General features: G+C 68.9%; 114 protein-coding genes (2 of these 114 only partly in view). 57 read left to right on the plus strand and 57 right to left on the minus strand.

Translation table 11 applies throughout. The features are described 5' to 3' along the window. The 7 genes from HFP48_RS25805 to HFP48_RS25835 form a co-directional block, all read right to left on the minus strand. Positions 1-849: the 5' portion of a CoA transferase gene (locus tag HFP48_RS25805; RefSeq protein WP_043803132.1), read on the minus strand. It extends 318 nt beyond the left edge of the window; only the first 849 of its 1167 coding nucleotides appear in the window; its start codon is at positions 847-849; the stop codon falls past the left edge of the window. Beyond that, a complete protein-coding gene (locus tag HFP48_RS25810) occupies positions 846-2081 on the minus strand; it encodes an acetyl-CoA C-acetyltransferase (protein WP_006941705.1) in 1236 nt (411 codons plus the stop codon). Before HFP48_RS25810 ends, HFP48_RS25805 begins: the two co-directional genes overlap by 4 nt. Beyond that, on the minus strand, positions 2068-3765 hold the full coding sequence (locus HFP48_RS25815) for an AMP-binding protein (protein WP_168580284.1): 1698 nt from the start codon (positions 3763-3765) through the stop codon (positions 2068-2070). The genes HFP48_RS25810 and HFP48_RS25815 overlap by 14 nt, the downstream gene beginning before the upstream one ends. Next, positions 3762-4619 carry an alpha/beta hydrolase gene (locus HFP48_RS25820; RefSeq protein ID WP_168580285.1) on the minus strand — a complete coding sequence of 286 codons (858 nt, stop codon included), beginning with the start codon at positions 4617-4619 and terminating at the stop codon, positions 3762-3764. The genes HFP48_RS25815 and HFP48_RS25820 overlap by 4 nt, the downstream gene beginning before the upstream one ends. Further along, a complete protein-coding gene (locus HFP48_RS25825) occupies positions 4616-5359 on the minus strand; it encodes a hypothetical protein (protein WP_168580286.1) in 744 nt (247 codons plus the stop codon). Before HFP48_RS25825 ends, HFP48_RS25820 begins: the two co-directional genes overlap by 4 nt. After that, entirely contained in the window at positions 5356-6552 is a 1197-nt protein-coding gene (locus tag HFP48_RS25830) for an acyl-CoA dehydrogenase family protein (protein WP_168580287.1), read from the minus strand. Before HFP48_RS25830 ends, HFP48_RS25825 begins: the two co-directional genes overlap by 4 nt. A gap of 88 nt (positions 6553-6640) precedes the next feature. Then, the gene (locus tag HFP48_RS25835; protein WP_029546592.1) at positions 6641-7243 is read right to left on the minus strand and encodes a TetR/AcrR family transcriptional regulator; all 603 of its coding nucleotides are present in this window, start codon (positions 7241-7243) and stop codon (positions 6641-6643) included. 123 nt (positions 7244-7366) lie between these two features. Between HFP48_RS25835 and HFP48_RS25840 the strand changes: the two genes are divergently transcribed. Genes HFP48_RS25840 through HFP48_RS25850 form a run of 3 tightly spaced genes read left to right on the plus strand, consistent with a single transcriptional unit; the run spans position 7367 to position 9812 of the window. Further along, positions 7367-7861: a nuclear transport factor 2 family protein gene (locus HFP48_RS25840; RefSeq protein ID WP_006941715.1), complete on the plus strand. Its 495-nt coding sequence runs from the start codon at positions 7367-7369 to the stop codon at positions 7859-7861. After that, positions 7858-8199, plus strand: a complete 342-nt coding sequence (locus tag HFP48_RS25845; RefSeq protein WP_006941716.1) for a DUF485 domain-containing protein — start codon at positions 7858-7860, stop codon at positions 8197-8199. Before HFP48_RS25840 ends, HFP48_RS25845 begins: the two co-directional genes overlap by 4 nt. Further along, entirely contained in the window at positions 8196-9812 is a 1617-nt protein-coding gene (locus HFP48_RS25850; protein ID WP_006941717.1) for a cation acetate symporter, read from the plus strand. Before HFP48_RS25845 ends, HFP48_RS25850 begins: the two co-directional genes overlap by 4 nt. Positions 9813-9877: 65 nt before the next feature. Here HFP48_RS25850 and HFP48_RS25855 read toward each other — a convergent pair whose 3' ends face one another. The 4 genes from HFP48_RS25855 to HFP48_RS25870 form a co-directional block, all read right to left on the minus strand. Next, a complete protein-coding gene (locus HFP48_RS25855; protein ID WP_168580288.1) occupies positions 9878-10066 on the minus strand; it encodes a hypothetical protein in 189 nt (62 codons plus the stop codon). A gap of 138 nt (positions 10067-10204) precedes the next feature. Further along, positions 10205-10741 (minus strand): DinB family protein, encoded by a 537-nt coding sequence (locus tag HFP48_RS25860; RefSeq protein ID WP_050036084.1) that lies wholly within the window; start codon positions 10739-10741, stop codon positions 10205-10207. Positions 10742-10836: 95 nt separating this feature from the next. After that, complete coding sequence (locus HFP48_RS25865; protein ID WP_006941721.1) at positions 10837-11019, minus strand: hypothetical protein; 183 nt, start codon at positions 11017-11019, stop codon at positions 10837-10839. 97 nt (positions 11020-11116) lie between these two features. After that, the gene (locus tag HFP48_RS25870; protein WP_006941722.1) at positions 11117-11257 is read right to left on the minus strand and encodes a hypothetical protein; all 141 of its coding nucleotides are present in this window, start codon (positions 11255-11257) and stop codon (positions 11117-11119) included. Positions 11258-11402: 145 nt separating this feature from the next. Between HFP48_RS25870 and HFP48_RS25875 the strand changes: the two genes are divergently transcribed. The 5 genes from HFP48_RS25875 to HFP48_RS25895 all read left to right on the plus strand — a co-directional run bounded on the left by HFP48_RS25875 (position 11403) and on the right by HFP48_RS25895 (position 16505). Further along, the gene (locus HFP48_RS25875; protein ID WP_029546595.1) at positions 11403-11825 is read left to right on the plus strand and encodes a MerR family transcriptional regulator; all 423 of its coding nucleotides are present in this window, start codon (positions 11403-11405) and stop codon (positions 11823-11825) included. Positions 11826-11937: 112 nt separating this feature from the next. Beyond that, a complete protein-coding gene (locus HFP48_RS25880) occupies positions 11938-12879 on the plus strand; it encodes an aldo/keto reductase (RefSeq protein WP_231386039.1) in 942 nt (313 codons plus the stop codon). Positions 12880-13012: 133 nt separating this feature from the next. Further along, positions 13013-14008 (plus strand): LacI family DNA-binding transcriptional regulator, encoded by a 996-nt coding sequence (locus tag HFP48_RS25885; RefSeq protein ID WP_050036087.1) that lies wholly within the window; start codon positions 13013-13015, stop codon positions 14006-14008. A 55-nt stretch (positions 14009-14063) separates the two neighbouring features. Next, positions 14064-14522 carry a type II 3-dehydroquinate dehydratase gene (gene aroQ / locus HFP48_RS25890; RefSeq protein WP_006941726.1) on the plus strand — a complete coding sequence of 153 codons (459 nt, stop codon included), beginning with the start codon at positions 14064-14066 and terminating at the stop codon, positions 14520-14522. A gap of 153 nt (positions 14523-14675) precedes the next feature. Then, entirely contained in the window at positions 14676-16505 is a 1830-nt protein-coding gene (locus HFP48_RS25895) for a sugar phosphate isomerase/epimerase and 4-hydroxyphenylpyruvate domain-containing protein (protein WP_168580289.1), read from the plus strand. 7 nt (positions 16506-16512) lie between these two features. On the opposite strand, the gene HFP48_RS25900 is transcribed toward HFP48_RS25895, so the two are convergent. Next, entirely contained in the window at positions 16513-17517 is a 1005-nt protein-coding gene (locus tag HFP48_RS25900) for an NAD-dependent epimerase/dehydratase family protein (protein WP_065923340.1), read from the minus strand. A 123-nt stretch (positions 17518-17640) separates the two neighbouring features. Here HFP48_RS25900 and HFP48_RS25905 point away from each other — a divergent pair, with 123 nt between their 5' ends. After that, the gene (locus HFP48_RS25905; protein WP_168580290.1) at positions 17641-18642 is read left to right on the plus strand and encodes an MBL fold metallo-hydrolase; all 1002 of its coding nucleotides are present in this window, start codon (positions 17641-17643) and stop codon (positions 18640-18642) included. A gap of 52 nt (positions 18643-18694) precedes the next feature. Here the strand turns inward: HFP48_RS25905 and HFP48_RS25910 are convergent, their stop codons facing one another. Then, positions 18695-19780, minus strand: a complete 1086-nt coding sequence (locus HFP48_RS25910) for a DUF475 domain-containing protein (protein ID WP_006941733.1) — start codon at positions 19778-19780, stop codon at positions 18695-18697. A 126-nt stretch (positions 19781-19906) separates the two neighbouring features. After that, on the minus strand, positions 19907-20482 hold the full coding sequence (locus HFP48_RS25915; protein ID WP_006941734.1) for a TerD family protein: 576 nt from the start codon (positions 20480-20482) through the stop codon (positions 19907-19909). 234 nt (positions 20483-20716) lie between these two features. On the opposite strand from HFP48_RS25915, the gene HFP48_RS25920 reads away from it, so the two are divergent. Genes HFP48_RS25920 through HFP48_RS25950 form a run of 7 tightly spaced genes read left to right on the plus strand, consistent with a single transcriptional unit; the run spans position 20717 to position 29082 of the window. Next, positions 20717-21838 (plus strand): hypothetical protein, encoded by a 1122-nt coding sequence (locus HFP48_RS25920; RefSeq protein ID WP_044476232.1) that lies wholly within the window; start codon positions 20717-20719, stop codon positions 21836-21838. Next, on the plus strand, positions 21835-23025 hold the full coding sequence (locus HFP48_RS25925; protein WP_029546599.1) for an HpcH/HpaI aldolase/citrate lyase family protein: 1191 nt from the start codon (positions 21835-21837) through the stop codon (positions 23023-23025). The genes HFP48_RS25920 and HFP48_RS25925 overlap by 4 nt, the downstream gene beginning before the upstream one ends. Then, entirely contained in the window at positions 23022-24290 is a 1269-nt protein-coding gene (locus tag HFP48_RS25930; protein WP_006941746.1) for a phosphoribosyltransferase family protein, read from the plus strand. Before HFP48_RS25925 ends, HFP48_RS25930 begins: the two co-directional genes overlap by 4 nt. Then, positions 24287-25393 (plus strand): cysteine protease StiP family protein, encoded by a 1107-nt coding sequence (locus tag HFP48_RS25935; protein WP_168580291.1) that lies wholly within the window; start codon positions 24287-24289, stop codon positions 25391-25393. The genes HFP48_RS25930 and HFP48_RS25935 overlap by 4 nt, the downstream gene beginning before the upstream one ends. Positions 25394-25428: 35 nt before the next feature. Beyond that, positions 25429-26271 (plus strand): HAD family hydrolase, encoded by an 843-nt coding sequence (locus HFP48_RS25940; RefSeq protein ID WP_203330155.1) that lies wholly within the window; start codon positions 25429-25431, stop codon positions 26269-26271. A gap of 17 nt (positions 26272-26288) precedes the next feature. Then, positions 26289-27572 carry a TerD family protein gene (locus tag HFP48_RS25945; RefSeq protein ID WP_168580293.1) on the plus strand — a complete coding sequence of 428 codons (1284 nt, stop codon included), beginning with the start codon at positions 26289-26291 and terminating at the stop codon, positions 27570-27572. Positions 27573-27576: 4 nt separating this feature from the next. Continuing rightward, positions 27577-29082, plus strand: a complete 1506-nt coding sequence (locus HFP48_RS25950; RefSeq protein WP_168580294.1) for a TerD family protein — start codon at positions 27577-27579, stop codon at positions 29080-29082. A gap of 54 nt (positions 29083-29136) precedes the next feature. On the opposite strand, the gene HFP48_RS25955 is transcribed toward HFP48_RS25950, so the two are convergent. The 3 genes from HFP48_RS25955 to HFP48_RS25965 form a co-directional block, all read right to left on the minus strand. Further along, the gene (locus HFP48_RS25955; protein WP_168580295.1) at positions 29137-29505 is read right to left on the minus strand and encodes a Rieske (2Fe-2S) protein; all 369 of its coding nucleotides are present in this window, start codon (positions 29503-29505) and stop codon (positions 29137-29139) included. 75 nt (positions 29506-29580) lie between these two features. Further along, entirely contained in the window at positions 29581-31230 is a 1650-nt protein-coding gene (locus tag HFP48_RS25960; RefSeq protein WP_168580296.1) for an FAD-dependent oxidoreductase, read from the minus strand. Then, positions 31218-31961: an enoyl-CoA hydratase/isomerase family protein gene (locus HFP48_RS25965; protein WP_168580657.1), complete on the minus strand. Its 744-nt coding sequence runs from the start codon at positions 31959-31961 to the stop codon at positions 31218-31220. Before HFP48_RS25965 ends, HFP48_RS25960 begins: the two co-directional genes overlap by 13 nt. Before the next feature lie 132 nt (positions 31962-32093). Between HFP48_RS25965 and HFP48_RS25970 the strand changes: the two genes are divergently transcribed. From HFP48_RS25970 to HFP48_RS25985, 4 genes are all read left to right on the plus strand, one after another. Beyond that, entirely contained in the window at positions 32094-33629 is a 1536-nt protein-coding gene (locus tag HFP48_RS25970) for an AMP-binding protein (protein ID WP_168580297.1), read from the plus strand. A 38-nt stretch (positions 33630-33667) separates the two neighbouring features. After that, positions 33668-34849 (plus strand): amidohydrolase family protein, encoded by a 1182-nt coding sequence (locus HFP48_RS25975; protein WP_168580298.1) that lies wholly within the window; start codon positions 33668-33670, stop codon positions 34847-34849. Next, on the plus strand, positions 34846-36273 hold the full coding sequence (locus HFP48_RS25980) for a FadD3 family acyl-CoA ligase (RefSeq protein WP_168580299.1): 1428 nt from the start codon (positions 34846-34848) through the stop codon (positions 36271-36273). The genes HFP48_RS25975 and HFP48_RS25980 overlap by 4 nt, the downstream gene beginning before the upstream one ends. An 89-nt stretch (positions 36274-36362) precedes the next feature. After that, a complete protein-coding gene (locus tag HFP48_RS25985; RefSeq protein ID WP_168580300.1) occupies positions 36363-36593 on the plus strand; it encodes a DUF3263 domain-containing protein in 231 nt (76 codons plus the stop codon). Between the two features lie 254 nt (positions 36594-36847). On the opposite strand, the gene HFP48_RS25990 is transcribed toward HFP48_RS25985, so the two are convergent. The 8 genes from HFP48_RS25990 to HFP48_RS26025 form a co-directional block, all read right to left on the minus strand. Then, positions 36848-38104 (minus strand): amidohydrolase family protein, encoded by a 1257-nt coding sequence (locus HFP48_RS25990; protein ID WP_168580301.1) that lies wholly within the window; start codon positions 38102-38104, stop codon positions 36848-36850. Positions 38105-38358: 254 nt separating this feature from the next. Beyond that, positions 38359-39927: an ABC transporter substrate-binding protein gene (locus HFP48_RS25995; RefSeq protein ID WP_168580302.1), complete on the minus strand. Its 1569-nt coding sequence runs from the start codon at positions 39925-39927 to the stop codon at positions 38359-38361. Positions 39928-40043: 116 nt separating this feature from the next. Beyond that, positions 40044-40949 carry an ABC transporter permease gene (locus HFP48_RS26000; protein ID WP_168580303.1) on the minus strand — a complete coding sequence of 302 codons (906 nt, stop codon included), beginning with the start codon at positions 40947-40949 and terminating at the stop codon, positions 40044-40046. A 63-nt stretch (positions 40950-41012) separates the two neighbouring features. After that, on the minus strand, positions 41013-42419 hold the full coding sequence (locus HFP48_RS31750) for an NAD(P)-binding domain-containing protein (RefSeq protein WP_168580304.1): 1407 nt from the start codon (positions 42417-42419) through the stop codon (positions 41013-41015). Positions 42420-42442: 23 nt separating this feature from the next. Next, positions 42443-43600 carry a thiolase family protein gene (locus HFP48_RS26010; RefSeq protein WP_168580305.1) on the minus strand — a complete coding sequence of 386 codons (1158 nt, stop codon included), beginning with the start codon at positions 43598-43600 and terminating at the stop codon, positions 42443-42445. Further along, positions 43597-44790, minus strand: coding sequence for an OB-fold domain-containing protein (locus HFP48_RS26015; protein ID WP_168580306.1), 1194 nt, complete (start codon positions 44788-44790; stop codon positions 43597-43599). Before HFP48_RS26015 ends, HFP48_RS26010 begins: the two co-directional genes overlap by 4 nt. Before the next feature lie 18 nt (positions 44791-44808). Beyond that, entirely contained in the window at positions 44809-46014 is a 1206-nt protein-coding gene (locus HFP48_RS26020) for a CoA transferase (RefSeq protein WP_168580307.1), read from the minus strand. After that, positions 46011-47507, minus strand: coding sequence for an aldehyde dehydrogenase family protein (locus HFP48_RS26025; protein ID WP_168580308.1), 1497 nt, complete (start codon positions 47505-47507; stop codon positions 46011-46013). Before HFP48_RS26025 ends, HFP48_RS26020 begins: the two co-directional genes overlap by 4 nt. Positions 47508-47713: 206 nt before the next feature. Here HFP48_RS26025 and HFP48_RS26030 point away from each other — a divergent pair, with 206 nt between their 5' ends. The 10 genes from HFP48_RS26030 to HFP48_RS26075 all read left to right on the plus strand — a co-directional run bounded on the left by HFP48_RS26030 (position 47714) and on the right by HFP48_RS26075 (position 56687). Then, entirely contained in the window at positions 47714-48529 is an 816-nt protein-coding gene (locus HFP48_RS26030; protein WP_168580309.1) for a TauD/TfdA family dioxygenase, read from the plus strand. Continuing rightward, the gene (gene fabG / locus HFP48_RS26035; protein ID WP_168580310.1) at positions 48526-49230 is read left to right on the plus strand and encodes a 3-oxoacyl-ACP reductase FabG; all 705 of its coding nucleotides are present in this window, start codon (positions 48526-48528) and stop codon (positions 49228-49230) included. The genes HFP48_RS26030 and fabG overlap by 4 nt, the downstream gene beginning before the upstream one ends. 64 nt (positions 49231-49294) lie before the next feature. Further along, positions 49295-50155 carry a mycofactocin-coupled SDR family oxidoreductase gene (locus tag HFP48_RS26040; RefSeq protein WP_168580311.1) on the plus strand — a complete coding sequence of 287 codons (861 nt, stop codon included), beginning with the start codon at positions 49295-49297 and terminating at the stop codon, positions 50153-50155. An 83-nt stretch (positions 50156-50238) separates the two neighbouring features. Beyond that, entirely contained in the window at positions 50239-50430 is a 192-nt protein-coding gene (locus HFP48_RS26045; protein WP_168580312.1) for a ferredoxin, read from the plus strand. 51 nt (positions 50431-50481) lie between these two features. After that, a complete protein-coding gene (locus HFP48_RS26050) occupies positions 50482-51825 on the plus strand; it encodes a cytochrome P450 (RefSeq protein WP_168580313.1) in 1344 nt (447 codons plus the stop codon). 70 nt (positions 51826-51895) lie between these two features. Further along, positions 51896-53548 (plus strand): OB-fold domain-containing protein, encoded by a 1653-nt coding sequence (locus HFP48_RS26055; protein ID WP_168580314.1) that lies wholly within the window; start codon positions 51896-51898, stop codon positions 53546-53548. Next, positions 53545-54501: an alpha/beta fold hydrolase gene (locus HFP48_RS26060; RefSeq protein ID WP_168580315.1), complete on the plus strand. Its 957-nt coding sequence runs from the start codon at positions 53545-53547 to the stop codon at positions 54499-54501. The genes HFP48_RS26055 and HFP48_RS26060 overlap by 4 nt, the downstream gene beginning before the upstream one ends. Before the next feature lie 4 nt (positions 54502-54505). Further along, entirely contained in the window at positions 54506-55063 is a 558-nt protein-coding gene (locus tag HFP48_RS26065) for a DoxX family protein (protein WP_246872480.1), read from the plus strand. Further along, the gene (locus HFP48_RS26070) at positions 55063-55881 is read left to right on the plus strand and encodes an NAD(P)-dependent oxidoreductase (protein WP_168580317.1); all 819 of its coding nucleotides are present in this window, start codon (positions 55063-55065) and stop codon (positions 55879-55881) included. Before HFP48_RS26065 ends, HFP48_RS26070 begins: the two co-directional genes overlap by 1 nt. Then, the gene (locus HFP48_RS26075; protein ID WP_168580318.1) at positions 55878-56687 is read left to right on the plus strand and encodes an NAD(P)-dependent oxidoreductase; all 810 of its coding nucleotides are present in this window, start codon (positions 55878-55880) and stop codon (positions 56685-56687) included. The genes HFP48_RS26070 and HFP48_RS26075 overlap by 4 nt, the downstream gene beginning before the upstream one ends. A 63-nt stretch (positions 56688-56750) precedes the next feature. Here HFP48_RS26075 and HFP48_RS26080 read toward each other — a convergent pair whose 3' ends face one another. Genes HFP48_RS26080 through HFP48_RS26095 form a run of 4 tightly spaced genes read right to left on the minus strand, consistent with a single transcriptional unit; the run spans position 56751 to position 61082 of the window. Then, positions 56751-57209 (minus strand): nuclear transport factor 2 family protein, encoded by a 459-nt coding sequence (locus HFP48_RS26080; protein WP_168580319.1) that lies wholly within the window; start codon positions 57207-57209, stop codon positions 56751-56753. A 31-nt stretch (positions 57210-57240) separates the two neighbouring features. Next, a complete protein-coding gene (locus tag HFP48_RS26085) occupies positions 57241-58020 on the minus strand; it encodes an enoyl-CoA hydratase/isomerase family protein (RefSeq protein WP_168580320.1) in 780 nt (259 codons plus the stop codon). A 55-nt stretch (positions 58021-58075) separates the two neighbouring features. After that, positions 58076-59617, minus strand: coding sequence for an acyl-CoA synthetase (locus tag HFP48_RS26090; RefSeq protein WP_168580658.1), 1542 nt, complete (start codon positions 59615-59617; stop codon positions 58076-58078). Positions 59618-59657: 40 nt separating this feature from the next. Next, positions 59658-61082, minus strand: a complete 1425-nt coding sequence (locus HFP48_RS26095) for an aldehyde dehydrogenase family protein (protein ID WP_168580321.1) — start codon at positions 61080-61082, stop codon at positions 59658-59660. A 205-nt stretch (positions 61083-61287) separates the two neighbouring features. Between HFP48_RS26095 and HFP48_RS26100 the strand changes: the two genes are divergently transcribed. Further along, a complete protein-coding gene (locus HFP48_RS26100; RefSeq protein ID WP_168580322.1) occupies positions 61288-62049 on the plus strand; it encodes an SDR family oxidoreductase in 762 nt (253 codons plus the stop codon). 237 nt (positions 62050-62286) lie between these two features. On the opposite strand, the gene HFP48_RS26105 is transcribed toward HFP48_RS26100, so the two are convergent. From HFP48_RS26105 to HFP48_RS26115, 3 genes are read right to left on the minus strand one after another with little or no spacing between them, the layout of a single operon-like run. Next, entirely contained in the window at positions 62287-63330 is a 1044-nt protein-coding gene (locus HFP48_RS26105; RefSeq protein ID WP_168580323.1) for an aldo/keto reductase, read from the minus strand. Then, complete coding sequence (locus tag HFP48_RS26110; protein WP_168580324.1) at positions 63323-64732, minus strand: acyl-CoA reductase; 1410 nt, start codon at positions 64730-64732, stop codon at positions 63323-63325. The genes HFP48_RS26105 and HFP48_RS26110 overlap by 8 nt, the downstream gene beginning before the upstream one ends. Before the next feature lie 7 nt (positions 64733-64739). Further along, positions 64740-66035 (minus strand): hypothetical protein, encoded by a 1296-nt coding sequence (locus tag HFP48_RS26115; protein WP_168580325.1) that lies wholly within the window; start codon positions 66033-66035, stop codon positions 64740-64742. Between the two features lie 106 nt (positions 66036-66141). Here HFP48_RS26115 and HFP48_RS26120 point away from each other — a divergent pair, with 106 nt between their 5' ends. The 3 genes from HFP48_RS26120 (at position 66142) to HFP48_RS26130 (ending at position 68718) form a co-directional block, all read left to right on the plus strand. Beyond that, a complete protein-coding gene (locus tag HFP48_RS26120; RefSeq protein WP_168580326.1) occupies positions 66142-66804 on the plus strand; it encodes a TetR/AcrR family transcriptional regulator in 663 nt (220 codons plus the stop codon). A gap of 153 nt (positions 66805-66957) precedes the next feature. Further along, complete coding sequence (locus HFP48_RS26125) at positions 66958-67860, plus strand: LLM class F420-dependent oxidoreductase (RefSeq protein ID WP_168580327.1); 903 nt, start codon at positions 66958-66960, stop codon at positions 67858-67860. Between the two features lie 9 nt (positions 67861-67869). Further along, entirely contained in the window at positions 67870-68718 is an 849-nt protein-coding gene (locus HFP48_RS26130) for an SDR family oxidoreductase (RefSeq protein WP_168580328.1), read from the plus strand. Here the strand turns inward: HFP48_RS26130 and HFP48_RS26135 are convergent. From HFP48_RS26135 to HFP48_RS26145, 3 genes are all read right to left on the minus strand, one after another. Then, positions 68688-69359 (minus strand): helix-turn-helix domain-containing protein, encoded by a 672-nt coding sequence (locus HFP48_RS26135; RefSeq protein WP_246872481.1) that lies wholly within the window; start codon positions 69357-69359, stop codon positions 68688-68690. The two genes, HFP48_RS26130 and HFP48_RS26135, sit on opposite strands and share 31 nt — an antisense overlap. Positions 69360-69450: 91 nt before the next feature. Then, positions 69451-70296, minus strand: coding sequence for an SDR family oxidoreductase (locus tag HFP48_RS26140; protein WP_168580330.1), 846 nt, complete (start codon positions 70294-70296; stop codon positions 69451-69453). Continuing rightward, positions 70293-70754 carry a VOC family protein gene (locus HFP48_RS26145; RefSeq protein WP_168580331.1) on the minus strand — a complete coding sequence of 154 codons (462 nt, stop codon included), beginning with the start codon at positions 70752-70754 and terminating at the stop codon, positions 70293-70295. The genes HFP48_RS26140 and HFP48_RS26145 overlap by 4 nt, the downstream gene beginning before the upstream one ends. A gap of 109 nt (positions 70755-70863) precedes the next feature. On the opposite strand from HFP48_RS26145, the gene HFP48_RS26150 reads away from it, so the two are divergent. The 4 genes from HFP48_RS26150 to HFP48_RS26165 are packed head-to-tail and all read left to right on the plus strand — an operon-like array spanning position 70864 to position 74958. Next, the gene (locus HFP48_RS26150; protein ID WP_168580332.1) at positions 70864-72165 is read left to right on the plus strand and encodes an acyl-CoA dehydrogenase family protein; all 1302 of its coding nucleotides are present in this window, start codon (positions 70864-70866) and stop codon (positions 72163-72165) included. Further along, positions 72162-73184 carry a phosphotransferase family protein gene (locus HFP48_RS26155; RefSeq protein WP_246872482.1) on the plus strand — a complete coding sequence of 341 codons (1023 nt, stop codon included), beginning with the start codon at positions 72162-72164 and terminating at the stop codon, positions 73182-73184. The genes HFP48_RS26150 and HFP48_RS26155 overlap by 4 nt, the downstream gene beginning before the upstream one ends. Before the next feature lie 20 nt (positions 73185-73204). After that, positions 73205-73987: an enoyl-CoA hydratase-related protein gene (locus tag HFP48_RS26160; protein ID WP_168580333.1), complete on the plus strand. Its 783-nt coding sequence runs from the start codon at positions 73205-73207 to the stop codon at positions 73985-73987. Between the two features lie 2 nt (positions 73988-73989). After that, entirely contained in the window at positions 73990-74958 is a 969-nt protein-coding gene (locus tag HFP48_RS26165; protein ID WP_168580660.1) for an NADPH:quinone oxidoreductase family protein, read from the plus strand. Positions 74959-75043: 85 nt separating this feature from the next. Here the strand turns inward: HFP48_RS26165 and HFP48_RS26170 are convergent, their stop codons facing one another. The 10 genes from HFP48_RS26170 to HFP48_RS26215 all read right to left on the minus strand — a co-directional run bounded on the left by HFP48_RS26170 (position 75044) and on the right by HFP48_RS26215 (position 84305). Next, positions 75044-75451 carry a hypothetical protein gene (locus HFP48_RS26170; RefSeq protein WP_168580334.1) on the minus strand — a complete coding sequence of 136 codons (408 nt, stop codon included), beginning with the start codon at positions 75449-75451 and terminating at the stop codon, positions 75044-75046. A gap of 92 nt (positions 75452-75543) precedes the next feature. After that, positions 75544-76149, minus strand: a complete 606-nt coding sequence (locus tag HFP48_RS26175; protein WP_168580335.1) for a TetR/AcrR family transcriptional regulator — start codon at positions 76147-76149, stop codon at positions 75544-75546. Between the two features lie 96 nt (positions 76150-76245). Next, entirely contained in the window at positions 76246-77394 is a 1149-nt protein-coding gene (locus HFP48_RS26180) for an acyl-CoA dehydrogenase family protein (protein ID WP_168580336.1), read from the minus strand. A 9-nt stretch (positions 77395-77403) separates the two neighbouring features. Beyond that, on the minus strand, positions 77404-78549 hold the full coding sequence (locus HFP48_RS26185; RefSeq protein WP_168580337.1) for a thiolase family protein: 1146 nt from the start codon (positions 78547-78549) through the stop codon (positions 77404-77406). Between the two features lie 14 nt (positions 78550-78563). Next, complete coding sequence (locus HFP48_RS26190; RefSeq protein ID WP_168580338.1) at positions 78564-79391, minus strand: enoyl-CoA hydratase-related protein; 828 nt, start codon at positions 79389-79391, stop codon at positions 78564-78566. Positions 79392-79419: 28 nt separating this feature from the next. Continuing rightward, complete coding sequence (locus tag HFP48_RS26195) at positions 79420-80655, minus strand: CaiB/BaiF CoA-transferase family protein (protein ID WP_168580339.1); 1236 nt, start codon at positions 80653-80655, stop codon at positions 79420-79422. After that, positions 80655-81422 carry an SDR family NAD(P)-dependent oxidoreductase gene (locus HFP48_RS26200; RefSeq protein WP_168580340.1) on the minus strand — a complete coding sequence of 256 codons (768 nt, stop codon included), beginning with the start codon at positions 81420-81422 and terminating at the stop codon, positions 80655-80657. Before HFP48_RS26200 ends, HFP48_RS26195 begins: the two co-directional genes overlap by 1 nt. Beyond that, on the minus strand, positions 81422-82588 hold the full coding sequence (locus HFP48_RS26205) for an acyl-CoA dehydrogenase family protein (protein ID WP_168580661.1): 1167 nt from the start codon (positions 82586-82588) through the stop codon (positions 81422-81424). Before HFP48_RS26205 ends, HFP48_RS26200 begins: the two co-directional genes overlap by 1 nt. A gap of 93 nt (positions 82589-82681) precedes the next feature. After that, positions 82682-83974 (minus strand): amidohydrolase family protein, encoded by a 1293-nt coding sequence (locus tag HFP48_RS26210; RefSeq protein ID WP_168580341.1) that lies wholly within the window; start codon positions 83972-83974, stop codon positions 82682-82684. Positions 83975-83990: 16 nt separating this feature from the next. Continuing rightward, positions 83991-84305 (minus strand): hypothetical protein, encoded by a 315-nt coding sequence (locus HFP48_RS26215; RefSeq protein ID WP_168580342.1) that lies wholly within the window; start codon positions 84303-84305, stop codon positions 83991-83993. Positions 84306-84611: 306 nt separating this feature from the next. On the opposite strand from HFP48_RS26215, the gene HFP48_RS26220 reads away from it, so the two are divergent. Genes HFP48_RS26220 through HFP48_RS26250 form a run of 7 tightly spaced genes read left to right on the plus strand, consistent with a single transcriptional unit; the run spans position 84612 to position 90316 of the window. Further along, positions 84612-85205: a carboxymuconolactone decarboxylase family protein gene (locus HFP48_RS26220; protein ID WP_168580343.1), complete on the plus strand. Its 594-nt coding sequence runs from the start codon at positions 84612-84614 to the stop codon at positions 85203-85205. A gap of 4 nt (positions 85206-85209) precedes the next feature. Further along, positions 85210-86481 carry an aromatic ring-hydroxylating dioxygenase subunit alpha gene (locus tag HFP48_RS26225; protein WP_168580344.1) on the plus strand — a complete coding sequence of 424 codons (1272 nt, stop codon included), beginning with the start codon at positions 85210-85212 and terminating at the stop codon, positions 86479-86481. Continuing rightward, positions 86462-86788 (plus strand): hypothetical protein, encoded by a 327-nt coding sequence (locus HFP48_RS26230; RefSeq protein WP_168580345.1) that lies wholly within the window; start codon positions 86462-86464, stop codon positions 86786-86788. Before HFP48_RS26225 ends, HFP48_RS26230 begins: the two co-directional genes overlap by 20 nt. A 4-nt stretch (positions 86789-86792) precedes the next feature. Then, positions 86793-88022 (plus strand): amidohydrolase family protein, encoded by a 1230-nt coding sequence (locus HFP48_RS26235; protein WP_168580346.1) that lies wholly within the window; start codon positions 86793-86795, stop codon positions 88020-88022. After that, positions 88009-88425, plus strand: a complete 417-nt coding sequence (locus HFP48_RS26240) for a nuclear transport factor 2 family protein (RefSeq protein WP_168580347.1) — start codon at positions 88009-88011, stop codon at positions 88423-88425. The genes HFP48_RS26235 and HFP48_RS26240 overlap by 14 nt, the downstream gene beginning before the upstream one ends. After that, the gene (locus HFP48_RS26245) at positions 88422-89516 is read left to right on the plus strand and encodes an acyl-CoA dehydrogenase family protein (protein ID WP_168580348.1); all 1095 of its coding nucleotides are present in this window, start codon (positions 88422-88424) and stop codon (positions 89514-89516) included. The genes HFP48_RS26240 and HFP48_RS26245 overlap by 4 nt, the downstream gene beginning before the upstream one ends. Then, on the plus strand, positions 89513-90316 hold the full coding sequence (locus HFP48_RS26250; RefSeq protein WP_168580349.1) for an acyl-CoA dehydrogenase family protein: 804 nt from the start codon (positions 89513-89515) through the stop codon (positions 90314-90316). The genes HFP48_RS26245 and HFP48_RS26250 overlap by 4 nt, the downstream gene beginning before the upstream one ends. A gap of 109 nt (positions 90317-90425) precedes the next feature. On the opposite strand, the gene HFP48_RS26255 is transcribed toward HFP48_RS26250, so the two are convergent. The 5 genes from HFP48_RS26255 to HFP48_RS26275 all read right to left on the minus strand — a co-directional run bounded on the left by HFP48_RS26255 (position 90426) and on the right by HFP48_RS26275 (position 94562). Then, positions 90426-90665 carry a hypothetical protein gene (locus HFP48_RS26255; RefSeq protein ID WP_246872483.1) on the minus strand — a complete coding sequence of 80 codons (240 nt, stop codon included), beginning with the start codon at positions 90663-90665 and terminating at the stop codon, positions 90426-90428. Between the two features lie 45 nt (positions 90666-90710). Then, positions 90711-91478, minus strand: a complete 768-nt coding sequence (locus HFP48_RS26260; protein WP_168580350.1) for an SDR family oxidoreductase — start codon at positions 91476-91478, stop codon at positions 90711-90713. Positions 91479-91611: 133 nt separating this feature from the next. After that, positions 91612-92394: an enoyl-CoA hydratase gene (locus tag HFP48_RS26265; RefSeq protein WP_168580351.1), complete on the minus strand. Its 783-nt coding sequence runs from the start codon at positions 92392-92394 to the stop codon at positions 91612-91614. A gap of 10 nt (positions 92395-92404) precedes the next feature. Then, a complete protein-coding gene (locus tag HFP48_RS26270; RefSeq protein ID WP_168580352.1) occupies positions 92405-93580 on the minus strand; it encodes an acyl-CoA dehydrogenase family protein in 1176 nt (391 codons plus the stop codon). Further along, positions 93564-94562 (minus strand): acyl-CoA dehydrogenase family protein, encoded by a 999-nt coding sequence (locus tag HFP48_RS26275; RefSeq protein ID WP_168580353.1) that lies wholly within the window; start codon positions 94560-94562, stop codon positions 93564-93566. Before HFP48_RS26275 ends, HFP48_RS26270 begins: the two co-directional genes overlap by 17 nt. A gap of 139 nt (positions 94563-94701) precedes the next feature. Here HFP48_RS26275 and HFP48_RS26280 point away from each other — a divergent pair, with 139 nt between their 5' ends. The 3 genes from HFP48_RS26280 to HFP48_RS26290 all read left to right on the plus strand — a co-directional run bounded on the left by HFP48_RS26280 (position 94702) and on the right by HFP48_RS26290 (position 97490). After that, entirely contained in the window at positions 94702-95388 is a 687-nt protein-coding gene (locus HFP48_RS26280) for a TetR/AcrR family transcriptional regulator (protein ID WP_168580354.1), read from the plus strand. Positions 95389-95431: 43 nt separating this feature from the next. Further along, the gene (locus tag HFP48_RS26285) at positions 95432-96244 is read left to right on the plus strand and encodes an acyl-CoA thioesterase domain-containing protein (protein ID WP_168580355.1); all 813 of its coding nucleotides are present in this window, start codon (positions 95432-95434) and stop codon (positions 96242-96244) included. Positions 96245-96410: 166 nt separating this feature from the next. Next, the gene (locus HFP48_RS26290) at positions 96411-97490 is read left to right on the plus strand and encodes a dihydrodipicolinate reductase (RefSeq protein WP_168580356.1); all 1080 of its coding nucleotides are present in this window, start codon (positions 96411-96413) and stop codon (positions 97488-97490) included. Here the strand turns inward: HFP48_RS26290 and HFP48_RS26295 are convergent. The 3 genes from HFP48_RS26295 to HFP48_RS26305 are packed head-to-tail and all read right to left on the minus strand — an operon-like array spanning position 97461 to position 100985. Next, positions 97461-98417: a GTP-binding protein gene (locus tag HFP48_RS26295; protein WP_210432784.1), complete on the minus strand. Its 957-nt coding sequence runs from the start codon at positions 98415-98417 to the stop codon at positions 97461-97463. The genes HFP48_RS26290 and HFP48_RS26295 overlap by 30 nt on opposite strands. Continuing rightward, the gene (locus tag HFP48_RS26300; protein ID WP_168580357.1) at positions 98414-99553 is read right to left on the minus strand and encodes a thiolase family protein; all 1140 of its coding nucleotides are present in this window, start codon (positions 99551-99553) and stop codon (positions 98414-98416) included. Before HFP48_RS26300 ends, HFP48_RS26295 begins: the two co-directional genes overlap by 4 nt. Beyond that, entirely contained in the window at positions 99546-100985 is a 1440-nt protein-coding gene (locus tag HFP48_RS26305) for a fatty acid--CoA ligase family protein (RefSeq protein WP_168580358.1), read from the minus strand. The genes HFP48_RS26300 and HFP48_RS26305 overlap by 8 nt, the downstream gene beginning before the upstream one ends. A gap of 53 nt (positions 100986-101038) precedes the next feature. Between HFP48_RS26305 and HFP48_RS26310 the strand changes: the two genes are divergently transcribed. The 5 genes from HFP48_RS26310 (at position 101039) to HFP48_RS26325 (ending at position 104569) form a co-directional block, all read left to right on the plus strand. Further along, positions 101039-101803, plus strand: coding sequence for an SDR family NAD(P)-dependent oxidoreductase (locus HFP48_RS26310; RefSeq protein ID WP_168580359.1), 765 nt, complete (start codon positions 101039-101041; stop codon positions 101801-101803). After that, positions 101800-102579 (plus strand): SDR family NAD(P)-dependent oxidoreductase, encoded by a 780-nt coding sequence (locus tag HFP48_RS26315; protein ID WP_168580360.1) that lies wholly within the window; start codon positions 101800-101802, stop codon positions 102577-102579. The genes HFP48_RS26310 and HFP48_RS26315 overlap by 4 nt, the downstream gene beginning before the upstream one ends. A 207-nt stretch (positions 102580-102786) precedes the next feature. Beyond that, positions 102787-103227 carry an LLM class flavin-dependent oxidoreductase gene (locus HFP48_RS32195; protein ID WP_348983354.1) on the plus strand — a complete coding sequence of 147 codons (441 nt, stop codon included), beginning with the start codon at positions 102787-102789 and terminating at the stop codon, positions 103225-103227. 100 nt (positions 103228-103327) lie between these two features. Further along, a complete protein-coding gene (locus tag HFP48_RS32200) occupies positions 103328-103654 on the plus strand; it encodes a hypothetical protein (RefSeq protein ID WP_348983355.1) in 327 nt (108 codons plus the stop codon). A 96-nt stretch (positions 103655-103750) separates the two neighbouring features. Continuing rightward, a complete protein-coding gene (locus HFP48_RS26325; protein WP_168580361.1) occupies positions 103751-104569 on the plus strand; it encodes a mycofactocin-coupled SDR family oxidoreductase in 819 nt (272 codons plus the stop codon). Between the two features lie 111 nt (positions 104570-104680). On the opposite strand, the gene HFP48_RS26330 is transcribed toward HFP48_RS26325, so the two are convergent. Genes HFP48_RS26330 through HFP48_RS26345 form a run of 4 tightly spaced genes read right to left on the minus strand, consistent with a single transcriptional unit; the run spans position 104681 to position 108925 of the window. Beyond that, positions 104681-105448 (minus strand): enoyl-CoA hydratase/isomerase family protein, encoded by a 768-nt coding sequence (locus tag HFP48_RS26330; protein WP_168580362.1) that lies wholly within the window; start codon positions 105446-105448, stop codon positions 104681-104683. Position 105449: 1 nt separating this feature from the next. Continuing rightward, positions 105450-106538, minus strand: coding sequence for an acyl-CoA dehydrogenase family protein (locus HFP48_RS26335; RefSeq protein ID WP_168580363.1), 1089 nt, complete (start codon positions 106536-106538; stop codon positions 105450-105452). Then, on the minus strand, positions 106525-107430 hold the full coding sequence (locus HFP48_RS26340; RefSeq protein WP_168580364.1) for an acyl-CoA dehydrogenase family protein: 906 nt from the start codon (positions 107428-107430) through the stop codon (positions 106525-106527). Before HFP48_RS26340 ends, HFP48_RS26335 begins: the two co-directional genes overlap by 14 nt. After that, positions 107408-108925 carry an AMP-binding protein gene (locus HFP48_RS26345; protein ID WP_168580365.1) on the minus strand — a complete coding sequence of 506 codons (1518 nt, stop codon included), beginning with the start codon at positions 108923-108925 and terminating at the stop codon, positions 107408-107410. Before HFP48_RS26345 ends, HFP48_RS26340 begins: the two co-directional genes overlap by 23 nt. Before the next feature lie 75 nt (positions 108926-109000). Between HFP48_RS26345 and HFP48_RS26350 the strand changes: the two genes are divergently transcribed. From HFP48_RS26350 to HFP48_RS26365, 4 genes are all read left to right on the plus strand, one after another. Further along, positions 109001-110023, plus strand: coding sequence for a ferredoxin--NADP reductase (locus HFP48_RS26350; RefSeq protein WP_168580366.1), 1023 nt, complete (start codon positions 109001-109003; stop codon positions 110021-110023). Between the two features lie 106 nt (positions 110024-110129). Then, complete coding sequence (locus HFP48_RS26355) at positions 110130-111386, plus strand: ABC transporter permease (protein WP_246872484.1); 1257 nt, start codon at positions 110130-110132, stop codon at positions 111384-111386. After that, complete coding sequence (locus HFP48_RS26360) at positions 111383-112288, plus strand: ABC transporter permease (protein WP_168580303.1); 906 nt, start codon at positions 111383-111385, stop codon at positions 112286-112288. The genes HFP48_RS26355 and HFP48_RS26360 overlap by 4 nt, the downstream gene beginning before the upstream one ends. An 85-nt stretch (positions 112289-112373) precedes the next feature. After that, positions 112374-112389 carry the start of an ABC transporter ATP-binding protein gene (locus HFP48_RS26365; RefSeq protein WP_168580367.1) on the plus strand. The gene runs 983 nt beyond the window's last position, so the window shows 16 of its 999 coding nt (coding positions 1-16); the start codon lies at positions 112374-112376; its stop codon lies beyond the right edge, outside the window.

The raw sequence follows: 112389 nt of genomic DNA on the forward strand, positions 1-112389 counted from the left end.
GCGCGCGGCGTAGCGGTCACCCTCGTCGGCGAACCGCAGCCCGCGGTGCCGTTCGAGCGCCGCGAAGACCTCGGCGGTGCCGGTGACCTCGACGAGCGATCGCCACTGTGCGGGGGTGAGGCCGACAACCATGACGGCGCGGCCGTCCGCCGTGGCGAAGTCGGACCCGTAGCTGCCGTAGAGCGCGTTGCCCTGCCGATCGCGGGCCGAGCCGCGTTCCTCGGCCTCGGCCAGCCAGCCCATGCTCGCGACCGCAGACACCGCGACGTCCTCGAGCGCGAGCTCGAGGTACGCGCCCTCCCCCGTGCGGTCCCGCCTGCGCAGCGCGGCGACGATGCCGAGGGCCGCCTGCACCCCGGTGATCAGGTCCCAGGCCGGGAGCACGTGGTTCACCGGGGCCGCAGCATCGACGGGCCCGGTCATGAGAGGCAGCCCGACAGCGGCGTTGACCGTGTAGTCCACGGCGGGGGTGCCGTCGGCATTGCCGGCGATGTGCAGGTGGATCAGGTCGGGTCGTCGCGCGGCGAGCACCTCGTGGGCGAGCCACGGTGCGTGGGCCGCGTTCTCGAGCACCACCCCGGACCGGGCGATCAGCTCGGTGACGACGGCACGACCGTCCGCACTGCGCAGGTCCACCGCGACGGACCGCTTCGCCTGGTTCAACCCCGTCCAGTACAGGCTCGCCCCCGACTCCGCGAGGGGCCACCGCCCGCCGTCGACCGCGCCGGCGACCGGATCGACACGGACCACGTCGGCACCGAGCTCGGCGAGGATGCGCCCGGCGGTCGGACCGGCGACGAAGCTCGACAGGTCGACGACGCGGATCCCCTCGAGCGGCCGGGTCGTCATGCGGCCCTTTCGAAGATCGCCGTCAGCCCCTGCCCGCCACCGATGCACATCGTCTCGAGGCCGTAGCGCGCCCCGCGACGATCCAGTTCGCGCAGCAACGTGGCGAGGATGCGCACGCCGGTCGCCCCGACCGGGTGGCCGAGCGAGATTCCCGAACCGTTGACGTTCGTCCGCTCGAAATCGGTTGTCCCGAAGTTCCATTCACGGGTCACCGCGAGTGCCTGCGCCGCGAACGCCTCGTTGAGTTCGATCAGGTCGATGTCGGCGAGCGTCAGGCCGGCGCGCTTCAGGGCCTTCTCGGTGGACGGCACCGGGCCGATGCCCATCTCCGCCGGCGCGACGCCGGCCACCGCCCAGGTCACCAACCGGCCCAGGGGACGCAGGCCCAGGCGGTCCGCCTGCGCGCGGGTGGTGACGAGACAGGCTGCGGCACCGTCGTTCTGACCGCTGGCGTTGCCCGCGGTCACCGTCGCCTCCGGATCCTGCGCCGCCATGATCGGCCGCAGTTTCGCGAGGGTGTCGACGGAGGCGTCCGCGCGCGGATGCTCGTCCCGGTCCACGATGCGGTCGTCGCCCTTGCGCTGAGGCACCGCCACCGGCACGATCTCCTGCGCGAACACCCCGGATTCGATGGCGGCCACCGCGCGCCGGTGCGATTCGACGGCCAGCTCGTCCTGTTCGCGTCGGCCGATGCCGTACTTGCGGCGCAGGTTCTCGGCGGTCTCGAGCATCCCGCCGGGGACGGGATGGTGACGGCCGCCGGCGGTGACCCGGCCGCGGGCGAGGCGGTCGTGCAGGGCGGCCGGAGCCCCCTTGGCACCCCACCGCATCGATTCGGTGTAGTACTCGGCGCGGCTCATGGATTCGACGCCACCGGCGATCACGACGTCGGCGACGCCGGTCTGCACGCGCATCGCCGCGTCGAGCACGGCCTGCAGCCCGGACCCACACCGGCGGTCGAGCTGCAGGCCCGGCACCGTCACCGGCAGGCCCGCGTCGAGCGCGGCGACGCGGCCGATCGCGGGGGCCTCGCCGTTGGGATAGCACTGGCCGAAGATCACGTCGTCCACCGACTCCGGGTCGATGCCCGTGCGCGCCAGCAGTTCCGAGATCACCCCGGCGGCGAGGTCGGTGGCGGGGACGTCGACGAACGCCCCGCCGTACCGGCCCACCGGTGTGCGCAGCGGTTCGCAGATCACCACATCGGTTGCGGTCACATCAGTTGCGGTCACGTCTGAAGTCCCTTTCGCGGTCGGTCCATTGCTGCGCCCACTCACGCAGTTCCACGGCGCGGATCTTGGTGCCGTTGCCGCCCACCGTCGTGGGCATCGTCTCGATCACGTGGATCGTCGCCGGCACCTTGAACGCGGCCAGCGTCTCGGCGCACCACGCCTTCAGCGATGCCGCATCGAACTCGACGGCGTCCTCGACGGGGACGACGAACCCCACCGCCCGGGTGTAGCCGCCCTCGCCGGTGATGCCGACGACCTTCGCGGTCCGCACCCCGGGGTGTTCGGCGAGACGGTGCTCGATCTCGGCCGGGTCCACGAGAAACCCCCGCAGCCGCAGCACGTCTCCCATCCGGCACACGTAGGTGTAGCCGCCGTCTCCGGTCGCGACGGCGAGGTCGCCGCTGCGGAACCAGCCGTCGGCGGTGAATGCGCGGCGGGCGGCATCGGGGTTGCCGAGGTAGGCGTCGACGACGTTGGGGCCGCGCACCTGCAGCTCGCCCTGTTCCCCGTCCGGGAGGACACGGTCGTCGAGCGGGTCGGCGATGCGGACGTCGACCGACGGGTCGACCGGGCGGCCGCCGCCGTTCCAGCGCACCGACTCCGGGTCGCCGGCCGACCACAGCAACGCCAGCGCGAACACCTCGGACGACCCGAACACGCCCGAGGTGTGGGCGCCGAACTCGTCGCGCGCCCAGCGGGCGATCTCGTGCGAGCGGCCGAGGAAGTCGGCGATGCCGAGCCACTTCAGCGCCGACAGGTCGGCGCGCATCTCGGCGTGCCACGTGTCGTGGAGCCGGCCGAACAGGTCGTCGCCCCCGACGACGTGCGTGACGTACAGCTGTTCCATGCGGCGCAGGGTCGCCGCGGCATCGAAGACCGGCTCCATCAGCAGCGCGGCACCGCCGGCGAGCGCGGCCATGGCGGTGCTGTAGCCGAACACCCCGGAGACCGGCAGCACGCACAGCGCGACGTCGCCGGGCTCGACCCGCATGATCGCGGCGTCGGCGCGAGCGTGCCGCACGATCGCCGAGTCGCGGTGGGCGGCGAGCTTGGGGGTTCCGGTGGAGCCGGACGTGGTGAACGCGACGGCCAGCGGGTCCGCCGGATCGTCCTCCGCGCCGGCGGGCGTGAGCGTCGCGGTGTCGGGCGTGTCCGGGGCGCGCACGCCGCGGGTGTCGCCGCCGCCCGCGCACCAGGACCCGGCGCCGAGGTCGAAGGGGGCCGGATCGGCGGATCCCCCGCCGGGTCCGGCGACGACCGCGACCGCGGGAGCCGGCACCGCGGCGACCTCCGAGGCGGCACGGAGCGTGCCGAACAGGTCCAGGCCGTGGAAGCCGGCCGCGACGGCGACGACCGCCGGCCGCGCCGCGGTGAGGATGTGGGCCACCTCGGCGGTGTTGTAGCGGGTGTTCACGCCGATCACGTGGGCGCCGAGCGCCGCGGCCGCGAACTGCCACACGAGGGCGTCGGACCAGTTGGGCAACAGCACCGCGATGCACCGGCCGCGCCGGACGCCGACGGCCGCGAGTTCGGCCCGCACCACCTGCACGCGGCGCCGCAGCTCCGCCCTGCTGCAGATCAGCAGCCGCCCGTCGGCGACGTCGTAGGTGGCGACGGCACCGGGATCGGTGGCGACGAGGTCGTCGAGGAACGCGGCCAGTCCGGAGGTGGTGGTCGCGGTCACGACAGCACCTCCGCGGTGGCGCCCCGCAGGTCGGTCAGCCACGAGTCGGCGAGGACGGCGAAGCCCTCCACCTCCTCCATGGGGTAGTGGCCGACGCCGTCGAGCCGGGTGAACCGCGCCCGTCCCGGCGAGATGTCGTTGATCCGGACGGCGAGGTCCGCGACGGCGTCCGGGTCGAGCCACGGATCGTCGGCCCCGACGACGAGGTGGAGCGGGCAGGTCAGCAGCGGCAGCCGGTCGCGCACGTCGTGGGTGCCCCAGCCGATGAGGTCGGACGACGAGATCTCCGGGTCCTCCCGCTTGTGCATGAGGGCGATCCGGTGCGCCGTCGCGGCGGGTACCGAACGCCCGACGGAGGCGAGGGTGCCCAGATAGGTGCGTTCGGCGCGCGACGGCCCGGCGACGTCCTCGAGTTCGCGGCGCAGACCCGAGACATTGACGCGGCCGGGGCCGGCCTCGGCCTCCATCGCGACGGCGCCGGCGAGCGGCCGGTCCGGTCGGGTGGCGAGTTCGAGGGTCAGCTTGCCGCCGATCGAGCAGCCGAGCACGTACGGCCGGTGCACGTCGAGCGCGTCGAGCAGGGCGGTGAGCCAGTCGCCGTACGTGGTGAGGCTGGTGACCGGCCCGTCCGGGGCGGGCTCGGATCGGCCGTGTCCCGGCAGGTCGGGCACGAGCACGCGGTAGCCGCGGGCCGCGAGGTCGTGGGCGACGTGCCGCCACTGCACCCCGCTCTGCCCGGCGGTGTGGATGCACAGCACGGTGGGAAGCGTGTCGGGGGCGTGTTCGCCGGCGGGGGTGACGATCTCGACGAATCCGAGGGCTCCGTCGATGTCCAGGTAACGGGCCTCGATCATGAGCGGGCCTTTCTCGCGACGGCACGGGCGTGGCCGATGATCAGGTTCAGCGGTTTGGTGAGCCGGAGGTACTCGTATCCGTCTCCAGTGCAGGAGAATTCGCCGCCGATTGCGCGGCGCATGAAGTCGTCGTGCGCGCCGAGGATCAGGTCGACCCAGGTGTGGTCGGGTGCGACGAACGTGAAGGTGGCCCCGTGCGGGGTGCGCCGCGTGACGTCGACGATGCGGCCGCGGTAGATCCGCAGGTGCAGTTCCCGGTCGCCGCAGCGCAGGCCGACGGTGCCGTCCCAGGTGGCCAGGGCGGACCCGAAGGCGGAGTCGGCCTCGAGGTGGTCACGGAGCAGCTCACCCCAGGCCGGAGTGCAGAAGTCCAGTGCCGGAACAGGTTCGGATGGCGTGGCGAGCCGCCAGGTCTCGGTGCCCTCCTCCCGCACGGCGCCGGTCGCGTCGAGCACGCGGACGAACCGCTCGGCGGTGGGACCCGCGACGCGGGTGACGACGGCCTCCGACCAGATCCGGTCCACCGCCGTGACCGGCGCGATCGCCGTCCAGCGCAACCCCGTGCGGTGCGCGGCCGGCACGCGCGGGGTGAGCAGCTCGGCGGCCACGGTGCCGAGGGCGAACGTGCCGGTGGGGAGGACGATTCCGGACTCGGAAAGCAGATCGGAGGCCATCCGGACGGGGCCGGCGGTGCGATCGCCGACGCGGACGGTGTGCGAGGTGGTCACGGTGGTGCTCATGCGGTTTCCGGCCTTCCGAGCAGCTCGTCGGAGATGATGCGCATCTGGATCTCGCTGGTGCCTTCAAAGATCTTCGTCAGGCGGGCGTCGCGCCAATGTCGTTCGACCTGGAAGTCCGTGGTGTAGCCGGCACCGCCGTGGATCTGCACGGCCTCGCTGGTCACCTGCTCGGCCATCTCGGTGGCGACGAGCTTGCACATCGACGCCTCGAGCGAGCAGCGCCGCCCGGTGTCGATGTCGGTGGCCACGGAGTACATCAGCTGGCGGGCCGACTCGATGTCGGCCGCCATCTTCGCGATCTTGAACCGCAGGTGCTGGAAGTCCCCGATGGGACGGCCGAATTGGCGCCGGGTGTGTACGTAGGCGATCGAGTCCTCGAGGGCCGCACGGGCGAGGCCGATCGCGCGGGCCGCGGTGTGGGCCCGGCCGACCTCGAGCCCGGAGACGGCGAGATAGAAACCCTTGCCCTCCTCGCCGAGCATCTTGCCGGCGGGGATGCGGAAGTTGTCGAACGACAGCTCCCAGGTGTGCCAGCCGAAGTAGCCGATCTTGCGGACCTTGGTGCCCGAGATTCCCTCCGGGAACACGCCGCGCTGCTTCTCGACGAGGAACGCGCTGATCCCGCGGTGCGGCTTGGCCGGATCCTTGTGCGGATCGGTGCGGGCGAACAGCACCAGGTAGTCGGCCTCGTCGGCGTAGGTGCACCACATCTTGGTGCCGTTGACGACCCATTCGTCCCCGTCGCGGGTCGCCCGGCAGGAGATGTTGGCGACGTCGGAGCCGGCCTCCGCCTCGGACAGGGCGTACGCGCCGAGGTATTCGCCGCGAGCCACCTTCGGCAGCAGGGCGGCCTCCTGCTCGGGAGTGAAGCCACCGCCCATGCCGTTGCCGCGGGCGAGGAGACCGGACACGCTCATCCAGGCCCGGGACAGCTCCTCGGCGACCAGGCAGTACTCGAACACGCCGAGACCGAGGCCGCCGTGCTCCTCGGGGATCATGATGCCGAAGAACCCGATCTCGGCCATCTCCTTCTTCAGCGAGTCGGGGATGGTGCCCTGGACGGGGTCGAGCTCGTTGGCGACGGGCAGCACCTTCGTCATGGCGAAGTCACGGGCGAGGTCGCGGACGGCGAGGCGCTCTTCGGTGAGGTACCGCGGGGTGTCGGTACGGGGCTGCGACGGCCGGTGGGTCATGGGGGACTCCCTCGGTGAACCAGAATCTGGTTATTAACGCTTGTTCACCCAGTACAGCACGCCCCCGCCCGGGCGTCAACGCCGGAGTTCAGGCGGGGCGGTATCCGAGCAGGTTGAGCGCGTACCGGCCGTAGTCGTCGGCCACCTCGGCCGCGCCGAGCGGCCCGTCCGGGCGGAACCACAGCGGGATACCGGCGCACATCGTGAGGACCGCGGTCACGGCCTGGTGCACGTGCGGAACATCGAAAATCCCTATCCGGGAACCCTGTTCGGCAATCTCGACGAACAGCTGCTCCTGCGCGTCCCGCGAACCGACCACCCGCTTGCGATCCACCTCGCCGAGATACCGGAGCTCGGTGTTCGCCACCAGGCACTCCCGCGGATTACGGGCGGTGAACAGCGCGTGCGCCACCACGGCGGCCCGCCAGCGCTCGGCGGGATCCGTACCCGCCTTGCGCAGCGCGTTGCGCGTGGCGGTGAATTGCTCGTCGCTGGCCGCCCGGAGGATCTCGACGAGCAACTCCGACTTGTTCTCGAAGTGGTTGTAGACGTTCGCAGCGCTGCAACCAGCACGATTGGCGATGGTGCGCATCGTCGCGCCGTGGAAACCGGCCGCGAAGAACTCGTCGAGCGCCGCGTCGAGGATCCGGTCCCGGACGCCCATCAGGGTCGTGCCCGATCGAGTGTTCATGAGATGGAGGGTAGAGGCCCAGGTCGGGACCAGCAAGAAGCCGGTCTTGACGGTGCGGTTGCCGCCCGTCTATGGTCCACCTCACATGAACATGCGTTAACCACTTCTTCGGAGGGCGCACCTGTGACCACCATCCCCGACATCACGCTCACCGAGCGCATCACCCGCCTCGAGGACCTCGAGGCGATCCGTTCGCTCGACGCCCGCTACTGCCGTCACCTCGACGACGGCGACTGGGACGCCCTGATGGACCTGTTCACCGACGACGGCGAGTTCGACGGCCTGTCCCATCCCCGCGGCAAGGCCGAGATGCGCGAGTTCTTCGCGGGCCTCGCCGCCGGAGGGCTGACCACGTTCTGGCACTTCATCACGAACATGGAGATCGACCTCGACGGCGACCGCGCCACCGTGCGGTCCTTCCTGTGGCAGCCCTGCGTGACCGACGGCGCCCCCGCCATCGCCGCCGGCCGCTACACCGACGAGGTGGTCAAGGTCGACGGTCGTTGGCGCTACCGGGTCAAGCAGGTCCGCTTCCACTTCTTCGGTCCGCTCGAGCAGGGCTGGGACGAGAACCTCTTCGCACTGGAGACGGCACGCCGGGCGGCGGTGCGGCCGTGACCGAGTTGCAGACCGGAACGCAACCGACCTGGAGCGCGATGCTCTCCCTGCCCGAGGTCGTCGAACTGCGCCGCCGCCGGCGCACCGTCACCAACTCCCTCGGCGCCCTCGCGATCACGCTCTTCGCGTCCTTCCTCGTCGGCTTCGCCTACTTCCCCGAATTCCTCGGTGACACCGAGCTCCTCGGAGTTCCCCTCTCGCTGTGGGTCGTGTTCTCCCAGTTCGCCGGGACGTGGGTCCTCGTCTACGCCTACTTCCGGCTCACCCGCATCTACATCCAGCCCGCCGCCGACGCCGCCGTCGCGGCCGTCCTCGAGAACCAGGAGCGTGCGGCATGACCGGCGACGCCGACTACCTCGCGATCGCGATCTGCGCGGCGGTGATCTCGCTGACCCTGTGGGTCACGTTCGCCGTGTCCCGGCGGGCCCGCAGCGCCGACGGATTCTTCGCCGCCGGCCGTTCGATCTCGAGCTGGCAGAACGGCTTCGCGATCGCCGGTGAATTCATCTCGGCCGGAAGCTTTCTCGGAACCACCGGCCTGATCTTCTACAAGGGCGTCGACGGCGCCGTCATCCTCTGCACCTCGGTGATCTCGTTCCTGCCCGTGCTGTTCCTGCTCGCCGAGAAGATGCGCAACGTGGGCAAGTACACCCTCGCCGACGTACTCGTGTTCCGCACCGAGGCACGCAGCGTGCGGGTCGTCGTGGCGTTGAGCACCATCGCCACCGGCACCTTCGTGTTGCTCGCGCAACTCGTTGCGGCCGGGGTGCTGCTCGAGTCGGTCTCCGGTATCCCGTTCTGGCTGTCCGTCATCGTCGCCGGCACCCTCATGGGCATCTACGTCTTCGTCGGCGGCATGCTCGCCACCACGTGGGTGCAGGTCATCAAGTCCACGATCCTGTCGGTCCTCGCGATCGTGGTCGGGCTGGGCATCCTCGCGCAGTTCGGGTTCAGCTTCCCGAAGGTCCTCGACACCGCGACCGAGCACGCGGTTGCGGGCGAGGCCGTCCTGTCCCCGGGCCTGATCTTCGGGCAGACCAGCGCGCTGAACCTCGTCTCGTACTCGCTGGCGTTCGCGCTCGGCACGGCGGGCATGGCGCACATCCTGATCCGCTTCTTCACCGTCCCCGAGGCGAGCACCGCCCGACGCTCGCTGGGCTGGACCGTCGCGCTGTGCAGCATGTTCTACCTGATCGTCATCGTGATGGGCTTCGGCGCCGCAGCCCTGCTGGGGGACGGCGGCGCCGATCGGGTCGGCGCCGGCGGCAATCTCGCGGCGCCCGTGCTCGTCACCGAACTCGGCGGGGGCGTGGGCACGATCGGCGGCTCGATCGCCCTCGCGATGGTCGCGGCGGTCGCGTTCGCGAGCATCGTCGCCGTTGTCGCCGGCGTGGTGATCTCCGCCGCGGGCACCTTCGCCCGCGACATCTGGCCGGCGCTGACCCGCAAGCCGCCGGTGGACGAACTCGACGTCACGGCGCGCACGCGCGAGGAGAACGCCCAGGCCCGTGTCGCCCGGTTCGGTGCGGTGGCGTTCAGCGCCGTCGCGATCGGGCTGACCATGCTGATCGGCGACGACACGAACATCACCTACTTCATGGGAATGGCGTTCATGGTGGCCGGCAGCGCCCACCTGCCGTCGCTGGTGCTCAGCCTGAACTGGCGGCGCTTCAACAGCACCGGTGCCGTGTGGGGAATCCTCACCGGCCTGGTCTCGACCATCGTCAGTCTCATGCTCACCGAGGCGCTGTGGCTCGGCAGCGGCCCGGCACCCCTGACGATCCAGCTTCCGGTGATCGTCACCATGCCGCTCGGCCTTGCCGCGTGCGTCGTCGGCTCACTCGTGGCCGAGAAGCGACGCGGACGCTCCGCGCACGAGGACGAGAAGTTCGCCGAGATGCTGGTGCGCGCGGAAACCGGGATCGGGGCCGAGGTCGCGACCGCCCACTGACGACGACGCAGGCGGGCACCCGCACTCGGCCAGGTCCGAGCGGGGTGCCCGTCGCGTCGCCGTCGTCAGGGCAGGTCGAACAGCGTCGGATGGTCCTGCTGCGCCTGTTCGGCGAGCACCGCGCCGTGTCTCTCGCACATCTCGCGTGCGATGTGCTCGGGGCACGCGAGTTCGCGACCGATCTGTTCCCAGCCCCACCCGGACGCGTGCAGTTCCCAGGCGACGCGGCCGTCTTCGTCCCAGAGTGCCGACATGGCCCGATACTGCTCCGTGTCGAGCGCACGGCCAACGACATTCGTGCGCGTGTCGCGGATCGGGCTGCCGTCCCGCGACCGAAAGTGCTTCCCGCGCTCGTACGGACGCGCGCGGGAAGCACCCCCGCGCGCGGACGTCTAGTCGAAGGTCATGCCGGCGTCGGTTCCCTGCTGCATGGTGGTGTTCGCCCCGTCGAGGGATTCGCGGATGATGTCGGCATGACCGCTGTGGTGGGCGGTCTCCCGGATGATGTGCAGCAGCACCTTTCGGGCGCTCCACCACTGTCGCTCCGGCGCCCACGGCGCGGTGGGCAGCGGCACCTGCAGGTCGAGGTCCGCGAGGCCGGCGACGAAGGCCTCCGTCTGCTCCGCGATCGCCTCGTACCGCTCGAGCAGGCCGGCGACGGTCTCGTCGTCGCGCATGTAGTACTGCTCCATCGCGGACTCCATGTCGAACTCGGCGGTGTCGTCGAGTGTGCGGATCGTGTCGATCCAGTGCTGCTCGGTGGTCGAGACGTGCTTGAGCAGCCCACCCAGGGTCAGGTCGCTGACGGTGCTGCGGGTGCGGGCCTGCTCGTCGTCGAGGTTGCGGAGGGTGATCAGAAACATCTTCCGCTGCTCGGCCAGCATGTCGAGGATGTCGGCCCGTTCTCCGGAGAGGGTCCGCTCGGTCATGTCGCTTCCGCCCTTCGTGATGTCGATTCTGCGGCTACGACTACGACGGTAGGGACGAATGCGGACAGTTTCGGTCCTCGATAGGTGACCGGAAATCAGGTGGCGAAGAAGACCGCACCGGTCACCGGCACGAGCGTCAGGAACAGGACCGACAGGACGAACAGCGTGATCGTCAGCTTCCTGTTCCATCCGCCGCGCGTTCCGCTCGCGGCGAGCACGAAGAGCACGAATCCGACGCAGATGGACACGATGCCCACGATCACGGGTGTCTCGATCATCTGTTCATCATCCATCTGTTCGTCATCGCGGAGGGCCGCGCACCGCGCCCACGGTGGGCGGCGTCGGGAACGGCGACGTCCCCGACGCCGCCCGTGCTCAGCCCGGGCAGTGGATGGTCACGTGGCCGCATTTGACGGACGCGCTCGCGGTGGCGGCGTTCGCGGCGCCTGCGGTGCCGAGGACGACGGTGAACAAGGTCGCGACGACCGCGACGGTGGTGCGGATCCGGGTCTTCATGGCAGCCTCCTGAGGGTGGTGAGAAACGGGGTTCGCCCATCGTCGGCCGCCATCCGGGTCCTCGACAGGCACCCTGTGGTGCCGATGCGGCCACCCCGGATCGCCTTCGGAGCGCAGGACCACCCCCGAGGCGGATCATGAAGCCATGACGACCGCCCCTTCCGCGACGACCGTTGCGACCATCGCCGAGGCCGCCGAGCGCACCGGTCTGACCACCCACACCCTCCGCTATTACGAGCGCGACGGCCTCATGCTGCGTGAAATCGGCCGCTCCTCCTCCGGCCACCGGCTCTATACCGAGGACGACCTCTCCTGGGTGGTGCTGCTGACCCGGCTGCGGGCGACGGGCATGCCGATCCGCGAGATCCGCGAGTACGCGGCCCTCTGCCGGGCCGGCGGCGGCAACGAACAGGACCGCCTCGCGCTGCTCCGCGCGCACCGGGCGCGGGTGCTCACCCAGCTCGACGAGGTGACCGAGCACCTCGCCGCGATCGACGGCAAGATCGAGATCTACCTCTCCCGGACGAGCGGCCGCGACGACGGACCGTGCGAGAGCGCTCGCGCTTGACTTCGAGCGCGCTCGAAGGTCTTGACTCGACGCCATGACCACGAACAACACCTCCCGGCCCCCACTCGGCACCCGCACGCTCGGCACCGCGTCGCCGCTGACGGTCTCGGCGATGGGACTCGGGTGCATGGGCATGTCCGAGTTCTACGGCACCGGGGACGAGGCCGAGGCCGTCGCCACCATCCGCCGGGCCCTCGAGCTCGGCGTGACGTTGCTCGACACCGCCGACATGTACGGGCCGTTCACCAACGAGAACCTCGTCGGCCGCGCCGTCGCGGATCGCCGCGACCGCGTCGTCCTCGCGACCAAGTTCGGCAACGAGCGTGCCGAGGACGGCACCCGCCTCGGCATCAACGGCCGGCCCGAATACGTCCACACGGCCTGCGACGCGTCGCTCCGCCGCCTCGGCGTCGACCACATCGATCTCTACTACCAGCACCGCGTGGACAAGACCGTGCCGATCGAGGACACCGTCGGCGCGATGGCCGAACTGGTGCAGGCGGGGAAGGTCCGCCATCTGGGTCTGTCGGAGGCGTCCGCGGAGACGATCCGCCGGGCCCACGCCGTCCACCCGATCACCGCGCTGCAGACCGAGTACTCGCTGTTCACCCGCGACATCGAGGACGAGATCCTGCCGGCCCTGCGTGACCTCGGCATCGGGCTCGTGCCGTACTCGCCGCTCGGGCGCGGCATCCTGACGGGCGCGATCACGGCGCCGTCCGATCTCGAGAGCTCGGATTCTCGCCGCACCGCGTATTTCCCGCGATTCCAGGGTGCGGCGCTGGAGGCGAACCTGGCGCTCGTGACCGCCGTCCGCCGCCTGGCCCGGTCCAAGAACTGCACCCCGGGCCAGCTGGCACTGGCGTGGGTCCTCGCCCAGGGCGACGACGTGGTCCCCATCCCGGGGACGAAGCGGGTGCGTTTCCTCGAGGAGAACGTCGCGGCCGCGGCCGTGTCGCTCACCGCGGACGAGCTGGGCGCGATCGAGTCGGCGGTGCCCCGGGAGGCGGTCGTGGGGGAGCGCTACGGGGACATGTCCAGCATCGACGGGTGAGCGACGCGTCGCCCGCTGGGAACGGTCGGCGGGCGACACCCGGGCCGCTCCTCCGCGCAAGCGGTTACATGCAGCTTGACAAAGCGATGTAACCGCTTGCACAGTGGGTGGACCCCACACCCGAGGAGAACCCATGGCGACGCTTCGCGAGGTCGCAGCGCGCGCCGGCGTCTCGACCGCCACGGTCTCACGCGTGTTCTCCCGCCCGGAGGCCGTCAGTCCCGACACGCGCGCGAAGGTGTTCACCGCCGCGGAGGCACTGTCCTTCACCCCCAACCCCACCGCCCGCTCGCTCGCCCTCGGCCGCACCCACAACCTGGGCTTCCTCGTCCCGGACATCCGCAACCCCGTGTTCGGCCCCGCCGTCGAGTCGGCACAGGACCGGGCCCGCGCGCGCGGCTACTCCCTCTTCGTCGCGGCGGGCGAGGGACGGTCCGCGGACGAGCTGGACCTCGTCCGCGCGATCGCCCGGCAGGTCGACGGGCTGGTTCTGATCGCCCCGCGCATGTCCGACACCGACCTCGAGGATCTCGCACGGGTCACGCCCGTCGTGCTCGTCAACCACACTGCCGGCGATCTGCCCGCCGTGCTGCTGTCCTCCGACGACGGCATGGTCGAGGCCGTCGAGCATCTCGCCGACGCCGGGCACACTGCCGTCACCTACCTCGGCGGCCCCGAGTACTGGCTCGCCCAGCGCCGCCGCCGCGCCGCCTTCGTGGAGGCCTGCGCCGGCCGGGGCATCACCGGCACGGTGCTCGGCCCCCTCGAGCCCGACTTCGTCGTCGCGGGCCGGAAGGCGGCCGAGGAACTGGTCGGCACCGGGACGACGGCCGTCGTCGCGTACAACGACCAGGCCGCCGTCGGCCTCATGCAAGGCTTCGCCGAGCACGGACTGCGGGCGGGCCGCGACTACTCCGTCGTCGGGTTCGACGACTCGTGGCTCTGCGAGATGACCTCGCCGCCGCTGACCACCGTGCATCTCGCGTTCGACGAGGCCGGCGTGACTGCGATCGACCTGCTGTGCGACGTCCTCGACGGAAAGACCACACCCCGCGCTGCGCCCGTGGAACTCGGCACCCACCTCGTCGTGCGCTCGAGCACCGTGACCGCCGGCCTGCCCGTCGGCTGACAGACCCGGCCGGGAGATGCCCCCGGAACACGAAGAAAGCAAAGGAGATTCGTCCATGACCTCGGTGCTCGTCCTCAACGGCCCCAACCTCAACCTGCTCGGCACCCGCGAGCCCGGCGTGTACGGCGCGCAGACCCTCGAGGACGTGGAGACCCTGTGCCGCAACGTCGGCAAGGAACTGGGCGTCGACATCGACTTCCGGCAGTCCAACCACGAGGGCGTCCTCATCGACGCCCTCCACGACGCCGGCGCCGCGGTCGCCCGCGGGGAGTCCCTCGGGGTGGTGTTCAACGCGGGCGCCTACACGCACACCTCGGTGGCCCTGCACGATGCGATCAAGGGCGCCCACGTACCGCTCATCGAGTTGCACATCTCCAACGTCCATGCCCGCGAGGGGTTCCGCCACCACTCCTACATCTCCCCGGTCGCGTCCGGGATCATCGTGGGTCTCGGCGTCGCCGGCTACGAGTGGGCGCTGCGCGCGCTCGTGGCCCAGCGCACGGCGCAGGCGTAACCGGCGCCCCCACACCCCGAGACCGGTCCCCTCGCGCGCGACCCGCGGCGAGCCACCCCTGCCGATACCGGTGTGCGGGGCGAACCCGCCCTCGCGCACCGGTCCCCGATTCCGAGTCCGCCCGCACAGGCGGCACCGTGGAGGAGCCCGACCATGACCCACCCCCGTCCTGGGACCAAGCGCGCCAAGGCAATCGCCACCGTGTGCCTGTCCGGCACCCTCGAGGACAAGCTCGTCGCCGCCGCCCACGCCGGGTTCGACGGCATCGAACTGTTCGAACCCGACCTGATCGGCTCCCCGCTCACCCCCGCGGCGGTGCGCGAGCGCTGCGCCGAACTCGGGCTGAGCATCCCGCTGTATCAGCCCTTCCGCGACTTCGAGGCCGTCCCGGCCGAGATCCACGCCCGCAACATGCGCCGCGCGCGGCACAAGTTCGACGTGATGGAACAGCTCGGCACCGACCTCGTGCTGGTGTGCTCGTCGGTGTCGCCGCACACCGTCGACGATGTCGATCTCGCGGCCGCGCAGCTGCGGGAACTGGCGGATGCGGCAGCGCAGCGGGGCATGCGGATCGCCTTCGAGGCGCTGGCGTGGGGCCGCCACGTGAACACCTGGCAGCGCTCGTGGGAGATCGTGCGCCGGGCCGATCATCCGGCCCTCGGGCTGTGCCTCGACAGCTTCCACATCTTCTCCCGCACCAAGGACGTCGCCGGCATCGCGGACATCCCGGGCGAGAAGATCTTCTTCCTGCAACTCTCCGACGCACCGGAGATGGACATGAACGTCCTGCAGTGGAGCCGCCACTACCGGGTGTTCCCGGGCGAGGGCGAGTTCGATCTCGTCGGACTCGTCGGGCACGTCCTCGCGGCGGGTTACACCGGGCCGCTCTCGCTCGAGGTGTTCAACGATGTGTTCCGCCAGTCGGCGCCGGTGCCGACGGCGATCGACGCGATGCGCTCGCTGCTCGATCTGGAACTGCGGCTCGACGGTGACCCCAACCCGGTACAGGTGCGCGGGCACGCGTTCACGGAGATCGGAACTCCGCCCACCGCTGCGGAGCCGGTCCGTGCGGCCCTCGCCTCGCTCGGCTTCACCCACTCGGGGCAGCATCACAGCAAGCCGGTGGAGCTGTGGGAGCAGGGGGATGCGCGGGTGCTGGTGAACACCTCGAACCCGGCCCACAGCGCGGCCGAGGGCGCGGCCGTCACCGCTCTGGGGATCGAGGTCGCGGACGTCGGCGCCGTCTCCCGGCACGCCCACGAGCTGCTGGCACCGCAGCTGGCGCGGGTCGTCGGCCCGGGTGAGGCACCGTTGTCCGCAGTGGTCTCCCCGGACGGCACCGCCCTGTTCCTGTCGTCGCGGGGCGACGGCCCGGCGGACTGGCGCAACGACTTCCGCCCCACCGGCACGACGCCGACGACGGCGGTGGGCGTGCGGTGCACCGAGTACGTCGCGCTGACCCAGGCCTACGACCGATTCGACGAAGCCACGCTGTTCTACCGGTCGGTGCTGGGCCTGACCGACGCCGAGGCCGCCGAATACGCGGGACCGTTCGGCTTGGTGCGCAGCCGCGTCCTCGCCACGGACGGTTTCGAGGTCGGCCTGGTCGCACCCGTGCTCCGTCGCGGCGAATGGGCACCGGGCGTGCGGCACCCCCAGCACATCGCGTTCGGTGTCGACGATGCGGTGGAAGCCGCTCGCGCCCTGCATGATTCGGGAGCGCCGGTGCTCGAGATCCCCCGCAACTACTACGACGATCTGGATGCGCGCCTGGCTCCGGATCCGGAAATGCTTGCCGCCCTGCGGGAATACAACGTGCTCTACGATCGGGACGAGGACGGCGGCGAGCTGTTCCAGGTGTTCACCAAGGTCGTCAGTGCCCGGGTGTTCTTCGAACTGGTGCAGCGGCGCGGCGGCTACCGGGGTCACGGCACGGTCAACGCCCCGATCCGCATGGCCGCGCACGCGGCCGCGCGACGCTGACCCACTGCTACCGGGCGCCACCCACCGCGCTCGCCAGCGCCGCGAGGGTCTGGGCGCTCGTGTAGCGCGGCTGCCAGCCGAGCTGCGTCCGGGCCCTCGTCGTGTCCATCACGACGGACGTGCGGCCCGTGTGGATCCACTCGACCATCGAGGGCAGGAACGGCAGCCGCGCAACCACGGCCGACGCGGCCGTCGCGACCGACGCCGGGACCCGGATCGGCCGGGCGCCGAGCGCGGCCGCGACGTCCGACAGCGACACCACCCCGTCGCCGGCGATGTTGTACGCGCCGGGCGGCCCCTCGGACGTCACGGCGGCGACGACGGCACTCGCGACGTCGTCGTGGTGCACGAGCTGGAGCGGATGACCGGGGTCCGGGAACACCGGGCGCGGCAGGGGCAGGGCGCCGGCGGCCTTCCGCACGGCCCCGGGCAGATGCCCGGCGACCTGCCGCCACGGCATGGCATCGGCCAGGGCGGTCGCGTGCGGCCCCGCGACGATGCAGGGCCGCAGCACGAACACCTCGAGGTCCGATCCGCGGGTGACCTCGTCGAGCACCCGCTCGAGTTGGGCCTTCTGTTCGGAGTAGTAGTGCTCGTGCGAGCCACGCGTGGGCACGTCCTCGGAGAGCGGGGTCGGATTGTCGGGGTGGTATCCGTACGCGGCGACGGACGAGGTGTACACGAGACGCCGCGGCCGGGCGGCGGCAACCGTCGCCTCGAAGACGTTGCGGGTCCCGGCGATGTTGATCCGGTGACTCTCGGCGCGCGAACCCATGATGACGAAGGCCAGGTGCACGACGACGTCGGCCTCCGCGACGAGGGCGTCGACGGCGCCGCGGTCGAGGATGTCGCCCTGCCGGTACTCGGTCTTGGTCCAGCCCTGCCGGGCAGGATCGAACGGGCCTCGCGCCATGCCGAGGATCCGGTCGATGCGCGGGTCCTGTTCGAGGGCCGCGACCGCGGCCCTGCCGATCTCGCCGGTGGGGCCGGTGACCGCAACCGTCGTTCCCATGGGATCCCCTTCGCTCGTGACGCCGTCCGTGCGATTCATACCGCGTTCCCGGGCCGGCCGGGGGCAAACCACGGTCCGGCTCGTGCGGTTAGACTCACCGCCACTGCGGACGGGGGGCGAACGGTGGGCGACGGCGGGTTGACGCAGATCGGCGACGGGGTGTGGGCGGTTGTGCGGACGCCGGGCGGCTGGGGAGAGGCGAACACCGGTCTCGTCGTCGATGCGGGCACGGCGTCGCTGGTCGTGGACACCGCGTGGGACACGCGGCTGGCGCGGCGGATCGCCGAGGCACAGCAGCTGCTGGTGTCGCGGGCACCGATCACCGAGGCCGTCAACACCCATTCCGACGGCGACCACTGGTGGGGCAACGACACGCTTCCGGCGACGGCCCGCATCACGACGAGTGCGGCCGCGCTGCGCGGCATGCGCGAGGATCTCCCTCCCGCCGCGGTGGCGGCGCTCGCGGCGGCCGGACGTCCGCTCGCCGCGCTGCCCGGGATGCTGGGCGCCGCGGCCGCCTACATGCGCCGGGTGCCGGGCGGCGCCCGCCTGCCGCTGCGATCGCCTCGGCTGCCCGACCACACATTCGACACAGTCCTGCGGCTCGATGTGGGGCAACGTCCGGTCCAGCTCGAGCGCCTCGGGCCGTGCCACACCGCCGGGGACCTCATCGCGCACGTGTCGGACGCCGGCATCGTGTTCGCCGGCGATCTGCTGTTCATCGGCTCGACCCCGATCCTGTGGCACGGGCCGCTGGAGAACTGGCTCGCCGCGATCGACCGGCTGCTGGCCCTGGACGCGGACCTCTACGTGCCCGGTCACGGGCCGCTGTGCGGACCCACGGAGATCCGCGAGTTGCGCGCCTACTGGGTGTGGCTCGAGCAGGCCGGCCGGGAACAGTACGCGCGCGGCGCCGGGCCGCTCGAGGCGGCCCGGCAGCTGGTGCGGGATCCCGAATTCGTCCGGTGGGGCGATTGGATCCACCCGGAGCGCATCGTCCTGAGCCTGAGCACGCTGTTCCACGGGTGGGACGGGCATCCGCCGGCGGCGCCGACTGTCGTGCGACGGGCGCGGGCGTTCGCCGACGCCGAGACGCTGCTGCGCGAGTTGTCCGCGAAACGGTGAAGGGACCCTCCGATCGGTCGAACCGATCGGAGGGTCCCTTCACCCGGGCGGGTCAGGCGGCGACGGTCGCCTTCGCCTCCTGACGATTGCGGCGGATGCTGCTGGCGAACGCGGCACCGATGAGCGCGACCCCCACGAGACCCGTGACGATCTCGTTCACGTGGTGGCCGATCGAGTACAGCAGGATGAACGCGAGCGCACCGATCGCCCAGTGCGCGCCGTGCTCGAGATAGCGGTACTCCGAGAGGGTGCCCTTGCGGACGAGGAACACCGTGATCGAGCGGACGAACATCGCGCCGATGAAACCGAGGCCCAGGGCGATGATGATCGGGTCCGAGGTGATGGCGAACGCGCCGATCACGCCGTCGAAGGAGAACGACGCGTCGAGCACCTCGAGGTAGAGGAACAGGAAGAACCCGGCCTTGCCGGTGGCCTTGGCCAGCTGGGTGGGCCCGCCCGTCGGCTCTTCCTCTTCCTCGGGGATGTGGAACAGCTCGCCGAGCCCGTTGACGACGATGTAGGTGATCATGCCGAGCACGCCGGCGATCATCACGGTGGAGACCTTGTCCTCGGGAGCGAGGATCGTGGCGGTCAGCACCAGCAGCACCGAGGCGGTGACGACCTCGAGCTGGTCCAGCTTGCCGGCCCGCGCGAGCGGACGCTCGAGCCAGGCCAGCCACTTGATCTCGCGTTCCTCGAAGATGAAGTTCAGGAACAGCATCAGCAGGAACATGCCACCGAACCCGGCGATCTGCGGGTGGGCGTCGGTGATGATGGTCTCGTAGCTGGGGCTGCCGTCGGGGAAGTACGCGGCGTCGTTCGGCGGCGGGTTCAAGGCGAGGTCGAGTGCCTCGATCGGACCGAGGCCGGAGGCGATCCACACGATGAGCAGCGGGAAGATCAGCCGCATGCCGAACACGGCGATGAGGATGCCGATGGTGAGGAAGATCTTCTGCCAGAATTCGCTCATCCGCTGCAGCACGGTGGCGTTGATGACCGCGTTGTCGAACGAGAGCGAGACCTCGAGGATGCCGAGGATCGCGGCGAGGAACAGGGCCTGGGGTCCGCCGTAGAGGAAGGCGACCACCAGGGAGACGACGGTGACGGCAAACGATATGCCGAAGATGCGCAGAACCACGAAGCGTGGCCTTTCTGTCTGGATCGGGGCGGTGCAGGGTGGTTACTGCAGCAAATTATCGGTGAACCAAGGAAAGCGGCCCCCGGCGACGAAGCCGGGGGCCGGATCCGGAATCCGGATGCGACGTCAGACGTTGACGCCGTAGTCGCGGGCGATGCCCGCCAGGCCGGACGCGTAGCCCTGGCCGATGGCGCGGAACTTCCACTCCGCACCGTGCCGGTACAGCTCACCGAAGACCATGGCGGTCTCGGTGGAGGCGTCCTCCGACAGGTCGTAGCGGGCGAGCTCGTTGCCGTTGGCGCGGTCGACGACGCGGATGTACGCGTTGCGGACCTGTCCGAACGACTGGCTGCGGGAGTCGGCGTCGTAGATCGAGACCGGGAAGAAGATGCTCTCGATGTTGGCCGGCACGGCGCTCAGGTCGACGTTGACGACCTCGTCGTCGCCCTCGCCCTCGCCCGTGCGGTTGTCGCCGATGTGCTCGATCGAGCCGTCCGGGGACTTGAGGTTGTTGAAGAAGACGAAGTGCTGGTCCGAGACGACCTTCTTGTCGGCGCCGGTCGCGATCGCGCTGGCATCGAGGTCGAAGTCGGCACCGGTGGTGCTGCGGATGTCCCAGCCGAGGCCGACGGCCACGGCGGTGAGGTTCGGCGCTTCCTTGGTGAGGGAAACATTGCCGCCCTTGGTCAAGCTGACGCCCATGCGGGGTCCTTTCGATCTGTCGGTCCGGACGAGGTGCCCGGGCGGGCACGCCCGATTTGCGCGTGTCACTCCACCCTAATAGCTGTTCCGCGCCGACGCCCCATGCTCGAGGCGCGCGCACGGGGCCGAACCGCGCGGACCAGTACCATTCGGGGCGTGGCGAGCCGATGGACGCGCCGCCTCTTCGGCGGTGGGAGCACCGACGATCCGGTGGCCCGTGGCGCCTACGACGCGATGGTCGCCGCGTTCCTCGACATGGACCGCCGCCAGTCCGTCGCCGAGGCCGCCGTCACGGCCTCGCACGACCTCGCGCCGCAGCGCGGGCTGCGCCGCGAGTGGGAGCCCGTCCGCGAAGCCTGTTACCGCGCGGCCGAGACGTACCTGCACCTCGCCCGCACCGAACCGACCGATCCGCTCGCTCCCGCCCCGGCCTACGAACAGGCTCTGCAGCAGATCGGTCTCGCCACCCGCACCCTCGACCAGTTCTACGATCGCCACCGCGCACACCTCGAGCATTCGGTCGCGGTGGCACAGACCGTCCCGCAGCTCGCCCGGCAGGTCCGCACCGAGGCGCAGGCCGCGGCGGCGCTGGTGGACGCGCCCGAGCACGCCGCATACGCCGACTACCCGTCCGTGCGGGCCGCGGCGAACGCGCTCGACGCGGAGGTCCGCGCCCTGGATTCGGCGGTGGGAACCGGCGCCGTCCGAACGGCGGCACGGCGGGCCGAGGAGGCGGCCATCGCCCTGCGTCGCGCCCTCGCGCAGGCGCCGGACAAGGCCGAGTCCGCCCGGAAAGCTGTGGCATCCGTCACCACCCGCCTGTCGGCGGTCCGCACCCGCGCCGAGAGCCTGGCGCCGGCGTTCTCGGCCCTGCTGCGCGAGTTCAACGCGGCCAGCTCCGCCGACCTGTCCGGCAACGAGCGCGCCGCCCGCGAGTTCCTCGACCGGGCCGACGCCGACGTGACCGCGGCGCGAACGGCTTCGGCCGGGAACCGGCCCGAGCAGGCGCTCGAGCTGACCGCGGCGGCCCGGGCATCGCTCACCCAGGCGGAACGCTACGTCGACGCCGTCACCGAGCGGCTGTCCGTCCTCCGCGCGGTCCGCCGTGATCCGGCCGCGAAGGTGGAGCAGGTACGGTTCCGTCTGCGCGACGCGCAACAACTCGCGGTGCAACGGGGGTTGACCGCAGAATGGGGATCGGTGCTCGACGCGCAGCTCGATCGGATCGACAGGGCAGTCGGTTCGCTCACCGGCGTACACCCCGACTACTGGGCGTACGTCCGAGAGCTCGACGCCGTTTCGCGCTTCATCGCCGGCGTGGTGCAACGAATGAGAGGACGAACGGAAGAGGCATGAGTGGGGGAACCTTCGCCGATATGCGCACGATGCACCATTTCCACCACATGGACCGCGCGACCCGGGACACGCTGTTCCTGCATCCGCCGCAGGCATTCTCCGATGCCGACGAGCGCGATCGGCTCGCCGTCGCGCTCGGGGCCACCCTGTACGTCCCGGCCACCCGCGCGGATCTGACCGCCACGATCGCCCGCCGAGCCCGCGAGGGTGTCGCCTCGATGGTGATCGACCTCGAGGACGCCGTCGCCGATCACGAGGTCGAGGACGGCCTGCGCAACGCGGTCGCCACCCTCGACGAGCTCGCCGGCACCGCGGCCGCGACGATGCTGCTGTTCGTCCGGGTGCGCACCCCCGACGGTGTCGACCGCATCGCCGACATCCTGGGGCCCGGCGTCACCGCGTTGACCGGATTCGTTCTGCCCAAGTTCACCGCGGCGTCGGGGCCGGCCTTCCTCGATGCGGTGGCGGCGGCGTCCGAGCGGCTCGGCAAGCACCTGTACGCGATGCCGGTGCTCGAGTCCGCCGAGCTGGTGCACCGGCAGACCCGCGACGGCGAGCTGCAGCAGATCGCGGCACTGCTCGCCGGGCACCGTGACCGGGTGCTGGCGGTACGGATCGGGGCCACCGACATGTGCGGCACGTTCGGCATCCGCCGCGACCGCGACCTGACCATCTACGACGTACGCGTGGTCGTCGACGTCATTGCGGATGTCGTCAACTATCTCGGCCGCACCGACGGCACCGGATTCGTCATCACCGGTCCCGTCTGGGAGTACTTCGCCGATCACGAGCGCATGTTCCGCCCGATGCTGCGGGCCACGCCGTTCGCCGAGCACGACGCGGTGATGTTCCGCCAGCAGCTCGTCAGCCGGGATCTCGACGGGCTGCTCCGCGAGATCGCCCTCGACCGGGCGAACGGCATCCAGGGCAAGACCGTGATCCATCCCTCCCATGTGGCCGCGGTGCACGCCTTGTCCGCGGTCACCCACGAGGAGTACCACGACGCGGTCGACATCCTCGGCGGCGACGCAGGTGGCGTGCAGGCCTCCGGCTACCGCAACAAGATGAACGAGCGGCGTCCGCACCGCACCTGGGCGCAGCAGACGTTGCTGCGCGCCTCGGTGTTCGGCGTCACCAACAAGGGAGTCACTTTCGTGGACCTGCTGACGGCATTGGTGGACCGGTGACCGCGGGGTTGCAGTCACCCTGGGCGACGGAGCAATTCGGCCTGGAACTGCAGCACTTCGACTCGGCGACCGGCGACACCGTGCCGGACCTCGTCGTGCCGGGGCTGCGCCGCAACCCCCGTCGCGCACACCTGCTGGTCTCCACGGTGCTCGGCAAGCACATTCCCACCGACCCGGCCGCGGTCATCGGCGCGGGTGACCGGCTCGGCGATCTCGTCGCGGACCTGCTGGGCTCCGCCGCGCACGACACGGTCGTACTCGGATTCGCCGAAACCGCAACGGGCCTGGGTCATTGTGTGGCCAGCCGGCTGCGAGCGCGCTGCTACCTGCACTCCACCCGGCGTGACGTGCCCGGCGCCGGCACCTTCGCCGGGTTCGAGGAGGGCCACTCGCACGCCACGTCGCACCTGCTCCAGCCGACGTCGCCGGAGCTGTTCGCGAACGACGCACCGCTGGTCCTGGTGGACGACGAGATCTCCACCGGCGCCACGGCCGTCGACGCGATCCGGTCCCTGCACCGGCACCATCCTCGCGCCCGGTACGTCGTCGCGTCGCTGGTGGACATGCGCACCGCCGATCACCGTCGCGCGGTCGACGAGGCGGCCGCCGAACTCGGCGCCCGGATCGACCACGTGAGCCTCGCGGCGGGACACACGATCCTTCCCGACGGGCTCGTCGAGCGGGTCGCCGCACTGCCCGATCCGGATATGAATCCCGTTGCCTCACAAAGAGGCTCCGTGGATTTCGTGACGTTGCCGTGGCCGGCGACCGTGCCCGACGGCGGGCGGCACGGCTTCCTGCGCACCGACACCGCGGCTTTCGACGCCGCGATCGAGCACACGACCGAGGCCGTGGCCACCGCCCTCGGACCGGGACGGCCGGTCGTCGTGGTGGGCCACGAGGAACTGATGTACCTGCCACTGCGCATCGCCGACGCGCTCGCCCGCCGGGGGACCCCCACGCGGTTCCAGACCACCACCCGCTCCCCTGCGTACGTCCGGGACGTGCCCTGCTACCCCCTTCGGCGCGGATTCACCTTCATCGCACCCGAACCCGACGATGTCCCGCGGTACCTGTACAACGCGCGGTGGCCGGAGGAACGGGCACGGCTGCTGCTGGTGCTCGACGATCCCGCCGACACCGATCGCCTCCGGGCCGACGGTGGCCTGCTCGACGTGCTGACCGCCGCCGGGGAGGACGTGGTCGTCGCCGTCGTGCCCGCCACCGACCCGTCGGTGCTGCGCGCCGCCCGGGAGGGCCGATGACCGTTCCGCTGGCCGGACCCGACTTCGGCTCCTACGCCCCGGACGAGGTGCGGTGGCTCCTCAAGGACCTCTCGCACGTCGCCCTCGAGGCCGACATCGCCGAGCGCGAACGCCGCATCCAGTCGGGTCTCGCCCACTACGCCGAGACGCTGCCGATCGAATACCAACCCGATGCCGCCTACCGCGAGCTGTTCGACAAGGTACTCGCCGCGACGGCGGGGCGCCTCGCCCACGCCGTCGGTACGGTCACCGAACTGCTGCTCGCCGAACGGGGCCGGGACCTGACGCTCGTATCACTGGCCCGCGCCGGCACTCCCGTCGGCATCCTGATCCGTCGCTGGGCGCAGCGGCACCACGGGCTGGACCTGCCGCACTACGCGGTGTCGATCGTGCGGGGCCGTGGCATCGACGTCGCCGCCCTCGACCACGTGACGGCGCGTCACGATCCGGCCTCGGTGGTGTTCGTCGACGGCTGGACCGGCAAGGGCGCCATCGCCCGCGAACTCGCGGCGGCCCTGGCCGAGTACCGGGCCGCGGGCGGTCCGGAACTCTCCGGCGACCTCGCCGTGCTCGCCGACCCCGGGTACTGCGTGCGGACCTACGGCACCCGCGACGACTTCCTCATCGCCTCGGCGTGCCTGAATTCCACTGTCTCCGGCCTGGTTTCACGCACCGTCCTCAACGAAGCCCTGATCGGCCCGGGCGAGTTCCACGGCGCCAAGTTCTACGCCGAACTTGCCGGCGAGGACGTCTCGGCCGTCCTCCTCGACACCGTCGCTGCGGAATTCGGCGACCGGGACGCCGCAGTCACCGCCGCCGGGGACATCCTGCGGTCCGACCGCACCCCCACGTGGGCGGGCTGGGAGTCGGTGGAGAGGGTACGGGCCGAGTACGGCATCTCCACCGTCAACTACGTCAAGCCCGGTGTCGGTGAGACCACCCGGGTGCTGTTGCGGCGCGTGCCGTGGCGGGTGCTGGTCCGCGAGGCCGATGCCGAGGAGCACGCGCACATCCGGATGCTCGCCGCAGCCCGCGACGTGCCGGTCGAAACGGTTCCCGACCTGGCGTATTCCTGCATGGGACTGATCAAGGATCTGCCGTGACCACCGCCCTCGTCGCGACCGACCTCGACCGCACGATGATCTACTCGCGCGCCGCGATGGGCGAATCGCCCGTCGTCGACCGCGATCTGGTGTGTGTCGAGCACTACGACGGTGCGCCCCTGTCGTACCTGACCGTCACGTCCGCGCAGCGCCTGCGCGACCTGGCCGCCGCCGCGGTGGTGGTGCCGACCACCACGCGCACCCCGGAACAGTTCCGGCGCATCGCGCTGCCCGGCGCACCGTGGCGCTACGCGATCGCCAGCAACGGCGGCGTGATCCTCGCCGACGGTGTGCCGGACACCGGGTGGCGGCAGGCGGTGGACGCGGGCGTGCGCGCCGAGGGCGCCGGACTCGACGAGGTCACCGCCGAACTGCGGCGCCGCGTCTCCGACGACTGGGTGCACAAGTTCCGCATCGCCGACGAGCTGTTCTGCTATCTCGTGATCGACGTCGCCGCCCAGCCGGTCGGATTCCTCGACGAATGGGACCACTGGTGCCGCGGCCGCGGATGGAGCGCCTCGCAGCAGGGCCGCAAGCTGTACACGATGCCGTCGGCGGTGTGCAAGAGCAAGGCCGTCGCCGAGGTCCGCCGGCGCCTGGTCGCCGACGGAACGCTCCCCCCGGATGCCGCGGTACTCGCCGCCGGGGACGGAGCGCTCGACGCCGAGATGCTGATCGCCGCCGACGCCGCGATCCGGCCGAGGCACGGCGAACTCGAGGCGCTGGACTGGCGGCACCCGACGGTGACGGTGACCCGGGAAACGGGGATCCGGGCCGGCGAGGAGATCCTGGCCTGGTTCGCCCGATACGCCCGGATCGGCGCGGGTTCGTACAGTGGCAGTGACGCTCCATGTTCCCCAAGACAGAGTTTCCAGTAACAGTGAGGACCCCTCCCGTGCCCGTATCTCTCGCCAAGGGTCAGAACGGCCCCCTCACCGCCACCGACGTCGTCGTCTCGCTCGAGCTGACCACCCCGGCCGACCTGTCTGCCCTGTTGGTCAAGGCCGACGGCAAGGTGCGCTCCGACGCCGACTTCGTCTTCTTCAACCAGCCGAGCGGGCCGGGGGTGCGGCTCGTGCCGGGCGCTCCCGGGCAGGCCGCGTCGCTGGCCGTGTCGCTGAACCAGGTGCCGGCAGACATCGACCAGGTGCGCGCGGTCATCACCCTCGACGACGCGTCGAGCAGCTTCGGTCGCTTCGCCCCGCCGTCAGCGCGGGTCTCCGACACCGCGGGCAACGTCCTCTACGAGTACCGGATCGACGGGCTGAGCAGCGAGTCGATCGTGATCGCCCTCGAGCTGTACCGGCGGCAGGGCGCGTGGAAGGTGCGGGCCGTCGGCCAGGGATACGCGGGCGGGTTCGCCGCGCTCGTGACCGATCACGGGGTGAGCGTCGACGACGCGCCCGCGGCGGCGCCGCAAACGGCTCAGCCCGTGCCGCCGTCGGTCCCGGCCGCGCCGCCCGTACCGCCGGCCTACTCCACGCCGCCGCCTTCTGCTCAGCAGCCCTACCAGCAGCCGGCCCCGCCGCAGCCGTACGTGCAGGCCTCCGCGCCGCAGCCGGCGCAGGACGCCCAGCCCGAGGTCAGCCTCACCAAGAGCCGGCCGGTCAGCCTCGTCAAGGGCCAGAAGGTCACCCTCCGCAAGGAGGGCGGTGTGGCCCTGACCTACCTGCGCATGGGGCTGGGCTGGGATCCGATCGCGAAGCGCGGTCTGTTCGGCAACCGTGCCGCCGACATCGACCTCGACGCGTCGGCTGTGCTGTTCGCCGACCAGAACCTCGTCGACGTCGCGTACTACGGCCAGCTGCGGTCCAAGGACGGCTCGGTCCAGCACCAGGGCGACAACCTCACCGGCGAGGGCGCCGGCGACGACGAGGTCGTGCTCGTCGACCTCACCCGGGTCCCGGCCCACATCACGACGGTCATGTTCATCGTCACCTCGTACAAGGGGCACACCTTCGAGCAGGTCGCGAACGCGTTCTGCCGGCTGGTGGACGGCACCAACAACGCCGAGCTGGCCCGCTACACCCTTCAGGGCGGTATGCCGTTCACCGGCATGGTGATGGCCAAGGTGTACCGGCAGGGGCAGGACTGGAAGCTTCAGGCGATCGGCGAGGGCATCCAGGCCAAGCATCCCGGGGAGGCCGCGCCGCAGCTCGGCCGGTTCCTGGTGTCCTGACGCCGTGACGGGGAGATTCGCGGCGGGGCAGAACGCCCCGCTGACGGCGCGCCGGGTCCGCTTCACGGCGCGCGCGGCGGGGCCGCTGGACGTGTGCGCACTGGTGGTCGACACGAACCTGCAGGTACGCACCTCCGCCGACGCCGTGTTCTACAACCAGCCCGGGGCGCCGGGCGTGGGCCTGGCCGGCGACGCCGTCGTCGTGGATCTCGACCGGGTGTGCCCGCAGGCCGCCGCGGTGCTGTTGGCGGTCTCCTCGGACCGAGGGCCGGTGGGCGCGCTGTCCACCGACCTGACCGGGCCGCCCGGATCCGGGCCGGCAACGTTCGACGCGCCCGCCGGCGGTGCCGAGTCGGCGGTGATCTGCTGGGAGTTGTACCGCCGCGACGGCGGATGGAAGCTGCGGGCGGTGGGCCAGGGGTATACCGGTGGACTCGCCGAACTGTTCCGCGCTCACGGAGTGGACGTCGACGACGAGCCGGCTCCGCCTTCGCCGGATACCCCGGCGACGGTGCCGGTCGAACCGGAGCAGGCGTGGGAGCGGACCTGGCAGATCTTCGAGGACGCATCCCGCTCTGCCGCCGCGTTCGTCTCCGCACACGACTACGCACTGCACCGGCTCGACGAGGAACTGTCCGCAGCCGTCTCCGACCCGGCCCGCCGCACCGGACCGGCCGCCGACCAGGCTCGGGCCGAGGCGAATCGGCGATGCGACGAGCTGATCGCCGCGGCTCGCGCCCGGCACGCCGCCGACACCGCGTTGTTGACCGAGGAACTGCGCGCCGTCGGCGCGGCCCTGCCCGCGGCGATGGCCTCGTGGGACGCACCGGCGTGGCAGCGGCCGGGTCTCGGCGGAAACGGGCTGCGGATAGGCGAACTCGGGGCCCCGGATCGCGACTCGCCGACACTTCCGTTGTGCCTCCCGTTGCCGCTGCGGCGCCCGCTGTGGGTCGACGGGGACTCCGTCGCCGCCGCCCCGATCGTGTCGGCCCTCGTGGTGCGGCTCCTCGCGGCGCACCCGGCGGCGCGCCTCGACGTCGTCGACACGGCCGGTGCGTTGTCCGCCCTCACCGATGTGGTGTCCTTCGCAGTGACGGGCCCGGTCGTCCGCGACGTCCCGGACATCGGACCCCAGCTGCACGACGTGGCGCACGCGGTCGATCTCGCCGCCCTGGCCGCGACCGCGGATCCGGGTGCCGAGCCACCGGCGCCACGGATCGTGGTGCTCGCGGGTATCCCGCACGGCTACACCCGTGACGATCTGAGGCACGTCATCCGGATCGTGGAGGCGTCTGCGACACAGTCGGTTTCGGTGATCATCGTCGGCGAGGACGACGGCGTGACGGACGAGCCGTTGCTGGACCTGCTCTCGCAGGAGGCTCAGCACCTACCGGTGGCGCCGGGCACCCACATGGCCGATCCGTGGACCGGCACCGACTGGCAGCTCACGTTGGACACTGCGCCGGACCTCGACGGGCTCCGCCGCGTCGTCGCTGCGCTCGGGCGCTGAGCCTCGGCAGGCCGGCGGGTTCGCCGAACATCCCGGACGTCGGACCCGATGCTGTCACGCACGGGGCGAATCCGCGCGGCTCCGGGCCAGCGCCACGACGAGACGTCCGTCTGCGAGGCGTACGCGGTGCACCACCAGCGGGTCGCACGTCGGCCGCGTACCCCAGCCGCCTGTCACCCGGCCGCTCCGGAGGTCGAATCTGTATTCGTGCAGGGCGCACGTGATCGTGGATCTGCTCACCTCGGCGTCGTCGAGGGACGCCCCGCGATGAGGACATCTGTTGGTGACCGCGAACAGCCCACGGCGCGTCTTCACGACGAGCACCGGCAGCTCGTCGGGGCCGACCGGCACGACGGCACGTCCCCGCGAGAACAGCTCCTCCACATGTCCGACGTCGTACTCGACCGGATGATCCGATGCCACAGTGCCACAAGGGAACTCCTCAGGATAAATCGTTCGCTTCATGGCGTCTCCTCCACATCGTCGACCCGGCGGACGTCACTCTCCGATGGCCGGGACCGTGACGTCGAGCGCGACATTCTTCACGCGCGGCCTGCCCACCGCCGTGCCCGCGGCCTTCTCCGCCGCGTCGATCGCGCGCCACCGAGCCTTGTCGACGGACTGCGGCCGGCGCTCCGCCAGGAGGGCGTTCAGGGCGGAGCGGTCGAATTCGGGCTCAGCGAGCATGCCCGCCCGGAAGTCCTCCAGCAGCGTCGCGACGGTCTCCTGCGAGTCCGCGCGGTTGGTGCCGATGACGCCGCGGGGCCCCCGCTTGATCCAGCCGGTGGTGTAGACGCCGGGCATTCCCTCCACGCGGCCGCGGCTGTTCGGAATCACCCGGCGCGCGTCGTCGAACGGCAGGTCGGCCACGGGTTCGCCGCGGTAACCGACCGCCCGCAACACCAGTGACGCCTTCACGCCCTCGGTCTCGTTCGCCGGGACGGCGTTCAGGTCTGCGTCCAGCGTGTTGTGGACGAGCTCGACGGAGTCGACGCGGCCACTGCCGCGCAGTTCGGTGGGCGAGACGAGATAGCGGAAGACGATCCGCTTGTTGCCGTCACGCGCGGGCTTGCCGGCGTACTCGTGGGCGAGGTCGAGCTTCAGCGTCAGCGACGGTTCGACGTCCGGGTCGTCGAGCACGGCCCGGCTCGCGGGGTCGAGGGTGAGCTCGGCTTCGTCGACGACGACGTCGACGCTGGGCAGGTATCCCAGCGCGAGGAACTCGGGCGCCGAGTACGCCGCCTGCACGGGGCCGCGCCGCCCGAGTACGACGACCTCGCGAATGTTGCTGCTGCGCAGAGCCTCCAGTGCGTGGTAAGCGATGTCGGTCTTCGCGAGCACGTCCGGGTCGAGTGTGAGGATCCGCGCGACGTCGAGCGCGACGTTGCCGTTCCCGACGATCACGGCGCGTTCCCCGGACAGGTCGAATTCCCGGTCGGTGTAGTCGGGATGGCCGTTGTACCAGGCGACGAACTCCGTCGCCGAGTGACTGCCCGGCAGGTCTTCTCCCGGTATGCCGAGCCGCCGATCCCCGGGCGCGCCGACCGCGTACACGACGGCGTGGTGGTGCCGGCGCAGCTCCGCGAGCGAGATGTGTTCCCCCACTTCCACGTCGAGACGGAACTCGAACGCATCGCCCCGGAACGCCGAGGAGAACATCTCCGCGACTGCCTTGGTCTCCGGGTGATCGGGCGCGACCCCGCTGCGCACCAGGCCCCACGGCGCCGGCAGACGGTCGAACATCTCGACCTCGACGTTGCCGTACTGCAGCAGTTCCACCGCCGCGTAGCAGCCGGCCGGACCGGAGCCGACGATCGCCACACGTAGCGTGCCGAGCTCGTCCGGCAACCGCTCGGGTGCGCGTGGCGGAGCGAGATCCGTGCTCTCCAGCGGATGCCGCTGGAAATAGGCCTGATTGAGTTCCGCGAACCGGGTCAGAGAGACAGGCAGGTCGTAGTCCGAATAGATCGCCCCCACCGGGCAGGCGTCCACGCAGGCTCCACAGTCGATGCAGGTGTCCGGGTCGATGTACAGCATCTCGGTGGTGCCGTACTCCGGGTCGTCGGGACGGGGCCGGATGCAGTCGACCGGGCATTCGGTGACGCAGCTGGCGTCGTTGCAGCAGCGTTGGGTGATCACGAAGGGCATGGCGCGTCCTGAGCAGTTCGGGAACGGTTCATCACCCGGTCCGCCGCCTCCCAGTGGGCATCCGCGATCCAGAGTCCGGCGAAGGCCGAGATCGCCTCCTCCGCGGGCACTCCCGCAACGACGCGCTTGATCTCCCCCGCCGGCCGATTGGCCAGCGATCTCGCCAGGGAGCGCCACCCCTCCTCGAATTCCGCACGGGGCAGCACCCGGTCCACGAGGCCGACGCGCTCGGCCTCGGCGGCATCCAGGATGGTTCCGGTTCCCGCCAGCAGAAGCGCCTTGCTCCTGCCGACCAGCGCCGCGAGACGCTCGGCACCGCCCCACGCCGGCATGATCTCCAGCGCAACCTGATTGAAGCCGATCCGGATGTCGTCGGCGGCCACGCGGATGTCCGCGGCCACAGCGAACTCGGCACCACCCCCGAGCGCGTGGCCGTTCAATGCGGCGACGACCGGGGCGGGGAACGACGCGAGCCGATCGCAGATCGACCGCATCCGGCGGGCCATCCCGGACGCCTGCTCGAAGGTGCGGAGCCTGCTCAACTCCTTGAGGTCCCCACCGGAGACGAAGGCCCGGTCACCGGCGCCCCGGACGACGAGGGCCGCCGCCCCTTCCGCCGCGACGAGAGCCTTCTCCAGTTGGTCCATGGTTTCCGGGGCGATCGCGTTGCGGGCATGCGGGCGATCGATCGTGACGACCGCCAGTCCGTCGTCCACCTCGAGGTCGACCATGCGATGTTCTCCGATCCGATATTGGCATTCTATATTTTGGAGAATATCATGCTCGCAAGATGTCGATCGGCCCTCGGTCGCGTCGCGGTGCCACCACGACGCGGCGCCAACTCGGGAATCGGAGCTCACACCATGCGGCACATCCCCACCGATCTGGTCACTCGATACGAACGAGAGGGGTGGTGGACTCGCGACACCATCGGCGACCTGCTCACCCGCGGTCTCGACGCCGCCCCCGAGACCGAGTTCCGGGTGCACTCGACGGTGCGACCGTGGTCCGGAACGTTCGGAGACGTCGAACTGGTGGCCCGCCGGCTCGCGGGAGGCCTGCGTGCACGCGGCGTCGGTCCGGGTGACGTCGTCGTCTTCCAGTTGCCCAACTGGATGGAGGCGGCCGCGGTCTTCTGGGCCTCCGCCTTTCTCGGAGCGACCGTCGTACCCGTCGTCCACTTCTACGGGCGAAAGGAACTCGGGCACATCCTCGGCGAGACGAAGCCGAAGGTCTTCGTCTGCGCAGAGAAGTTCGGCCGGAGCGAGTTCGATGCCGACCTGTGTGCGGACGTGCCGATCGTGGGCGTGGTGGGACGCGACTTCGACGAGCTCCTCGACGCGGAACCGATGGACGGCACCGTCCCGACCGACCCGTCGGGTCCGGCGCTGATCGCCTTCACCTCCGGTACCACCCGAGCCCCGAAGGGCGTCGTCCACAGCCATCAGACGCTCGGCTGCGAGACCCGTCAGCTCGCGGACCGTTACCCGCCGGACCGCGGCAAGCAGCTCACCGCCGCTCCCGTGGGCCACTTCATCGGCATGGTCAACGCCTTCCTGATCCCGGTGCTCGACGGTACCGCGATCAACCTCACGGACGTCTGGGATCCGGCCCGGGCGCTGGCCCTGATGAAGAGCGACGGACTCACTGTCGGCGGCGGTGCGACCTACTTCGTCACGAGCCTGCTCGACCATCCGGAGTTCACGTCCGGGCACATCCCGTTCATGAAGTATGCGGGCCTCGGCGGATCGTCGGTCCCCGCCGCGGTCACCACTCGATTGGCCGCACTCGGGATCATCGTGTTCCGCGCCTACGGCAGTACCGAACACCCCTCGATCACGGTGTCGTACTACACCGCCCCTGAGGAGAAGCGGCTCTTCACGGACGGGGAAGCCGCACCCGGAGTCGAGATCCGTCTGGCCGACGACGGCGAGATCCTCAGCCGCGGACCCGACCTGTGCCTCGGCTACACCGACATGACCTTGAACGAGCTCGCCTTCGACGACGAGGGGTGGTACCACACCGGCGACATCGGCGTCCTGGACGAGGACGGGTACCTCACGATCACGGATCGCAAGGCGGACATCATCATTCGCGGCGGCGAGAACATTGGGGCACTCGAAGTCGAGGAGATCCTCTTGGGCCTTCCCGGCGTCGCGGAGGCCGCGGCGGTCGCCGCACCCGATTCCCGGCTCGGCGAGCACGTCGCGGCCGTCCTCCGCCTCAAGCCCGGGCACACCATGCCCACGATGGACGAGGTGCGGGAGCACTTCGACCGCGCCGGCGTCGCCAAGCAGAAGTGGCCCGAGGAGCTGCACCGGATCGACGACTTCCCACGCACCGCGAGCGGCAAGATCCAGAAGTTCGTGGTGCGGCAGGATATTGCGACCCTCGACTGAAGAGAATAGTATTCTCGTAAATCGATAAGGAGGATCTCATGGCATCGAAGAAGCCGCCGTATCCGATGTTCGACGCGGACAATCACCTGTACGAGACCGAGGACGCGCTCACCAAGTTCCTTCCGGAGAAGTACCAGGGCGCCATCAAGTACGTTCAGGTCGACGGGCGTACCAAGATCGCCATCCGCGGCCAGATCAGTGAGTACATCCCGAACCCCACCTTCGAGGTGGTCGCCCGGCCCGGTGCGATGGAGGACTACTTCAAGAACGGCAACCCGGAGGGCAAGAGCAAGCGGGAGATCTTCGGGGAATCGATGAAGTCGATCCCGGCCTTCCGCGATCCCGCCGCGCGCCTGGAACTGATGGACGAACTGGCCATCGAGCGGACCCTGATGTTCCCGACGCTGGCCAGCCTCGTCGAGGAGCGGATGCGGGACGATCCGGAGCTGATCCACGCGGTCGTGCACGCGCTCAACGAGTGGCTGCACGAGACCTGGTCGTTCAACTACCAGGATCGCATCTTCACCGTGCCGGTCATCAGCCTGCCCATCGTCGAAAAGGCCATCGAGGAGCTCGAGTGGTGCGTCGAACGCGGCGCCAAGGCGATCCTCGTCCGCCCGGCACCCGTCCCGGGTTACCGGGGCTCCCGCTCGTTCGCGCTGCCGGAGTTCGACCCCTTCTGGAAGCGCGTGGTCGAACTCGACGTCCTGGTCACCATGCACTCGTCCGACAGCGGCTACGCGCGGCATGCGGCCGAATGGGAGGGCAACGACAACGAGATGCTCCCGTTCGTTACCAACACGTTCCGGATGGTCAACGAGTGGCGGCCGGTCCAGGACGCGGTGGCGTCGTGGGTGTGCCACGGTGCACTGTTCCGGTACCCGGAGCTGAAGATCGCCGTCATCGAGAACGGCGCCAGCTGGCTGCCGTCGCTGCTGCAGACCCTGAGCGACGTGTACAAGAAGGCGCCGGAGGGCTTCGGCATGCAGGATCCGGTGGAGGCCATCAAGCGCAGCGTCCACGTCAGCCCCTTCTGGGAAGAGGATTTCGCTGCGCTGACGGAGCTCATCGGGGCCGATCGGGTCCTCTTCGGATCCGACTATCCGCATCCCGAGGGCCTCGCCGAGCCCGTCACCTACATCTCGCACATCCAGAACCTGAGCCCGGAGGATCAGGCGAAGGTCATGGGCGGCAACCTCGCGAGGCTGCTGAACGTATGACGTGGCAGACCATCCCCGAGATGGTCCTGAGTGCGGCGGACCGCTTCGGCGATGCCGAAGCGGTCGTCGACGGGCCGACCCGGATCACCTTCACCGAACTCGCCGATCGAGTCCGTCGCGCCGCCGGGGCTTTCGCGTCCATCGGTGTCGACAAGGGCGATCGGGTGGCGATCTGGGCGCCCAACTCCGTCGAATGGATCATCGCTGCGTTCGGCGCGCTGACCGGGGGTGGTGTGCTCGTGCCGGTCAACACCCGGTACAAGGCGGACGAGGCAAGCGACATCCTCGGCAGGAGCGGAGCGAAGGTCGTCCTCGTCCGGAAGGGCTTCCTGGGGTTGGACTTCCAGGGCCCCGCGGGCGTGCCCGTGATCGATCTGCAGTCCGACTTCCTTTCCAGCGGAGCACCGTTCGAGTGCGAGGTGAACGGCGAGGACATCGCCGACATCATGTACACGTCCGGGACCACCGGTCGCCCCAAGGGCGTCATGATGAACCACCGCCAGACGCTCCGGATGTTCTCGGAGTGGTGCGACTTGGCCGACCTGCGGGAAGGCGATCGCTATCTGATCGTCAATCCGTTCTTCCACATGTTCGGCTACAAGGCCGGCCTGGTCGCCTCGATGATCCGCGGCGCCACCGTGTACCCGGTGCCGGTGTTCGACGTGGAGCGCGTGCTGGAACTGGTCGAGCGGGAGCGGATCACGATGCTTCCCGGACCACCCACGCTGTATCAGTCCCTGCTGGCGGCGAGCAGCCACCGGGATCTGTCGTCGTTGCGGGCCGCCGTCACCGGGTCCGCCGACATTCCGGTCGAACTCGTCCGGAGGATCCGGCAGGAGCTGCCGTTCGAGACCATCATGACCGGGTACGGACTGAGCGAGGCGGGGACGGCCACGGCGTCGCGCCCCGGCGACACCTTCGAGCAGGTCGCCACCACGGTCGGCACCCCCTGCGACGGAATCGAGATCCGTATCGCGGACGACGGTGAAGTGCTCCTTCGCGGGTACAACGTCATGCAGGGCTACCTCGACGATCCGCTCGCCACCGCCGAGGCGATCGACCCGGACGGCTGGCTCCGCACCGGAGACCTCGGGAGCCTGGACGACGACGATCGCCTGCGCATCGTCGGGCGGAAGAAGGACATGTTCATCGTGGGCGGCTTCAACGCCTACCCGGCCGAGATCGAGAGCTTCCTGCTCGAACATCCGGCCGTCCGGCAGGTGGCGGTCATCGGCGTTCCGGACGAGCGCCTCGGCCAGGTCGGGAAGGCGTTCGTCGTGGCGAAGGAACCCGTCACCGCGCAGGAGCTCATCGCCTGGAGCCGCGACCGGATGGCGGGGTTCAAGGTGCCACGGTTCGTCGAATGTCTCGACGAACTCCCGCTCACCGCGACCGGCAAGGTGATGAAGGACCGATTGCGGTGACATCTTCGTAGACCTCGGCCGGCGCGGAGGGAACGTCCTCCGCACCTCCGCGCCGGCCGTTCCGACACCCTCACGACAGGAGTACGACCATGGACATCGAGAACGAGATGCTCGCCTTCGCCACGAAGTGGCGGCACTGGGGTGGCGGTCCCGACGAGGACATCTTCGTCCGCTTCGGCATCACCTCGCAGCAGTTCTTCCACCGTCTCCGCGAGATCCTGACGGCCGGTCCCCGGTTCGGGCTCGAGCCGCAGCTGGTTCGGACACTCCTGGACATCTGCGACAGCAGAACCCGCGCGACCGAACTGCGGGCGAGTTGATCGACAGATCGTCCCGCCACCGCCACACTCGGGAATCCGGAGATGCCGGCCACACAGAACCGTGTGGCCGGCATTCTGCTTGTGGGGCCGTCGTCCGGCGAAGACGGGGGTCCGACCGGCGAGCCCTTCCGGTTCCCGAACTGCACCGATCATGTTGCAAAGAAGCGCAATATCACTTCCACGCAGCGCAGAAGCGGGAGGACCCGGAGGTCCTCCCGCGTTCGAGATTCGTCGCCGGCCGTCGGCCGCTGAGGTCAGCCGGCCGTGTGCGCGGCGTACCGGGCCGCCCACTCCTTCCGGGACCGGATCGACACGTCGACATCCGCGGCCTGCGCACGCAGAGCCCCAACGGTCGCCTGCTCCCGCGGGATATGGGCGAACGGATCCCAGTTCAGGAATCGGCAGGCGTTCTGCCACGTGATCTTGTGGATATCGGAGTCGTCCGCGCCGGCCGCCCCGAGCTCCCGCAGCACGAATTCGGGCGCGTCCGGCCACAGGGAATCCGAGTGCGGGTAGTCGCATTCCCACGCGATGTTGTCGATACCGATTTCGTGCCGGAGCCGCAGCGAGGTCGGATCCGTCACGTAGCAGGCGATCACATGCTCGCGGAACACGTCGCTGGGGAGCTTGCCCCCGAAGTCGCGCCGCAACCAGCGCTGGTTGGTGTAGTGGCGGTCGGAGCGGTCCAGGAAGAACGGGATCCACCCGATTCCCCCCTCGGACAGCGCGACCTTCAGGTCCGGGTAGTTCCGGAACGCCGGCCCCCACAGCAGATCCTGCACGGCGATGAGCGACACGCTGGGGGCCAGCACCATGAGGTTGTCGATGGGCGAGTCGGGCGCGAGCCGCAGCGCACCGAAGCCCTGGCCGATGTGCAGATTCATCACCGTGCCGTTGTCGCACAACGCCTGGAACACCGGGCCCCAGTAGTCGAGGTCGTGGTAACTGGGCAGTCCGTCGATGTGCGGCAGTTCGGCCATCGTCACCGAACGACAGCCCTTCGCGGCGACGCGTTCGATCTCGGCGACGGCCAGTTTCGGATCCCACAGGGGCAGGATCGCGATCGGGATGAAGCGCCCCGGATACGCGCCGGCCCACTCCTCGATGTGCCAGTCGTTGTACGCCTGGATCATTGCGACGGTGATCTCATCCTTCACGTGGCTGAGATGACCCGCGCTGAAGCCGGCGAAGGTGGGAAAGCACATCGACGCGAGGATGCCGTTGGCGTTCATGTCGCGCACCCGCTCGTGCACGTCGTACACGCCGGGGCGCATCTCGGCGTACCCGGCCGGGTCCCGGTTCCATTCCTCCGGGGGCCACGAGACCACGGCGTTGAGACCCGCCACTCCCACCGGCTTGCCGCGGTACATCCATCGGTCGACGCCGCGTTCGTCGACGACGATCCGGGGGACCTCGTCGGCGAACTTGCGGGGCGCATGGTTACGGAACATGTCGGGCGGCTCGACCACGTGGTCGTCGATGCTCACCAGGATCATGTCGTCGATGTTCACTGGTTCCTCCGTGAGTGTGGACTGTGCATGCGTGGCCTCGAGACCGCCCCCGGATGGAGACACCGGCACGGTGGCGAGAGCGTAATTCTCTTCTTTCGATAGTCTCATTTTTCGCACGGCTTCCGCAACCTTCCGTGGCGCCGAGACGCGAACCGGAGCCTGCACGACGTGGCCGACGGTACGTCGGTCGTGCAGGCTCCGGCACCTGCCCGCGCCCGAACCGGGACGAAGGCCGATCGTTGCGGCGCCCCTGTCTAGTCGGAGATCCAGATCTCCTCGGGCAGGGGCGATCCCAGGGTGTACAGCTGCACGCCGTGGACGTTCTCGCCGAAGGTGACGGACGGAACGGCGCGGGTGTACCACACGCCCGGCACCAGTTCGGCGATCCGCTTCTGCGCGGTGTCGTACGCGGCCTTGCGCTCGTCGACCGACTCCGCGACACGGCCCTGGTCCAATGCGGTACTCAGTTCCTCGTCGCTGATCCCGGTGAAGTTTCCCGGCGACGTAGAGTGGAACGCCATCCACATCGGGAAGTCCGGATCCTGGATGATCGACGACGAAATGAGCATGTCGAAGTCACGCGCACCGGCCCGGGCCGTCGCGGCCGCGTAGTCGACGACCTCGACCTGCACCTCGACGTTGTCGAATGCGCTGAGCTGAGTCTGAATGCTCTCGCCGGCGGCCTTGCTCTCCGTCGTCGGGTACGCCAGGTAGGTGAACCGGACCGGCTTGCCCTCGGCGGCGAGTTCGTCGAACAACCGCTGCGCTTCTTCCTTGTTCGACGCGGGCAGCGCGACGTCGGTGTAGAACGGCGACGACTCCTCGAACAGCGTCGTCGGCACCTTGCCCTCACCGTTGTAGACGACCGAGTTGAGGGTGTCCATGTCCAGTGCCAGAGCGACGGCCCGACGCGCGCGAACGTCGTCGAAGGGAGCCCGGCGGACGTTCATGCCGAAGAACTGACCACCGCCGGTAGTCGTCACCGCGGTCTGCAACCCGGCAGACTCCGCCTTGTTCAGGCTGGCGTAGTTGGTTTCGGACGCGATGTCGGCGCCTCCGGTCGTCATCGTGTTGATCCGCTGATTGCTGTCCGAAACTGTGCGGATCGTGACGGAATCGACGTACGGCTTGGGTGCGTCCCAGTAGCCGGGGTTGCGCTCGAGCTCGATCGCGTCCTGGCGGGTCCACCGGACCAGTTTGAACGGTCCGGCGCCGGCCGGGTTCTCGTCGAATGCGGGCTGGCCCTTCTGCAACGCGGCCGGGGACGCGATCCAGTTCAGCGCGCCGGCGATCAAGGCCTGGCCGAAGTGGGGATTCGGCGATGTCAGAGCGACCTTCAAGGTCGTCGAGTCGACCACCTCCGAACTCGCGATCTGCACGGCCTGTCGGATCGACGTCGAACCGAGCGCCGGGTCGCGCAGGCGGTCCCAGTTGAACTTCACGGCCGCGGCGTCGAGGGGATTGCCGTCGGTGAACTTCAGGTCGGGCCGGAGCTTCAGGGTGAACGTGGCGCCGCCGTCGGTCGTCGAGAAGTCGGTGGCCATCTTGTACTCGAGCTCCAGCGTCTCGCTGTTGTTGATCATCAGCGTCCCGTAGAGCGCATTCCCGAGGATCGGCTGGTGCGCCCAGGTGTTGGACAGATTCGCCGGATCGAGGCTCCGCGGCTCACCGGTCTGCAGCGCACGCAGTACGCCGCCGGAAACCGGTTCGCCGACGTCGGCGGCGGCCCCACTGTCGGAGCTCGAGCCACCACACCCGGCGACCGCCAACGCGACGGCACACGCCGCGGCGACCGCTGTGAGGAAACGTCTGGATCGTGTCATCTTGCGACCTCTCGGAATCAACGAGGTGGAGCGGACAGGCCTGGGGGCCTGCCCCGAGGGAGGGGCGATACGTCGTACGGTGGTTCCTTCCGGCCGTGGCGGCCGGTGGGGTGGGTTCAGTCGTGCAGGGTGCGGTCGAAGGTGGTGCGCAGGTGGTCTCCTACGAGGTTGAGGGCGAAGACGGTGACGAAGATGACCGTGGCGGGCACGAACACCAGGTGCGGGTCGGTGGCCAGGGCGTCCTTGCCGTCGTTGATCATCTGGCCCCAGCTCGGCTGCGGTGGCGGGATGCCCAGGCCGAGGAAGCTGAGCGAGCCCTCGGCGACGATGAGGGCGGCCATCACGATCGGCAGGTAGGCCGCGAGCGGGGCGATCAGGTTGGGCAGGATCTCCCGGGTCAGGATCCGGCCGTGCCCGGCGCCCATGTTCGTCGCCGCCTTGACGAATTCGCGGCAGGACCAGGCCAGGGTGTTGGCCCGGGCCAGCCGGGTGAACGACGGGATCACCAGCAGGGTCAGTCCGAGCCCGATGGTGCCGGCGCTGGGGGTGAGCACCGAGGCCAGGGCGAGCAGCAGGATCAGCGGGGGGAAGGCGAGCATGGCGTCGGTGAGCAGGGTGATCGCGGTGTCGAGGCGGCCGCGGAAGTAGCCGGCGAGCAGGCCCAGGGTCGCGCCGACGGTGAAGCCGAGCAGGCCGGCGACGGTGCCGACGAGCAGGGAGATGCGGGCGCCGTGGACGAGGCGGGACAGGATCGAGCGGCCCATGGTGTCGGTGCCGAGCAGCAGGTCGAGCGGGCCGGGTTGCGGGGGTTGGCGGGGTGGGCCGACCGGGGTGGCGTAGGGGGCGAGCGGGAGCACGTCGGCCAGGGCGGCGGCGCCGAGGAGCAGGAGCAGCCAGGCGGCGGCCAGGTACACCAGCACCGGGCGTCGGCGCCGGATCCGGGGCACGGCCGGCAGCCGGCCCGCCGCGGCGGTGCGTGTCGTCGGGTCCGGGCCGGTGGTGCGGGTCACCGTGTCGGTCATGCCGCCACCTTCCTCACCCGCGGATCGATCATGTGCCTCTCCCGATACCCGGCACCGCGCCGGTCAGCCTGAAACATCCGACGATTCTCCGGATCCGGTCTCCAGCAGGACGCCGGCCAGTTCCTCGAGATGACGCACCACCTCGGTCTGATCCGCCGACGGGGCAAGTTCCTCGACAGCGCTGTTCCAGATCCGCCCCAGCGTCTGTCCCAATGGCGTCGCGACGTCCATGTCGCGCGCAAGGTCGAGCGCGATACCGATGTCCTTGCGCATCAGGACCGCCGCGAATCCCGAGTCGAACGTCCTCGAGAGCACGAAGTTCTCGTACTTCGTCTCGGTCGCCTGGTTGCGGCCGCTGCCCGCATTGATCACCGACAGCAGGGTGGCCGCGTCGATCCCGAACTTGCGCCCCACGACGAGGGCCTCGGCCGCGGCGACCAATCCGTTGGCGGCGAGCAGGTTGTTCAATGCCTTGGCGGCGTGCCCGGATCCGACCGGTCCGACCCGGATGATCCGGCTGCCGGTGGCCTCGAGGAGCGGTTGCACGCCCTCCACCGCGGTGCCGTCGCCGCCGACCATGACCGCGAGATCCGCCTTCGCCGCTCGCGCGACACCCCCGCTGACGGGAGCGTCGACGACGGCGACCCCCCGTCTCGCGGCTGCCTCGGCGAGACGGCGCGTGCGGGCGGGAACGCTCGACCCCATGTCGACGATGACGCTGCCGGGGCGCAGGTGGGACAGCAGCCCGCCCTCGGAAAGTACGACGTTGTCGACGATGTCGCTGTTGGGCAGGACGAGGACGACGACGTCGCACTCGGTGAAGGCGGCGGTGTCCTCGGCGCCGACCGCATCGGGATTGTCACGGACGAACCGTCCCTGTGCGGCGAGGTCGGCGTCGCGCACGACGAGCGGCTGTCCCGCGGCGAGGAAGTTGCGGGCGATCGGTGAACCCATGGCGCCCAGGCCGATCAGGCCGACCGTGCGACCCGGCAGGGGCATGCCGGCACCGCCCGGGCGCCCGGCCGCCGCGGGCGACTCCGGCCGATCCAGGGGACCGAGCTCGGCCACCAGCGCTTCCTGGACGACACGCATGGCCGCGACGCCTGCCGGGATGCCGGCATAGGCGGTCGCATGGACGACGGCCTCCACGATTTCCTTGCGCGTCAGACCGTTGCGCAATCCGGCACGCACGTGGGCCGTCAGTTCCCGTGGCTGGTTCAGCGTCACGAGCATCGCGAGGGTCATCAGGCTCCGCTCGCGCCGCTCGAGACCGGGCCTGGTCCACACCGAGCCCCACACCGTCTCGCTGACGTACTGCTGCAGCGGTTCGCCGTCGGATCCGGCAGCCGCCCGCAGCGCGGCATCGACGTAGTCGTCGCCGAGCACGTCCCTGCGGACGGCGAGACCGGCGTCGAAAAGCTCTCGGTGCGCGCGGCCGATCGAGGTGGCTTCGGCCGGTGTGTGCGTCATGGACGTCCCTCCGATCTGCGCGGTCACTGCCCGGGACCTTCCAGGATCGTCACGCCGGCGACAGCGGTCGGTCCACCGACATTGTGCGCCAGTCCGATTCGCGCCCCTTCGACCTGATTCGCCGCGGTGCCGCGCAGCTGCTCGAACAGTTCGACACACTGGGCGACACCGGTGGCACCCGGAGGGTGTCCCTTGGAGTTCAGGCCTCCGCTGGGGTTCACCGGAAGTGCACCGTCGATATCGGTGACGCCCGCCTCGACGAGCTTGAACGCCTCGAACCGGTCGGCGAATCCGAGGTCCTCGTAGCTGATGAGTTCGATTCCCGTGAAGTAGTCATGGATCTCCGCGACCTGTACGTCCGAGGGCGACAGCCCCGCCATGGTAAAGGCCTGCTTCGCGGCGCGGACGGTGGCCGGGAAGGTCGTCATGTCCGGCTTGTGCTGGTGCATCACCGAATCCATCCCAAGCCCGACACCACGAATCCACACCGGGCGATCGGTGTACCGGCTCGCCACGTCCTCAGCGGCGAGGACGAGCGCGGCGGCACCGTCGGTCTGCGGCGCACAGTCGTAGAGTCCGAACGGCGTCACGACGTCCGGCGCCGACAGCGCCTGTTCGAGGGTGATCTCCGAGCGCCGGGCCGCCTTGGGGTTACGAACGCCGTTGCGCCGGTTCTTCACCGCCACCATCGCCATGTGTTCCCGGGTCGCGGGCGACTCGTGCAGGTAGCGACGGACGTGCAGGGCGAAGCCGGCCTGGGCGAGACCGAGGGGGTAGTCCCAGGCCATGTCCCGGGTCATCCCTTCCCACTCCCACACCATGCCCCTGGACGCCGTCTCGCGGAGCTTGTCGGCGCCGAGTACGAGTGCGACGTCGAATGCACCGGATGCGATGCCGAACAACGCGTTGCGAATGGCGTCGTGCCCGGTGGCACAGGAGTTCTCGACTCGGGTCACCGGTATGTCGAGCAGACCGAGCGTATCGGCGAGGACACCCGATGGGAAGCCGTCGACCGAGCCCATCTCGCCGAGCCACACACCCTGCAGATCCGACTTGGACAGGCCCTTGTCGACGCTCGCCGCGCATTCGGCGAAGGCCATCGGCACCAGGTCCCGGATACCGAGCGCGAAGTGCTCGGCGAACGGCGTCATGCCCGCGCCGACGATCGCTACCTTTCTCATGCCGCCTCGCTTTCGGTGTCGATGTCGGGTAGGGGCTCGAACGCGTAGCCGTAGTCGGGAACTCCCGAGCGCACCGCGACGCGTCGCAGCACGAGGCGACCGTGGTCCCCGATGTCCACTGTGCCGGGCTCGGCGCCGGTGACCCTGACCAGGGCACGGATGTCGACACCGTCGAGTTCGACGAGCGCTAGCGAGTACGGCGTCTTCAAGCCGGGTACGGGGGCGTGCACGGTGACGGCGGTGTAGACGGTGCCGGTCCGGGGAAGAGAAACGAAGGTGTAGTCGGTGCGCAGCGTGCCGTCGTCTCCCACCTGGTATCGCGGCGGAAAGTCCAGCTGGTCGCTGCCGGCGTGCTGCCCGGCCTCCCACCGCACCTTCGGTTCGAACGCCCGCTCGTACGCCGCGAGGGAGATCGGGATGTCCACACCGGACAGCTGCGCGTACTCGACATACCCCTTGGCTGCCGGCTCCCGGCGATGGACGGCGATGGCGCCCTCCCCGACTCCGATGCCCGACAGGCTGGCCTGCTCGACGCCGACCAGGGTGCCGGACTGTCCCGCCTCGACCATCGAGGCGAGCGCGAAGAGCCCGGAGCTCGCACCGAACGTCGGAAGCCGCACCGGCGGAGCGGTATCGAGTGATTCGGCCTGTTCGTGGTCGACGCCCGCGACGACGGTCGGGGTGTCGACCCACGCGCTCTCGAGGGAGGCGAGCAGTCCGCGGGCACGCAACAGTCGTGGATCGCCGTAGTCGTGGACGTCGCCGGTCGCGTTGCGGGTACGGACGGGCAGGCTGCGCGCGACGCGGGCGGCCGTGCGGATGGGGAGGCCCCGGTCGGCGGTCAGCACTGCCGCCGCACCCGCCGGTTCGAGATCGACGCCGATGATGAGGCTTCGCGGTCGCCCGGAGCTGAGCGCGTCCAATGTCGCCGGCGCCCCGCCGAGGCGCTCGGCGACCTCGAGTTCGGGATCGAGCCCGAGGCCGGCGAGCAGAACGGCCGCGTTGCTGCTCTCGAGCAACGGCAGGTCCCGGGTGACCAGGACGACCCGTTCGACAGGGGCACCGTCCCCGAGTGCAGCGCGACCCGCTTCGACGGCGAGGGTGATCGCGTCCTCGTCGTCTCCCGCGACGCGGGCGTCGGCCGTGCCCCAGCACGGTAGGTAGGTGCCGATCGAAGCGACATATGGCATTGCGTTCTCCAGGTGGATCTAGGTGACTGCGCCGGCCGTCTTGAGCGCGATGATGCGATCCCAGTCCAGGCCGAGCTCGAGCAGGATCTCCTCTGTCTGGGCGGCGAATTCCGGGCCCGGCCCGAGTTCCGCTGCGGTGACGTCGAACTGGACGGGGTTGGCTACCAATTCGAGTTCCCCGGCCTTGACGATGTACTCGTTGGCGCGTACCTGCGGATCGTCGGCAACCTGCAGGGAGTCCTGGACCGGCGCCCACGGCCCCGACAGCGTGGCGAACCGCTCGGACCACTCGGCGAGCGTGCGGCTGCCGATCACCACGCGCAGGATCGCGACGGCCTGGTCGGTGTTGGCCGCGAGCTGCCGCGAGTCCGCGAAGCGCGGATCGTCGACCAGGTCGGGACGGTCGATGTGCCGGCAGACGTCGGCCCAGTATTTGGCGGGCTGCAGCATGACGAAGGACAGGTACCGCCCGTCGGACGTCTCGTACAGTCCGGACAGCGGATTGGTCGGTGCGCCGTGGGCGCCCGGTGTGGGCGCCTCCATGTGCCGGCCGACGTGGGCGGACAACGCGATTCCGTGTCCCATCGCCCATACGCCGCTGCTCAGCAGGGAGACGTCGACGACCGACGGCTCGCCGGACCGTTCGCGCTTGAGCAGGGCGGCGGCGACGCCCCCGGCAAGGTTGGTACCGGAAATGGTGTCGCCGAAGGCCGGCCCGGGCGGACTGATCATTCCCTCCACCCCGGCCGGGGTCAGGGTCGCGGCGATGCCGGCCCGGGCCCAGAAGGCGGTCATATCGTATCCGCCCTTGTCAGATTCGATCCCGCGCGGGCCGAGCGCGCTGCCGCGCGCGTAGACGATCTGCGGGTTCACGGCGCGGACGTCGTCGACGTCGATGCGGAACTTGGTGCGCGCGTGGGGCAGGAAGCTGGTGAGGAAGACGTCCGACTCGCGGATGAGCGCATCGAGCACCTCCCTGCCTTCCGGGGTGCCCATGTCGAGGCCGATGCTGCGCTTGCCGCGGTTGGCGTGCTCGACGTTGGGGTTCGGATCGCCCTCCACCCGCATGGTGCCCACCTGCCGGAGTCCGCGCTGCGGGTCGCCGGTGACCGCGTGCTCCACCTTGACGACGTCCGCGCCCCAGTCTGCGAGCACGGCGCCGGCCGACGGAACGAACCCGTACATCGCGACCTCGAGGACGCGGATCCCTTCCAGGGGCTTCACGGCTTCACCGCCACCGCAAAGGCCTTGAGCTCGAGGAACTCCTCGAAACCGGCCCGGCCGCCCTCACGTCCCACGCCGGACTGTTTGTAGCCTCCGAACGGAACATCGGGATGGAAGTAGTTTCCGCCGTTGATGCCCATCGTGCCGGTCCGGATGCGTCGGCCGATCGCGATGGCCCGCTCGTCGGAGGCGCTCATCACGCCACCCGAGAGGCCGAAGATCGAGTCGTTGGCGATGCGCACGGCGTCGTCGTCGTCCTCGTAGGGAATCATCGCGAGCACCGGTCCGAAGACCTCCTCCTGGGCGATCTCACTCTTGGGGTCCACGCCGGCAAGGACGGTCGGCTCGTAGAAGAACCCGGGATCGATCTTTTTGCCGCCGGCAAGCAACTGGGCGCCGTCGGCGATCGCCCGCTGCACCATACCGTCGACCTTGTCGCGCTGCCGTTCGCTGACGAGCGGACCCATGTAGTTCTTGGGATCGGTGGGGTCGCCGAACGGGATGTGGCCGATGATAGCGGCGACCATCTGCGCAATCTCGTCATGGTGTTCTCGGGGCACGAGCATGCGGGTGGTCAGCGCGCACCCCTGACCGGCGTGCGAGCAGACGGTCCCGGCGGCGAACTTGGCGGCACTCGCAAAGTCGGCATCGTCGAGGACGATCATCGCGGACTTGCCCCCGAGTTCGGTGAAGACCCGCTTCATGGTGTCGGCGGCCGCGGCCATGATCCGGCGTCCCGTGGGGGTCGAGCCGGTGAAGGTCACCACGTCGACGTCCGGGTGGGTGGTCATGAGCTCACCGGGCGCAACTTCGGAGGAACTGATGACATTGATGACGCCGGCGGGGATGTCAGTGTGCTTCGCGATGATCTCGCCGAGTGCAAGTGTGACGAGGGGCGTGTCCGGCGCAGCCTTGAGGACGACGGTACAGCCGGCAGCGAGGGCGGGCGCGATCTTGATCATGGCGAGCTGGGTCGGGTAGTTGTAGGCAACGATCGCCGAGACGACACCCGCCGCCTCCTTCTCGATCCACCGTCGGTGGCGTCCGCCCTTGGTCTCGATCTCGCCGAGATCCTCGGTCAGCGGGTACTCACGGAGCAGATTCGCGAAGTAGCGGACGATCTCGATAGGGGCCTCGAGCTGGTTGGCGTAGGTGAGCTGCAGGGTGGCGCCCACGTCGGCGACCGTGAGCGCGCGCAACTCCTCGACGTTCTCGCGCAGGGCCTTGTGGAACTGCTCGAGGCACCGGATGCGCAGTTCCACGTTCGTGGACCAGTCGGTGGTGTCGAAGGCCCGTCGCGCGGCGGCGATGGCGACCTCCACCTCCTCGACGCCGGCGTCCGGGGCGTACCCGAACACTTCACCGGTTGCGGGGTTGATGGTCGGGAACGTGCGCTCGGTCGTGACCAGCTTTCCGTCGATCAGCATGCGCCGATCGACGCTCACGCCGTCGGTGTCCGGACGTGTGTCCTGGACCGTCTCCTGCGATGACATTCGCACTCCTCACAGCACGGGATGATGGAAATCATATTCTCTCAATCAGAGAATCATTCACACTCGCTTGAGAAGAATGTAGCAACGGAACCCCTCCGCGCCTACCCCAAGTTGTGAATTGGATCGCTCTTAGCCGCGTGGATGCGGGTCTTGCGGCCCTCTGACACGGGAGACTATTGTTCTCTGAAATCGGAAGGGAGATTCTTGTGATTGACACAACTGCGCTCACCCCCGCATTCGGTGTAGGAGTCACCGGCCTCGCGATCGACGACCTGCACGACGACGCGGTGGTCAGCCGGCTGGTGGAAGCACTGAAGTGGCGAGGCGTCCTGCTGATCCGCGGACTCGGCCTCGACGACGACGCTCAGCTGGCCTTCAGCCGCAAGCTCGGCACCGTCGTGCAGGCCGCGCCCGGCGAGGAGATCTTCACGGTCTCACTCGATCCGTCCAAGGCGCGGTCGGCCGAGTACCTCAAAGGCACCTTCCACTGGCACATCGACGACACCACCAACGACGTGCCGGCGAAGGCGACGATGCTCACGGCCCGGCACGTGGCGATGGTCGGCGGCGGCACGGAGTTCGCCAGCACGTATGCCGCGTACGAGAACCTGCCGGAATCGGAGCGCAAGCGTTACGAGGGTCTGCGGGTGGTCCACAGCTTCGAGGCGGCGCAGCGCCTGGTGCACCCCGACCCCACCCCCGAGCAGCTCGCGGTCTACCGGTCACTGCCCACCCACGAAACGTCGCTGGTGTGGCAGCGCCGCGACGGGCGCAAGTCCCTCGTCATCGGCGCCACCGCCGACCACATCGTCGGCATGCGCCCCGACGAGAGCCGGGCGCTCCTCGACGAACTGCTCGCGTGGACCACGCAGGACCGATTCAGCTACACCCACGAGTGGACCGTCGGCGACGTGGTGATCTGGGACAACACCGGCATGCTGCACCGCGCCCTGCCCTACGACCCGTCGTCCGAACGCCTCATGCGGCGCACCACGATCGTCGGCGACGAGGCCTGGTCGTGAGGACGGCAGTGGTCACCGGAGGCAGCTCCGGTATCGGCCGCGCCATCGCGGAGCGCCTGCGCAAGGACGGCCATCGGGTGGCCGTGTTCGACCTCAATCCCTCCGGTGCCGAACTCGAGTACAAGGTGGACGTCACCGACCGCGCGCAGATCGACGCCGCTCTGAGCGAAATCCACGACGAGCTGGGTCCGGTCACGATCCTCGTCAACGGCGCCGGCCTGGAGCTGTACAGGCGGTTTGCGAACATCGACTACGCGACGTGGCAGCGGGTGATCGACGTCAACCTCGGCGGCGTCGTCCACTGCGTCCAGGCCGTGCTTCCCGACATGATCGAGGCGGGCTGGGGCCGGATCGTCAACATCTCGTCGTCCAGCGCGCACTCCGGCCAGCCCTTCATGTCGGCGTACGTCTCGGCCAAGTCGGCCGTGAACGGGCTGACCAAGTCGCTCGCCCTCGAGTACGGGCCCAGCGGCATCACCGTCAACGCCGTGCCGCCCGGCTTCGTCGACACCCCCATGCTCCGCAGGTCGGAGGAGAAGGGCCTGCTCGGCGGGACGATCGAGGACCACATCCAGCGGACTCCGGTGCGGCGGGTCGGCCGGCCCGAGGACATCGCCGCGGCCTGCTCGTTCCTGACCTCCGAGGAGGCCGGCTACATCACCGGTCAGATCCTCGGCGTCAACGGCGGCCGGAACACCTGAGGCAGCCGGCTCTCCCGCACTCGGCCGCACGCCGAGCGCCGATCGATCGACGAAAGGAAACCCAGTGGGACGTGTGGGAGGCAAGGTCGCGTTCATCACCGGCGCGGCACGAGGCCAGGGACGCAGCCATGCGGTGCGGTTGGCCGAGGAAGGCGCCGACATCATCGCAGTCGACCTGTGCCGCGACATCGAATCGATCCAGTACCCGATGGCCCGGCCGGAGGATCTCGAGGAGACGGCCCGGCTCGTCGAGAAGCACGGTCGCAAGGTCGTCACTGCCCAGGCCGACGTGCGCGACGCCGCGCAACTGCGGTCCGCGCTCGAACGGGGCCTCGCCGAACTCGGCCGGCTCGACATCGTCGTCGCGCAGGCCGGTGTCGCCGGCATGAAGGGCGAACCCAAGCTGCAGGCATGGAGCGACGTCGTCGACACCAACCTGGTGGGCACCATCAACGCGATCCAGGTGGCGCTGCCCCACCTGGGCGAGGGTGCCTCGATCGTCGCGACCGGCTCGACCGCCGCACTCATGGACGTGTCCAAGGTGGACGTCCCCGGCAAGGACCCCGGCGGTGTGGCCTACGTGTTCTCCAAGCGGGCGCTGTCGCAGTACGTCCACGAACTTGCGACACATATCGCCCCGATGGGCATACGCGCCAACGTGATTCATCCGACCAACTGCAACACGGACATGCTGCAGAGCGAGCCGATGTACCGGTCGTTCCGCCCCGACCTCGAGCACCCGACCCGCGCGGACGCCGAACCGGCGTTCGGCGTGCAGCAGGCCATGCCCGTTCCGTACATCGAACCGGTGGACATCAGCAACGCCGTGGTGTTCCTCGCCTCCGACGAGGCCCGCTACGTGACCGGCATGCAGATGCGCGTCGACGCCGGCGGCTACCTCAAGTGGTACGACTACCACATCTGAGCGGCCGTTCCCGGCCGTAGAGCCCACTCACGGTGAGCTGGCTCGACTCCGAACAAGATTCAACCCGAACCGGGAGAAGAAACGTGAAGGTACGAGTCGACGCGCAACGCTGCCAAGGACACACCCTGTGCGCAATGGCGGCACCGGAGGTGTTCGAGCTGAGCGATATCGACGGCCACGCGTCGGTCGTCGACGAGGACGTCCCCGCCGATCTCGAAGAGAAGGTCCGCGAAGCCGCACGGTCCTGCCCCGAACAGGCGATCACCGTCTTCTGAGCAACCCTCCGGTACAGCCCTCCCCTCGACAGCCCCAGAGAGGACAACGCCATGAGCGTTGACGACATCTCCACCGACGAAACCCGACGACGGCCCGTCTTCCAGTTCGACCGGCACGCCCCGGACTACCGGGACAAGTTCCTCGAGATCACCGAGGAGATGCAGGCCACATGTCCGGTGGCGTGGTCCGGGACCCACGGTGGCCATTGGGTCACCGCCAGCGCCGATGCGACCTTCACCCTGGTCCGCTCACCCGACGTCTCGAACGACCACGACGTCAAGGGTCAGCGCCGCGGCTACCAGGGCATCATGATCCCCAAGGGGGAACGCGCCTCGGGTGTGCGCGGCGGCATCCTGGAAATGGACGACCCCGAGCACCGCGAATTCCGTTCGATCCTCAACCCGTACCTGTCGCCGGCCGCGATCAAGAAGTGGATACCGGTCATCGACGAGGTGATCCGCGCGAGCCTCGACGAGAAGATCGAGGAAGGCCGGATCGACTTCGTCGACGACCTCGCCAACATCGTGCCCGCCGTGATCACGCTGGCGATGCTGGGCATTCCGGTTCAGAAGTGGAAGATGTACTGCGAGCCGGTCCACGCCGCCATCTACACCCCGCCGGACTCGCCCGACATCCAGCGCATCGGTGAACTCCACCGGCAGATGGGCATCGATCTGCTCACCAACCTGTTCGAGATCCGGGAGAATCCCCGCCCGGGCCTGATCGACGCGCTCGCCCGTGCGACGGTCCTGGGCGAGAAGCCCGACGACATGGAGCTGCTCGGCATCCTCAGCCTGCTCATCGGCGGCGGCTTCGACACCACCACGGCACTCACCGCGCACTCGCTCGAATGGCTGTCGCAGAATCCCGAGCAGCGCGAGATCCTCAGCCAGGACCGGGATCAGCTCCTCGACTCCGCGACCGAGGAGTTCCTGCGGTTCTTCACGCCGTCACCGGGTGACGGCCGGACCTTCTCCGCCGACTGCGAGTACCAGGGCATCCAGTTCAAGGAGAGCGAGCGACTGTGGCTCTCCTGGGCGATGGCCAACCGCGACCCGTCGCTGTTCGAGAACCCCAATACCATCGACATGGAGCGAAAAGGCAACCGCCACTTCAGCTTCGGCCTGGGTGTGCACCGCTGCATCGGCTCGAACCTGGCGCGCACGGTGTTCAAGCGGATGCTCGTCGCCGTGCTCGACCGGATGCCGGACTACATGTGCGATTCGGAAGGGACCGTCCACTACGACTCCATCGGAGTCATCCAGGGGATGCGCTACCTCCCCGCGACCTTCACACCCGGGCCCCGCCTCGGCGCAGGGCTCGACGAGACGCTCGAGAAGGTACAGGCGATGTGCGAGGAGCAGCGCCTCGCCGAGCCGATCACGCGCACGTAGTACAACGAGACAGGCAGGGTGATTCCGTGATGGTGGTGGTCGATCCGTGGAGCATGGACGAGGTGACGACGTGACGACCGGACGTCCTCTACCCCTGGTGACCGACCAGAATCGGTTCTTCTGGACCTCCGGTGCGGACGGCCGGCTGCGGATGCAGGAGTGCGAGTCGTGTGCCGCACTCATCCACCCACCGCAGCCGATCTGCCGCTATTGCGGAGAACGGAAGCTGGGCGAGAAGGTCGTCTCGGGATTCGCGACCCTCGTCGGATTCACGGTCAACCACCGCTTCGGCCTGCCAGGGCTGCCACCGCCCTACGTGGTGGCGCAGGTCGCTCTCGAGGAGGATCCCCGGGTGCGCCTCACCACCAATGCGGTCGAGTGCGATCCCGAGGACCTCGCGCTCGGCAAGCGGATGGAAGTCGTCTTCGAGCAGATCGAGGACGTGTGGCTTCCGCTGTTCCGGCCGGCAGGGGGGCAGTCCGAGCTCGCTCCCCTGCCGCAGGACGCGATCGCGCCCGAGCAGATCCGGTTCCACGTCCGCCCCATGGCGACGCAGGAGAAGTTCGAGGACAAGGTCGCGCTCACCGGCGTCGGAATGTCGGAGATCGGCCGCCGTCTCATGGTTCCGCCGCTGTCCCTGACGATCCAGGCGTGCGAACGCGCCGTCGAGGACGCCGGGCTGACGATGTCCGACATCGACGGGCTCGCGACCTATCCCGGTGCCGGTCCGGTCGTGGGATTCGGTGAGGGCGGCGTCACCGCGCTCGAGGCGGCCCTGGGCCTGCGCCCGACGTGGCACAACGGCGGCATCGAAACATTCGGGCCCGCAGGCTCCGTCATCGCGGCCATGCTGGCCGTCGCGAGCGGTCTGGCCCGGCACGTGCTGTGCTACCGCACGCTGTGGGAAGCCAGCTACAACGAACTCGTGGGCCGGGGCGAGATCACGCCACCCGCAGGCCGCACACCGAGCTGGATGGTGCCGTTCGGCGCCACGTCGGCCGCGCACACACTCGCCCAGAACGCTCAGCGCTACTTCCACCGCTACGGTGCCACGCGCGAGACGCTGGGGTGGATCGCCCTCAACCAGCGCGCGAACGCGGCACTGAATCCGACAGCGATCTATCGCGACCCGATGACGATGGACGACTATCTCGGTGCTCGCCCGATCACGACGCCGTTCGGTCTCTACGACTGCGACGTGCCGTGCGACGGTGCGACGGCCGTCGTGGTCTCCGCGGTGGACGCGGCCCGTGACCTGCCGACGACTCCGATCCTCGTGGAGGCGGTCGGCACCCAGATCGTCGAGCGCATCGAGTGGGACCAGAGCACGCTGACCCACGAACCGCACACCTTCGGACCGTCCGCGCACATGTGGTCGCGGACCTCGATGCGCCCCGAGGACGTCGACGTCGCCGAACTCTACGACGGATTCTCCTTCAACTGCCTGTCGTGGATCGAAGCGCTCGGCTTCTGCGGAATCGGCGAGGCGAAGGACTTCCTCGACGGCGGCACGAACATCGCACGCGACGGCGTGCTCCCACTCAACACGCACGGCGGCCAGCTCTCCCACGGCCGTACCCACGGCATGGGCCTCGTCCACGAGGCGGTCACGCAGTTGCGTGGCGAGGCCGGCGCCCGTCAGATCGCGGGCGCGCGGGTCGCCGTCGTCGGCACAGGCGGCCTCACGCCGGGTGGCGTGATGCTCCTCAGGACGGATGAATGACTCACACCCAGCACACCTACGCTCCTGCCGGCGCGGCTGAACCGGGCCCGGAATTTCGTGTCACCGAGATCGGCGGCGTGCCGATGTCCGCCCGTCTCGCCGAGGCACCGGAGCCGCGCGCCGTCGTCGTTGCGCTGCACGGCGGCGCCACCGACTCCGGCTATTTCGACTGCCCGGGACATCCCGAACTGTCACTGCTGCGCACCGCCGCGGCGCGCGGGTACACGGTGCTTGCCCTCGACCGGCCCGGCTACGGCAGATCTGCGCCGCACGCAGCGGACATCGCCGCCGCCGAGCACCGCGTCGACATCACGTACGAGGCGATCGACCGGATACTCGGCACGCGTCCGCACGGCGCGGGACTGTTCGTGTGGTCCCACTCGGCCGGCACCGAACTCGGCTTGCGGATGGCTGCGGACGAACGCGGGCGCGGCCTGCTCGGCATCGAGGTGGCCGGCACCGGACTCGAGCACTTCCCCGAGGTGCAGAAGGTGCTCGACGCCGGGACGGGATACGCCGCGCCGCGGGGGATGCGAGAACTGCTGTGGGCCCCGACCGACCTGTATCCGTCCGAGATCGTCGGGGGCGGCCCGATCGCGTCGGCCACGCCGCGGTACGAGGCGGACGTGCGGCTCGGGTGGGCCGCACACGACTTCCGGATCCTCGCCGCCCAGGTGCGCGTGCCGGTCCACTTCACGGCGGCCGAGTACGAGAGCGTGTGGCGGTCCGATCCCGAGTCCCTGACCGCGATCGAAGGTCTGTTCACCGCGGCACCCCGGGTCGCGGTCGAAGTCCAGCCAGGGTGCGGGCACAACCTGAGCATCGGTTTCGGTGCGCCGGCGTACCACTCGACGGTCCTGTCGTTCGTCGAGTCGTGCATCGACATGGGCACGCGGGCCGCGAAGCCGGAACCGACGAACGACGATGCCGCTCCTGCGCGGCACAGGAGGTGACACGGTGGAAGCTGCAGACATCGCGCTGCTGCTGGTTCGACTGGTCCTGGGCGGCACGCTGATCGCCCACGGCGTCAACCATTGGGTCGGAGGAGGCCGCATCGAGGGCACGGGCCGCTGGTTCGGCGGACTCGGCCTGCGGCACGGGAAGCTGCAGGCGTGGTTGAGCGTGGTGACCGAGATCGGGGCGGGAGTCCTGTTGATCGCCGGTCTGCTCACGCCCCTCGCCTGCGCGGCCGTCGTGTCGGTGATGCTGGTGGCCGGGCTCCTCGCTCACCGGCCGAACGGATTCTTCGTCTTCCGGGACGGCTACGAATACGTGCTCGTACTGGCGCTCGTCGCGATCGCCTTGGCGATGCTCGGTCCCGGTGACCTCTCACTCGATCGAGTGGTGGGATTCGAGATCTCCGGATGGGCGGGCGGCGGCGCCGCCGCGGGCGTCGGTGCCGCCGGGACGGCACTGCTGCTCGCGCTGTTCTGGCGGCCGGATTCCGGCGAGCTCGCACCGCAGGACAGTTCCGCCGAGAGCGCGGACCGCGAACTGGAGAGAGAAGGACTCTGATGCGCGTCGGTTTCATCGGCCTCGGCAGCCAGGGCGGCCCCATGGCGCGCCGGATCGTCGAGTCCGGATTTCCGACGACGCTGTGGGCGCGACGGGCCGACGCGCTCGAGCCCTACGCCGGGACGGCCGCCGGAATCGCATCCTCACCGGCGAAGCTCGGGGCCGCGTCCGACGTGGTCTGCGTGTGCGTGGTCGCCGACGCGGACGTGCGGCAGGTGGTCACCGGCGAAGACGGTGTCCTGGCGGGCATGGCGCCCGGCGGCGTGCTCGTCGTACACAGCACGATTCATCCGGACACGTGCAGGGAGCTGGCGGAAGCAGCTCGGAAACAGGGTGTTTCGGTGGTCGATGCGCCGGTCAGCGGGGGCGGTGGCGCCGCGGCCGAGAATCGCCTGCTGGTCATGGTGGGCGGCGAGGCCGCGGACGTCGAGCGGTGCCGTCCGGTGTTCGAGACGTACGGGAACCCGGTGGTCCATCTCGGCGGACTCGGGTCGGGACAAGTCGCCAAGCTTCTCAACAACCTGCTGTTCACGGCCAACCTCGCGACGGCAGCCGGCACACTCGACCTCGGGCGGTCGCTCGGCGTCGACCCGGCCCGGCTCGGTGAGGTCATCACGCACGGCACCGCGAACAGCTTCGCGCTCGGCCGTGTCGTCTCGGCCGGCGGCACGCTGGACCGCATCGCCGGTCACGCCGGTCCCCTGCTGCGCAAGGATGTTTCGCTGGTGGCGGGACTTGCGGAGTCCGCCTCGGCCGTCCCCGGCGTCGTGCTCACCACCGCGGACGCCGCACTCGACATGATGGGACAGACGCGATGAGCCGGATCGGATTCGTCGGTGCCGGACGCATGGGCCGCCCGATGGTGGAGCGGTTGGTACGCGACGGCCACGACGTGCAGGTCCTCGCGCGGTCCGACGAGGCGGACGACGCTCTCACCGGGATCGGCGCCCATCCGGTGCGCCGACTCGCCGATGTGGCTGCCGACGCCGACATCGTTATTGTGTGCGTGTTCACCGACGCACAGGTGCATGAGGTGTGCCTGGACGAGACGTTCCTGTCGGCGTTGCCGGCCGGCGCCGTCCTCGTCGTCCACACCACCATCAGCCCGGACACCGTCGAGGCCGTCGCCGGGCGCGCGGCGGCATTCGGAGTCGACGTCGTCGACGCCGCCGTCAGCGGGGGACCGCACGACATCGCCGCGGGCCGGCTCACTCTGTTCGTCGGGGGCGCGGACGACACGGTCGCGCGGGTGAGGCCGGTGCTCGGGAGCTACGGCGACCCGGTGTTCCACGTCGGCCGTCTCGGCAACGGACTGTGCGTCAAGCTCGTGAACAACGCGCTGTTCGCCGCCAATATCGGCTTGATCAGCGAGGCGGTACGACTCGGCGGACAACTCGGCGTCGACGAGTCCGCGTTACTCGAGGCGCTGCCCCACGGTAGTTCGGCGAGCCGGGTGATGGGCAACATCGCGGCGCGTGGATCGGTCGCCGCATTCACCAGTGCGGTCGGCGAGTTCCTCGACAAGGACGTGGCCGTAGTCAGGTCCGTCGCGGCCGAACTCGGCGGCGAGCTCGGCGTCCTGCTCGATGCGATCGAGGCGCAGCCGAAGGTCCCGTCCGTCTGACCAGCAGAACCGGATTCGGGCTCGTGGGAAATCATCACCCACGAGCCCGGATTCGTGTGCGGTTCAGTTCTTCGCGGGGTCCGGGTTACCGACGAACCACAGGTTCTCCTCGGTCAGCCGGGCACTGCGCCAGCCCTCTGCCGTGCGGACGACCTCGTGGTGGTAGTTGCCGCCGCAGTAGGTCAGCTCCGTGCGCTGCGGAAGGCGTATCGGGTTGTAGAACATCGCGCGCACCGTCGCCCGGTCACCGTCGAGATCGATCTCGATGTTCGTGACGAAGTGCTGCGTCATCGGAACCTGCTCCAACGCCCCGCCCAGGAGTTTCAGCACGTCGTCGCGCGAGCCCGGCGGGTAGCCGACCGAGCTGTAGTCGAGATGCGCGTCCTCGGTGAACACGGTCTCGAGCAGGGCCCAGTTCTTGGTGTCCACCGCACGGGCGTAACGGTGGAGCAGCTCCCGGATCTCGGACTTGTCGTGGAGAGTTCTCAGGGTACGAGCGTCGGTATCGGCCGGAACCGTCATGTGTGATCCTCGCTGTCGGGGTGTGCACCGGTCAGGACGGCAGATCGGTCGGGATCCAGCTCGGATCCCGCTTCTCCATGAACGCCCGCATGCCCTCCCGGGGTTCGGGGGACGTGGCGAGCGCGCCGAACATGGTCTGGTAGTCGATGACGCCGTATCGCTCGTTGAGCATGCGCTTGACGTGTGCCCGCGCCTCGGGTGCGGTCTGCAGGATCTCCCGCGCGGCCTGCAACGCGGCCGACCGGAGTTCGTCGTGCGGCACCACCCGCGAGATGACGCCGAGGCGCTGGGCTTCGGCGGCGTCGAAGCGGCGGCCGGACAGCATCAGGTCCCGTGCGACGGCCACCCCGACGTGCGCGGGCAGGGTCGCCGCGAAGGTCGCATCCGGGATGCCCCGCAGCAGCTCCGGCACTCGGAAGGTCGCGCGGTCACTCGCGACGGCGATGTCGGACATCATCGCGACGAGCAGTCCCCCGGCCTGGCAGATGCCGTTGACCGCGGAGATCACCGGGGCACGGCTGTCGCGAATGGTGAGGAACGGGATGACGTCGTTGCCGATCCCGTCGGGCAGGTTGTCGCCCGGCTCCGCGCGACCGCCGAGGTCCCCGCCGGGCGCGAAGACGTCGCCGGTGCCCGTGATGACGAGTGCCGCGAGATCCGGATCCGAGTTGACCAGGTGGACGGCCCGTTTCAGTCCGTAGTACATCGCCGGGGTGAAGGCGTTGCGCGCGGACGGCCGGTCGATGTAGCACCATCCGATCGCGCCTTCCCGCTCGAATCTCAGCCCGGCCGCTCCCAGGTCGTCGCCCATGAGTTCTGCACACTCCGTTCGTGATCGGTGATGTATCGACACGTTGGCCGGCGTCTCAGACGACGCGGGTGTCGTGGCCCGCCCAGTAGCGCTCACGCAGCAGCCGCTTGTAGAGCTTCCCGTTGGGGTTGCGCGGCAGATCGTCGACGAAATCGACGCTGCGCGGACACTTGTAGGAGGCGAGGGCCGCCCGGCAGTAGTCGATTAGCTCCGCCTCGAGCTCCGGCCCCGCATTCGACGGGTTCACGAGCTCGACCACGGCCTTGACCGATTCCCCCATCTCGTCGTCCGGCACTCCGATGACCGCGACGTCCATGATCGCCGGGTGTGCTGCGAGGTGGTTCTCGACCTCCTGCGGGTAGATGTTCACACCGCCGGAGACGATCATGTGAGCCTTGCGGTCGGTGAGATAGAGGTATCCGCCGTCGTCGGCGTAGCCCATGTCACCGAGGGTGCGCCATCCGCGGGTATCGGCCACCGACGCGGTCTTCTCCGGATCGTTGTGGTATTCGAACGGCCGACCGCCGCCGAAGTACACGACGCCGATCTCGCCGGGGGGAAGCTCCTCGCCGTCTTCACCGACGACATGACACTCCGTCATGGGCCGGCCTACGGATCCCGGATGGGCGAGCCACTCCTGCGGTGTGATGACACAAGCACCCACGTCCTCGGTGCCCGAGTAGTACTCGTGGATCACCGGCCCCCACCAGTCGAGCATCGCGCGCTTGACGGCGATCGGGCACGGCGCCGCCCCGTGGACGGCGTTGCGCAGGCTCGACAGATCATACTGTCGGCGAACGTCTTCCGGCAGGCGGAGCATTCGGACGAACATCGTGGGCACGAACTGGGCGTCCGTGACGCGGTGCCGTTCGATGAGCTCGAGACACTGTCGCGCGTCGAACTTCTCCATCACGACCACGGTCGCCCCGAGCCGGTGCCAGGACATCGCGAAGACGAGCGGTGCGGCGTGGTACAGCGGCGCCGGGGACAGGAATACGGTATCCGACGGCGTACCGTACCGCAGGAACCCCCGCGCGATCTGGACCGGCGCGGACTCTGGATCTCCGAAGTGCTTGTCCGGCATCGGTTTACGCACGCCCTTGGGCCGCCCGGTGGTGCCGGACGAGTACAGCATCTCACGCCCCTCGAACTCCTCGTCGCGCGGCATCAGCGCCGACCGGGCGAGGACCCGCCCGTAGTTCTCGAACCCCGGCGACGCGCCACCGGTCATCACCCGCACCCGGATGTGGGTCAGGTCGAGGCCGGCCACGACGGCGGCCATTGCGGCACTGGTGACGAGCGCACCGGCCCCGGAATCGTCGAGAATGTACTGCACCTCCTCCGGCCGGAGGTGAGTGTTCACCGCGGTGAAGTACAACCCCGACCGCTGCGCGGCCCACGCCACCTCGAGGTACTCACGGTTGTTCTCCATGAGGATGGCGATGTGGTCACCGCGACGCACCCCGCGGTCCCGCAGCGCCCGGGCGAACCGGGACGAATGGTCCTCCAGCTGGGCGAAAGTCACGACCTCGCCGCTCGAGCCCATCACGATCGCGGGTGTATCGGGGGCTTTGTCGGCATGGTGGCTCGGGGTCATCACGGTGTCGGCATCGATCACGTCGTATCTTCTCCGTCGTTCACAGTTTGACGACCACGGTCTTGGTGGCCGTGTAGGCGTCGAGCGCTTCGTAGCCCTTCTCCCGGCCGTAGCCGGACTTCCGGAATCCACCGAAGGGCAGTTCGACGCCACCGGCAGCGCCGTAACTGTTGACGTACACCTGGCCCGCCTCGATCTCCGCGGCCATCCGGTGTGCACGAGAGAGGTCCGCCGTCCAGACCGCGCCGAGCAGTGCGTACTGGGTACCGTTCGCAAGGGCGATCGCCTCGTCCTCGGTGGCGAATGTGTTCACGACGAGAACAGGACCGAAGATTTCTTCCTGGGCGATCGGCGACGCCGGGTCGACGTCGTCGATCAGGGTAGGGAGGAAGTACGCGCCCCCGGCCAGGGACGGGTCGTCCGGGGCGGTCCCCCCGACGAGGATCTCACCCTTGGTCATCTCGTCGACCATGCTCTTCACCCGGCGCTGTTGCTTGGCCGACACGAGCGGACCGAGATCCCTGTCGTCGACGCCCGGGCCGATCGTGACGGCGGCGAATCGCTTCGCGACTGCTTCGGCGATCTCGTCGTGCACCGCTTCGTGGACGAGCAACCGCGATCCCGCCGAGCACGTCTGGCCGGCGTTCTGCAGGATCGCCTTCGTCACCGCCGCCGTGGCGGCGTCCGGGTCCGCGTCGGGGAACACGATCTGGGCGGACTTGCCGCCGAGTTCGAGCACGGCGGGAACGACGCGGTCGGCGGCGGCGTGCGCCACCACGGAACCGATACCGGTGGATCCTACGAATCCGATGTGATCGATTCCCGGATGTGCGGACAGGGCGGCGCCGGCCTCGGGACCGAGTCCGGTGACGACGTTGAACACCCCGGCCGGAAGGCCGGCCTCGACCGCCAGCTCGGCGAGCGCGACTGCGCTGCGCGGTGTTTCGTCGGCAGGTTTGGCAACCGTGCAGTTGCCGGTCGCGATGGCGGGCGCGACGGCGCGGGACAGCAACTGCAGGGGGTAGTTCCAGGCCACGATGTGGCCGGTCACCCCGAACGGTTCGCGCCGGGTGTACACGTGGAGATCGGGCGTGAGCGGGATCGACTGCCCGTAATAGGTGTCGATCGCGTGCCCGTAGAACCGGAAGTAGCGCGCCGACACATCGACATCGGTGCGCGCCTGAGCGAGGGGCTTGCCCGTGTCCTCGCTCTCGAGCCGCGCGAGCCTTTCCTTGTCCCGCAGGACGAGATCGGCGATTCGCGTCAGGATCTCCGCCCGCTGTTCGGGCGTGGTCCGGCGCCACGACCGGTGCGCCGCCCGGGCGGCCCGCACGGCGAGGTCGACCTCCGCCGCGGATCCGCGGGCGACCCGGCCCAACGACCGACCGGTGGACGGGTCGATGTTGTCGTAGGACTCCCGGGAGTCGACGAGTTCACCGCCGACGAAGGAGCGCGTGGTGGCCATGGGAGGTACTCCGTTCCAAAAATCTGTTGGCAGTGAGCTCGACAGAGAGATCGCGCGAACGCGGAAATGCCCGTCTTCTCATGTAGAATACAATTCTCACAAGGGTAGAGTGAAGTATTTCCCGGGTCGGTCCCGGATGCGTCACGCCGCTCCGGAGACACCTCGGACATACCGGCCGGTCGGAGCAACAGACAAGGACAACAATATGGACGGATTGAAGGACAAGGTCGTCCTCGTGGCAGGAGCCGCGACGGGCCTGGGAGCGGATTCCGCTCGCCGCCTCGCGCAGGAGGGCGCCGCGGTGGTGGTGGGCGACATCGACGGTGACGGCGCCGAACGGACCGCCGCGAGCATCGTCGAGCTCGGCGGGCAGGCCGTAGGCGCGCAGTTCGACATCGCGGACGACAGGTCGGTCGCCGAGCTGATCTCCACCACGGTACGGACGTATGGGGGCCTCGATGCCGTCCACATCAACGCCGGTGACATGGGGAGCGTCTCCCGGGACACCGACATCGTCGACATCGATCTCGCCGTGTGGGACCGCATGATCGCCGTGAACCTGCGCGGGCACATGCTCGTCACCCGGCACTCGATCCCCGAACTTCTCCGGCGCGGCGGCGGCGCACTCGTCTACACGTCCTCCATCGCCGCGTTCACCGGTGATCCCCAGCGTCCCACCTATGCCGCGACGAAGGCCGGTATCAACGCACTCGCCCGGCACGTCGCGTCCCGCTGGGGCTCGCAGGGCCTCCGGGCCAACGCGATCGCGCCCGGGTTGATCCTCACCGACGAAATCCGCGAGGGTGCCTCACCGGAGGTCCTGAAGACCCTCATCGGCCGTTCGCGCAGCACCCGGCCGGGGCGTCCCCGCGACGTGTCGGCCATGGTCGCATACCTTATGTCCGACGACGGCGAGTGGATCAACGGTCAGGTTCTGAACGTCGACGGCGGCACCGTCCTCCGCTGACGACATCCTCACTCGTGGCACCGCCACCCGGACGAAAGCGAGACGTGCGCGGCATCCCCGGATCGGGGCTCGGCAAGCGACGCATGATGCCGATCTGCTGCGTCCCGCTCGTCCTGGGTTCGGCCACCAGCGCCCTGGCGGCCGCTCTCGCGCCGATGATCACCGGTCGCGCATCGCGTGAGGAGTGCATACGGCGACGGCCCTCCCCGAGCCGGGAAGGGCCGTCGCCGTGTCCGGCTATTCCCCGGCACGCACCGTCGACAAGGCCCGGCCGCGCGGCACCACCCGACGCGGCTCCGGGACCGGAGGCGGTAGCGAACCCCGCTCGTACAGGCCTTCGAGGAACCGGTACGGGTAGCCGAGCGGGACTCGGCTCACCGCGTCGAGCCGGGCGAGGTGTTCCTCGTCGAGCGACACTGCCGGCGCCCCGAGATTGTCCCGGAGCTGCTCCGGTGTCCGCGCGCCGATCGACACCATGAGCCTGTGGTGCAGGACCCACGAAAGCGCAGCGCGTGCAGGCGTGGTGCCCAGTTCGAGGGCAACCTCCCGCAGCGCGGTCCGCGCGCGCCGCAGTCGTTCCGGAAGTTCGGTCTCCTGCGCGTCCGCCAGGTCGCGTGTGAGCAGACCCCGCGCGAGCGGGCTCCACGCACACACCGCGAGTCCGAGTTCCTGCGCCATGGGCAGAATGTCGCGCTCGGCGTCCCGAGCGGCGAGCGAGTACTCGACCTGCAGGGCGCAGAACGCACTCCACCCGCGCAACTCGGCGACGGCCGTCGACCGGGAAATCACCCAGGCGGGAGTGTTGGTCACGCCGAGCGCCAGCACCTTGCCGGAACGGATCAGATCGTCGAGCGCTCGCAGGGTCTCGTCCGCCGCGGTCGACCTGTCCCATGCGTGCACCCACAGCAGGTCGATGTAGTCGGTGCCCAGACGGCGCAGGCTCGTCTCGACGCTGCGGCGCAGGCTCTTGCGGTGGCTGCCGCCGCTGTTCGGGTCGGCCGGATCGGTCTGGAGGGTGAACTTCGTGCTGAGCACGATCGAATCCCGCTCCGGGGCGATCAGTCGTCCGACGATCTCCTCACTGGCACCGTCGGTGTAGTTGTTCGCAGTGTCGACGATGTTGCCGCCGGCCTCCCGATAGGTGTCGTAGATCTGCCGGCACGTCGATTCGTCGGCGCCGAAACCCCATTCGGTTCCGAACGTCATCGCCCCCAGGCACAGCTCGCTCACCCGGATCCCGGACGAGCCGAGCACCCGCTGCGGAATCACGAATTCAGGCATCGTCGTCCACCACCCAGTTGACGAACCGGTGCAGCGGATACATACCGTCGTGCGGACTGCCCATGCTGCCCTTCATCGCGCTGCCCAGTTTCACGATGCGCTGCACGCCGGCGGTGGCGAGCAGGTCGCGCACCTCCGCCTTGCGGTGAGCCGGATAGACTCCCACCGTCTGGGTCGCGACCGTGGCGAATTGCGTGGCGTCGCGCATCGAGGTGACGGGGATGACATTGACGGTCTTGCCGGTGGGGTGGAAGTCGACCATCTCGGGCGAGCGGACGACCAGGCCCCTGCCGTCGAACGTGCCCCAGATCCGATAGTCGGGCTCGAGAAAGCGCATTCCCTCGACGGCCTCCCGGATTTCGACGGACGGCCTCGGTCCCACCGCCGACGCGAAGGCGCGGTCGACGCCCAGTCGTTCGTGGAGCAACTCGCAGAAACGATCGACCCGGTCGATGTCGCCCTCGACGCAGATGTGCCGCGCGGCCAGGCATGCGTCCTGGTTGAAGATCGTGACGTCGGCTGCAGCCGACTCGGCGACCTCACGCAACGTCTCCTCCGACTCGAACGCCTCCCTTCCGATCATCGACATCGATACCTTCGGATCGAACGAGATCAACTGGAAGCCTGGCCCCGCGTACCTGGCGGCATTCTCGATGGCCGCCCCGCCACCCCAGGCGACGAGCTTGTCGAAGTACTGGGAGCGGTAGAGGACTCCTTCCACCTTCTCGTCGCCGCCGCGCCAGTAGACCGCGGACATCGACTTCAGCACCGGATGGTCCGGGGCGATGTCCGCCATGGTGCGCAGGACGGCGACGGTGGTGAAGGGGTCGGCCGAGGGCATCTTGAAGACGTTGACCGCCTTGACGAGTGCGGCGTCGGCGATCGAGGTCATGGCTGCGCTCGGCGAGTTGCCGGCGAGCATGTGGACGAGCCGGGGCGGGAAGGCGCGGATCCGGCTGACACTGCCGTTCGGATCGGTGTGCTCCACCCAGCCGTCGAGCACGTCGACGCTGCCGAACGTGCGCTCGAGCCGGTACTCGATCGCCTCCCTGGTGAGGAACTGCCCGGGCCGCGCGAAGGTGTTCTCGATGATCCGCCGGGGCAACGCGCTGACCTGGAGCGTCATCTCCAGCGATTCCTGGAGGTACTCGTTCTTCTCGAGGGTCAGGTGCGCGGCGGTCTCCACGAGGAAGTCGATGATCTCCGACACCGGGACGTCGAAGGCCGGTCCCGGCTCGGATCGGGGTGCGAACAACCCCTCGAACTCGAGCTTCGGCGTCACGAACGGTACGCCGAAGTCCCGGGAGAGGTATTCGCTCCCGTCGCCCCACACGAGTTCGCCTCGGACGAAATGCGGCACCCGGATCTTCGACCCGGTCGGTGCACTGGTGATAGTGGTCATACGGTCCTCACTCCTCGACGAGTCCGCGGACGTACGCGTCCATCGTTCCCGCACAGGTGATCTTGTCGTCGTCGGCCAGGTCCGAGTACCGCACGATGTCCGGCAGGATCGTGTCCCCGGACCGACCGCAGGGGCACTCGCCGAGGTCGACCGTGATGCGGTCGCCGGAGATCGTGCCACCCCAGCGGCCGTCGACAGTGGTGTCGAAGAAGGCCGCGCGTCCCTGCACCACCCCATCCGACTCGCCGGCGAGCGCCTCGCCCGGCTTGTCGAGGACGAACAGCACGATCTCGTCCGGGACGTGGTAGCGGCCGGCCGGGCACTTGGGCAGGCGGATGTTGAGTTCCTGCATGGAGTAGTAGTGCATGAAGCGATCCGGACCGATGTTGAGCATCCGGAAGATCTGTTCCTGGTAGTCGGCGGGGAGAGACGTCCCCTTCAGGCCTCCGCCGGTGGTCAGCGCATTGGCTCCGGTGATGTCGCCCTCGCCGACCCCCTTGTCCTTCAGGATCTCACAGAGCCGGAACAGTTGCGGGAATTGGGAACTGAAGAAGATGTTCTCGGTACGGCGTTCCAGGATGCGCTCGGCGAAGTGGTCCAGCCGGCGCTCCTGCTCGGAGGCGCGCTCGGCCGCCTCGGCTTCGAACGAGGCGATCTCGTCCGGTGACGCGGTTCCATCCGCCATTGCGCGCCGCATCGCGGACAGACGCGCCAGGTAGCGGTGGAAGCCGCCGGGTGGGGTACCCTCGAACAGCGGGATCGCATCGGGACGGGCATAGTTGTCGACGAGCAGGTTGCGCATCGCCACGTGCGCGCTCTGGCCGGTTTCGGGACCGACGGGGATGACGTGCCACGTGTTCCGCGGCGGCACACCGAGGTCGGTCAGGCAGCGCAGCATGTCCTGCTGATTGGCGTCACGGTCGCGGCGGGACTTGTTCAGGAACGACCCTTTTCCGCTCGTACCGCTCGAACTCGATACCAGGTGACCGGTCCGCTCGAGGGCTGCGATCCAGCCGTCGACGTCTTCGACTGCCGAGACGTCCACGTCGGTGACGCGGTGGGCCGACAGGGAGTCCAGCCATCGATTCATCTGGGCCCAACGACCTTTGGCCACGAGCGACTCGGGATAGCTCTTGTAGGTCGTGTGCGGGAACAGCAGCGGGATCATGTCCTCGCGGGCCCGGATCTGCGTGATGCCTTCCGCCTCGGCGCGTTGCGCCAGCACGGGCACCTGCCGTCGTCGCTGCTGGAACTGTGAGTCGAGGATTTCGATGACGTTTCTCTGAATCGTCGTTTCCGACACTGCGCCCTCCGGCGGTTGCGGGGATGGGGAGAAGATCGACTGGACGTAACTTTACCTATGGGTCTAGTTAGATGTCCAGGCCGGCGGCCCTGGCAGACTTCCCGGTATGTCAGAGCAGGACGATCGCCGGCGCGCGACGGACCGCCGACCCCGGCGCGGCGGTCGGCCCACCCGGGAGGAGGCCGCCCGCCTCGACCAGGCGGTCCGCGAGGCGGCACTGCACCTGTTCCTCGAGAACGGCTACGAGGGCGCGACGATGAACGCGATCGCAGCTGCGGCCGGAACGACGAAACCCTCCCTCTACGCCCGTTTCCCGACCAAGGAGGCCGTCTTCCGCTCCGTTCTCGAGTGGGCGATGACGCAGGCCGACTGGCCGACGCCCGAGCAGGAGCCACCCGATCTCGACGACCTCGAAGGCGCGTTGACCGCCGTCGCCGAGGCCGCGCTGCGACGTGCGCTCGATCCGTCGATGATCAGGCTGCAGCAGATCGCGATCGCGTACGCGTCGCGCTATCCGGACATCGCGCGCCAGGCCCTCGGCACCGGGCACTGGCCGCGCCGGCAGATCGTGGTGGACCTGCTCCGCCGGCACGCCGCTTCCGGCGCAATAGTTGCGGAAGACCCGGAGCTGCTCGCCGAGCACTTCCTGGGCATGGTGTCGGGCGTCGCAGCGCGCCTGGCGTCGTTCGGCATCGTGCTCGACCCCGCCGAGCAGCAGCGTCGCACGCGTTCGGCGGTCCAGCTGTTCCTCCGGAGCCTACGTCCCTGACCTCCTGGGCCTCCGGCACCGGCATGGGCGCCCTTGACAACGGTCACGGCACATGAGAATTATGTTCTAGGTTTGCAAGAATCCCTTCTCCGCCCAGCGGCAAGTTCCCCGAGTGCCCCCACGCCGGCCGGGGCCACCGACAGCGAGGTGTCGATGCGGTTCGTCTTCCACTACCCGGAAATCGGCGGTCCCGACGGGGACCTGCTCGACTCAGGGCCGCCGGCCGAGGTGGCGACGGCCGCCGAGCGTGCCGGTTTCGACGGGTTCTCCCTCAGCGAGCACCCGGTACCGGGAGCGCGGTGGCTCGCCTCGGGCGGGCACCAGACCCTCGACCCGTTCGTCGCACTCGGGTACGTGGCCGGCGCGACGCAACGCCTGCGGTTGCTCACCTATCTCGCCGTGGCCCCGTACCGCAATCCCTTCCTGCTCGCGAAGGCCGCGGCGACACTCGACAAGGTGTCGGGCGGACGCATGATCCTCGGTCTCGGCACCGGCTATCAGAAGAGCGAATTCAAAGCGCTCGGTGTTGATTTCGACGAACGCAACACCCTGTTCGACGAAGCACTGGACGTGCTGCCCCGACACTGGAGCGGTGAGCCGTTCAGCTACGAGGGCCGGCACTTCAGCGCCCGGGACGTCGTCGCCCGGCCGCGGCCCGTGCAGGATCCGATCCCGATCTGGATCGGCGGCAACTCCGCGCTGAGCCGGCGCCGCGTCGCCGAGCGAGCCCAGGGCTGGATGCCGATGAGCGGGGGCGCCGAGCTCAGCACCACGGCACGGACGCCCGAGCTCGGATCCGTCGATCGGCTGGCAGCTCGGATCACCGAAATTCGCACGGCCGCCGAGTCGGCCGGGCGCACCGACCACATCGACGTCGTGTACTCCTACCATGGTGCGGGCATCACGACTCCCACCGTCGACGCCGACCGCCACCGCGAGGCGTTCGGTGAGCTCGAGAAGGCGGGCGTCGACTGGGTCGTCGTGTCGAGCCGCTCCCACGAGAGCGCGGCGACCCTGGACTTCCTCGCCGCCTTCGGCGCGACCTACCTGAGCTGAGGCGCGCACGTGGACTGGTTCCGGGAACGCAGCGGCCTCGACGGCACCGTCGCCGTCGTCACCGGTGGTGCGGGCGGTCTCGGTCGGGCGATCGTGACGGATCTGGCCGCCAACGGTGTCCGACCGGCCGTCGTCGACCTCGATCCCGGCGCGGCCGACGACCTGCGCAGCACCCTCGGCGACGCCGGCACGGACGCGATCGTCCGTCACGGGGACGTTCGCGATCCGACAACGCTGGAGTCGCTGTTCACGGCCGTCGACGAACGATGGGGGCGGCTCGACACGCTCGTCAACGTCGCGGGCGGAACATTCCGGGCGCCGTTCACCGACACGAATGCGAAGGGGTGGGACGCGCTCGTACGCACGAATCTCACGCATGTCCTGCATGCCTGCTCGTTGGCGATACCACGCATGCAGCGCGGTGGGCGCGGCGGCAGCATCGTCAACATCACCACCGTCGAGGCACACCGCGCCGCACCGGGTTTCGCCGTCTACTCGGCCACCAAGGCGGCGGTCGAGCAGTTCGCCCGCACGCTCGCCGTCGAACTGGCACCGGACGGCATCCGGATCAACAACGTCGCCCCGGACTTCGTCCCGACGCCGAACCTCACGCGCTTCTCGCACGGCGACGGCGCGCTGACCGATCCCGAGGGCGTACGCGTCGCGATCCCCATGGGACGAGCCGGGGACGTCACCGACGTGTCGGGCTGCGTCGTCTTCCTCGCCTCCGGACTGTCGAGCTACGTCACCGGAACGACCCTGCATCCGGACGGCGGCACCTTCGCCTCGGCCGGGTGGTTCAACTGGCCGGACACCGGCTGGGCGAATTACGCACCGTTGCGCTTCCTCGAGCGGTGACGTGCCGCGACGGCCGGCTCGGTCCGTTCCATAGCCCCTCCGGGCGAGACGACCCGTAGGCAGAACGCGGTGGTGCGGTCGATGTCGGCATCGGTCGGTGTCGTCCGCCGCCACAGACTGTCGGTGAGCGTGCCGATCGTGGCGTGGGCGACGAGCGTCGCGTCGAAAGCCGCGTCGGCGCTGCCCAGTTCGGCGAACGGCGGGATCAGCAACACGGCCAGCCGTCCGCTCGGGGACGGTGGGCCGGTGATGGTGTCCTCCGCCAGGGTTCCGGCGTTCCAGAGCACGGCCCGGGTCGTCGCGGCGCTGTCCTGGACCCCCTGCGACAGCACGCCCGCCACCCACCGGTGCACCCGGCGCTCCGGGGTGGGTTCCTTCTCCATCTGATGCGCAAGGTAGCTGTGGAGGCGTTCGGTCCCGTCCTCGAGGAGGGCCGCGACGAGTGCATCCTTCGACGGGAAGTGCCGGTAGAAGGCATCGTTGGAGAGCCCGGCGGCCGCCACGATGTCCGCGACCCGCGGTCGCATGGTGGTGCCACGCTGCCGGATCACGTCGAGCGCGGCGTCCAGCAGGCGGCGCACTTCGCCGGCGTAGCCGGCCTCCCGCTTGGCCAGCGATCTCTGCGCGATCCGGCTAGCCACCGGCCCCGGCGTCCACGCAATTGAATTCTCCGACATGAGAACAGTATTCTGTTCGGTGCGCGTCTCCGCAAACAGAGTTGTCACCGATCCTTCAGGGCGACGTCGCGACCCAGCCCGCCCCGGCCCGGACGGCGGCGCAGATGCCCCCGTCGACCAGCAGATCGGTGCCGGTGAGGAACCCGGCGTCGGCGGAGAGCGCGAAGGCGGCGACTGCGGCGACCTCCTCTGCCCGACCCCGGCGGCCCAGCGGCGTCCGGACGATCATGGCGTCCATGCTCGGATGAGTCGCCGCCTCCTGCCGCCCCTGTGGAGTGTCGATCATGCCGGGAGAGACGGAACAGACGCGGGCGCCCACCGGCCCGAGGCGGACGGCTTCCTGCTGGACGAACCGATGCACCCCACGCTTCGCCCAGGCATACGCCACGCCGGCGTTCTCGACAGCCGGTCCGATCGCGTCGCGGAGCCGGTCGAGGAACTGCTCGTGCAACGGGTCGTCCAGCACGGCGAGTACGGCCGGCTCGGGCACCGACGGGTCGAGCAACGGCGCCATCGACGCGAAGTACACCGACGCAGTCCCGACGGTGGCGAGCGGCCGCAGAGCCTCGGCGAGCTGCGCGGTTGCCATCAGGTCGACGGTGAAGATGCTCCGCCAGTCGGCCATCGTGGGCGAGATGCCCGCGGCGTGCGCGACGGCTCGTAGCGTGCCGAGTTCGCCGGCGCGCCCGGCGAGCCGGGCCAGCCCGGCCCGATCGGTCACGTCCAGGACGAACGGCTCCAGGCGCGTGTGCCTCTCCCCCGCCAGAGACCCTGCGGCGGTGGACAGCAGCTCTTCGTCACGGTCGACGAGCAGCAGCGTGTCGACGAAAGCGGCGACACGGCGAGCACATTCGAAGCCCATGCCCCGCCCCGCGCCGGTCACGATCCCGACGGTGCTCATGCGACACCCCCGTCGACCGCGGGCGTAGCCCAGCACTGTGACAGTCCCGGTTCGATCGCCCGGTCGACGAGTTCGACGAGCAGACCCGTCGAGCTGCGCAGGAAGGCGAACGCCGGACGCCCGTCCGGCGCCACCCGGCGCGCCTCGACGGAGTATCCGGTCCGCGCGAGGCCCTCGGCATCGGCGGCGACGTCCTCCGACCAGTACCCGAGATGATGGATGCCCGCTGTGGGCGCCCACAGCGTATCCGGGACGCCGCAGACGATTTCGATCCGCGGTTCGGTCACCGAGAACGCGCAGCGCAGTTCCACGACGGTGTCCCCGGCCGGGGTCACCACCGAGACGGCGGCACCGGTCTCGAGTCCCCAGTCGTAGCCGAAGAGGCCGGTGAGTTCGTCGCGGGTGGCGTCGAAGTCGGCGGTGACGATGCCGAGATGGAACAGGTCCGCCGCCCTCATCGGCCGTCGTCCCCACCCGCGGCGCCCGCCCCGAAAACGAGATTCGGAACGGCAAGAATTGCATTTCGGAACATGAGAGCAATATTCTCATCATCGGAGAGGAGATGCAATGGCATGGGATTTCGAGACCGACCCCGACTACCAGGCGAAGCTGGACTGGGCGGACGAGTTCGTGCGCGAGTACGTCGAACCGCTCGATCTGGCCTGGCCGGACCAGCAGTTCGTGCCCCTGGAGGGCGCCCGACGTAAGGCGATCGACCCGCTCAAGGACGAGGTCCGCAAGCAAGGCCTGTGGGCCACCCACCTCGGGCCGGACTTAGGTGGCCAGGGCTACGGCGCCGTGAAGCTGGCCCTGCTGAACGAGATCCTCGGCAGATCCTCGTGGGCGCCGATCGTGTTCGGCTGCCAGGCACCGGACACCGGCAATGCCGAGATCATTGCCCACTACGGCACGGAAGAGCAGAAGAAGCGCTACCTGCAGCCGCTGCTCGACGGGGAGATGTTCTCGAGCTACTCGATGACCGAACCGCAGGGCGGCGCCGATCCCCGGCAGTTCCGCACCCGTGCCGTCGAGGACGGCGACGAGTGGGTCCTCAACGGGTGGAAGTACTTCTCCTCCAACGCGCGGACCGCGTCGTTCCTCATCGTCATGGCGGTCACGAATCCGGATGTGCCTGCCACCGAGGGCATGTCGATGTTCCTGGTGCCGACTGACACGCCGGGAATCGAAATCGTCCGGAACGTCGGAATGTATGGTGACGCGCCGGGCGAGGGCTCACACGCGTTGATCCACTACAACGACGTACGGGTGCCGGCCGAGGCTCTGCTCGGCGGTGAAGGCCAGGCGTTCGCTGCTGCCCAGACGCGCCTCGGCGGGGGCCGGATCCACCATGCGATGCGAACGATAGGTTTGGCGCAGCAGGCGATCGACATGATGTGCGAGCGCGCGTTGAGCCGCGAGACTGCGGGCAGCCGGCTCGCCGACAAGCAGTTCGTCCAGGGCTACATCGCCGACTCGTACGCCCAGCTCGCCCAATTCCGTCTGTTCGTGCTGCACACGGCGTGGAAGATCGACAAGTACAACGACTACAAGAAGGTCCGCAAGGACATCGCCACCGCGAAGATCGTCATGCCGCAGGTTCTGCACGACATCGCATGGCGCGCAATGCAGATCCACGGGGCACTCGGGGTGACCGACGAACTCCCGCTGTTCCGGATGATTCACGGCGCCGCTGTGATGGGCCTGGCCGACGGACCGACCGAGGTGCACAAGACCACGGTCGCCAAGCAGGTGCTGCGCGACTACCGAGCCATCGACGACATGTGGCCGACCGCGTGGATCCCGAAGAAGCAGGAAGCCGCCCGGGCGAAGTACGCCGAATTTCTCGAACTCGAAGTGGGGAACCTGTGATCGACACGAACCGACTCGCCGCATGGATGGACGAGCAGGGCCTGCCCGGCAAGGGCGCCCCGCTCGAGGCGAAGTTCCTCTCCGGCGGAACACAGAACGAGATCTACCGGCTCCGGCGTGACGACTTCACGTGTGTCATCCGGATCCCACCGGCGGGCGCGCCGGCCGACCGCGACAACGGCATCATGCGCGAATGGCGCATCATCCAGGCCCTCGACGGTACCGACGTTCCGCACACCACGGCCGTCGCGGCGTGCTCGGACACCGCAGTGCTCGGCCGCTCGTTCTACCTCATGGGATTCGTCGACGGGTGGTCGCCGATGGACCATCGCGACGGTTGGCCCGCCCCGTTCGACACCGACCTCGAGGCCCGCGCCGGACTCGCGTACCAACTGGCGGAGGGTATCGCGCTGCTGTCGAAGGTGGAGTGGAAGGCCAAGGGCCTGCACGACCTCGGCCGGCCCGACGGCTTCCACGATCGCCAGGTCGACCGCTGGACTCGGTTCTTCGAACGGATCAAGCGCCGCGAGATCGACGGCATGGACGTGGCCACCAAGTGGCTGCAGAACCACCGGCCGCTCGACTACATCCCCGGCCTGATGCACGGCGACTATCAATTCGCCAACGTGATGTTCGAGCACGGGGCCCCGGCGAAACTCGCCGCGCTCGTGGACTGGGAGATGGGCACGGTCGGAGACCCCAAGCTCGACCTCGCGTGGATGGTGCAGGGCTGGCCGGAGGACATGAACTCCCCCGATGCCGCCGAGGCGAGCTACGTCGACCTGCGTGGTATGCCGAACCGCGCGCAGCTCGTCGAGCACTACGCGAAGGTCTCCGGTCGGCAGGTCGACGACCTCGACTACTACCTCGTGCTCGCCAAATGGAAGCTCGCGGTCGTGCTCGAGCAAGGTTACCAGCGCGCGGGCGACGACGTGAAGCTCCAGTCGTTCGGGCCGGTGGTCGAAAATCTCATGAGATCCGCGGCCGAGCTGGCCGAGTCGACGGAGTACTCGTCGTGACCGGAACGAATGGAGCACCGATGGCTAACACCGCGACCGACGAACTGGTCCGCACGCAGCACGGCCCCGTCCTGATCCTGCGGCTCAACCGCCCCGACGCTCGCAACGCCCTGACCGGGTCCCTGCTGAACGCGATCGGTTCTGCGGTGAACGAGGCAGAAGCCGATCCGGACACCCGCGTGGTCGTGCTGACTGCCACCGGCGATCGCGCGTTCTGCGCAGGCATGGATCTGCGAGCCTTCGCCGACGGCGACTCGATCGGCCTCGACTCCGAGGACGGGCTCGGATACCAGCGGCTGTGCGAGGGCACGCTGTCGATCCCTGTCGTCGGTGCCGTCAACGGCAGCGCCGTCGGAGGCGGGCTCGAACTGCTGCTCGGCTGCGACGTCGTCGTCTCCTCGTCGGCCGCGAAGTTCGCCTTACCGGAGGTCTCACGAGGGCTGTTCCCGGCCGGCGGCGGCACCTCGCTGGGGACCCGCATCCCGCTCGGGGCCGCGCTGGAACTGACGCTCACCGGTGACGCGATCACCGCCGAGCGAGCGCGGGAGCTGGGCCTGGTCAATGCCGTCGTCGACCCGGAGCAGGTGCTCGAGAGTGCGCTGCGGTACGCCGAGCGGATCGCCGCGAATGCTCCCCTCGGACTGGCCGCGTGCAAGGAACTGGTCCGGCTCGCCGTCACCGCGCCGGACCGGGTGGCCGACCGGCTCGGGCACTGGCAGTCGACGGTGTTCGGGAGCGCGGACGCCAGGGAGGGCGCCGTGGCATTCGTCGAGAAGCGCGCACCCGTCTGGCAGGGCAGGTGACCGTGCGCGCCGCGGTCTGCCCGGAGTACGGGCCACCCGAGGTGGTGCGTATCGAAGCGCGGCCCTCCGTTCCCCTCGCGGACGGGCACGTGCGGGTACGGGCGGCTGCGGCCGCCGTCAACTTCCCCGATGTGCTGGTGATCGCCGACAGGTATCAGGTCAGCGTTCCACCTCCGTTCGTACCTGGCAGCGAGTACGCCGGAGTGGTCGAGGAAGTCGCGGAGGACGTGACGAGCTTCGCTGTCGGCGACCGCGTCACCGGCACCGGCATCGTCGGAGCGTTCGCCGAGGAGGTGGTGGCGCCCGCCCGATCGCTGACCCGCATCCCCGACGGGGTGGGTGACCACGCGGCGGCCGCGTTCGGGGTGGCGCATCGGACCGCGTACCACACGCTCCGATCGGTGGCCCTGGTCGAGCCCGGGGACGAGGTGATCGTCCTCGGGGCGGGTGGAGGTGTGGGCCTCGCCGCCGTCCAGCTCGCGGTCACGCTCGGCGCGACCGTCACGGCGGTCGCGTCCAGTGCCGAGAAGCTCGATGTGGCCGCCTCGTACGGCGCCACCCGTCTGGTCAACCATCGTGAGAGAGACCTCCGTGCGACCCTGCGCACGGCCGTGCCGGAGGGCGCGCAGGCGGTCGTCGACCCGGTCGGGGGCGAGCTGTCGGAGGCGGCGCTGCGCTCGCTGCGCCGCGGTGGACGTTTCGTCACAGTCGGTTTCGCGTCCGGCACCATTCCTCGGATTCCACTCAACCTGGTCCTCGTCAAGGGTGTTCGCCTGCAAGGCTTCCAGTTCCAGGATCTGGACCGGGAGGAGTTCCGGCGGAACGAGAAGGAGCTCGAGGACCTGCTCGCGTCCGAACGAGTCGTCCCGCACATCGGAGCCGTCTTCCCCCTGTCGGAGACGGTCGAGGCTCTGCGGCAGGTAGCGGACGGCAAGGCGGTCGGAAAGGTCCTCATCGACCCCACCCGATGAATCACGGCCGCCGGCACCTCGACGGATCGAGATGCCGGCGGCCGTGGTCGAGTCGGAGTTCGTGGAGCGGAGACGGAACGGTGGGTCAGTTCACTGCGACGAAAGTGCCTCGTCGTGCAGGACCCACCTCGATGCAGAGAAAACGCTCGCATGAGTCGACGGCGTCGTCGGACCGGGAGAGCGCAGCAAGCGCGTGGGACTTGAACGCCCGCGCTGCTGAACTCATCCTGTACTCCCGAGCCACGAACTCCCGGTCGGTTCCATCCGGGATCACGTTGCCGAGGAGTTCGATCTCGTTCTCCCAATCACCGAGAGCTTCGAGCGCCCCCTCTCGAATCCGCACATCTGACTCATAGAGGCGCGGCGACACCAGGACGGAGTGCGGCATCGGTCCGTAGGACGAGGATAACGCAGACTGCAAATCGAGCACGACTTCGACTCCGAGGATCCGCAGAGCTCGTGTCTCAGCGGGTTCCGCCAGCACGACCGCCACGTCCCATCCTGCCATGACGTGATCGAACAGACGCCCCCCCGCGCACTGCACCACCTCGACGACGGTCGGAGCAACGACGGCCAGCCGATACCTCAGACCGCGGTTGCGGGCGAGAGCTGTCGAATGAGTGACCGAGTGTATTCCTGGAAGATCTCGGACAGCGGAATCGAACGATCGAGCAGCCATAAGAGCTCCATTCCTCTGAGAAACGCCACAACCTCCGCTGCTTTGACAGCAGCGTCCAGATCGGCTCGGTACCGGCCGGCGCGTTGTCCGCGCCGGATGCTCTCCTCGATGGTGTCGACGGAACTCCGGTGTCGGTCCAGTAGGCGGTCGTGCAATGGAGCATCCGGCTCCAGGTTCTCGACCAGGAGCAGGGCGAAGGTCCCGATCAGCTCCGGAGAGCGATCGAAGCGCTCGACTACTCGCTCGAGCTGCTCGATGAAGTCACCCGAGCGGTCCACATCACGGTCGTCCGCGGCATCGCGTGCATCGAGAACGGCATGCAGCAACTGATCCTTGGACTCGAAGTGATGCAGCAGCCCCGCACGAGTCACGCCGGCCTCGGCAGCGATCTGCGCGAGCGACGTGGATCGCCACCCTTGCCGCGCCAGCAACCGCTGCGCGACGGCCAGGATCACCTGCCGGCGATCCGCCCCCTTCGCGAGAAGGGTGGCATAGGGGCGGGGCTCCGGCATCACGTCTCCTTCCACGGCGACCAACCTACTGAACACACAGTAGGTTGGTTTGAGAGATGTGACAAGGGTCTCACCAGAAATTGTCTGCGGCTCGTCTCACAGACCCAGAGATTTCGCGATGATCACCTTCATGACCTCGCTGGTCCCCGCGTAGATCCGGGTGATCCGAGCGTCGGAGTACAGCCGGGCGATCGGGTATTCCGTCATGTAGCCGTAGCTGCCGAACAACTGCAGGCAGCGATCCACCACGCGAGCCTGGACCTCGGTGCAGAACAATTTGACCCTCGCCGCATCCGCACCGGAGAGTTCCCCGCGCACGAGTTCGCCGACGGCCCGGTCGAGCACGGCTTGCGCCGCCTCGACATCTGCATCCATCGCCGCGAGCTCGAACTTCGTGTTCTGGAACGCGGCCACCGGCGTCCCGAACGCCTTACGCTCCTTGACGTAGTCGATCGTGGCTGCGATCGCGGCCCGTGACTGGGCGACCGAACCGACGGCCACGGTCATCCGCTCCTGCGGCAGATTGTGCCCGAGATACTCGAATGCCCGCCCCTCCTCACCGAGCCGATTCGTCACCGGCACCCGCACGTCGGTGAACGACAGCTCGACGGTGTCCTGCACCTTGCAGCCCATCTTGTCGAGCACCCGGCCCCGCGTGAATCCGGACATGCCGTCCTCGACGACGAGCAGGGTCAGTCCGACGCGTCGGTTGTCCGGATCGTTCGAGGTCCGAGCCACGACGATCACCAGATCGGCCAGCAACCCGCCCGTGATGAAGGTCTTGGCACCGTTGAGGACGTACTCGTCACCGTCGCGAACCGCCGTTGTGCGGATGCCGGCAAGGTCCGAGCCTGTCCCGGGTTCGGTCATGGCGACGGCGGTGAGCAACTCACCCGCCGCCAGCCTGGGGAACCAGCGTCGGCGCTGCCGCTCGTCGGCGTACTCCAGGAAGTACGGCAGGATCACGTCGAGCTGCGTGCGCACGGTGCCGAGAGTGACGAGCGCTCGCGCGGCCTCCTCCTGCAGCACGACGTTGAACCGGTAGTCGGGGACTCCCCCGCCTCCGTACTCCTCGGGAATCGCGGTGCCCAGCATGCCGAGCGCGCCGAGCTTGCGGAAGAATTCGCGGGGCATCCGTCCCGCCTTCTCCCACTCCGCGTAATGCGGGACGACCTCCCGCTCGACGAAGTCGCGCGCGAGCTTGCGGAACGCTTCGTGGTCCTCGGTGAACAGATCTCGACGCACAGTCCCTCCTCAGTCGACGAGCTCGACGACCGCTGCGTTGGCGGTACCGCCGCCCTCGCACATGGTCTGCAGGCCGAAACGAATTCCCTTGTCCCGCATGTGGTGGATCATCCGGGTCATCAGAACCGCACCCGAGCCGCCGAGCGGATGGCCGAGCGCGATCGCACCACCGAGCGGGTTCACCCGTTCCGCATTCGCACCTGTCTCGGCGAGCCAGGCCAGCGGTACGGACGCGAACGCCTCGTTGACCTCGAACACCCCGATGTCGGCGATGGCGATCCCCGCCTTGCGCAGCACCTTCTCGGTTGCCGGAATCGGCCCGGTGAGCATGAGTACGGGATCCGCGCCGGCGACGGCGCCCGCGCGGTATCGCACGAGCGGCGTCAGACTGAGCTCGCGTGCCTTCTCCGGCGTCGTCACGAGCAGGGCTGCGGCCCCGTCGGAGATCTGGGAGGAGTTTCCCGCGTGGATCACCCCGTCGTCGGTGAACGCCGGCTTCAGACCGGCGAGCTTCTCGACCGTTGTCCCGCGTCGCACTCCTTCGTCCCGGGTGACAACCCCAGCTTCTGTTGTAACGGGAACGATCTGTGCGTCGAACGAGCCCGCGTCCTGCGCTGCCGCGGCCAGTTCGTGCGAACGTACGGAGAACTCGTCCAGCCGGGTGCGGGTGAAACCCCACTTCTCCGCGATCATCTCGGCAGAGACACCCTGATTGAAGGAGAAGCCGTCGTAGCGGTCGAGAGCTGCCGGACCGTACGGCATTCCCGTGCTGCGTGCCGCACCGAGCGGGACCCGGCTCATCGTCTCGACGCCACCGGCGACGACGATGTCCTGCTGGCCCGACATCACCGCCTGCACTGCGAAATCGAGGGTCTGCTGGCTCGATCCGCACGCCCGGTTGACGGTCGCTCCCGGCACCGACTCGGGCCATCCGGCCGCGAGCACCGAGTATCGGCCGACGTTGCTCGACTGGTCACCCACCTGGGACACGCAACCCCACACCACGTCCTCCACGAGAACGGGATCGATCCCGGTACGCTCCGCGAGCGCCCGTAGCACGACGGCGGACAGGTCGACGGGGTGGACGGACGACAAACCGCCGTTCCGTTTGCCTACCGGGGTACGGACCGCCTCGGCAATCACGACTTCACGCATCGAATCTCCTGACGTCAAGGCCGGTTCGGGGATGGAACACGGGCCGGGATGGTAGCTCGGGGCACGCCCCAGCCACCGGTGAACTGCGGCTCCCGCCTGTCTGCGAACGCCGCGTACGCCTCGGGGGCGTCGACGGTTGCGAAGTTGACCAACTGCGCCCGGCCCTCGCCGGCCAGCGCATCACGCAGCGTGCGATCGGCGCCCTCGTTCAGCAATGCCTTGGTCTGGGCCAGGGCGACGGGAGGTCCGGCCGCCAGGCGTTGTGCCAGATCCAGGACGAAGCGGTCGATCTCGTTGTCCGGCACCACCCAGGTCACCAGGTTCAGCGCCCGTGCCTGCTCCGCATCGATCGTCTCGGCGAGCAGGGCGAGCCGTTTCGCCTGTTGCAGGCCCACCAACTTGGGCAGCAGCCACGAGCCACCGAGATCGAGTGACAGGCCGCGCTTGGCGAAGATCTGCGAGAAGGTCGACGACGGGGTGGCGACGACGAAGTCGCAGCCGAGGGCGAGATTCCATCCGGCACCGACGGCAACACCGGTGACCTTGGCGACCGTGGGGATCGGCAGCTCGTGCAGACGCAGCGCGACGTCACCGAGCATCTTCAGCTTGCGTACCGGGTGCGTGTCGGCCGAGCCCGCGAGGTCGCCACCCGAGCTGAAGGCACCGCCCGCGCCGGTGAGCACCAGCGCCCGCACCTCCGGATCGTTACCGGCGGCGTCGAAGGCATCACGTAGAGCGGCCCACAGTTCCATGTCGATCGCATTGCGGCGACGCGGACGGTTCAGGGTCAGGGTCCGCACGCCGTCACGGTCGTCGATGATCAGGACGGGACCGTTGCTCACGGTGCTTCCTCTCGTCGCAGGTCAGCGGTCACCGGTAGGCCGGGCCGATCGCGCCCCGGTCGCGCAGCGCGCCGATTGCGTCCGGGCCCAGACCGAGTTCGGTGAGCACGTGATCGGTGTGTTCGCCGAGTCCGGGCACCGCTCCCATCGGCGGGTCGAATCCTTCGATGACCGGCGGCGGCAACAGCGCCGGAATCGGGCCGTTCGGGGTGTCGATCCGCCGCCATCGCTCGCGGCCGGCGAGCTGCGGGTGTGCGAGGACCTCGCTGGGGACGTTGTAGCGCGCATTGCCGATGCCGGCGGCGTCGGCTGTCTTCTGCACGTGTTCGAGGTCGTGCCGGGCGCACCACGCACCGATCTCCGCGTCGAGCACGTCCCGGTTCTGCACGCGATCGGAATTGGTCCGGAACCGCGCGTCGTCTGCCAGATCGTCCCGCTGGAGGATGTCGCGGGCGAGACGCTGCCATTCGCGGTCGTTGGTGGTTCCCAGGACGACGGTCTGCCCGTCGACGGTCGCATACGCCCCATACGGGGCGACCGCCGGCGAACTCATACCCAACGGCTGCTGGTCGATACCCGAGTGCCGGGCGTAGGTGAGGTGGTACCCCATCATCTCGGCCATGGAATCGAACAGGCTCACGGACACCGCCGGGGCCCGGTCACCGCGCCCCCGTGCGCGGCCGCACAACAGGGCCAGGATCGACAGCGCCGCGTACAGGCCCGAGGTGACGTCGGCGACGGGTGGGCCGGGCTTGGCCGGGGCACCGGGATGCCCGGTCACCGAGCACACCCCCGACTCCGCCTGTACCAGCAGGTCGTAGGCGCGCTTGTGGGACAGCGGGCCGCCCGCTCCGAAGCCGTCGATGTCGACGGCAATCAGGTCGGGGTGCCGTTCGGCCAGGTCCGCGCGCGACAGGGCGAGGCGGGTGACGGCGCCCGGTGCGAGGTTGGACACCAGGACGTCGGCCCGGCCGAGCAGTCGGTGCAGCAGGTCGATCCCCGCGTGACTCTTCAGATCGAGGGTCACCGATTCCTTGCCGCGGTTGACCCAGACGAAGTGGGCGGCGAGGCCGTTGACGACGTCGTCGTAGTCGCGGGCGAAGTCACCACCGCGGGGGTTCTCGACCTTGATCACACGGGCTCCGAAGTCGGCGAGAGTCCGCGTGCACATCGGCGCGGAGACCGCCTGCTCGAGGGCGACGACGGTGATGCCGGCCAAAGGACCGTCGCTGCGCGGCTGCGGGAAACCGACCTGCTGCGCCATCAGATGACCATTCCGCCGTCCACGGGCAGGACCTGCCCGGTGACGAAGGACGACGCATCGGACGCGAAGAACACGAACGCTCCGGCGACCTCCTCCGGTTCCGCCCAGCGGCGCAGTGCGATCCGATTGAGCATCTGCGGTGCGAACCGCTCGTCGGTGCGGATGGTCGTCGTCATCGGGGTCGCAGCCAGCGGAGCCAGTGCATTGACGAGGATATTCTTGCGCGCCAGTTCACGAGCCAGTGACTTCGTCATTCCGATGATGCCCGCCTTCGCGGCGGAGTAGTTCACCTGCCCCAGTGTGCCGATGATGCCCGCCGACGAGGTGACGTTGATGATGCGTCCGGTGCCGTCGGTGGCGAGGAAGGGCAACGCGGCCTGGGCACAGTTGAACGCACCCATGAGGTGGATGTCGAGCATCCGCTGGACGCTCTCGGTCGTCGTGTCGGGGAACATGGACGGCGCCGTCACGCCGGCGTTGTTCACGATCACGTGCAGCACGCCCTCGGTGAATCCGGCGGCGCGAGCCATCGCGGCGTCGGCGGCGGCGCGGTCACGGACGTCGAGCGCCATGCTGTCGGCCTTGCCGCCGTTGTTCGAAATACGCTCGGCGACAGCAGCTGCCGCATCGCCGTCCACATCGGTGACGAGCACGGCCGCTCCGGCCGCGGCATACGCCTCGGCGACCGCCGAGCCGATACCGCCCGCGGCACCGGTCACCACTGCCGACCGGCCCGTCAGGTCGAACAGCCATCTCTTCTCGGTCATCAATAACTCCTCGGCAGTCCCAGGGCGTGTGAGCCCAGGTAGTTCAGGATCATTTCCTGGCTGATCGGGGCGATCTTCATCAACCGCGACTCGCGGAAGTAGCGGGAGACGTTGTACTCCTCCGAATAGCCCATGCCGCCGTGTGCCTGCAGCGCCCGGTCCGCAGCGGTGAATCCTGCTTCAGCACAAAGGTATTTGGCGGTGTTGGCCTCGCGACCGCACGTCCGGCCGTTGTCGTAGAGCCAGGTGGCCTTGCGCAACACGAGTTCGGCGGCGTCGAGTCGTGCGAGGGAATCGGCGAGCGGGAACTGGATGCCCTGGTTCATGCCGATCGGACGGCCGAACACCTCGCGCTGCTTGCCGTACTCGACGGCCTTGGCCAGCGCCACCCGCCCGATACCGAGCGCCTCGGCTGCGATGAGCATCCGCTCGGGGTTGAGGCCGTCGAGCAGGTACTGGAAACCCTTGCCCTCCTCGCCCACTCGGTCTTCGACCGGCACGATCAGATCGTCGATGAACAATTCGTTCGACGTGACCGCATTGCGTCCCATCTTGGGGATCGGCCGGATGTCGACCTTGCTGCGATCGAGGTCGGTGAGGAACAGCGTCATGCCGTCGGTCTTGCGCGCAACTTCGTCGTACCGTTGCGTGCGCGTGAGCAGCAGGATCTTCTCCGACTCGAGCGCCTTCGAGATCCACACCTTGCGGCCGTTGACGACGTAGTGGTCGCCTTCCCGCCGCGCGAAGGTGGTGATGCGCGAGGTATCAAGCCCCGCACCGGGTTCGGTGACGCCGAAGCACACGTGCAGATCGCCGGTCGCAATACGCGGCAGGGTCCGCGCCTTGAGCTCGTCGGAACCGTGCACCACCACGGGGTGCATGCCGAAGATCGACATGTGAATCGAGCTCGCGGCGTTCATGCCGCCACCCGACCGGGCGACCTCCTCGAGCACGAGGCTCGCCTCGGTGATGCCGAGGCCGTGACCGCCGTACTCCTCCGGAATGGTGACTCCCAGCCAGCCGCCGTCCGCGACTGCCTGGTAGAACTCCGCAGGGAATTCGTGGTCACGATCCTTCCTCTGCCAGTACTGGTCGTCGAATCTGCTCGCGAGCTCTGCGACCGACTTGCGGATCAGCTCCTGGTCCTCGGTCAGCTCGAAGTTCATTCCCACGGACACGTCCGGTCCTCCACTGTTCTCATCTTCGCGGTCATCGCCGGAATCCCGGTGCCTGCGACACCCGGACCGTCGTGGACCTGTTCATCTGGCGCTCACCGCGGCACGGGCACGGGAGCGGAACGACTCGAGCTTCTCGGACGGGTCGATCACGCGCTTGCTGCGCGACTGGACGCTGATGTCGTGGCCGGCCGCCGCCTCGCGCAGTGCGCCGACGGTCGCCTGCTCACGAGGCACGTGCGTGAACGGGTCGAACGAGTACCAGCGCATGGCGTTCTCGTGAGTGATCTTGGCGACCTCTGCATCCGGGACGTCGTAGCGCTTCATCACCTCGTCCAGTTCCTCCGGCGCGTTCGGCCACATCGAGTCGCTGTGCGGGTAGTCCATCTCCCAGCAGATGTTGTCGATGCCGATGTCGTGGCGCAGCTTCACGCCCATCGGGTCGCTGATGAAGCAGGTCAGGAAGTGCTCACGGAAGACCTCGCTGGGCAGCTTGCCGCCGAAGTCCTGCAGCGTCCAGGTCGAGTGCAGCTCGAAGTTGCGGTCGACGCGTTCGAGGAAGTAGGGGATCCAGCCCGTCCCACCCTCGGACAGCGCGATCTTCAGGTCGGGGTAGTCCTTGACCGGCTGCGACCACAACAGGTCGGCTGCGGCCTGCACGATGTTCATCGGCTGGAGCGTCATGAGCACGTCCGGGGGTGAATCGACCGCGGGGATCGGCAGCCGGCCCGACGATCCGATGTGGATCGACAGGACCGTGTCCGTGTCGCACAGGGCCTGCCACAGCGGGTTCCAGAACGGGTCATGGAAGCTCGGGTACCCCAGGACCGCAGGGTTCTCGGTGAACGTGAGCGAATGGACGCCCTTCTTCGAGACTCGGCGCACCTCTGCGGCGCACAGTTCGGCGTCCCAGATCACCGGCAGTGCCATGGGGATGAAGCGTCCCGGGTATGCGCCACACCACTCCTCGATGTGCCAGTCGTTGTAGGCGCGCACGAGGGCGAGTGAGAAGTCGACGTCCTCGGTCGCGAAGAGGCGTGCGGCGAAGCCAGGGAACGACGGAAAGTTCATCTGCGCGAGGACACCGCCCGCATTCATGTCCTTGACCCGCTCGTGGACGTCGTAGCAGCCCGGCCGGATCTCGTCGAGGCCCTGGGGCTCGAGGCCGAACTCCTCCTTCGGGCGCCCCGCCACCGCGTTCAGCGCCGCGTTCGGGATGACCGTGTCGCGGAACGTCCAGACGTCGGTGCCGTCCGCCCGGTGTACCAACTTCGGCGCATCGTCGCGGTACCGCCTCGGCAGATGGTTCACGAACATGTCCGGTGGCTCGATGATGTGGTCGTCGACGCTGACAAGGATCATGTCGTCGCGGTTCATGGGTGTCCCTTTCGGATCAGTCGGAGGCGGGAAGCGCCTTGGCGGCCTTGACGGTCATGGGGACCCCGTCGCAGGTGAGCTCTCCCGTTCCGGGCGAGGTGCACAGGACCTCGACCGTGTCGTTCGCGTCGACATAGCGCTTACCGATGAGGGTGACCGGGTTCTGCACGCCCGAGGTGTCCGGACGGCCGGCCGGGGCGGGCACCATGGGACTCCCGCCGCAGGCGACGACCGGCACCGAGTCCGCGGGAGCACGTACGACGACAACTCTGGAAGTGCAGGCGGTGCTGGCGAGCTGCCCGCCGGGGCGCAACGGTGCCGGTGTGGTCATGGAGAACCTCCCCTTCGAAGAATCCCTCGGCCGGCGGACCGAAGCATCGGTACCGTGCCGCACATTTCTATGAAAACTATCTTCTCCTGAAGAGAGAATCAAGCTTCTGCATCCGGCCGACGCGTTGACCCCACCGCATCCGGGCCGCCGGTTACTCCGCAATCCGGCGCCGCGCTACGGCACCGGCCCCGAGGCTGCGACCTGCCGAATCCCCGACCCGAGCGCCCCGCATTGACTATCCGGACAAGTCATGGAAACCTTATGCACAGAAATGAGAATGCAATTCTCTCGAAAGGAGGTTGGTGCATGCCCTTGCTGCCCCCGCTGCCGGCCGAGCACTGGGACGACCGGACCCGCAGCGCCCTGTCCGGCATCCTGCCGAAGTGGCGGCGAAATCCGGTGGACGCGGGCAACGCCCTCGCCACGATGGTTCACCATCCGGACCTGGCGGAGAGCTTCACGAAGTTCAGCGTCCACCTACTGTTCGGGTCGACGCTCTCGCCGCGCCTCCGGGAACTGGTGATCATCCGCGTCGCACAGCGGCGGAACTGCACCTACGAAGTCGAGCACCACGCCGAACTGGGCAGGGAAGTGGGACTGTCCGACGAGGAGATCGCCGCCGCGCGGACGGGCGAAGCCATCGACAAGTTCGAGCACCTCGTCCTCGCCGCGATCGACGAGCTCGACGACACCTCCCGCCTGTCCGAGGAGACGTGGAACGCGCTGGGTGAGCACCTCGACGTGCGGCAGCGAATGGACTTCGTCTTCACTGTCGGCGGCTACTGCCTGATGTCCATGGCATTCAACACATTCGGAATCGAACTCGACGAGGACGTCGAGCTCGACGAGTCACTCAGGGGCGGTCTCGACGGCACCGTCGAGACCGGTAAGGAAAGGTAGACCCTTGGCACACTTCACGAAGCCGGCTGCGGGCAGCTGGACGGAAAACTGGCCCGAGCTGGGCACCGAGCCTGTCGACTACACCGACTCGACCGATCCCGCCTTCTACGAGGACGAGCGCAATGCCGTCTTCAAGCGCACGTGGCTCTACGTCGGCCGCGTCGAACGAGTCGCGAAGCCCGGCAAGTACTTCACGCGCGAGATCAAGGTCGCCGACACCTCGCTGATCATCGTCAAGGGCAACGACGGCGAGATCCGTGCCTTCCACAACGTGTGCCGCCACCGCGGCAACAAGCTGGTGTGGGACGACTTCCCCGCCGAGGAGACCGCGGGCACCTGCCGGCAGTTCACGTGCAAGTACCACGCGTGGCGCTACAGCCTCGAAGGCGATCTCACCTTCGTTCAGCAGGAGGGCGAGTTCTTCGACCTCGACAAGAACCAGTACGGCCTCAAGTCGGTGCGGTGCGAGGTCTGGGAGGGGTTCATCTTCGTCAACCTCGACCCGGACGCGGTCTCGCTCGAGGAGTACCTCGGCGACTACGGCAGGAACCTCGCCGGATACCCGTTCCACGAGATGACCGAGGTCTACAGCTACAAGGCCGAGGTCGGCAGCAACTGGAAGCTGTTCATCGACGCGTTCGCCGAGTTCTACCACGCACCTGTGCTGCACCAGAAGCAGGCAGTCAAGGACGAGGCCGACAAGCTGATCGGCTACGGATTCGAGGCGCTGCACTACGACCTGCAGAGCCCGCATTCGATGATCTCGTCGTGGGGTGGCATGGCTCCGCCGAAGGATCCCAGCATCGTCAAGCCGATCGAACGGGCCCTGCGAAGCGGACTGTTCGGCCCGTGGGACCGCCCCGACATCGAGGGTCTCGAGGAGCTGCCGCCGGGCATCAACCCCGCCAAGGCCAAGCCGTGGGGCGTGGACGAGTACGAGATCTTCCCGAACTTCTCGCTCCTCTTCTGGGCTCCCGGCTGGTACCTGACCTACCAGTACTGGCCCATCGGAGTGGATCGCCACATCTTCGAGGCCAACCTCTACTTCGTCCCGCCGAAGAACGCCCGGGAACGACTCGCCCAGGAACTCGCCGCGGTGACCTTCAAGGAATACGCGCTGCAGGATGCGAACACCCTCGAGGCGACCCAGACGATGATCGGCCAGGGCCACGTCACCGACTTCCCCCTCAACGACCAGGAAATCCTCCTCCGCCACCTGCACAAGGTGTCGAAGGACTACGTCAAGGAGTACCGCGATGCCCGTGCTGCCCGCTGAGTTCGCCGATCTCGAGCCGTACACCGACTGGTGCCTGGCCACCGAGGGTGAGCGCTACGCCAAGCGCCTCGCCACGAGCGTGCCCGAGATGCAGGAGTTCTACAACGCTGCCTTCCCGCACATCGACGGTGCGCTCGACTACTGCGACAAGTTCGACCTCGACGACCTGCCCGACGACGCCCGGGCGCTGTTCCACCTGATGCAATCGTTGGTCATGGTGTCGTTCCCGGTGGAGGTCTGGAAGCAGGCACGGGTTCCGGACAGTGGTGCGGCCTGGGTCGAGCTGATTTCCGAGCCGGTGGTATGAGCCCATGCTGACACTGAAGGCGGCCGGTCTGCTCGACATCGAGGCCGGCACGATCATCAGGCCCGGTGTGCTGCACATCGAGGGCGACCGGATCGTCGGTGTCGGCACAGTCGGCCGGGAGGCCGGGGAATCGGGCGGCGAGGTCATCGACCTCGGCGATCTGATCCTCGTCCCCGGGCTGATGGACATGGAGGTCAACCTGCTCATGGGCGGGCGGGGCGAACGACCCGTCTACTCCACCGTGCAGGACGATCCTCCGCTGCGCATGCTGCGTGCGGTGGGCAACGCCCGCCGCACGCTGCGTGCCGGCTTCACCACCGTCCGCAATCTCGGGCTGTTCGTGAAGACCGGGGGGTACCTGCTCGACGTCGCGCTCGGCAAGGCGATCGACGCCGGCTGGGTCGACGGCCCCCGCATCGTGCCCGCTGGCCACGCGATCACTCCGACCGGCGGCCACCTCGACCCGACGATGTTCGCGGCATTCGCCCCGGACGTTCTCGAGCTCTCGATCGAGGAGGGTATCGCCAACGGCGTCGACGAGGTCCGCAAGGCCGTCCGCTACCAGATCAAGCACGGCGCACAACTGATCAAGGTGTGCGTGTCCGGTGGCGTGATGTCCCACACCGGAACTCCCGGGGCGCAGCACTATTCCGACGAGGAGCTGCGGGCGATCGTCGACGAGGCGCACCGGCGCGGTCTGCGCGTCGCCTCGCACACGCACGGCGCGGACGCGGTGCGTGCGGCTGTCGCGGCCGGCATCGACTGTATCGAGCACGGCTTCCTGCTCGACGACGACGCGATCGACCTCATGGTCGAGCACGGCACCTATCTGGTGCCGACGACACGATTGGCCGACGCCATGGACACCTCGCACGCTCCGCGCGAACTCCAGGAGAAGGCCGCGGAAATGTTCCCACGGGCGCGAACCTCCGTGAAGAAGGCCTACGACGCCGGGGTGAAGATCGCGGTCGGTACCGACGCACCGGCGATCCCCCACGGCAAGAACGCCGACGAACTCGTGGCGCTGGTCGAACGCGGTATGAGCCCGCTCTCGGTGCTCCGCGCCGCCACGACCGTCGCCGCCGAGCTGATCGGGGTCGACGATCGCGGCCGGCTCGCGGAAGGACTGCTCGCCGACGTGGTCGGTGTTCCGGGAAACCCGTTGGAAGACATCACCGTCACCCAGAACGTGCGGTTCGTGATGAAAGGCGGAAAGGTCTATGTCGGCAACTGACGACCTGGTGGAGATCGATCAGCTGCTCGCCCGCTACGCGGTGAACATGACCAAGGGCGACGTCGACGGCGTCGTCGCGGTGTTCACGCCCGACGGCACGTACAGCGCGTTCGGCGACGCATTCCCCCTCGACCGCTTTCCCGAACTCGTGGCGGCGGCGCCGAAGGGCTTGTTCCTGACGGGAACCGCGCTGATCGAACTCGACGGTGACACCGCGACGGGCACGCAGCCGCTGTGCTTCGTGGAGCACTCGACCCACGCCATGCGCATCGGGTACTACAACGACACCTACGTCCGCACAGCCGAGGGCTGGCGGCTGCGGACTCGCGCCATGACGTTCCTCCGTCGCAGCGGGGCACACGACTCGGGAATCCCGCACGCGTTCGAGCGGCCGTCGGCATGAACGTCGGCGAGTTCCGGGCGGCGGTGCGTGCCTGGCTCGACGAGAACGATCTGGCACCCGCGCCCGATCATTCCTTCGAGGCCCAGGTCGCTCAGCTGTCCCGGGTTCGACGGGCGCTCTACGACGCGGGCTGGATGCGTTACGGCTGGCCTGCCGAGGTGGGTGGCCTCGGCGGTCCGGCCGTCCTGCGCGCCGTGCTCGGCGAGGAGGTCGCGAACCGGGATCTGGCCGAGCCCGGCATCTACTCGATGATCGAGGTCCTCGCGCCGACGATGATCTCCTACGCCGTACCCGAGCTGGCGGCGCAGATGGTGCCGTTGCTGCTCAGCGGTCGCGAACAGTGGTGCCAGGGCTTCTCCGAGCCCGGCTCGGGCAGCGACCTCGCATCACTGAGCACCCGCGCCGTACCCCGCGGCGACGACTGGGTGATCAACGGCCAGAAGGTGTGGACGAGCCTCGCGCAGTATGCGTCGCGATGCGTGCTGCTCACCCGCACCGCTCCCGGTCACGGCGGGATCACCGCATTCTTCGTCGACATGGACACGCCGGGGATCACCGTCCGGCCCCTGCGCACAATGCACGGCGTCGACGAGTTCGCGGAGGTGTACTTCGACGACGTCGTCGTCCCCGGCGACCGCATGCTCGGCCGGCCCGGGGACGGATGGCAGGTCGCGATGGATCTGCTCCCCCACGAGCGGTCGACGTGCTTCTGGCATCGCATCACCTACCTGTTCACCCGCCTCGACCGCATACTCGCCGAGGCCGACCTCGGTACGGCGGACGACGACGAGCTCGGTGCCGCGTACCTGGCGTTGCATACCGCCCGGTGCCGCTCGCGGTCGACCCAGCAGCGGCTGGCCGACGGTGCCGCGCTCGGCCCGGAGACCTCGATCGACAAGGTGCTGCTCGCGACGTCGGAGCAGCAGTTGTTCGACACGGCTCGCGACCTGCTGCCGGGCACACTCGAACTGACCGACAGCGAGTGGCGTCCAGAGTTCCTATACTCACGCGCGGCGACGATCTACGGCGGGACCGCCGAGATCCAGCGGAACATCATCGCGCGTCGACTGCTGAGGCTGGGGGCGGAATGACCTTCTACGACAAAGAGATCGAGTTGCTCGGCGACACCGTGCGCAAGCTGGCCGCCGACGCGACCGGAGCCGAACTCGACGCCGCGATGACCGACGTCGGCTGGCACGACATGCTGACCGAGATGCCCGAAATCGCCGTGCCTCTGGTGTTCCGGACACTCGGCGAGACCGGGGCACACGCGCCGCTGATCAACGACGTCGTCCTCGTCGCCGCCGGCCGCGACCCCGGCGGCTCCGTCACCCTGCCCTACGCCGGTGGCCGGTGGGTGCGCTGGGAGCGCACCGACCGGGCCGGTGTCACCGTGGACGCCGAGATCTCGCTCCATCTCGCCGACGGTCCCGAGGCGGAGGGTGTGCCGCTCGCCGCGGGCCGCCGCGCGGTGGGGTGGTGGCTCGTCGGCAGCGCCCGCGCGATGCTCGAACTCGCCCGCACCCACGCGCTCGACCGCACCCAGTTCGGTAAGCCGGTCGCGTCGTTCCAGGCGGTGCGACATCGCCTCGCCGAGACCCTCGTCACGATCGAGGGCGCCGAGTCGGCGTTGCAGACCGGGAACACGGCCGACGACGACCTCGGAGCCCTCCTGGGAAAGGCGGCGGCGGGGCGAGCTGCCCTCACCGCGGCCAAGCACTGCCAGCAGGTCCTCGGCGGCATCGGATTCACCGCGGAACACGACCTGCACCGGCACGTCAAACGCGTCCTCGTCCTCGACGGGCTGCTCGGCAGCGCCAAGGAACTGACCCGGGAGGCAGGCGCGCTCGTCCGGACTCTGGGCACCGCGCCGAGGCTGGCGCAGCTGTAGTCGTCTCCGTCCGGGCCGCGCTCACCCGGCCCGGACGGAGATTCCACTCCGGACGACTTCGACCGCGACGGTACGACGGACGCGGTCCAAGCGAGTGCGGACCGAGAGGTCACCGGGCCTCGAGGTACTCCCTGTACACCTGCATCAGCCGCATCTTGGGGATCGGGCCCATGCTCAGGGCCTCCGACATGGTCAACTGCTTCGCCGCGGATGCGGCGTGGACGTTGTGCACGGCCTCCGCGGGATCACCCTCGAGTTCGTAGAGGACGACGAATCCGCTGCCGTCGTTGTCGGCCGGCGCCAGCCGGATCGCGCCAACGAAACCGTCCAGCGCCACCACCTCCGGCACATGCACCTCGTTGTATCACGTGTTGAACTCGTCAACCCGCAGCGGTCAGACCTTGCGGGTCACTCCTCCGTCGACGCGGATGATCGCGCCGGTGGTGAAACTCGAGGCCTCGCTTGCCAGGTGAAGGGCCAGCGGGGCGACCTCCTGCGGGCGACCCATCCGCCGCAGCGGCACGAACGCTGCATCCTCACCCTCGGCCGGCGCCCACGCCTTGGACAGGTCGGTGCGGAACGGACCGGGCAGGATCGCATTGACCCGGACCTTCGGCGCGTATGCATCGGCCAGGCCGACGGTGAGAGCATTGAGCCCGGCCTTGGCGCACGCGTAGGGCAGCTCGCGGGTACTGGCGGTGAGCGACCCGGCGGTGCCGACGTTGACGATCGATCCACCGTCGTGCTCGGCCATGTGCGTGGCGGCGCGGACGGCAAGGCGGAACGGGCCTTTGAGATTGACGGCGAACGTCTTGTCGTAGAGATCCTCGGAGATCGACGCGAGGTTCTCGTAGAGCGGGGACATCCCGGCGTTGTTGACCAGCACGTCGAGCCGGCCGAAGTGCTCGAGGGTGCGATCGACCAGCGCATCGCATTCGTCCCAGCGACCGACATGGCAGGCGACCGGCAGCACCTTGCGGCCGGTCGAGGCCATGACCTCTTCTGCGGTCGCTTCGCAGGCGTCGAATTTGCGGGAGGCGACGACCACGTCGGCTCCCGCCTCTGCGAGGATCTGGACGATGGCGCGTCCGATCCCCCGAGAGCCTCCGGTGACGACGGCAACCTTGCCGGTCAGGTCGTGAAGGGATGCCAGTGTGTTCATGGATAAATCATGCCCGCCTCGATAAGAGATATCAAGTCTGTTGTTGCAGAAAGAATTTCGATACAGTACGCGCGACAGGACGGCGAGCGACGATCGCGGTCGCGATGCCCCTCTCCCCACGGAGACACCCGCCCTACCGCAGCTTCACCTTCATCTGCTCGAGATCGACCAGGATCGGCATTCCGCCCACACTCAGCGCGTTGCCGTGCCCGGTCTGATGGATGTCGAAGACCGACTGGATCGCGGCGTAGAAGCCCTGCACGTCGAGCGTCTGGTTCACCGCGCGTTTGGCCTGGCGCAGACCGAAGGCGGGCATGGAGGCGATGCGCTCGGCGAGCGCTCGGGTTTCGGCGTCGAGCCGGTCGCGCGGCACCACCTTGTTGACCATGCCGACCTGCCCGGCCTCCTCGGCAGTCACCGAACGTCCGGTGAAGAGGATCTCCTTCGCCTTGCGCGGACCCAGTTCCCAGGTGTGGCCGTGATACTCGACGCCGCCGATGCCCATGAACACCACCGGGTCGGAGAAGGAGGCGTCCTCGGAGGCGAGGATGAGATCGCATGGCCAGCAGAGCAACAGTCCACCGGCGATACACCGCCCCTGCACCGCCGCGATCGACGGCTTGGGAACGTTGCGCCACCTCAGCGAATACTCGAGGTAGCGACGACTTTCCGCACTGTAGATCGACTCCAGGGTGATCTTGTCCGGGAAAGCGCCCGGATCACCGATGTGGTGGCCGGAGGAGAAGTGCTTGCCCTCCGCCCGCAACACGATCACGGCGACATCCGGATCGTCGGCGGCACGGGTCCACGCGGCATCGAGTTCGTCGAGCAGCTCCCGGTTCTGGGCGTTCGCGACCTCGGGGCGGTTGAGCGTGATGGTCGCGATCTTGTCGGCGACATCGTAGAGGATGTGCACAACCGGCTCCTCAGCCTCGGAGCAGGCCGAGCACGCGCTCGGCCACGATGGTGCGCTGGATCTCCGACGTTCCGCCGGCGATCGTGCCGGCGAAACTGCGCAGGTACCGCTCGAACCAGCTGGAGGTGAAGTTGTCGAGGTTCCACGGGGTGTAGGCGGACGTCGTCGCGGGATGGACGAGCCCGTCGGACCCGGTCGCCGACAGCGCATGCTCGGTCCCGCGCTGCACCGCCTCGGATCCCAGCAGTTTGAGCACCGACAAGGCAGCCACGTCCTGCTCACCGCGGGTCTCCCGGGCGAGGGCTTGCGACCCGAGCAGTCTGAGCGCAAGCGCGTCCATCGCAGTCGTCGCGTACCGGTCGCGCTCAAGCACCGTCGCCGGCCGGTAGTCCTCGAGCAGGTCGCGGAGTCGGTCGGAGAAGCTGAGCCACAACAGGGTTCGCTCATGTCCGAGGGAACCGTTCGCGACGTGCCAGCCCTGATTCAGAGGACCGACGAGATTCTCGGCGGGAACGCGGACGTCGGTGAAGAACACCTCGTTGAAGTCGAGGTCGTCGGCCGCGCACGCCGACGGGAACGGACGCCGCACGACACCCGGCGTGTCGGTCGGGATGAGCAGGACACTGATCCCCTTGTGCTTCGGCGCGTCGGGGTCGGTCCGCACGAACGTGAGCAGCACGTCGGCGTCGTGGGCACCCGAGGTCCACACCTTCTGTCCGTTGACGACGAAGTGGTCACCGTCGAGGACGGCGCGGGTGCGCAGCGACGCCAGGTCGGAGCCGGCGCCGGGTTCGCTCATGCCGAGCGCAGCGGTGATCTCGGCGCGTAGAATCCGCTTGGCCCACTTCTGCTTCTGTTCCTCGGTGCCGAACGACAGCAGCGACGCCGCGATGATGCCGTGACCCTGCGGGTTGAAGCTGTGGTAGATCCGCCGCCGCGACAGTTCCTCGAGGTGGACGTACTGCTGCAGAATGGTCGCGTTGCGCCCACCGAACTCGGGGGAATTACCCGGCGACAGCCAGCCGTGGTCGAACTGGATCCGCTGCCAGCGGCGCGCCCATTCGGGCATGTCCGCACTCGACCGTGACCGCTGCTCGGCCTCGTCCTCGGCCGGTAGATGTTCGTCGAGGAACGCCCGGAACTCGGCGCGGAACTCCTCGATCTCGGAATCAAAAGTCAGCTGCACGGTACTCCTCGGCGATCAGCGCTCGGTGCTCGTCGGATCCGCCGAGCATCAACTCGCCGGCCTTGGCACGCTTGAGCGCGAACTGAAGGTCGTTCTCCCAGGTGAATCCCATGGCGCCGAACAGCTGGACGCCGTGCCGGAACACCAGGGACTGGCACTCGCCTGCCGACGCCTTGGCCATCGATGCCGCGACCCGTCGGCGTGGGTCGTCCTCGGCGATCGTCAGCGCCGCGAAGTATCCGAGCGCACGCGCCCGCTCGATCGCGATGTGCATGTCGACCACCTTGTGCTTGACCGCCTGGAACGAGCCGATCGGCGCCCCGAACTGCTGGCGGCCTCGCACGTGTTCGAGGACGAGCTCGAGGATGCGGCGGCACGCGCCGACCATGGTCAGCGCCGTACCGGTCAGTGCGACGTGGCGGGCGCGCTCGACATCGGCGAAGCTGCGATCCGCGTCGCGCAGGCGGACCCCGGGGAAGGTCACCTCGGCGACGTGCAGCACCGGGTCGAGGACCGCGGTCCGGGTGGCCGTCACCCGATCCGCGGGCACCACGAAGACTCCGGCGTCGGTGATCACGGCGTACCTGTCGACGCGGTCGCCGTCCAGCACGTGACGGGCGGTGCCGCTGAGTGTCCAGCCGTCGCGGTCACGATGCGCGACGACTCCGTCGTACACCGCGGTACCCGACAGCGCCGGGTCCGGGAAGTCGGGCGCGAGCGGTGCGAACCGGGTCGTCGTCGCCAGATACGGCGTCGGATCGGTCGCCCGTCCGAGCTCCTCGAGCAGGATCGCCAGCTCGACGGCGGCGTCGGGATCGACCAGTTCGGTCCACCCCAGGTCGAGGTAAACCTTCCACAGCGGTCCCGGGTCCTGTCCGCTGTCCACGATGCTGCGGATCAACGCGGGCGGGCACTGCTTCGCCGTGACCTCCCGGACGGTGTCCTGCCACAACCGCTGATCGCGGTCGAACTCGAAGAGCATTTCCGCTCGCCTCCTGCAGTGCCGGTACGGAACCATTCGAGAATATCATTCTCTCAAGTCGGAAGTCACGGTCTCGAATTTTGCAACAAGGCGGGAGTCGGTGCGACGGTGCGCCCTTACCCTCCGGTACAGTGCAAACATGTTCTCGTCAGGAAAGGGGGTGGATCAGGCCGTGACCAGCACCGAAGAACCCGCCTGGAAGCAGCGGGCCGTCGAGCGCTCCATCCGGACCGCCAAGCTTCGCGCCGAGCAGCGCGTCCAGCGATTCCTCGACGCCGCCCAGGCGATCATGATCGAGAAGGGCAGCACGGACTTCACGGTGCAGGAGGTCGTGGACCGTTCGAAGCAGTCGCTGCGCAGCTTCTACCTTCAGTTCAACGGCAAGCACGAACTTCTGCTCGCCCTCTTCGAGGACGCCCTGACCCGCTCGGCCGATCAGATCCGCGCCGCCGCTGCAGCGCAGGAGGACCCCCTCGATCAACTGCGCGTGGCCGTCGAACTGCTCTTCGAGCAGTCGCGACCCGATCCCGATGCCCAGCGCCCGCTGTTCACGGACTTCGCGCCGCAGCTGCTGGTCTCCCACCCGGCCGAGGTCAAGGTGGCCCACGCCGCCCTGCTCGAACTGTTCACCGAACTCATGGAAAAGGTCGCGGCAGCCGGCAAGCTGCGGTCCGGGCTCAACGCGCGCCGCGTCGCCGCCATGACGATGCAGACGGTCATGTTCATCGCGCAGTCGAGCGGCGGGAGCGACGACGCCACGACTCGCCCCATCACGGCCGAGGAGACGTGGGAATTCTGCGCGCGAGGGTTCGCCAACGCGGAGTGAGAATACTGTTCTCAATTCAGGAGAGTTGTCCTACACTCGGCGCATGTCCGAGTTGTGGAGCGATCTGCTCACCTGCCTGAAACTGGAACCGGTTGCACCGGTGGAATCCTCGACGGCCGCGGCTTTCGAGGGCCGCAATCAGCGGCTCGAATACCACCGGGTGTTCGGCGGCCAGATTCTCGGCCAGTTCGTCCGAGCCGCCGAGCTCACCCGTCCCGGCAAGGCCGTCAAGTCGTTGCACGCGCTGTTCCCGCGCGAAGGCAGGGCCGAGGAGTCGCTCCGGTACGACGTGACCGTGCACCACGAGGGCCGTACCTTCGCCACCCTTGCCGTCGTGGCCTCCCAGTCGTCCGGGGTCGTGGCGACCGCGTCGGTGTCGATGCACGCACCGGAGGACGGCCCGGCACACCAGTGGACCGGGAGCGTCGGCGCCGTCCCGACGGACGACCACACCGTGGCCGTGGAACTGCTGCCGTGGGAGGTCCGCACCCGGACCGATCTGAACTCCACCGACACGGGGTCACCCGAGTTCGAGATGTGGATCCGCACACCGGAAGTCGATCCCGCCCTCGCTCCGGCTCTCGCTGGATACGCCACGGACCTCACGCTCATCGGTACCGCGCTGCGCCCGATGGAGGGAATCAGCCAGGTGGGTAACGGGACCGCATTCCTCTCCGCCGTCACCTGCCACAACCTGTGGTTCCACCGCCCGTTCCGCACCGACGACTGGCTGCTGCTGCGCCAGCACAGCCCGGTGCTCGCACACGGCCGGTGCTTCGGCCGGGGCGACGTGTTCACCGCCGACGGCACACTGGTCGCCTCGTACGCGCAGGAGGCACTCGCCCGTCTTCCGTGACGGCCGAACGGCTTTCGGCACTGGGAAGGTCGTCATTCGCACACGTTCGACACACACCTGAACGGACCTTCGCACCGAACCGCCGAAACCGTTCGTTCACACCGAATTCCTGCGCCGCAGTCACCGCCGAACGCAGGATCCCGTCCGACACGATCCGAGGTCTCGCATGACATCACGTTCGTCGTCCACCGTTCTCACCGAGCCACGCTCCGAATCTCGGCCGCTGCGCGTCGTCCAGTGGGCGACCGGGAACATCGGCACCCACGCGTTGCGTGCCGTCATCGAACACCCGCGGCTCGAACTCGCCGGAGTCCACGTCCACTCTCCCGGCAAGGCGGGACGCGACGCCGGTGAACTCTGCGGCGTGGACCCGGTGGGCATCCTCGCCACCGACGACCTCGACGCGATCGTCGATCTCGACCCGGACTGCGTGCTCTACATGCCTCTCGCACTCGACGTGGACGAGGTGTGCCGGTTGCTCGCCGCCGGGATCGACATCGTGACCACCCGGGGCGAATTCCACCATCCGGCGACCATGGATCCGGACCTGCGCGCTCGGGTCGAATCAGCCTGCACCACAGGAGGGTCCACGATCCACAGCACCGGTAGCAGCCCAGGCTTCATCACCGAGGCCATTCCCCTGGTGCTCACGTCGATCCAACGGCGTCTCGATCGTCTCACGATCGACGAGTACGCCGATCTGTCGCGCCGCGACTCCCCCGATCTGCTCTTCGGGGTGATGGGCTTCGGCAAGCCGCCGGTCGCGTTCGACGAGCGCCGGCTCGTGTTCGCTCGTCACAGTTTCGGCCCGTCACTGCTTCTCGTCGCGGACGCCCTCGGCATGCCGCTCGATTCCGTGGAGGCGAGCGGTGAGCTCGCCCTCGCGACACAGACCACCCGGATCGCGGCCGGAACCATCGAGGCGGGCACCGTCGCGGCGCAGCGGGTGACGGCCAGTGGAACCCGGAACGGAGAGCCGCTGTTGAATTTCCGCGCCACGTGGTACTGCACCAGGGACATCGACGCTTCGTGGGATCTGGCGGACACCGGGTGGCGCGTCACCGTCGACGGGGACGCGCCGCTCGACGTCGCATTGCGGTTCCCGGTGCCGCTCGAGCAGATGGCATCGATTTCACCCGGCTACACCGCGAACCGCGCCGTCAACATGGTCCCGGTGGTGTGCGCCGCCGAACCGGGCATCCGGACCACCGTCGAGCTACCCCAGGCCGTCGCAGTCTTCGGCTGACGCGGTCGGGCCGCCGGTCGGTTTCGCAATCAGCCGGCCGGCGGCTGCATAGGGGTTCGTCCGCCCCTCGGCCACGGCGGCGGCGAGCCTGGCCAGGTCGGCATGGTTGTGCAGCGCCGTCTGGGCCAGTGACAGGATCTGTACCCGCGCGCGTGCGACGCGCCGAGCGTGGGTGTCCGTGCGATGGTGGGTGTCGATCGCCTCCGCCAGTTCGGTGATGCCGTCGCCGCGCGAGGCCACGAGTCTCATCACCGGGAGCGCGGTCTCCGCCTTCAGGTCCCGGACGGTCTGATCGGCACCCTCGCGGTCCGCCTTGTTGACCACCAACAGGTCCGCGACCTCGAGCAGCCCCGCCTTCGCGGCTTGGACCGCATCGCCGGCGCCGGGGTTGAGGACGACGACCGTCGGATCCGCGACCGCGGCGATCTCGATCTCCGACTGCCCGACTCCCACCGATTCGAGCAGGATCAGGTCGTAGTGCAGGGCGGCGAGCACGCGAACCGCCGCGGGGACGGCCTCGGCGAGCCCGCCGAGATGACCACGGGTCGCGACCGAGCGGATGAGTACGTCGGGATCTCCGATGTGTGCGGCCATCCGGATCCGGTCGCCGAGGAGGGCACCGCCGCTGTACGGCGACGACGGATCGACGGCGAGCACGGCCACCCGCAACTCCTGCCGCCGGTACTCGCCCACCAGCGCTCCGACGGTGGTCGACTTCCCGGCGCCCGGTGGCCCGGTCACCCCGACGACGCGGACGGCGCGCGGCTCGAGCAGCTCGAGGACCTCGTCCCGCCGATTGCTCTCGACCAGACTCAGCAACCGTCCTGCTGCGCGCAGGGATCCGGCCCGCCCGGCCGTGACCAGATCCTCGATGCTCGTGGCCGCACGGGCCGTGAACCGTGCGGCCCTGCCGGTCGACGCAGTCACGGCGCCGGTACCTCGATGACCGTCGCCGATCCCATGCCTCCCCCCGCGCACATCGCCGCAACGCCGATTCCGCCGCCCCGGCGGCGCAGTTCGTGCACCAGGGTGACCAGCATACGGGCGCCGGTGGCTGCGACGGGATGTCCGAGCGAGCAGCCGCTGCCGCTCACGTTGACGCACTCCGGATCGATGTCGAGCAGTCTGATCGTCGCGACGCACATCGCGGCGAAGGCCTCGTTGATCTCGAACAGGTCGACGTCCCCGACCGACATCCCGGCGCGGCCCAGCGCCTTCTCGATTGCGGCCACGGGCGCCAGCCCGGTCTCGCCCGGGTCGACACCGACCGAGGCCCACGAGCGCACGGTCGCCAGGGCGGGCAGGCCCAGACGGTCGCTCGCCAAAGTCAGGACTGCCGCCGCATCGTTGGCACCACAGGCATTTCCGGCGGTGATGCTGAATCCCTCGATCTCGGGATGCAGCGGCTTCAGTGCCGCCAGCTTCTCCATGCTCGTGTCACGACGCGGGCTCTCGTCGACCTCGAACAACCCGTGTGGCGTCGAGACGGGAACGATCTCCTCCTTGAACCGGCCCTCGGCGATGGCCGCACTCGCGTTGCGATGCGAGCGCAGCGCCCACGCGTCCATCTCCTCGCGGGTGACCCCGGCCCGGACCGCCGCGTTCCAGCCGACCGTGATGGACATGTCCTTGTTGGGAGCGTCGGGGCGATCCGGATGGGTCGGGGGCAGCCAGGGGGCCCATTCCTCACCGTTGCGGACGAAGGAGCGCGGAGCGGTCGAGGCGGAGTTGACCCCACCGGCGATGACGAGCTGGTCCATGCCCGCGCGGATACTCGCCGCCGCGCTCTGGACCGCCGCCTGGCCTGCGGCGCAGTGCCGGTTCTGGGCGAGTCCGGGCACGTGCGCCAGCCCGGCGGTGATCGCGGCGTGGCGCGCGATCACGCCGCCGCCGTGCAAGCCTTCACCGAGGACGACGTCGTCGATCGTCTCCTTGTCGAGGTCCTCGGCCGCGGTGGTGACGACGAGTTCGGCGAGGTCGTACGCCGAGGTGTCCCGGAGAGAACCCTTGAAGGCGGTCCCGATCGGGGTACGCAGCGCATTGACGATGACGGCTTCAGGCATGGGTCTCCTCCAGTTCGGCGAGCAGGGTGCGGCGCAGTAGCTTTCCGGTCTCGGTCTTCGGCAGTTCGTCGCGGAAGACGACGGTGTCCGGGGTCTTGGACGAGCGCAACCGGCTGCGCACCCACTCGGTGATCTCGGCGGGATCGGCGTCGCCGACGAGGACCGCGACGATCCGCTGGCCCCATTCGGGGTCCGGCGCGCCGATCACGGCTGCCTCGACGATGCCGGGGTGGGAGAGCAGGACGTCCTCGATCTCGGCGGGCGCGACGTTCTCACCGCCGCGGATGATCGTGTCGTCGGCGCGGCCCTCGACGAACAGGTATCCGTCCTCGTCGAGCCGGCCGAGATCTCGGGTCGCGAACCACCCGTCCTCGTCGAGCACGCTGCGACCGCCGTATTCGCCGGAGATCTGCTCGCCGCGCACGAACAGTAGTCCGGTCGCTCCCGTCGGCACCGGTTGGCCCTGTTCGCTGCGCACCTCGATCTCGATGCCGGGGAGCGGGCGGCCCACCGAGCCGAGGCGGTCGCGGACCGCAGGGTCGGTCGACGCGAATGCGGTGCGATGGTCCTCGGGGCCGAGCACCGCAATGGAGGACGCGGTCTCGGTCAGGCCGTAGGCATTGACGAAGCCGGTCTCGGGGAAGGCCTTCAGGGCACGTTCGAGAACCGGCCGGGGTGTGCGTGATCCACCGTAGGCGAGGGACTGCAGCGTCGGGGTATCCGCCTTCGCCTCCCCCAGTGCGTCCACGATGCGGGCGAGCATCGTCGGTACGAGCATCGCGTGGGAGACGTTCTCGCGCCGGACCGTGTCGAGCCAGCCGCGTGCGTCGAACGCCGGGAGGTAGACGATGCGGCGGCCGCTGTACAGGTTCGACAGCAGGTTGGTCAGCCCTGCGATGTGGTAAGGCGGCACGGCCACCAGGGACGCGTCGGTCTCCCCGGCGGAGGAGAACTCCAGCGTGTTCAGGACGTACGCGAGCAGATGCCGGTGCCGCAGCACCGCCGGCTTGGGCGCCGAGGTGGTCCCGCTCGTGTAGATGATCACGGCGACGGCGTCTCCGTCCCAGCTCGGCGCGATGTCCTCGTCCGGATCGGCGTCGCCGTCGAGACCGTCGATGAACGGATCGAGGTCCTCGGCACGGAGGATCAGCGCTCCCTCGTGTCGGTCGATCAGCGCCGAGAGCTGCTGGTCCCCGAGCCGATAGTTGAGCGGCACGAACGGCACGCCCGCGAGCGCGGCCCCGAAGAGCGCGACCGGATAGGCGAGGTGATTCGTCCCCAGGTACAGCCCGGCGGGGTGGCCCCGGAACCGGACTGCGGCGCGCCGGGCCAGGGCGAGCAGCCGCTCGGAGGTCAGCGACCTGCCACCGGCGGTCACGGCGACTCGCTCGACGTTGGCTGCCGCCATCTCTGGAATCATGCTGATGTTCATGAGAACATTATTCTCACAGTAAGAGAGCATCAATTGCAAGAAGGGGAATTGGCATGGAAATCAACGGCACCTCCGCGATCGTCGTCGGGGGCACAGGCGGACTGGGACAAGCAACGGTCCGCCGCCTCCACGGCGCCGGCGCCAAGGTCGTCGTCGCCGATGTCGCCGACGACAAGGGCAGGGTACTCGAGGAGGAGCTCGGCGTTCGCTACGTGCGCACCGACGCCGGCGACGAGGCCTCGGTGTCGGCCGTGATCGCGGAGGCGGAATCCCTCGGCCCGCTGCGCATCTCGGTGGACTGTCACGGCGGCCCCGCCGGTGGCGGCCGGCTCGTCGGCAAGGACGGCAGCCCGATGTCGCTCGACGCGTTCAAGACGACGATCGAGTCGTACCTGACCTCGTCGTTCAATGTGATGCGGCTGGCAGCCGCCGCGATCGCCCAGCAGGATCCGCTCGAGGAGGGCGGTCGCGGCGTCATCGTCAACACCGCATCGGTCGCGGCGTTCGAGGGCCAGATCGGCCAGCTCCCCTACTCCGCCGCCAAGGGCGGCATCGTCGGGATGACCCTGGTCGCTGCGCGTGACCTGTCACCGCTGGGCATCCGCGTCGTGACGATCGCCCCCGGCACCATCCTCACCCCTGCCTACGGCAAGGCCGGGGACCAGCTCGAGGCGTACTGGGGTCCGCAGGTGCCGTTCCCCCAGCGCATGGGCCGCCCCGAAGAGTACGCGGCCCTCGCACAGTCCATCGTCGAGAACGACTACCTCAACGGTGAGGTGATCCGCCTCGACGGCGCGCTCCGGTTCCCGCCAAAATGACCGGCGCAGCGGACTCCGCCGCGGGCACACCACTCGCGGGCAAGGTCGCATTCGTCGCGGGCGCGAGCCGGGGTATCGGTGCCGCGGTCGCACGGGCGCTGGCGGATGCCGGCGCGGCAGTAGCGGTCGCGGCCCGCTCCGAGCTGCGGGGCAACCTGCCCGGCACGATCCATACGGTGGCCGACGAGATCACGTCGTCCGGTGGGACCGCGTACGGCATTGCGTGCGACGTCACGTCGGAGGCGTCGGTCGAGTCGGCGGTGGCGACGGCAGTCGACCGGTTCGGCGGAATCGACATCCTCGTCGCCAACGCCGGTGTGCTGTGGATGGGGCCGATCGAGTCGACCCCGCTGAAACGCTGGCAGCTGTCGCTCGACGTCAACCTCACCGGCGTGTTCCTCGTGACGAGGGCCGTGATCCCACACCTCCGGAAGCGCGGCGGCGGATCGCTGATCGCCGTGACCACGAACGGTGTCACGATGCTCGACCGCGGGGCCAATGCCTACTGGGTGTCCAAGGCAGCCGTCGAACGCATGTACCTCGGCCTCGCCGCGGATCTGGCGCCCGACAACATCGCGGTGAACTGCCTCGCTCCGTCGCGGATCGTCCTCACCGAGGGGTGGACCGCAGCCGGTGGCGGCCAGCAGATTCCGCCCGAGATGGTCGAACCTCCGGAGGCCATGGGCCGCGCCGCCGTCCTGCTGGCACAGCAAGACGCGTCGGGAACCACGGGCACGATCCAGCATTCGGAAGCGCTCACGCTCCAACCGCGCTGACCGGCCCGGCGTCGCCGTCGCGAGCAACCGCGCCCCGGACGATCACTCGATCCGGGTGCGCGGTTGCTCGGCATCGTTGCGGGAAAATTGGATTCGCCGCACAGCGCCGACCGCATCCCTACAGTAGGGCCGTCCTCCATCCATCGTCGTCTCGACGACCATTCCCGACGGGATCCCTACGTGAAGTTCTGGAGTGGAACAGCATTCATGAACACGGCGGAAATGCCGGCCGTGGCGAAGATGTTGGACGAGGCCGGGTTCCACGGTGTCCTCGTCTCCGATCATCAGATCTATCCGCGCGAACTCTCGGCCCCGTACCCGGCAACGGAGGACGGGAAGCTGTTCTGGCACCCGGACACCGAATGGCCGGACGCCTGGGTGCTCATCGGCGCGATGGCTGCGGTCACCGAGAACCTCCGCTTCGGCAACAACGTCTACATCGCCCCGTCCCGGCCGCTCCTGCAGGTCGCCAAACAGGTCGCGACCGCCGCCGCCCTCTCCGAGGGGCGGGTGTCGATCGGCGTCTCCGCCGGTTGGATGCGCGAGGAATTCGAACTCCAGGCACAGCAATTCGAGAACCGCGGCCGACGCCTGAACGAGATGATCGAGGCACTGCGAGCGCTGTGGAAGGGCGGCTGGGTGTCGTGACACGGCGAGTTCTACGACATCCCCGAAATGACCATCGAGCCTCACCCGCCGGGACCGGTCCCGATCCTGTGCGGCGGTGAGTCCGATGCCGCCCTGAAGCGTGCGGCCCCAGCGGTGCGACGGCTGGGTCGGCACCGCCTACACCCTCGAGGACGCACGGCACTGGACCGACCGGATCAACGGCTACCGCAGGCAGTTCGGTCGCGAGAACGAGCCGTTCGACATCATCGTCGGCCTGCGCGACACCCCCAGCCGCGATCTGTACCGGCGCGCCGGGGACCTCGGCATCACCGGGGTCATGTGCTCACCCTGGTCGAACTGGGAGCAGACTCACGGGGGCGACCAGAACTACCTGCGTCGACCTGCCGAACGCTACCGGGCGTCCATCGAGCACTTCGCCGACGAAATCCTCTCCGCTGTGGGGTGACGCTGCGCCGGGACCACGGCCGGTACCGGTCCCGACCTGCACGGACGGTCCGTGCGACTCCGGCTGGACCCGAGAACACGACAAGGAGACTCACGAATGGCAGGACGAGTGGAAGGCAGGGTCGCACTGATCACCGGGGCGGCTCGTGGTCAGGGTTGCGCCCACGCCGTGCGGTTGGCACAGGAAGGGGCGGACATCATCGCGATCGACGTCGCCGGCCCGCTTCCGGGTGTGCCGTACGACTCCGCCACACCGGAGGATCTCGCCGACACCGCCGGTCAGGTCGAGGCGCTCGGCCGCCGCATCGTCTCGACGATCGCCGACGTACGCGACCTGGAGGCGTTGAAGGCGGCCACCGACGCCGGCGTGGCCGAACTCGGACGCCTCGACATCGTGGTCGCCAACGCCGGCATCTGCATCCCGTCCGCATGGGACCGGATCACCCCGCAGGCGTTCCGTGACACCATCGACACCAACGTGATCGGCGTGTGGAACACCGTCATGGTCTCGGCACCGCACATCATCGACGGCGGGAACGGCGGGTCCATCATCCTCACCAGCTCCTATGCCGGCGTGAAGATGCAGCCGTTCATGGTGCACTACACCGCGAGCAAGCATGCGGTGACCGGCATGGCACGGGCGTTCGCCGCCGAGCTGGGCAAGCACGACATCCGCGTGAACAGCATCCATCCCGGCGGGGTGAGGACTCCGATGGGGTCCGGTGACATGCAGGCGGCGCTGGCCGAAGCGGGTGAGACGAACCCGGCGCTGAACAGCATGGGAACCCCGTTCCTGCCGCGCTACGCCGCCGAGGCCGAGGAGATTGCCGACGTCGTGCTGTTCCTCGCGAGCGAGGAATCGAAGTACATCACGGCCGTCCCGCTCTCCGTCGACGGCGGCATGGCACAGTTCTGACGCCTCGCCGAGGCATTCTCCCGTTGCCTCTCGAGGCGAGTCGAGGCATGCAGAGAGGGTCCCGGAGCTCGAATCCGGGACCCTCTCGTCGTGCGCGATGTTGCCGCGCAGTCAGTTCCGCGGAGCGGTGAGCCGGGTGATGGTGGCCCGGAAATCCTCCGACCGGAACGTCATCTCCTCGGCCGTGGTCGCGAAGTCCAACGTCGCGAGAACCGCCCGCTCGAGTTGGATGTTCAGCAGCCGCTTGGTGGCCTCCACTGCCTGCCGCGGTTGCGCGGCGATACGTTCGGCGCACGCGATCGCCTCGGCCATCGGGTCGGCGACGACGTGGTTGGCCAGGCCTATCTCCCGAGCCCGCTCGGCCGAGATCCGTGCTCCGGTGAAGGCGTACTCCTTCGCGAAGAGCAGACTCGTCTGCAGCGGCCACGTGAGCGGACCACCGTCGGCCGCGACGAGCCCGACCTGCACGTGGGGGTCGGCCAGGTAGGCCGTCTCGGCCATGTACACGACGTCGCTCAGCGCCACCAGGCTGCAGCCGAGCCCCACCGCCGGCCCGTTGACGGCGGCCACCACCGGAACCCGGCACCGCGCCATGCCGAGCACGATGTCCCGGCCGTGGGCGATGGTCTTGGCCCGCAGGTCGGCATCCCGGCTCAGCTCTGCGAGATACGTGAAGTCGCCGCCTGCCGAGAACGCCGTGCCGGCGCCGGTGAGCACGGCGGCGCGAGCGTCGCGGTCCTCGCTCAGCTGCGGCCACAGTTTCGCGAGACCGACGTGCAATGCGTCGTTGACCGCGTTGAGTGCGTCCGGGCGGTTCAGGGTGATGATCCGCAGCGGGCCCTTCGCCTGGATCGTGATCTCTTCGGGTACGTCGTACATGTCAGACCCCCAGTCCGAGGATGCGCGAGGCGATGATGTTCTTCTGGATCTGCGACGTGCCGCCCATGACGCTCTGGGCGCGGCTGTACATGTAGGCACCGAGCAACTCGGGGTCGCGGGTGCCACCCACCGCGAGGGCGGCGTGGCCGACCGACTGGTCCACCCATGTCATGAGCAGCTTGTCGAGCGAACCGTCCGACCCGTGCGACATGCCGTCGAGCTGTTCCGACAGTCTGCGCCGCACGTGCAGGCGCAGCATCTCGGTCTGCACCGCCGCCCACGCCAGCTCCTCGGGGGGCGGGCCGTCGACGCGAGAGGCCATCTGCCGGACAAGCTTTCCGTAGCGGGCCGCGAAGCCGAGCGTCGAGGGCTCACGCTCGTGCCCCACCACCGTCATCGCCAATGCCCAGCCCTCGCCCGGCGCACCGACCATGTGATCGGCGGGCACCCGCGCCCCGTCGAACAGGACCTGGCCGAACTCCTTGGTGACGCCGCTGATCATCTTCAGCGGTCGCTGCTCGACGCCGGGCTGCTTCATCGGAACGATGAACGCCGAGATGCCGCGGTGCCGCGGTGCGTCCGGGTCGGTCCGGGCCAGCAGCAGGCACCAGTCGGCGACGTCCGAGTAGCTCGTCCAGATCTTGTGGCCGTGGATGACGTACACGTCGCCGTCTCGGGTCGCAGCGGTCGTGAGCGACGCGAGGTCGGAGCCGGCGCCGGGTTCGCTGAAACCCTGGCACCAGCGCTCGGTTCCGTTGATCATTCCCGGCAGGAAGCGGCGGCGAAGCTCCTCGCTGCCGTGCCGGCCGAGGCCGGTGACCAGGTAACCCAGGCTCGGCCGCGGCGGCGCTCCCGCAATGGCGAGTTCCTCGTCCACGATGACGTCGTAGACCGGCGGTAGATCCTGCCCGCCGTACTCCTCCGGCCACGACAGCCCGAAGAATCCGGCCCCGTAGAGCGCCTGATGCCAGTCACCCTGACGGGCCCAGTACTCGTCGCCCGACGTCGGGTAGTTCCGGGCGTGGTCGGCCAGCCAGTCCTGCAGCTTCTGCCGGAATGCGGCTTCCTCCGGCGAGTCACGAAAGTCCAAGATCGATCTCCTTCAGGCTCACGGGGAACAGTTCGGTGGACGTCAGCGCCCGCCGCAGGTACACATGTGCGAGGCACTCCCAGGTGTTGCCGATACCACCGTGCACCTGGATTGCGGTTTCACAGATGGCGTGAGCGGCGCGCGCACAGTAGATCTTCGCGATCTGCGCGGCCCGCACCGCCGCCGCAGGCGACAGCTCGTCGACAGCCCAGGCCGCGTGCCGCAGTACGCTCACCGCGCCCTCGATCAGTGCCTGATTCTCGGCGAGCATGTGCGCCACGGCTTGGTAGGACCCGATCGTGTTGCCGTACTGTTCACGAACCTTGGCGTAGTCACAGGCGAGCGCCTGGGCGCCCCGGGCCGCGCCGACCAGATCGGCACCTGTGGTGACCAGTGCGAGGGCGTGCCAGCGTTCGGCATGGTCCGGTGACAGCTCGCCCAGGGGTTCGAGGGTGTCGCCGAGTTCCGCAGTGCAGCGGGTGAGATCCGCGCTCGGGAGGGCGGATCCCACATCCCCGACGAGAATCCGGTTGTCGCGCACGGCAACGGCACACCGGAGTCCCCGCGCGTCGACCGCCTCGTCGTCCGGCGCGATCGCCCATGTCAGTTGGTCGTCGGCGACGTGCCTGCGCAGATCGTCGGCGAGGACCGGTCCGAGGAACGGAACGTCGACCAGGCGGCGCCCGAACTCCTCGGCGACGATCGCGACCTCCACACCGGACGCCCCGTCGGACCTGAGGGCACGCCAGCCCGTCGTGTCCACTGCCCTCTCCAGGCGGGTGATCCGTTTGTCGTCCGCGAGGTCCTGAACGGAACCGGGTCCGAGGTCGTCGGCCAGTTTGGCGGCCGCATCGCGCAATTGCTGCTGTTCACTCGTCAGACGGACGTCCATACTGCTCCTTGAGTACTCGGCGCAACACCTTGCCGGAGGGCAGGCGAGGGATTTCGGGCACGAACTCCACGCGGCGCGGCATCTTGTACGACGCCAACCGGCTGCCGACGAGTTCGACGAGTTCCGCAGCAACGGCGGGGCTGTTCGTGGCAGCAACGGCGGTGCCGTTCGTGGCAGCAACGGCGGTGCCGTTCGTGGCAACCGCGGCGACGATCGCCTCGCCGTCGGCCGGATCCGGCACTCCGAACACGGCGCAGTCCGCGACATCGGGGTGGCCGAGCAGCACGCTCTCGATCTCGGCCGGTGCGACCTGGAATCCGCGTACCTTGATCATCTCCTTGGAACGGTCGGTGATCCGGAGCCATCCATCCGGATCGAGGTAGCCGACGTCCCCGGTGCGGTACCACCCGTCGTCGAAGGCGCCGGCGGTCGCCTCGCTCGGCAGGTAACCGGCCATGACGGACGCCGACCGCGCCTGGATCTCGCCGACTCCGTCCGGGCCGAGGGGGTGTCCGTCGTCCAGCGAGACGATCCGGACGGTGACACCGGGGACGGGCCTTCCGACGCTGTCCAGCCGCGCATCGACGAGGGGGTTGCACGCGATGACCGGTAGCTCGCTGGCGCCGTATGCCGGGACCCACGGCACGCCGGTCCGTCGGGTGACGGTCTCGGCGACGCTCGCCGTGACGGGTGTGGCGCCCCACATGATGTAGCGCAGCGACGACAGGTCGTACGCCTCGAGTTCCGGGTGCGAAGCGATGGCCAGGGCGATCGGTGCGACCGCCATCTCGATGGTGACGCGGTCGGCCTCGATGTAGTGGAGCATCCGGTCGATGTCGAAACGGCGGTGCAGCCGCATCCGGGCACCGGACTCGAGGGCTGTCGCGATGTTGAGCAGGCCCAGGATGTGGGCGGGCGGTGTGACGATCTGGATCCGGTCTGCGGACGTCATGCCCAGCGCGTCACGCCAGTGCACGACCGCCGCGGCGAACGACGCGTGCGTGTGCCGGACGGCCTTGGGCCGTCCCGTCGTACCGGAACTGAACACCAGGACGGCGTCCGCCGCGGGGTCGGGTGGTACCCGGGGACCCTGCGCCGGCGTGACGGGCTCGTCCAGGTCCACCGTGGGCAGCAATTCGGCCAGCACCGGCACGTCCCCGACACCGAGAACGGCGGAGGTGACATCCAGAGCGTGTGCGACCTCGTCGTGCTTCCATGCCGGACTGATCAGCACGACGGCGGCGCCCACCTGCCAGATCGCCTGAACGGCCACGACGAACTCGGGACGGTTCGACGACATCAATGCAACCCGGTCACCGCTGCGGACGCCGCGCCGCGCGAGCGTCGCGGCGAGACCGCCGGCCAGCGCCTCGAGCTCGGGGCGGCTGTACTCGCGGTCCTCGAAGACGAGGGCGGCCCCGCCCGCGCCGACGCTGCCGTCGGCGCGGCGCGACGCGGAGGCAGGGGCCCCTCCTCGCGAATCGAAACTGAGCATTGAGAAGATCCCGTCTCCTGAGAGAGAATAGTATTCTCAGTTGGACAGAATCTTACTACCAGGAGGAGTCGGTCGATGTCGAGGCCCCCAGTTTTCCAGCGGGCGACCGTGACCCGCATCGTCAAGGAGACGGCCGACGCGCGCACATACGTGCTCGCCCCGGACGACGGCCCCTTCTCCTACCGCGCCGGTCAGTTCTGCACCTTCAAGGTGGTCGTCGACGGCGTCGACCTCTACCGCTCGTACTCCATGTCGAGCGCACCGGAGACCGACACCGAGCTCATGACCACCGTCAAGCGCGTCCCGGGCGGCAAGGTGTCGAACTGGCTGCTCGACAATGTCGCCGAGGGCGACGAACTCGAGCTGACGCGTCCGGCCGGCACCTTCTGCCTGCAACCCTCCGAGGGACCGATGCTCGGGTTCAGCGGAGGCAGCGGGATCACCCCGATCCTGTCCCTGGCCAAGAGCACCCTGGCCACCACCGACCGCGCCGTCCGGCTGCTGTGCGCCGACCGCGACCGCGCCTCGGCGATCTTCGAATCGGACCTGGCCGAGCTCGTCGGGCTCCACCCGGGACGACTCACCGTCGTCCGGCACCTCGACGACGAGAACGGACGGGTCGACGCCGCCACCGTGCGCAAGTTCATGGGCGACGACGTGGCCGCCGACAGCTACGTGTGCGGCCCGGAGGCCTTCATGGCACTCGTCGAGTCCGCCCTACCGGGACCGGGGCGGGTGTTCGTCGAGCGGTTCGGCACGGCGACCGCCTCCGAGCCGACCGCCTCCGAGCCGGCCGCAGCCGTAGCGGCCACAGCCGTCGACACCGAGGGCACGGTCACGATCATCTTGGGGCGCAAGAAGATTTCCGTACCTCGCCACTCGAACGAAACCCTGCTCGAGAGCGCCCGGCGCGGCGGTCTCACCCCTCCGTTCTCGTGCGAAGCCGGCAACTGCGCCACCTGCATCGCGCAGGTGACCGTGGGCGCTGCGACGATGCGGGTCAACGACGCCCTCACCGACGACGAGGTGGCCGACGGATACGTTCTCACGTGCCAGGCCGTACCCGACACCGCGTCCCTCGAGGTGGTGTACGAGTAACCCCGATCCGCCGCCGTGGGCGCGCCGAGCGGGGCGCCACACCACGAATCACCTCTTCGGCAAGAAGCATTCGCGCTTCGTCCCGCAGCGCATCCGGATCGCCGTCATGACCCCGGGCGACACCGGACGACCACGCACGCCCAGCTACGCCCCCGAATTCATTGCATCACAATCGGATTGGTGCTATCGCGCGACCGACGGCCACGCACATTCGAACCGAGTTGATGTAACCGGGCGTCTCCCCTTGCCATCGAATGCAATTCGTCAATATATTGCCCAGCATAATCTTCGTCACACTCGGTTACGCTCCCGCCGATCGATCGAACGGAGCGCTTCCGTCCCCACCACCCTACGGTTCACGGCCCGAACGTCGGCACCGCCGACTCGGGACCACCGAGGAAGGTTGAGTTGGATGTTTCAGACAGCTGTCCGGCGCCTAGGCCGCGGCGTGGTGGTGGTGTTCCTCGTGACACTCGCCGTCGTAGCGCTGCTGAGCCTCGCCCCGGGCTCGGTGTCGCAGGTGATCCTGGGGGAGAACGCCACTCCGGAAGCCGTGGCACAGATGAACGAAAAGCTCGGGCTCGATGCGCCGCTGTGGTCGCAGTACGCGCAGTGGCTCGGCAACGCCGTCCAGGGCAATCTCGGCACGTCACCGCTGACGGGACAATCCGTCACCGACGCGATCGTCGAACGGTTGCCCGTGACACTGCAGCTCGCGGTCATGGGCTTGGTCATCGCCCTCGTCACTTCCATCGTGATGGGCGTGATCTCGGCGTCCCGGCCGGGCAGCGCGGTCGACCGCGGCCTGAATGCTCTTTCCGCGATCTTTCTTTCGGTCCCCGCCTTCATCGCGGGCCCGGTGCTCATCTTCTTCTTCGCGATCCAGCTGCAGTGGTTCCCGGTGATGGGATGGTCCCGCATCGAGGACGGGCTGTGGGACAACCTGCGCGGAGCCCTGCTGCCGGCGATCTCGATCGCGCTGATCGAGATCGCAGCGTTCCACCGGCTACTGCGGACGGACCTGATCGGCACGCTCCGTGAAGACTTCGTCGCGGCGGCACGCGCGAAGGGGATGTCGTCGAAATACGTGATGTTCCGCCATGCGCTGCGGCCGTCGTCGTTCTCGTTGATCACCCTCGCCGGAATCAACCTCGGACGGTTGATCGGTGGCACCGTGATCGTCGAGACCCTGTTCGGCCTACCCGGATTGGGGCAGTTGATCGCATCCTCGATCACATCGCGCGACGTGATCATGGTGCAGGGCGTCGTGGTGTTCATCGCGGTCGTGTATGTCGCGATCAACACCCTGGTGGACGTCGGATACGGCGTGATCGATCCGCGGGTGAGGAAGGTGGCGGCATGACCGACACGGTGACCCGCACCACCGGCCCGGACCCGACGACACGCACCGCCGCGGCGGGCCGGCTGCCGGCCGTGCCCCGGATCCGGCGCCGACGCCCGGTGCTGGTGTACCTGGCCGCCGCCTGGCTGCTCCTGCTCCTCGGCGCCGCCGCCCTGGCCGACGTGCTCCCGCTCGCCCCCTACGCCACCCCGGTCGGCCCACCCCGCCAACCCCCGCAACCCGGCCCGCTCGACCTGCTGCTCGGCACCGACACCATGGGCCGCTCGATCCTGTCCCGCCTCGTCCACGGCGCCCGCATCTCCCTGCTCGTCGGCACCGTCGCCGGCCTGCTCGGCTTCACCGTCGGCGCGACCCTGGGCCTGCTCGCCGGCTACTTCCGCGGCCGCCTCGACACCGCGATCACCCTGCTCACCGACGCCATGCTCGCCTTCCCCCCGCTGATCCTGCTGCTCGCCCTGGCCTCGGTGCTCACCCCCAGCGCCGGCACCATCGGGCTCGGACTGACCCTGCTGGTGATCCCGTCGTTCACCCGGCTGGCCCGGGCCAACACCCTGGCCTGGTCCTGCCGCGAATTCGTCAAGGCGGCGACGAACATGGGCGCCGGGCACGGCCGGATCCTGACCCGGGAGATCCTGCCCAACCTGATCGCCCCGCTCGCGGCCTACCTGCCGATCGTGATGGCCGCCCTCATCGTCGCCGAGGGCTCGCTCAGCTTCCTCGGCCTGGGCATCCCGCCACCGCAGCCGAGCTGGGGCCAGATGATCAACGACGGCAAGGACGCCCTGGCCACCGACCCGCACCTGGTGTTCGTGCCCGCCACGGTCATCTTCGTCACCGTCTTCGCCCTCAACCTCGTAGGAGACCACCTGCGCACCACCTTCGACCGCACCCTGCACGACTGAACCCACCCCACCGGCCGCCCGTGCGATCACGCGGCGGTGTGGATCACGAGGCAATCGACAGCACGATGGAAAGGGGCCTGCTCGCATGAGCACCCAGCCAC

The organism is Rhodococcus sp. DMU1, from assembly GCF_012272955.1.
GTDB classification, from domain to species: domain Bacteria; phylum Actinomycetota; class Actinomycetes; order Mycobacteriales; family Mycobacteriaceae; genus Rhodococcus; species Rhodococcus aetherivorans.

Coding starts and splice junctions, on each gene's coding strand:
- HFP48_RS26175 (WP_168580335.1), bottom strand. CDS start 76,149: ATGCCGGAGCCCCGCCCCTATGCCACCCTTCTCGCGAAGGGGGCGGAT.
- HFP48_RS26360 (WP_168580303.1), top strand. CDS start 111,383: ATGACCGACACGGTGACCCGCACCACCGGCCCGGACCCGACGACACGC.
- HFP48_RS25900 (WP_065923340.1), bottom strand. CDS start 17,517: ATGGGAACGACGGTTGCGGTCACCGGCCCCACCGGCGAGATCGGCAGG.
- HFP48_RS26095 (WP_168580321.1), bottom strand. CDS start 61,082: ATGGCCACCACGCGCTCCTTCGTCGGCGGTGAACTCGTCGACTCCCGG.
- HFP48_RS25860 (WP_050036084.1), bottom strand. CDS start 10,741: ATGACCGAGCGGACCCTCTCCGGAGAACGGGCCGACATCCTCGACATG.
- HFP48_RS25965 (WP_168580657.1), bottom strand. CDS start 31,961: ATGGTCGACCTCGAGGTGGACGACGGACTGGCGGTCGTCACGATCGAT.
- HFP48_RS26105 (WP_168580323.1), bottom strand. CDS start 63,330: ATGCCTGAATTCGTGATTCCGCAGCGGGTGCTCGGCTCGTCCGGGATC.
- HFP48_RS25975 (WP_168580298.1), top strand. CDS start 33,668: ATGGCATCGAAGAAGCCGCCGTATCCGATGTTCGACGCGGACAATCAC.
- HFP48_RS26015 (WP_168580306.1), bottom strand. CDS start 44,790: ATGCCATATGTCGCTTCGATCGGCACCTACCTACCGTGCTGGGGCACG.
- HFP48_RS25820 (WP_168580285.1), bottom strand. CDS start 4,619: ATGATCGAGGCCCGTTACCTGGACATCGACGGAGCCCTCGGATTCGTC.
- HFP48_RS26350 (WP_168580366.1), top strand. CDS start 109,001: ATGTCGAGGCCCCCAGTTTTCCAGCGGGCGACCGTGACCCGCATCGTC.
- HFP48_RS25885 (WP_050036087.1), top strand. CDS start 13,013: ATGGCGACGCTTCGCGAGGTCGCAGCGCGCGCCGGCGTCTCGACCGCC.
- HFP48_RS25855 (WP_168580288.1), bottom strand. CDS start 10,066: ATGTCGGCACTCTGGGACGAAGACGGCCGCGTCGCCTGGGAACTGCAC.
- HFP48_RS26315 (WP_168580360.1), top strand. CDS start 101,800: ATGACCGGCGCAGCGGACTCCGCCGCGGGCACACCACTCGCGGGCAAG.
- HFP48_RS26125 (WP_168580327.1), top strand. CDS start 66,958: ATGCGGTTCGTCTTCCACTACCCGGAAATCGGCGGTCCCGACGGGGAC.
- HFP48_RS26210 (WP_168580341.1), bottom strand. CDS start 83,974: ATGAACCGCGACGACATGATCCTTGTCAGCGTCGACGACCACATCATC.
- HFP48_RS26215 (WP_168580342.1), bottom strand. CDS start 84,305: ATGACCACACCGGCACCGTTGCGCCCCGGCGGGCAGCTCGCCAGCACC.
- HFP48_RS26145 (WP_168580331.1), bottom strand. CDS start 70,754: ATGAGGGCGGCGGACCTGTTCCATCTCGGCATCGTCACCGCCGACTTC.
- HFP48_RS26300 (WP_168580357.1), bottom strand. CDS start 99,553: ATGCCTGAAGCCGTCATCGTCAATGCGCTGCGTACCCCGATCGGGACC.
- HFP48_RS32195 (WP_348983354.1), top strand. CDS start 102,787: ATGAACACGGCGGAAATGCCGGCCGTGGCGAAGATGTTGGACGAGGCC.
- HFP48_RS26090 (WP_168580658.1), bottom strand. CDS start 59,617: ATGACCCCGAGCCACCATGCCGACAAAGCCCCCGATACACCCGCGATC.
- HFP48_RS26025 (WP_168580308.1), bottom strand. CDS start 47,507: ATGTCATCGCAGGAGACGGTCCAGGACACACGTCCGGACACCGACGGC.
- HFP48_RS26310 (WP_168580359.1), top strand. CDS start 101,039: ATGGAAATCAACGGCACCTCCGCGATCGTCGTCGGGGGCACAGGCGGA.
- HFP48_RS26205 (WP_168580661.1), bottom strand. CDS start 82,588: ATGAACTTCGAGCTGACCGAGGACCAGGAGCTGATCCGCAAGTCGGTC.
- HFP48_RS26345 (WP_168580365.1), bottom strand. CDS start 108,925: ATGCTCAGTTTCGATTCGCGAGGAGGGGCCCCTGCCTCCGCGTCGCGC.
- HFP48_RS25870 (WP_006941722.1), bottom strand. CDS start 11,257: ATGAAGACCCGGATCCGCACCACCGTCGCGGTCGTCGCGACCTTGTTC.
- HFP48_RS26080 (WP_168580319.1), bottom strand. CDS start 57,209: ATGACGGTTCCGGCCGATACCGACGCTCGTACCCTGAGAACTCTCCAC.
- HFP48_RS25850 (WP_006941717.1), top strand. CDS start 8,196: ATGACCGGCGACGCCGACTACCTCGCGATCGCGATCTGCGCGGCGGTG.
- HFP48_RS26330 (WP_168580362.1), bottom strand. CDS start 105,448: ATGTACGACGTACCCGAAGAGATCACGATCCAGGCGAAGGGCCCGCTG.
- HFP48_RS25925 (WP_029546599.1), top strand. CDS start 21,835: ATGAGTGGGGGAACCTTCGCCGATATGCGCACGATGCACCATTTCCAC.
- HFP48_RS26060 (WP_168580315.1), top strand. CDS start 53,545: ATGACTCACACCCAGCACACCTACGCTCCTGCCGGCGCGGCTGAACCG.
- HFP48_RS26120 (WP_168580326.1), top strand. CDS start 66,142: ATGTCAGAGCAGGACGATCGCCGGCGCGCGACGGACCGCCGACCCCGG.
- HFP48_RS25895 (WP_168580289.1), top strand. CDS start 14,676: ATGACCCACCCCCGTCCTGGGACCAAGCGCGCCAAGGCAATCGCCACC.
- HFP48_RS26185 (WP_168580337.1), bottom strand. CDS start 78,549: ATGCGTGAAGTCGTGATTGCCGAGGCGGTCCGTACCCCGGTAGGCAAA.
- HFP48_RS26200 (WP_168580340.1), bottom strand. CDS start 81,422: ATGACCGAGAAGAGATGGCTGTTCGACCTGACGGGCCGGTCGGCAGTG.
- HFP48_RS26285 (WP_168580355.1), top strand. CDS start 95,432: ATGTCCGAGTTGTGGAGCGATCTGCTCACCTGCCTGAAACTGGAACCG.
- HFP48_RS25970 (WP_168580297.1), top strand. CDS start 32,094: ATGCGGCACATCCCCACCGATCTGGTCACTCGATACGAACGAGAGGGG.
- HFP48_RS25920 (WP_044476232.1), top strand. CDS start 20,717: ATGGTCGCCGCGTTCCTCGACATGGACCGCCGCCAGTCCGTCGCCGAG.
- HFP48_RS25875 (WP_029546595.1), top strand. CDS start 11,403: ATGACGACCGCCCCTTCCGCGACGACCGTTGCGACCATCGCCGAGGCC.
- HFP48_RS25935 (WP_168580291.1), top strand. CDS start 24,287: ATGACCGTTCCGCTGGCCGGACCCGACTTCGGCTCCTACGCCCCGGAC.
- HFP48_RS26275 (WP_168580353.1), bottom strand. CDS start 94,562: ATGCTCTTCGAGTTCGACCGCGATCAGCGGTTGTGGCAGGACACCGTC.
- HFP48_RS26235 (WP_168580346.1), top strand. CDS start 86,793: ATGCTGACACTGAAGGCGGCCGGTCTGCTCGACATCGAGGCCGGCACG.
- HFP48_RS26195 (WP_168580339.1), bottom strand. CDS start 80,655: ATGGCGCAGCAGGTCGGTTTCCCGCAGCCGCGCAGCGACGGTCCTTTG.
- HFP48_RS26305 (WP_168580358.1), bottom strand. CDS start 100,985: ATGAACATCAGCATGATTCCAGAGATGGCGGCAGCCAACGTCGAGCGA.
- HFP48_RS26050 (WP_168580313.1), top strand. CDS start 50,482: ATGAGCGTTGACGACATCTCCACCGACGAAACCCGACGACGGCCCGTC.
- aroQ (WP_006941726.1), top strand. CDS start 14,064: ATGACCTCGGTGCTCGTCCTCAACGGCCCCAACCTCAACCTGCTCGGC.
- HFP48_RS25915 (WP_006941734.1), bottom strand. CDS start 20,482: ATGGGCGTCAGCTTGACCAAGGGCGGCAATGTTTCCCTCACCAAGGAA.
- HFP48_RS26290 (WP_168580356.1), top strand. CDS start 96,411: ATGACATCACGTTCGTCGTCCACCGTTCTCACCGAGCCACGCTCCGAA.
- HFP48_RS26100 (WP_168580322.1), top strand. CDS start 61,288: ATGGACGGATTGAAGGACAAGGTCGTCCTCGTGGCAGGAGCCGCGACG.
- HFP48_RS26260 (WP_168580350.1), bottom strand. CDS start 91,478: ATGAACACACTGGCATCCCTTCACGACCTGACCGGCAAGGTTGCCGTC.
- HFP48_RS26245 (WP_168580348.1), top strand. CDS start 88,422: ATGAACGTCGGCGAGTTCCGGGCGGCGGTGCGTGCCTGGCTCGACGAG.
- HFP48_RS26280 (WP_168580354.1), top strand. CDS start 94,702: ATGTTCTCGTCAGGAAAGGGGGTGGATCAGGCCGTGACCAGCACCGAA.
- HFP48_RS26340 (WP_168580364.1), bottom strand. CDS start 107,430: ATGGACGTCCGTCTGACGAGTGAACAGCAGCAATTGCGCGATGCGGCC.
- HFP48_RS25995 (WP_168580302.1), bottom strand. CDS start 39,927: ATGACACGATCCAGACGTTTCCTCACAGCGGTCGCCGCGGCGTGTGCC.
- HFP48_RS26250 (WP_168580349.1), top strand. CDS start 89,513: ATGACCTTCTACGACAAAGAGATCGAGTTGCTCGGCGACACCGTGCGC.
- HFP48_RS26355 (WP_246872484.1), top strand. CDS start 110,130: ATGACCCCGGGCGACACCGGACGACCACGCACGCCCAGCTACGCCCCC.
- HFP48_RS25880 (WP_231386039.1), top strand. CDS start 11,938: ATGGGACTCGGGTGCATGGGCATGTCCGAGTTCTACGGCACCGGGGAC.
- HFP48_RS26075 (WP_168580318.1), top strand. CDS start 55,878: ATGAGCCGGATCGGATTCGTCGGTGCCGGACGCATGGGCCGCCCGATG.
- HFP48_RS31750 (WP_168580304.1), bottom strand. CDS start 42,419: ATGACGCACACACCGGCCGAAGCCACCTCGATCGGCCGCGCGCACCGA.
- HFP48_RS25865 (WP_006941721.1), bottom strand. CDS start 11,019: ATGATCGAGACACCCGTGATCGTGGGCATCGTGTCCATCTGCGTCGGA.
- HFP48_RS25835 (WP_029546592.1), bottom strand. CDS start 7,243: ATGAACACTCGATCGGGCACGACCCTGATGGGCGTCCGGGACCGGATC.
- HFP48_RS25960 (WP_168580296.1), bottom strand. CDS start 31,230: ATGCCCTTCGTGATCACCCAACGCTGCTGCAACGACGCCAGCTGCGTC.
- HFP48_RS26150 (WP_168580332.1), top strand. CDS start 70,864: ATGGCATGGGATTTCGAGACCGACCCCGACTACCAGGCGAAGCTGGAC.
- HFP48_RS26140 (WP_168580330.1), bottom strand. CDS start 70,296: ATGAGCACCGTCGGGATCGTGACCGGCGCGGGGCGGGGCATGGGCTTC.
- HFP48_RS26070 (WP_168580317.1), top strand. CDS start 55,063: ATGCGCGTCGGTTTCATCGGCCTCGGCAGCCAGGGCGGCCCCATGGCG.
- HFP48_RS25825 (WP_168580286.1), bottom strand. CDS start 5,359: ATGAGCACCACCGTGACCACCTCGCACACCGTCCGCGTCGGCGATCGC.
- HFP48_RS26160 (WP_168580333.1), top strand. CDS start 73,205: ATGGCTAACACCGCGACCGACGAACTGGTCCGCACGCAGCACGGCCCC.
- HFP48_RS26110 (WP_168580324.1), bottom strand. CDS start 64,732: ATGACCACTATCACCAGTGCACCGACCGGGTCGAAGATCCGGGTGCCG.
- HFP48_RS26085 (WP_168580320.1), bottom strand. CDS start 58,020: ATGGGCGACGACCTGGGAGCGGCCGGGCTGAGATTCGAGCGGGAAGGC.
- HFP48_RS26240 (WP_168580347.1), top strand. CDS start 88,009: ATGTCGGCAACTGACGACCTGGTGGAGATCGATCAGCTGCTCGCCCGC.
- HFP48_RS25980 (WP_168580299.1), top strand. CDS start 34,846: ATGACGTGGCAGACCATCCCCGAGATGGTCCTGAGTGCGGCGGACCGC.
- HFP48_RS25940 (WP_203330155.1), top strand. CDS start 25,429: ATGATCTACTCGCGCGCCGCGATGGGCGAATCGCCCGTCGTCGACCGC.
- HFP48_RS26220 (WP_168580343.1), top strand. CDS start 84,612: ATGCCCTTGCTGCCCCCGCTGCCGGCCGAGCACTGGGACGACCGGACC.
- HFP48_RS26010 (WP_168580305.1), bottom strand. CDS start 43,600: ATGAGAAAGGTAGCGATCGTCGGCGCGGGCATGACGCCGTTCGCCGAG.
- HFP48_RS26230 (WP_168580345.1), top strand. CDS start 86,462: ATGCCCGTGCTGCCCGCTGAGTTCGCCGATCTCGAGCCGTACACCGAC.
- HFP48_RS25830 (WP_168580287.1), bottom strand. CDS start 6,552: ATGACCCACCGGCCGTCGCAGCCCCGTACCGACACCCCGCGGTACCTC.
- HFP48_RS26325 (WP_168580361.1), top strand. CDS start 103,751: ATGGCAGGACGAGTGGAAGGCAGGGTCGCACTGATCACCGGGGCGGCT.
- HFP48_RS26000 (WP_168580303.1), bottom strand. CDS start 40,949: ATGACCGACACGGTGACCCGCACCACCGGCCCGGACCCGACGACACGC.
- HFP48_RS25985 (WP_168580300.1), top strand. CDS start 36,363: ATGGACATCGAGAACGAGATGCTCGCCTTCGCCACGAAGTGGCGGCAC.